At 44.2% G+C, this 115343-nt stretch carries 125 protein-coding genes, 2 tRNA genes, 1 pseudogene and 1 other annotated feature (2 of these 129 cut by a window edge); of the genes and pseudogenes, 18 read left to right on the plus strand and 110 right to left on the minus strand.

The annotated features are described in order from the left end of the window. The 6 genes from pstC to WKT00_RS06165 all read right to left on the minus strand — a co-directional run. Positions 1-211, minus strand: the beginning of a protein-coding gene (gene pstC / locus WKT00_RS06140) for a phosphate ABC transporter permease subunit PstC (protein ID WP_173814582.1). The gene continues 665 nt to the left of window position 1, outside the view; the window shows 211 of its 876 coding nt (coding positions 1-211); its start codon is at positions 209-211; its stop codon lies beyond the left edge, outside the window. Between the two features lies 1 nt (position 212). Continuing rightward, the gene (locus WKT00_RS06145) at positions 213-1130 is read right to left on the minus strand and encodes a substrate-binding domain-containing protein (RefSeq protein WP_101694917.1); all 918 of its coding nucleotides are present in this window, start codon (positions 1128-1130) and stop codon (positions 213-215) included. Between the two features lie 196 nt (positions 1131-1326). Beyond that, complete coding sequence (locus tag WKT00_RS06150) at positions 1327-6582, minus strand: family 43 glycosylhydrolase (RefSeq protein WP_340261951.1); 5256 nt, start codon at positions 6580-6582, stop codon at positions 1327-1329. Between the two features lie 175 nt (positions 6583-6757). Then, the gene (locus tag WKT00_RS06155) at positions 6758-7435 is read right to left on the minus strand and encodes a zf-HC2 domain-containing protein (RefSeq protein ID WP_340261954.1); all 678 of its coding nucleotides are present in this window, start codon (positions 7433-7435) and stop codon (positions 6758-6760) included. A gap of 6 nt (positions 7436-7441) precedes the next feature. Then, positions 7442-7681, minus strand: a complete 240-nt coding sequence (locus WKT00_RS06160; RefSeq protein ID WP_101694920.1) for an RNA polymerase sigma factor — start codon at positions 7679-7681, stop codon at positions 7442-7444. A 199-nt stretch (positions 7682-7880) separates the two neighbouring features. Further along, entirely contained in the window at positions 7881-8717 is an 837-nt protein-coding gene (locus WKT00_RS06165; protein WP_101694921.1) for a Uma2 family endonuclease, read from the minus strand. Positions 8718-8902: 185 nt separating this feature from the next. Here WKT00_RS06165 and WKT00_RS06170 point away from each other — a divergent pair, with 185 nt between their 5' ends. The 3 genes from WKT00_RS06170 to rd all read left to right on the plus strand — a co-directional run bounded on the left by WKT00_RS06170 (position 8903) and on the right by rd (position 10524). Continuing rightward, a complete protein-coding gene (locus WKT00_RS06170) occupies positions 8903-9766 on the plus strand; it encodes a class I SAM-dependent methyltransferase (protein WP_101694922.1) in 864 nt (287 codons plus the stop codon). A 185-nt stretch (positions 9767-9951) separates the two neighbouring features. After that, on the plus strand, positions 9952-10326 hold the full coding sequence (locus WKT00_RS06175; RefSeq protein WP_101694923.1) for a desulfoferrodoxin family protein: 375 nt from the start codon (positions 9952-9954) through the stop codon (positions 10324-10326). 36 nt (positions 10327-10362) lie between these two features. Continuing rightward, the gene (gene rd, locus WKT00_RS06180) at positions 10363-10524 is read left to right on the plus strand and encodes a rubredoxin (RefSeq protein WP_101694924.1); all 162 of its coding nucleotides are present in this window, start codon (positions 10363-10365) and stop codon (positions 10522-10524) included. Between the two features lie 54 nt (positions 10525-10578). Here the strand turns inward: rd and WKT00_RS06185 are convergent, their stop codons facing one another. Beyond that, positions 10579-11250 (minus strand): HAD family hydrolase, encoded by a 672-nt coding sequence (locus WKT00_RS06185; protein WP_101694925.1) that lies wholly within the window; start codon positions 11248-11250, stop codon positions 10579-10581. Then, positions 11247-13706: a cation-translocating P-type ATPase gene (locus tag WKT00_RS06190; RefSeq protein ID WP_101694926.1), complete on the minus strand. Its 2460-nt coding sequence runs from the start codon at positions 13704-13706 to the stop codon at positions 11247-11249. Before WKT00_RS06190 ends, WKT00_RS06185 begins: the two co-directional genes overlap by 4 nt. A 106-nt stretch (positions 13707-13812) precedes the next feature. On the opposite strand from WKT00_RS06190, the gene WKT00_RS06195 reads away from it, so the two are divergent. Further along, a complete protein-coding gene (locus WKT00_RS06195; protein WP_101694927.1) occupies positions 13813-14058 on the plus strand; it encodes a hypothetical protein in 246 nt (81 codons plus the stop codon). On the opposite strand, the gene WKT00_RS06200 is transcribed toward WKT00_RS06195, so the two are convergent. The 46 genes from WKT00_RS06200 to rpsJ all read right to left on the minus strand — a co-directional run bounded on the left by WKT00_RS06200 (position 14018) and on the right by rpsJ (position 44962). Continuing rightward, positions 14018-14926, minus strand: a complete 909-nt coding sequence (locus WKT00_RS06200; protein WP_101694928.1) for a 4Fe-4S binding protein — start codon at positions 14924-14926, stop codon at positions 14018-14020. The genes WKT00_RS06195 and WKT00_RS06200 overlap by 41 nt on opposite strands. A 4-nt stretch (positions 14927-14930) precedes the next feature. Then, entirely contained in the window at positions 14931-15086 is a 156-nt protein-coding gene (locus WKT00_RS06205) for a CD1871A family CXXC motif-containing protein (protein ID WP_173814590.1), read from the minus strand. Between the two features lie 64 nt (positions 15087-15150). Beyond that, the gene (locus tag WKT00_RS06210) at positions 15151-15708 is read right to left on the minus strand and encodes a TlpA family protein disulfide reductase (protein ID WP_101694929.1); all 558 of its coding nucleotides are present in this window, start codon (positions 15706-15708) and stop codon (positions 15151-15153) included. A 91-nt stretch (positions 15709-15799) separates the two neighbouring features. Beyond that, on the minus strand, positions 15800-16447 hold the full coding sequence (locus tag WKT00_RS06215; protein WP_340261967.1) for an endonuclease III domain-containing protein: 648 nt from the start codon (positions 16445-16447) through the stop codon (positions 15800-15802). 34 nt (positions 16448-16481) lie between these two features. Further along, positions 16482-17585, minus strand: coding sequence for a DUF362 domain-containing protein (locus WKT00_RS06220; protein ID WP_101694930.1), 1104 nt, complete (start codon positions 17583-17585; stop codon positions 16482-16484). A gap of 91 nt (positions 17586-17676) precedes the next feature. Then, the gene (locus tag WKT00_RS06225; protein WP_340261971.1) at positions 17677-18582 is read right to left on the minus strand and encodes a glycoside hydrolase family 25 protein; all 906 of its coding nucleotides are present in this window, start codon (positions 18580-18582) and stop codon (positions 17677-17679) included. Positions 18583-18689: 107 nt separating this feature from the next. Then, complete coding sequence (locus tag WKT00_RS06230) at positions 18690-18995, minus strand: hypothetical protein (RefSeq protein ID WP_242962647.1); 306 nt, start codon at positions 18993-18995, stop codon at positions 18690-18692. Positions 18996-19031: 36 nt separating this feature from the next. Beyond that, entirely contained in the window at positions 19032-20102 is a 1071-nt protein-coding gene (locus WKT00_RS06235) for a galactose/methyl galactoside ABC transporter permease MglC (RefSeq protein WP_101694932.1), read from the minus strand. A 16-nt stretch (positions 20103-20118) separates the two neighbouring features. Continuing rightward, complete coding sequence (locus WKT00_RS06240; protein WP_101694933.1) at positions 20119-21618, minus strand: sugar ABC transporter ATP-binding protein; 1500 nt, start codon at positions 21616-21618, stop codon at positions 20119-20121. A 92-nt stretch (positions 21619-21710) separates the two neighbouring features. Continuing rightward, positions 21711-22841 carry a galactose ABC transporter substrate-binding protein gene (locus WKT00_RS06245; protein WP_101694934.1) on the minus strand — a complete coding sequence of 377 codons (1131 nt, stop codon included), beginning with the start codon at positions 22839-22841 and terminating at the stop codon, positions 21711-21713. 97 nt (positions 22842-22938) lie between these two features. Then, entirely contained in the window at positions 22939-23949 is a 1011-nt protein-coding gene (locus tag WKT00_RS06250; RefSeq protein WP_101694935.1) for a substrate-binding domain-containing protein, read from the minus strand. Beyond that, positions 23939-25648 carry a cache domain-containing sensor histidine kinase gene (locus tag WKT00_RS06255; protein WP_101695319.1) on the minus strand — a complete coding sequence of 570 codons (1710 nt, stop codon included), beginning with the start codon at positions 25646-25648 and terminating at the stop codon, positions 23939-23941. Before WKT00_RS06255 ends, WKT00_RS06250 begins: the two co-directional genes overlap by 11 nt. Next, positions 25645-27237 carry a response regulator transcription factor gene (locus WKT00_RS06260; RefSeq protein ID WP_173814594.1) on the minus strand — a complete coding sequence of 531 codons (1593 nt, stop codon included), beginning with the start codon at positions 27235-27237 and terminating at the stop codon, positions 25645-25647. Before WKT00_RS06260 ends, WKT00_RS06255 begins: the two co-directional genes overlap by 4 nt. A 359-nt stretch (positions 27238-27596) precedes the next feature. Continuing rightward, on the minus strand, positions 27597-27863 hold the full coding sequence (locus WKT00_RS06265; RefSeq protein ID WP_242962648.1) for a hypothetical protein: 267 nt from the start codon (positions 27861-27863) through the stop codon (positions 27597-27599). 586 nt (positions 27864-28449) lie between these two features. Further along, positions 28450-28986 (minus strand): bL17 family ribosomal protein, encoded by a 537-nt coding sequence (locus WKT00_RS06270; protein WP_101694937.1) that lies wholly within the window; start codon positions 28984-28986, stop codon positions 28450-28452. A 112-nt stretch (positions 28987-29098) separates the two neighbouring features. Beyond that, positions 29099-30058: a DNA-directed RNA polymerase subunit alpha gene (locus tag WKT00_RS06275; protein WP_101694938.1), complete on the minus strand. Its 960-nt coding sequence runs from the start codon at positions 30056-30058 to the stop codon at positions 29099-29101. A gap of 30 nt (positions 30059-30088) precedes the next feature. Continuing rightward, positions 30089-30682, minus strand: coding sequence for a 30S ribosomal protein S4 (gene rpsD, locus WKT00_RS06280; RefSeq protein WP_101694939.1), 594 nt, complete (start codon positions 30680-30682; stop codon positions 30089-30091). Between the two features lie 102 nt (positions 30683-30784). Next, complete coding sequence (gene rpsK, locus WKT00_RS06285; protein WP_049729986.1) at positions 30785-31180, minus strand: 30S ribosomal protein S11; 396 nt, start codon at positions 31178-31180, stop codon at positions 30785-30787. A gap of 49 nt (positions 31181-31229) precedes the next feature. Next, on the minus strand, positions 31230-31598 hold the full coding sequence (rpsM, locus tag WKT00_RS06290) for a 30S ribosomal protein S13 (RefSeq protein WP_101694940.1): 369 nt from the start codon (positions 31596-31598) through the stop codon (positions 31230-31232). A 318-nt stretch (positions 31599-31916) separates the two neighbouring features. Continuing rightward, positions 31917-32030, minus strand: a complete 114-nt coding sequence (rpmJ, locus tag WKT00_RS06295) for a 50S ribosomal protein L36 (protein ID WP_003022746.1) — start codon at positions 32028-32030, stop codon at positions 31917-31919. A 224-nt stretch (positions 32031-32254) separates the two neighbouring features. Next, positions 32255-32473: a translation initiation factor IF-1 gene (gene infA / locus WKT00_RS06300; RefSeq protein ID WP_004607275.1), complete on the minus strand. Its 219-nt coding sequence runs from the start codon at positions 32471-32473 to the stop codon at positions 32255-32257. A gap of 3 nt (positions 32474-32476) precedes the next feature. Beyond that, entirely contained in the window at positions 32477-32707 is a 231-nt protein-coding gene (locus tag WKT00_RS06305; protein ID WP_101694941.1) for a KOW domain-containing RNA-binding protein, read from the minus strand. A gap of 9 nt (positions 32708-32716) precedes the next feature. Continuing rightward, positions 32717-33508 carry a type I methionyl aminopeptidase gene (gene map, locus WKT00_RS06310; protein ID WP_101694942.1) on the minus strand — a complete coding sequence of 264 codons (792 nt, stop codon included), beginning with the start codon at positions 33506-33508 and terminating at the stop codon, positions 32717-32719. 5 nt (positions 33509-33513) lie between these two features. Then, positions 33514-34158: an adenylate kinase gene (locus WKT00_RS06315; RefSeq protein WP_173814595.1), complete on the minus strand. Its 645-nt coding sequence runs from the start codon at positions 34156-34158 to the stop codon at positions 33514-33516. Between the two features lie 66 nt (positions 34159-34224). Beyond that, entirely contained in the window at positions 34225-35541 is a 1317-nt protein-coding gene (secY, locus tag WKT00_RS06320) for a preprotein translocase subunit SecY (RefSeq protein ID WP_101694944.1), read from the minus strand. Further along, on the minus strand, positions 35541-35981 hold the full coding sequence (rplO, locus tag WKT00_RS06325) for a 50S ribosomal protein L15 (RefSeq protein WP_101694945.1): 441 nt from the start codon (positions 35979-35981) through the stop codon (positions 35541-35543). Before rplO ends, secY begins: the two co-directional genes overlap by 1 nt. A gap of 25 nt (positions 35982-36006) precedes the next feature. Beyond that, positions 36007-36186, minus strand: a complete 180-nt coding sequence (gene rpmD / locus WKT00_RS06330; protein ID WP_101694946.1) for a 50S ribosomal protein L30 — start codon at positions 36184-36186, stop codon at positions 36007-36009. Positions 36187-36200: 14 nt separating this feature from the next. Further along, positions 36201-36710: a 30S ribosomal protein S5 gene (gene rpsE / locus WKT00_RS06335; protein WP_101694947.1), complete on the minus strand. Its 510-nt coding sequence runs from the start codon at positions 36708-36710 to the stop codon at positions 36201-36203. A 14-nt stretch (positions 36711-36724) separates the two neighbouring features. Then, entirely contained in the window at positions 36725-37093 is a 369-nt protein-coding gene (gene rplR / locus WKT00_RS06340; RefSeq protein WP_101694948.1) for a 50S ribosomal protein L18, read from the minus strand. 17 nt (positions 37094-37110) lie between these two features. Then, the gene (rplF, locus tag WKT00_RS06345) at positions 37111-37653 is read right to left on the minus strand and encodes a 50S ribosomal protein L6 (protein WP_101694949.1); all 543 of its coding nucleotides are present in this window, start codon (positions 37651-37653) and stop codon (positions 37111-37113) included. Positions 37654-37830: 177 nt separating this feature from the next. Further along, positions 37831-38232, minus strand: coding sequence for a 30S ribosomal protein S8 (gene rpsH, locus WKT00_RS06350; RefSeq protein ID WP_101694950.1), 402 nt, complete (start codon positions 38230-38232; stop codon positions 37831-37833). 33 nt (positions 38233-38265) lie between these two features. Beyond that, positions 38266-38451, minus strand: a complete 186-nt coding sequence (locus tag WKT00_RS06355; RefSeq protein ID WP_006427396.1) for a type Z 30S ribosomal protein S14 — start codon at positions 38449-38451, stop codon at positions 38266-38268. Between the two features lie 11 nt (positions 38452-38462). Further along, positions 38463-39002 carry a 50S ribosomal protein L5 gene (gene rplE, locus WKT00_RS06360; protein ID WP_101694951.1) on the minus strand — a complete coding sequence of 180 codons (540 nt, stop codon included), beginning with the start codon at positions 39000-39002 and terminating at the stop codon, positions 38463-38465. A gap of 23 nt (positions 39003-39025) precedes the next feature. Then, positions 39026-39337 carry a 50S ribosomal protein L24 gene (gene rplX / locus WKT00_RS06365; RefSeq protein WP_340262037.1) on the minus strand — a complete coding sequence of 104 codons (312 nt, stop codon included), beginning with the start codon at positions 39335-39337 and terminating at the stop codon, positions 39026-39028. Positions 39338-39352: 15 nt separating this feature from the next. After that, positions 39353-39721, minus strand: a complete 369-nt coding sequence (rplN, locus tag WKT00_RS06370) for a 50S ribosomal protein L14 (protein WP_006427393.1) — start codon at positions 39719-39721, stop codon at positions 39353-39355. 19 nt (positions 39722-39740) lie between these two features. Continuing rightward, positions 39741-39995, minus strand: coding sequence for a 30S ribosomal protein S17 (rpsQ, locus tag WKT00_RS06375; protein WP_101694953.1), 255 nt, complete (start codon positions 39993-39995; stop codon positions 39741-39743). Positions 39996-40015: 20 nt separating this feature from the next. Then, positions 40016-40225: a 50S ribosomal protein L29 gene (gene rpmC, locus WKT00_RS06380; protein ID WP_006445003.1), complete on the minus strand. Its 210-nt coding sequence runs from the start codon at positions 40223-40225 to the stop codon at positions 40016-40018. Next, positions 40215-40652, minus strand: coding sequence for a 50S ribosomal protein L16 (gene rplP, locus WKT00_RS06385; protein ID WP_101694954.1), 438 nt, complete (start codon positions 40650-40652; stop codon positions 40215-40217). Before rplP ends, rpmC begins: the two co-directional genes overlap by 11 nt. 2 nt (positions 40653-40654) lie before the next feature. Further along, entirely contained in the window at positions 40655-41308 is a 654-nt protein-coding gene (gene rpsC, locus WKT00_RS06390; RefSeq protein WP_101694955.1) for a 30S ribosomal protein S3, read from the minus strand. An 11-nt stretch (positions 41309-41319) separates the two neighbouring features. Further along, positions 41320-41706 (minus strand): 50S ribosomal protein L22, encoded by a 387-nt coding sequence (gene rplV / locus WKT00_RS06395; protein WP_004607294.1) that lies wholly within the window; start codon positions 41704-41706, stop codon positions 41320-41322. A 26-nt stretch (positions 41707-41732) separates the two neighbouring features. Next, on the minus strand, positions 41733-42014 hold the full coding sequence (gene rpsS / locus WKT00_RS06400) for a 30S ribosomal protein S19 (protein ID WP_101694956.1): 282 nt from the start codon (positions 42012-42014) through the stop codon (positions 41733-41735). A gap of 18 nt (positions 42015-42032) precedes the next feature. Continuing rightward, positions 42033-42875, minus strand: a complete 843-nt coding sequence (gene rplB, locus WKT00_RS06405; protein ID WP_101694957.1) for a 50S ribosomal protein L2 — start codon at positions 42873-42875, stop codon at positions 42033-42035. A 60-nt stretch (positions 42876-42935) separates the two neighbouring features. Next, positions 42936-43241 carry a 50S ribosomal protein L23 gene (rplW, locus tag WKT00_RS06410; protein WP_101694958.1) on the minus strand — a complete coding sequence of 102 codons (306 nt, stop codon included), beginning with the start codon at positions 43239-43241 and terminating at the stop codon, positions 42936-42938. After that, a complete protein-coding gene (gene rplD / locus WKT00_RS06415) occupies positions 43241-43861 on the minus strand; it encodes a 50S ribosomal protein L4 (RefSeq protein ID WP_340262071.1) in 621 nt (206 codons plus the stop codon). Before rplD ends, rplW begins: the two co-directional genes overlap by 1 nt. Positions 43862-43890: 29 nt before the next feature. Continuing rightward, positions 43891-44571: a 50S ribosomal protein L3 gene (rplC, locus tag WKT00_RS06420; protein WP_101694960.1), complete on the minus strand. Its 681-nt coding sequence runs from the start codon at positions 44569-44571 to the stop codon at positions 43891-43893. Positions 44572-44644: 73 nt separating this feature from the next. Beyond that, positions 44645-44962, minus strand: coding sequence for a 30S ribosomal protein S10 (rpsJ, locus tag WKT00_RS06425; RefSeq protein WP_101694961.1), 318 nt, complete (start codon positions 44960-44962; stop codon positions 44645-44647). Positions 44963-45383: 421 nt separating this feature from the next. On the opposite strand from rpsJ, the gene WKT00_RS06430 reads away from it, so the two are divergent. From WKT00_RS06430 to WKT00_RS06440, 3 genes are all read left to right on the plus strand, one after another. Further along, entirely contained in the window at positions 45384-46250 is an 867-nt protein-coding gene (locus tag WKT00_RS06430) for a LysR family transcriptional regulator (protein WP_340262076.1), read from the plus strand. Between the two features lie 114 nt (positions 46251-46364). Beyond that, positions 46365-47237 carry a sulfite exporter TauE/SafE family protein gene (locus WKT00_RS06435; protein ID WP_101694962.1) on the plus strand — a complete coding sequence of 291 codons (873 nt, stop codon included), beginning with the start codon at positions 46365-46367 and terminating at the stop codon, positions 47235-47237. A 229-nt stretch (positions 47238-47466) separates the two neighbouring features. Then, on the plus strand, positions 47467-48336 hold the full coding sequence (locus WKT00_RS06440) for a sulfite exporter TauE/SafE family protein (protein WP_101694963.1): 870 nt from the start codon (positions 47467-47469) through the stop codon (positions 48334-48336). Between the two features lie 94 nt (positions 48337-48430). Here the strand turns inward: WKT00_RS06440 and WKT00_RS06445 are convergent, their stop codons facing one another. The 8 genes from WKT00_RS06445 to WKT00_RS06480 form a co-directional block, all read right to left on the minus strand. Continuing rightward, positions 48431-49051: a YcxB family protein gene (locus tag WKT00_RS06445; protein ID WP_101694964.1), complete on the minus strand. Its 621-nt coding sequence runs from the start codon at positions 49049-49051 to the stop codon at positions 48431-48433. Between the two features lie 509 nt (positions 49052-49560). Then, positions 49561-50043, minus strand: coding sequence for a glycine/sarcosine/betaine reductase component B subunit (locus WKT00_RS06450; protein ID WP_101694965.1), 483 nt, complete (start codon positions 50041-50043; stop codon positions 49561-49563). Between the two features lie 12 nt (positions 50044-50055). Beyond that, positions 50056-50823, minus strand: a complete 768-nt coding sequence (gene prdD, locus WKT00_RS06455) for a proline reductase cluster protein PrdD (RefSeq protein WP_101694966.1) — start codon at positions 50821-50823, stop codon at positions 50056-50058. A gap of 149 nt (positions 50824-50972) precedes the next feature. After that, a complete protein-coding gene (prdB, locus tag WKT00_RS06460; RefSeq protein ID WP_101694967.1) occupies positions 50973-51698 on the minus strand; it encodes a D-proline reductase (dithiol) protein PrdB in 726 nt (241 codons plus the stop codon). A 2-nt stretch (positions 51699-51700) separates the two neighbouring features. After that, the gene (locus tag WKT00_RS06465; RefSeq protein WP_101694968.1) at positions 51701-52000 is read right to left on the minus strand and encodes a CBO2463/CBO2479 domain-containing protein; all 300 of its coding nucleotides are present in this window, start codon (positions 51998-52000) and stop codon (positions 51701-51703) included. A gap of 17 nt (positions 52001-52017) precedes the next feature. Beyond that, entirely contained in the window at positions 52018-53880 is a 1863-nt protein-coding gene (gene prdA, locus WKT00_RS06470) for a D-proline reductase (dithiol) proprotein PrdA (RefSeq protein WP_101694969.1), read from the minus strand. A gap of 159 nt (positions 53881-54039) precedes the next feature. Then, positions 54040-55440 (minus strand): proline reductase-associated electron transfer protein PrdC, encoded by a 1401-nt coding sequence (locus WKT00_RS06475; protein ID WP_101694970.1) that lies wholly within the window; start codon positions 55438-55440, stop codon positions 54040-54042. A 165-nt stretch (positions 55441-55605) separates the two neighbouring features. Further along, positions 55606-55703 (minus strand) — tRNA-Sec (locus WKT00_RS06480). Positions 55704-55999: 296 nt separating this feature from the next. Here WKT00_RS06480 and WKT00_RS06485 point away from each other — a divergent pair. Both WKT00_RS06485 and WKT00_RS06490 read left to right on the plus strand, forming a co-directional pair. Continuing rightward, positions 56000-57034 carry a proline racemase family protein gene (locus tag WKT00_RS06485; RefSeq protein ID WP_101694971.1) on the plus strand — a complete coding sequence of 345 codons (1035 nt, stop codon included), beginning with the start codon at positions 56000-56002 and terminating at the stop codon, positions 57032-57034. A 135-nt stretch (positions 57035-57169) separates the two neighbouring features. Further along, positions 57170-57757: a TetR/AcrR family transcriptional regulator gene (locus WKT00_RS06490; RefSeq protein WP_340262091.1), complete on the plus strand. Its 588-nt coding sequence runs from the start codon at positions 57170-57172 to the stop codon at positions 57755-57757. Positions 57758-57850: 93 nt separating this feature from the next. On the opposite strand, the gene WKT00_RS06495 is transcribed toward WKT00_RS06490, so the two are convergent. From WKT00_RS06495 to WKT00_RS06550, 12 genes are all read right to left on the minus strand, one after another. After that, entirely contained in the window at positions 57851-58087 is a 237-nt protein-coding gene (locus WKT00_RS06495) for a DUF3343 domain-containing protein (protein ID WP_101694973.1), read from the minus strand. A 2-nt stretch (positions 58088-58089) separates the two neighbouring features. Further along, a complete protein-coding gene (locus tag WKT00_RS06500) occupies positions 58090-58293 on the minus strand; it encodes a sulfurtransferase TusA family protein (protein ID WP_101694974.1) in 204 nt (67 codons plus the stop codon). Between the two features lie 57 nt (positions 58294-58350). Continuing rightward, positions 58351-59448, minus strand: coding sequence for a YedE family putative selenium transporter (yedE, locus tag WKT00_RS06505; protein ID WP_101694975.1), 1098 nt, complete (start codon positions 59446-59448; stop codon positions 58351-58353). 18 nt (positions 59449-59466) lie between these two features. Next, on the minus strand, positions 59467-60603 hold the full coding sequence (locus tag WKT00_RS06510; RefSeq protein ID WP_340262097.1) for an aminotransferase class V-fold PLP-dependent enzyme: 1137 nt from the start codon (positions 60601-60603) through the stop codon (positions 59467-59469). 164 nt (positions 60604-60767) lie between these two features. Then, a complete protein-coding gene (locus WKT00_RS06515) occupies positions 60768-61697 on the minus strand; it encodes a selenium metabolism-associated LysR family transcriptional regulator (protein ID WP_101694977.1) in 930 nt (309 codons plus the stop codon). Then, complete coding sequence (gene selB / locus WKT00_RS06520; RefSeq protein WP_340262102.1) at positions 61694-63610, minus strand: selenocysteine-specific translation elongation factor; 1917 nt, start codon at positions 63608-63610, stop codon at positions 61694-61696. Before selB ends, WKT00_RS06515 begins: the two co-directional genes overlap by 4 nt. 14 nt (positions 63611-63624) lie before the next feature. Continuing rightward, positions 63625-65052, minus strand: a complete 1428-nt coding sequence (selA, locus tag WKT00_RS06525) for an L-seryl-tRNA(Sec) selenium transferase (protein WP_340262105.1) — start codon at positions 65050-65052, stop codon at positions 63625-63627. A gap of 33 nt (positions 65053-65085) precedes the next feature. Continuing rightward, a complete protein-coding gene (selD, locus tag WKT00_RS06530; RefSeq protein WP_340262108.1) occupies positions 65086-66126 on the minus strand; it encodes a selenide, water dikinase SelD in 1041 nt (346 codons plus the stop codon). Between the two features lie 114 nt (positions 66127-66240). Continuing rightward, complete coding sequence (gene yedF, locus WKT00_RS06535) at positions 66241-66846, minus strand: sulfurtransferase-like selenium metabolism protein YedF (protein ID WP_340262111.1); 606 nt, start codon at positions 66844-66846, stop codon at positions 66241-66243. A gap of 101 nt (positions 66847-66947) precedes the next feature. Further along, the gene (locus WKT00_RS06540; protein WP_173814667.1) at positions 66948-67607 is read right to left on the minus strand and encodes a PHP-associated domain-containing protein; all 660 of its coding nucleotides are present in this window, start codon (positions 67605-67607) and stop codon (positions 66948-66950) included. A 100-nt stretch (positions 67608-67707) separates the two neighbouring features. Next, the gene (locus WKT00_RS06545) at positions 67708-68391 is read right to left on the minus strand and encodes a GTP pyrophosphokinase (protein ID WP_101694983.1); all 684 of its coding nucleotides are present in this window, start codon (positions 68389-68391) and stop codon (positions 67708-67710) included. Positions 68392-68534: 143 nt separating this feature from the next. Further along, on the minus strand, positions 68535-69059 hold the full coding sequence (locus WKT00_RS06550) for a cob(I)yrinic acid a,c-diamide adenosyltransferase (RefSeq protein WP_101694984.1): 525 nt from the start codon (positions 69057-69059) through the stop codon (positions 68535-68537). 175 nt (positions 69060-69234) lie between these two features. Between WKT00_RS06550 and WKT00_RS06555 the strand changes: the two genes are divergently transcribed. Further along, on the plus strand, positions 69235-69498 hold the full coding sequence (locus WKT00_RS06555; RefSeq protein ID WP_340262117.1) for a hypothetical protein: 264 nt from the start codon (positions 69235-69237) through the stop codon (positions 69496-69498). Positions 69499-69517: 19 nt separating this feature from the next. Here the strand turns inward: WKT00_RS06555 and WKT00_RS06560 are convergent, their stop codons facing one another. From WKT00_RS06560 to WKT00_RS06640, 17 genes are all read right to left on the minus strand, one after another. Continuing rightward, positions 69518-70945: an ABC transporter permease gene (locus tag WKT00_RS06560; protein ID WP_340262119.1), complete on the minus strand. Its 1428-nt coding sequence runs from the start codon at positions 70943-70945 to the stop codon at positions 69518-69520. Further along, positions 70911-72437 (minus strand): COG1361 S-layer family protein, encoded by a 1527-nt coding sequence (locus tag WKT00_RS06565; RefSeq protein WP_340262122.1) that lies wholly within the window; start codon positions 72435-72437, stop codon positions 70911-70913. Before WKT00_RS06565 ends, WKT00_RS06560 begins: the two co-directional genes overlap by 35 nt. Positions 72438-72439: 2 nt before the next feature. Further along, positions 72440-73147, minus strand: a complete 708-nt coding sequence (locus tag WKT00_RS06570) for an ABC transporter ATP-binding protein (protein ID WP_173814611.1) — start codon at positions 73145-73147, stop codon at positions 72440-72442. Between the two features lie 107 nt (positions 73148-73254). After that, positions 73255-74403, minus strand: coding sequence for an ABC transporter permease subunit (locus WKT00_RS06575; protein WP_173814612.1), 1149 nt, complete (start codon positions 74401-74403; stop codon positions 73255-73257). Position 74404: 1 nt separating this feature from the next. Further along, the gene (locus WKT00_RS06580) at positions 74405-75103 is read right to left on the minus strand and encodes an ABC transporter ATP-binding protein (RefSeq protein WP_173814613.1); all 699 of its coding nucleotides are present in this window, start codon (positions 75101-75103) and stop codon (positions 74405-74407) included. Then, on the minus strand, positions 75094-75843 hold the full coding sequence (locus tag WKT00_RS06585) for a hypothetical protein (RefSeq protein WP_173814614.1): 750 nt from the start codon (positions 75841-75843) through the stop codon (positions 75094-75096). Before WKT00_RS06585 ends, WKT00_RS06580 begins: the two co-directional genes overlap by 10 nt. Continuing rightward, the gene (locus WKT00_RS06590) at positions 75840-76322 is read right to left on the minus strand and encodes an RNA polymerase sigma factor (protein ID WP_173814615.1); all 483 of its coding nucleotides are present in this window, start codon (positions 76320-76322) and stop codon (positions 75840-75842) included. Before WKT00_RS06590 ends, WKT00_RS06585 begins: the two co-directional genes overlap by 4 nt. A 350-nt stretch (positions 76323-76672) precedes the next feature. After that, the gene (locus WKT00_RS06595) at positions 76673-77143 is read right to left on the minus strand and encodes a hypothetical protein (protein WP_101694993.1); all 471 of its coding nucleotides are present in this window, start codon (positions 77141-77143) and stop codon (positions 76673-76675) included. Then, on the minus strand, positions 77140-77601 hold the full coding sequence (locus WKT00_RS06600) for a DUF3990 domain-containing protein (protein WP_101694994.1): 462 nt from the start codon (positions 77599-77601) through the stop codon (positions 77140-77142). Before WKT00_RS06600 ends, WKT00_RS06595 begins: the two co-directional genes overlap by 4 nt. A 219-nt stretch (positions 77602-77820) precedes the next feature. Further along, complete coding sequence (locus tag WKT00_RS06605; RefSeq protein ID WP_173814616.1) at positions 77821-80217, minus strand: ABC transporter permease; 2397 nt, start codon at positions 80215-80217, stop codon at positions 77821-77823. A gap of 1 nt (position 80218) precedes the next feature. After that, the gene (locus WKT00_RS06610) at positions 80219-80893 is read right to left on the minus strand and encodes an ABC transporter ATP-binding protein (protein WP_101694996.1); all 675 of its coding nucleotides are present in this window, start codon (positions 80891-80893) and stop codon (positions 80219-80221) included. A gap of 122 nt (positions 80894-81015) precedes the next feature. Beyond that, on the minus strand, positions 81016-82011 hold the full coding sequence (locus WKT00_RS06615) for a sensor histidine kinase (protein WP_101694997.1): 996 nt from the start codon (positions 82009-82011) through the stop codon (positions 81016-81018). Further along, entirely contained in the window at positions 82011-82706 is a 696-nt protein-coding gene (locus WKT00_RS06620) for a response regulator transcription factor (protein ID WP_340262141.1), read from the minus strand. The genes WKT00_RS06615 and WKT00_RS06620 overlap by 1 nt, the downstream gene beginning before the upstream one ends. Positions 82707-82768: 62 nt before the next feature. Then, on the minus strand, positions 82769-85258 hold the full coding sequence (locus tag WKT00_RS06625) for an ABC transporter permease (RefSeq protein ID WP_340262145.1): 2490 nt from the start codon (positions 85256-85258) through the stop codon (positions 82769-82771). Next, positions 85259-85927: an ABC transporter ATP-binding protein gene (locus WKT00_RS06630; RefSeq protein ID WP_101695000.1), complete on the minus strand. Its 669-nt coding sequence runs from the start codon at positions 85925-85927 to the stop codon at positions 85259-85261. Positions 85928-86089: 162 nt separating this feature from the next. Continuing rightward, entirely contained in the window at positions 86090-87163 is a 1074-nt protein-coding gene (locus WKT00_RS06635; RefSeq protein WP_242962650.1) for a sensor histidine kinase, read from the minus strand. Then, positions 87136-87837, minus strand: coding sequence for a response regulator transcription factor (locus WKT00_RS06640; protein ID WP_101695001.1), 702 nt, complete (start codon positions 87835-87837; stop codon positions 87136-87138). The genes WKT00_RS06635 and WKT00_RS06640 overlap by 28 nt, the downstream gene beginning before the upstream one ends. 149 nt (positions 87838-87986) lie before the next feature. On the opposite strand from WKT00_RS06640, the gene WKT00_RS06645 reads away from it, so the two are divergent. Then, positions 87987-88057 (plus strand) — tRNA-Gly (locus WKT00_RS06645). Positions 88058-88080: 23 nt separating this feature from the next. Next, positions 88081-88365, plus strand: a complete 285-nt coding sequence (locus tag WKT00_RS06650; RefSeq protein WP_101695002.1) for a GNAT family acetyltransferase — start codon at positions 88081-88083, stop codon at positions 88363-88365. A gap of 83 nt (positions 88366-88448) precedes the next feature. Here the strand turns inward: WKT00_RS06650 and WKT00_RS06655 are convergent, their stop codons facing one another. From WKT00_RS06655 to WKT00_RS06725, 15 genes are all read right to left on the minus strand, one after another. Beyond that, complete coding sequence (locus WKT00_RS06655) at positions 88449-90089, minus strand: Na/Pi cotransporter family protein (protein WP_101695003.1); 1641 nt, start codon at positions 90087-90089, stop codon at positions 88449-88451. Positions 90090-90208: 119 nt separating this feature from the next. Then, positions 90209-90565 carry a stage V sporulation protein AE gene (gene spoVAE / locus WKT00_RS06660; protein ID WP_101695004.1) on the minus strand — a complete coding sequence of 119 codons (357 nt, stop codon included), beginning with the start codon at positions 90563-90565 and terminating at the stop codon, positions 90209-90211. Then, positions 90565-91584 (minus strand): stage V sporulation protein AD, encoded by a 1020-nt coding sequence (locus tag WKT00_RS06665; protein ID WP_101695005.1) that lies wholly within the window; start codon positions 91582-91584, stop codon positions 90565-90567. Before WKT00_RS06665 ends, spoVAE begins: the two co-directional genes overlap by 1 nt. Beyond that, positions 91581-92042: a SpoVA/SpoVAEb family sporulation membrane protein gene (locus WKT00_RS06670; protein ID WP_159459852.1), complete on the minus strand. Its 462-nt coding sequence runs from the start codon at positions 92040-92042 to the stop codon at positions 91581-91583. The genes WKT00_RS06665 and WKT00_RS06670 overlap by 4 nt, the downstream gene beginning before the upstream one ends. A gap of 74 nt (positions 92043-92116) precedes the next feature. Further along, positions 92117-92533, minus strand: a complete 417-nt coding sequence (locus WKT00_RS06675; protein WP_173814622.1) for a stage V sporulation protein AB — start codon at positions 92531-92533, stop codon at positions 92117-92119. Next, the gene (locus WKT00_RS06680; RefSeq protein WP_101695008.1) at positions 92493-93176 is read right to left on the minus strand and encodes a stage V sporulation protein AA; all 684 of its coding nucleotides are present in this window, start codon (positions 93174-93176) and stop codon (positions 92493-92495) included. The genes WKT00_RS06675 and WKT00_RS06680 overlap by 41 nt, the downstream gene beginning before the upstream one ends. A gap of 2 nt (positions 93177-93178) precedes the next feature. Continuing rightward, positions 93179-93361: a hypothetical protein gene (locus WKT00_RS06685; protein WP_173814623.1), complete on the minus strand. Its 183-nt coding sequence runs from the start codon at positions 93359-93361 to the stop codon at positions 93179-93181. Positions 93362-93435: 74 nt separating this feature from the next. Then, a complete protein-coding gene (locus tag WKT00_RS06690; protein WP_173814624.1) occupies positions 93436-94149 on the minus strand; it encodes a SigF/SigG family RNA polymerase sporulation sigma factor in 714 nt (237 codons plus the stop codon). Further along, on the minus strand, positions 94128-94583 hold the full coding sequence (gene spoIIAB / locus WKT00_RS06695) for an anti-sigma F factor (RefSeq protein ID WP_101695011.1): 456 nt from the start codon (positions 94581-94583) through the stop codon (positions 94128-94130). The genes WKT00_RS06690 and spoIIAB overlap by 22 nt, the downstream gene beginning before the upstream one ends. Beyond that, positions 94584-94895 carry an STAS domain-containing protein gene (locus WKT00_RS06700; protein WP_340262169.1) on the minus strand — a complete coding sequence of 104 codons (312 nt, stop codon included), beginning with the start codon at positions 94893-94895 and terminating at the stop codon, positions 94584-94586. A gap of 190 nt (positions 94896-95085) precedes the next feature. After that, complete coding sequence (locus tag WKT00_RS06705) at positions 95086-96423, minus strand: tetratricopeptide repeat protein (protein ID WP_340262172.1); 1338 nt, start codon at positions 96421-96423, stop codon at positions 95086-95088. Between the two features lie 24 nt (positions 96424-96447). Further along, positions 96448-96582 carry a hypothetical protein gene (locus tag WKT00_RS06710; RefSeq protein WP_004607343.1) on the minus strand — a complete coding sequence of 45 codons (135 nt, stop codon included), beginning with the start codon at positions 96580-96582 and terminating at the stop codon, positions 96448-96450. After that, on the minus strand, positions 96569-97954 hold the full coding sequence (locus tag WKT00_RS06715; protein ID WP_173814626.1) for a bifunctional folylpolyglutamate synthase/dihydrofolate synthase: 1386 nt from the start codon (positions 97952-97954) through the stop codon (positions 96569-96571). Before WKT00_RS06715 ends, WKT00_RS06710 begins: the two co-directional genes overlap by 14 nt. Next, positions 97951-100167 (minus strand): LTA synthase family protein, encoded by a 2217-nt coding sequence (locus tag WKT00_RS06720; RefSeq protein ID WP_340262186.1) that lies wholly within the window; start codon positions 100165-100167, stop codon positions 97951-97953. The genes WKT00_RS06715 and WKT00_RS06720 overlap by 4 nt, the downstream gene beginning before the upstream one ends. Positions 100168-100203: 36 nt before the next feature. Continuing rightward, positions 100204-102861 carry a valine--tRNA ligase gene (locus WKT00_RS06725; RefSeq protein WP_340262189.1) on the minus strand — a complete coding sequence of 886 codons (2658 nt, stop codon included), beginning with the start codon at positions 102859-102861 and terminating at the stop codon, positions 100204-100206. Between the two features lie 74 nt (positions 102862-102935). Continuing rightward, positions 102936-103207 (minus strand) — a binding site (T-box leader). Between the two features lie 210 nt (positions 103208-103417). Here WKT00_RS06725 and WKT00_RS06730 point away from each other — a divergent pair. The 6 genes from WKT00_RS06730 (at position 103418) to hydF (ending at position 109763) form a co-directional block, all read left to right on the plus strand. Further along, positions 103418-103912 carry a DNA-deoxyinosine glycosylase gene (locus WKT00_RS06730; RefSeq protein ID WP_101695017.1) on the plus strand — a complete coding sequence of 165 codons (495 nt, stop codon included), beginning with the start codon at positions 103418-103420 and terminating at the stop codon, positions 103910-103912. A 45-nt stretch (positions 103913-103957) separates the two neighbouring features. Next, complete coding sequence (locus WKT00_RS06735) at positions 103958-104806, plus strand: protein-ADP-ribose hydrolase (protein WP_340262193.1); 849 nt, start codon at positions 103958-103960, stop codon at positions 104804-104806. Beyond that, positions 104794-105738 carry an AEC family transporter gene (locus WKT00_RS06740; protein ID WP_101695019.1) on the plus strand — a complete coding sequence of 315 codons (945 nt, stop codon included), beginning with the start codon at positions 104794-104796 and terminating at the stop codon, positions 105736-105738. Before WKT00_RS06735 ends, WKT00_RS06740 begins: the two co-directional genes overlap by 13 nt. Before the next feature lie 195 nt (positions 105739-105933). Next, on the plus strand, positions 105934-106983 hold the full coding sequence (gene hydE / locus WKT00_RS06745; protein ID WP_340263042.1) for a [FeFe] hydrogenase H-cluster radical SAM maturase HydE: 1050 nt from the start codon (positions 105934-105936) through the stop codon (positions 106981-106983). A 93-nt stretch (positions 106984-107076) separates the two neighbouring features. Next, the gene (gene hydG, locus WKT00_RS06750) at positions 107077-108498 is read left to right on the plus strand and encodes a [FeFe] hydrogenase H-cluster radical SAM maturase HydG (protein WP_101695020.1); all 1422 of its coding nucleotides are present in this window, start codon (positions 107077-107079) and stop codon (positions 108496-108498) included. A gap of 47 nt (positions 108499-108545) precedes the next feature. Then, positions 108546-109763, plus strand: a complete 1218-nt coding sequence (gene hydF, locus WKT00_RS06755; RefSeq protein WP_340262198.1) for a [FeFe] hydrogenase H-cluster maturation GTPase HydF — start codon at positions 108546-108548, stop codon at positions 109761-109763. A gap of 152 nt (positions 109764-109915) precedes the next feature. On the opposite strand, the pseudogene WKT00_RS06760 reads toward hydF, so the two are convergent. From WKT00_RS06760 to WKT00_RS06775, 4 genes and pseudogenes are all read right to left on the minus strand, one after another. Beyond that, positions 109916-110073, minus strand: a pseudogene (locus tag WKT00_RS06760) (TIGR01457 family HAD-type hydrolase); the annotation flags it as partial. A gap of 161 nt (positions 110074-110234) precedes the next feature. Further along, complete coding sequence (locus WKT00_RS06765; protein ID WP_340262201.1) at positions 110235-111035, minus strand: helix-turn-helix transcriptional regulator; 801 nt, start codon at positions 111033-111035, stop codon at positions 110235-110237. Between the two features lie 350 nt (positions 111036-111385). Next, positions 111386-112783 (minus strand): MFS transporter, encoded by a 1398-nt coding sequence (locus WKT00_RS06770; protein WP_340262204.1) that lies wholly within the window; start codon positions 112781-112783, stop codon positions 111386-111388. Between the two features lie 169 nt (positions 112784-112952). Beyond that, positions 112953-115343: the 3' portion of a glycoside hydrolase family 2 TIM barrel-domain containing protein gene (locus WKT00_RS06775; RefSeq protein WP_340262207.1), read on the minus strand. Its footprint extends 648 nt past the window's final position; only the last 2391 of its 3039 coding nucleotides appear in the window; its start codon lies beyond the right edge, outside the window; its stop codon occupies positions 112953-112955.

Raw genomic sequence — 115343 nt, forward strand, 5'->3', positions numbered from 1 at the left:
TTCCTACAATCATAGGCAGGATCCCGAAAATCTCATTTTTCGGTTTCCACATTTCTCCACTTAGAAATTCCCCAAATCCGATTTCTTTCATAGCAGGGATCCCATTTGCAAATAAAAAGATACAAATGAGAGCTACCGCCAGTACCGAAGCACAGGCGGCAATGAAGAACACTCCCTGCATGAACTTTTCTGTCCACGCTTTTTTGTTCATATTATTTTACTACCTCATCCCAAGTCAGAGCCTCTCCAGTGTAAATTGTTTTTACCTGTTCGCTGGAAAGTTCATCGGTTGTATTTGCTTTGTTTACGATTACTGCGATACCATCTGTAGCCATCACCTGTCCTTCAACCTCTGCTGTCTCTTCGTCTTTCAGCTCACGAGATGCCATACCGATATCATAGCTTCCGTCAATCGTAGATGTCACACCTGTGGTGGAATCAGTTGTCTGCAGTTCGATTTCTGCATCCGGATTCACTTCTTTGTAAGCTTCGATCAATTTTTCCATAACCGGAGAAACAGAAGAGGAACCACCTACCACAATCTTTCCTGCCGGCTTGCTTCCTGCATAAGCTGCTGCAGAATCATCACCAATGTAGCCATTGTCAGAAACTACCTGCTGTCCTTCTTTGCTCATAATGTAGCTCACAAAATCCTTTGCCACTTCATTTTCAGAACCTTTTTTCGTTACAATATTAAATGGTCTGGACACTTTGTATGTATCGTTCTTAATGTTCTCAGCAGTCGCCTCTGCTCCATCAATCTTCAGCGCCTTTACACTCTCATCTAAAGATCCAAGAGAAACATAACCGATTGCATACTCATCTCCGGCTACCGTTGTCATCATTACGGAAGTGCTGTTGGTGATCTGCGCTTCTTCCGTTGTCATATCCACCTTCTCGCCGTCTTTCTTCTCTTCTACTCCAAAAAGCTCGATGAACGCTCCTCTTGTACCAGATCCATCCTCACGGGACACGATTGTGATATCCATAGAAGAATCCCAGTCACTTGTGCTCTCTGTCTTTTCTCCATTATCTGCTTTCGCAGTTTCTTCCTTACTTCCACATCCAACTGCCATTCCAGCTACCATTCCAACTACTGCCAGTGTTGCAATAAACTTTTTCAATTTCATACCTTTAATCTCCTTTTGTTTCAATATTCTGTATCTCTTCTTCACAGGACTTATCATATCGAAGGAATGTAAAATCTGAAATCACCGGAATGTTAAATCTAAGTTAAGCCATGTAAGGTTTTAAAAAAGAGAACTCACACAGCTCTTCGCCGCGTGAGTTCTCTTTCTCATCTTCTAGAAACTTCTGTTTCCTTCTCTATTCCTGTTCTTTTCTTCTGCTTTTCAGCATCCATCCGCCTGCCACAAGCGCTGCCATCATGCCGAATACATATACAGTCATATCTGCTGCGTCGCCTGTCTTCGGTACTTTGTTTGGCTTCTGATCCTGTCCAGCTGGTTTGCCATCCGGTATTCCCGGTTTCTGGCCCTGATTTCCTCCATCCGGCTTTCCTGGTTCTACCGGTTTAGAGACTTCTTTTACGGTTACATCAAAGGTTGCTGTCTGATCTTTGTAGGTTACGGTAATGGTCTGCTTTCCAACCTTATTAGCATCATAACCAGCTACCGTATAGCTTCCCTCTGGAAGAACTTCTTCTTTGCCATCGCTGTAGTGAGCTGTTACTTCCATTCCTGTCAGGTCCAGATTCTCACCCTGCTTGTACTCGATCTTTTCTGGTACTTTTACCGTAATCTTATCTAAGGTTACTTCCGGATCTACCGGGTCAGATTTTTCTGTCACCGTTACAACAAATGTAGCTGTTTGACCCTCGTAGGTTACCGTAATGGTCTGCTCGCCAACTTGCTGTGCGTCATAACCAGATACTGTATAACTTCCCTCTGGAAGAACTTCTTCTTTGCCATCGCTGTAGTGAGCCGTTACTTCCATTCCTGTCAGATCCAGATCCTCACCCTGCTTGTACTCGATCTTGTCCGGTGCTTTTACTGTAATCTCATTTAAGATAACTTCCGGCTCATCCGGCGTCATCTTCACCGGAGCTACGCCTTCGTTGGTCGGCTTAATCTGCATATATCCGTCTTCATCAAAGGTAATCTCATCGATACAGGTCTCACGGTGTACGCCAAGTCCATCCCCTGAAGTAAAGATATTGATTGGGGTATAGAATCTGTGGTATGCCATAAAGTAACGATCCTGATCGTTTCCATCTTTCACATGAAGTACGGACTGATGTGCGGATCCTAAGATTCCCATGCTGTCATCTCTTGCAAGAAGATTCTTTTTCACCAGTTTTACGGATGAACTTCCATCTGCATTCGTCAGTGTGTCAGATACACCGTAGTTTACATGGTAGTTTGGACTATTTGCATCGTCACAAGACCAGGTCCAGTGATACTTGCCATCCTTCTTTGTTACGATAATAGATTCACGGAAATCGGTCAGACCCTTAATCTGTTTTAAGGTTCCTTCTTTGATGCTCATCATGTCGTCGTTTAACTGCGCGATTGCAGCGGCACCATTTCCAAACAGAAGATAAGAAGTTCCATCTTCATCGGTAAAGATCGATGGGTCAATTGCCTGTCCCATACTTACACCTGCTGCTCTGCACATATCAACAGTCATCAACGCTTCACCCTTATCAGTATAAGGACCTGCTGGATTATCTGCTACTGCAACTCCGATCGCTGACTGTCCGTTTTCAAACTTTCCACAATAATAGAAGTAGTATTTTCCATCCTTCTCTTCGATGGTTGGAGCCCACGCGCTTCCGCCCTTTGCCCACGGGGAAACGGCGATCTGAACGCCCTGCTCATTTACGCCTGGGGTGTCATTTTTCAGCTCCATGATGATGCCTTCATCTTTCCAGTCAACCATGTTGTCAGAAGAGAATGCATGGAACTTCGTTCCGCTCCATCCCGGATATCCGTCTGTCGTTGGGAACAGCCAGAACTTGCCGTCAAAGTAGTCAAGATCCGGGTCTGCGTACTGTCCCGGCAGTACCGGGTTGTTGCTTGGAATGGCCTTCTTGATCGTCCACTCTTCTTTTTCCTTATTTCTTACAAAAGTAATCTTCTGATCCTTGGAAAGATCAAATGTGCTTCCATTTTCTACTGTCTTTCCATCCACCTGAATCTCTGCTTCTCCATTAAAGGCAAAGGTTACTGGCGTCTTAGTAAAATCAGCCTCATTCCGGATATATGGAGTAATTGTCTTGCTCTTGGCATCTACTTTGGTAAATACTGCTGTATGATCGTCAGTTCCTCTGTATTCTAACGCTTCTTCTCTGGTTGGAGCCGTTCCTGTGGTTACCGATTTTACCATCGGAAGGGTTGCCACAAAGTCCTTGGAGATTTCCTTTACTTCTTTCTCTGTCAGTGCTTTATTCTCGATCTGGAAGTTGTCGATCCATCCCTTGAAGTATTCTCCGCTGTTCGTCCAGTTTGCCTTTCCGATCTGAAGAATGCTGTTATTTCCAAGGATGCTTGGCAGAGCATAATTGCTTTCTACCGTCTGCATCTTCACTCCATTGACATAGAGAATTGTCTCATAAGCTGTCAGCACCACATCTACGTGATACCAGTCACTTCCTGTTACCGTTTCCGGACACAATGGGCGGCTTCCCTGATTCTTATATCGCTCTACCTTTGTAGAACCATTTAATTCCATAATTCCCAGATACACCTCGCTGTTATAAGATGTCTGGTTGTTATTCGGAGCCGCGTACATAACCCAATTGGTTGCGCTTCGGTCTGGTTTCATCTCATAGGAAATGGTCAATTCCTTCATGCCTGTCAGAAGACTCTTGCCTTCCTTATCGGTTACTTTCAGGAAGTTGTTGTTATTTCCATTTAAGTACAATGCTTTTCCAGCGTCTTTGCTCCAGCTATCCTTGAGTTCATAAGCCTGTCCTGTCGCTTTTGCATTCTCGCTCTCAAATCCGCTTCCGTCTTCGTTGAAATCAAACTTCGCCAGTGTCTTTCTTTCAACCTCTTCTGCTTCTTTTACTTCAATTTCAAAAGAGGTCTTCTGTTCTCCATAGGTTACAGTTACGGTCTGTTTTCCAACTTCAGAGAAATCTACTTTACTAAACTTAAAATGTCTCTCATTCTTGCTGCCTGCCTGATAAGCAATATCTTCCGTCTTACCATTTGCATAACTTACCGTAAGAACCAATCCGCTTGGATTCAGCTTCTTTGCCCCAGTCTCATAAACCGTTTCATCCGGAGCCTTTTTCACTTCCACCTTGCTTGGCCCATAAGCCTCCATCACTGCATTGTATTCTGCCTCTGTCAACGCGATGACGGTTCCATGTCTCTTATGGTTCGTATCAAAGTTGAAATCATTGTCTGCTGTCTTGATCCATTTTGCATTTGCAATATCGGTAGTATAGAACGGTACATAGCCGACTTCGCCAAAGTTATCTGCCAGGAGTCCGTATGTCTCAACTTTCTCTCCGTCCACTTCTTTCCAGTCATCCTGATTGTATGCAAATAATTCCGGTCCTTCCAGGCCTGCGGTAAATCCTGTAATATCTTTAATATTTCCCTGCTTACCCCAAGAAGACTGATCGGTGAGCCAGGATTTCTGATCGGTGCATTTCTCCAGCTGAATCGTTCCTCCTGCTGCTGATCCGCGATAATAGTTTCCATCGGAATCCCGGACAATCGTCGTATCGATAATATGATCATTGCCATTGTCGATAAACAACTCCGGCTCTGAGAAATTACGGAAATCTCTAGTTTTGGATGCGTATACCTTCTGCACGCTTCCTGTCATAGACGCCCAGTAAACCACAAATTCTCCTGTCGCCTCATCGTAGATCGCCTCTGGCGCCCACGCGCAGGTCGTTCCTTCCGGCGCTACTTCTGCAAGCCATGGTTCTGACCAATTGACAAGATCTGTTGACTCCCAAATTCTTAAGCAATGGCTTCCGTTAAACTGAGAAGTTCCCCAATCTACGGTTCCATTTGCAATGTCATTTGCTCCGATACAAAGATCTGTTGCAATAAGATAGAACTTATCGCCTTCCGGTGAACGAATCATATATGGATCACGCACACCAGCCTGATTCTGAGTCTTGTTAATGTCTTCTTCTGTTCTAACTGAATCTGCAACGCTTAATACAGCTTCCTTCTTATTTAAGTCCATCCAGTTATCGCCGTCATGGCTGGACGCAAAGAAGATCTGCTGTTCTGCTGGTCCCCCATTGTTTACAAAATAAGCAAACAGATAATCCTTCATTTCTTCTTGCTTATGCGCTTTTTTTACATTCAGCTCAAACTCTTTCTCTACAGACTTGCCGTCTGCTGTCAGGGTTGCTGTCAGAATAACCTTGGTGTCTTTCTTCTGTCTGCTGACAACACCGGCTGGTTTCCCGTCTTTCTCCTGATCTGTTACAATCTTGTCATCGCTGGATTTCCAAGTCACAGAAGCGTTTCTTCCTGAGCCTTCAATTTCCACCGTTTCCGGAAGATAAATATTCCCTCGGACATCATCCACATTTACGATGGTAAGCTTCTCTTTTGCAGCCTCAAGGAAATCTCCCTGATCCATCAGCTTGGACACGGTGACAGGAATCTCTTTTTCTGCCTTCTGTCCTGCCATTTCGATGGATGCCGTAAATACCACAACTGCATCTTCGCCGCTTGGTCTTGTAACCTTGACACTATATCCGTCGTCGCCAATCACAGCAGCTTTATTGTCCTCCACCTTCCATGTAATGTTGGAATAGTTTTCTCCAACAGACGGCAAGGTGAAATCCTCCGTAACTGTTCCTGGAAGCGTCAGTTTTTCCTGATCGTCAGCCACCGCTTTCTTAGCCGCCTCTTCACTGACCAGCTCTGCATCGGTTAACGCTTGATCATAGATGGTGAAATTGTCGATCCAGCCTTTATAACCTTCTCCATTTCCCCAGTTTGCGCGGCCGATATAGAAGATTCCTCCATCTTCCACAATATCCTTCACCTGATAATCACTGGCAACCACACTTTTCTTTACGCCGTCAACGTACAGAACGGTCTGACTTTCCTGAAATACGATATCAATGTGCGCCCAGTCTGTCCCAATGGTCACATCCGGACATGCTGGTCTTCCATTTTCATTGTCATAACGTTCTACCTTCACATTTCCATTGTTATGAAATGCACCGATATAGTGTTCTTTCTGATTCACCGGCTTGTCATTGTTAGGAGCCGCATAGAAGGCCCAGTTAGTTTCCTTTCGATCCGGTTTCTCATCATAAGAAATCGTGATCTCATTCTTCCCGGACAAAATGCTCTTTCCCGCCCGGTTCTTCAAAGACAGATAGTTAGAAGCATTCCCATCAAGATAGAGCGCTTTCCCATTATCCGCATGGTCGTCCAAGCGATAGCTTCCCTTTACTTCCGCTGTTCCTCCGGCGCTCGTAAACCCGGACGCTTCATCGTCAAACGTGAATGCGGCGAAAGGCTCGTTTGCCGTCTTACCTGCCGCCTGAACATCTGCCGGCAGATATGCGCCCGCCATAGAGGCTGTAAGCACAAGCGCCAGCGTCTTGTTCCAAAATCCCTTTTTCATTTCCTCTCTCCTTTCTTAAAAAATAGATATCTCCTTCATTATAGAGTATTTTCAGGAAAGCGGAAACGGAGATTCTTTTGAAAAAAGTTTGAAAATTTGCAAGCTAAAATCTACTCAAATTTCTGACCTTCTAACGGATACTTTAGGCATCCGAATCTTACCGCACTGTCTCACATCACCTCTCCAGCGTTTCCCTTCCTTCTTCTGTATAAAGCTCGGCAATCTTAACCACCTTCGACTCTCCGGCAAATTCGATTTCCAACGACTCTTCCCCCGTCAACTGAATCGTCTTCCCATTTTGATCCACAATGGTATCCTCATCAAGGAATTGAAATCCCCAATGTGCCCCCGTCTTGTTTCGAGTTTCAAAAGGTTTCGTCCGCCATTTTACCGGCTGAATTTTATTCCATTCATAAGTTTCCTTCCCGTTTTCATCCGTAGAATAGGCTCCACCCCAGATCTCTATATAGTAGGAATCATCCGTCGGCAGAAATTCTATCGTCACGAAATCACCGATTTTACTACAAGCAATCTTCACATCCTCTGCGCTCGCCTGCGTTCCAGTTCCATATAATGACTCATATAGGGTTCCTAGAATTCCCACTGTAAGCAATACAGCAAATACGGCAATTACAATTCTTTTCCTGGTTTCTCTCTCAATCTTTTTAAGTGGATGAATCTCTTTTTTGATCTCCTCTTTGCTCTTTTCAACATAACGCTCTGAAGCTACCGCTCCCTTCATTGCCTGAAAGTAAGCCCTGCATGTTTCACACTCTTCTAAATGTTCTTCTACTGCCTGATTGCTTTCTTCGCTGGTCAGCCCATCCATATAACTTGGCAGTAAATCTCCCAATTAATTTCACATGATTTCCTTCGCCGTCTCATCCAGTACATGTACCTTTCTAAACAGCTCTATCTTTTCTTCCTTCAGTGTCAGATATTCGTCCGGAGGAAGTTCACTTACCGGTATCTGATCCGTCAGTTCACTGGTTCCTCTCTTACTCCGGCGTTCCATCTCCCGATACCAGAGATGCTTTGCAATCTGACAAAGCCACGTGGATACCTTACAGCTTCCATCATATTTCTTTGACGTACGCACCGCCTGATAGAACGTCTCCTATGTCAGTTCTTCTGCCATCTCCTCTTCATAACACAAAGACAGAAGAAACTTGTACACCATTTGTGCTTATTCCCGGTATGCCTCATCCATATCCAACACTTTCTTCACCTCCTCGCTTTACCGGAATGTACTTATATATCCGTGAAAGGTCAGGTTTGTTACAATATTTCGTGAAAATTTATGAAAAATCTGCATTCTCCTCCCGTTCATACAGGAATCTTACGTAATTATAGACTTCTGCAAAATCAATCTCACACTCTCCATCCCAGATAGCAACCGGAACTTTCGCTTCAAAGCTGTAAATTGTCGGGTAGTTTTCCGCTTCAAAATCATAGACCAGCACCCTTTTCTGATCCGGATCTAGCATCCAATACTCCCGTACTCCCGCATTCATATATTTATTCAGCTTCGTCACCATGTCTTTCTTCCTGGTAGCTTTGGACAAGATTTCCATCACAAAATCCGGCGCTCCATACACGCATCTTCGAATCACCTTATCCCGGTCGCACACGATCACAATATCCGGCTGAACCATCGTCTTCTGATCGCAGTCAAGCTGCACATCTATGGGTGAGACGATGGGCAGGCACTTCCCGTTTTTTCCTGCTGTATATTCCAAAAATTTTGCATAAATAAAACCATTCATTAACTGATGAACTGATGTCGGCACAGACATCTCGTATATCACGCCGTCAATCAGTTCCACCCTCTGTTCATCCGGCAATGCATAATAGTCATCCAGTGTGTATTCTCCCTGACGCTTCTGACCATAAGCTGTGCATTCCTCCCTCATAACTAAGCGTTCTTGTGCCCAGGCGCCATACTGATACCCCACCGGCTCTTCCCGTCTCCTTAATACCTTCTCAAGCGCCTGCATCGTCTGATATCGCGGCGCCATTGTCTTTCCCCCAAAAATCTTCTGTATCGTTCCAAGAGGAATCCCTGATAATTCTGCCACCTGCTCATTGGTATAACCCAGTTCCCGCTTGCGTTCCTTCATTTCTTGAATTGTCATAGTCCGTCCTCCTCTTTTTCTTTTATCAAATCCAATTATAACACTTTTTAAGCCGTTTTCAAACCGTTAAAGCCTAATTCAATCCATTTTTTATCCCTTTCCTTTTCATTTTCCACTGTACTTTTCTCCCGAAATAGATTATGATAATAAAAATGAGTTTTTTAGCAGAAAGGATATTAAAATATATGTGGATTGCAGATAATTGGAACGATTATGAAGTCATAGACTGCAGCAAAGGAGAGAAGCTGGAACGGTGGGGTGACTATATTCTTGTACGTCCCGATCCGCAGGTAATCTGGGATACTCCGAAGCGCAACCGAAACTGGAAACATATGAATGGACATTACCACCGCAGCAAAAAAGGCGGCGGTGAATGGGAATTCTTCGATCTTCCAGAGCAGTGGCAGATTCATTACAAGGAATTAACCTTTAACCTGAAGCCATTTAGTTTCAAGCATACTGGTCTTTTTCCTGAGCAGGCTGCCAACTGGGACTGGTTCTCTGAGAAAATCAGAAATGCCGGACGTCCGATCAAGGTACTGAACCTGTTCGCCTACACCGGAGGCGCCACCTTAGCTGCCGCTGCTGCCGGCGCAAGCGTCACCCATGTAGACGCTTCCAAAGGAATGGTCTCCTGGGCCAAAGAAAATGCAGCATCCTCCGGATTATCCGACCGACCGATTCGCTGGCTCGTGGATGACTGCGTCAAATTCGTAGAACGGGAAATCCGTCGCGGCAACCACTACGATGCCATTATCATGGACCCGCCTTCCTACGGAAGAGGCCCGAAAGGCGAAATTTGGAAAATCGAGGATGCGATTCATCCGCTGATCAAATTGTGCACGAAGATTTTATCTGAAAAACCGCTGTTTTTCCTAGTAAACTCTTACACTACCGGTCTGGCTCCAGCTGTTTTAACTTACATGATCGGCACCGAATTAAAGCATTATAACGGTCACGTAGAATCCCAGGAAATCGGTCTTCCCGTCACAGATTCAGGGCTGATCCTTCCATGCGGAGCTTCCGGACGCTGGGAAGCAGATAACTAATTCTTTCTTTTGTGACTTTGTCACAGAAAAAGAAGCGCTCGTCACGTATGATGGGATACAGATAAAGCATTTAGACAGTAGCGGTCAGGTATGTAAGATAGCATTGCCGCACAATCAATGTACAAAGCTGATTAATCATACATAAAGTGTTAACAATAAAGTTAAATCACACAAGGAGGTAGCTTATGAGTAGATTTTTTAAAGATACACAGTCACAAAATATTTTTCAGGAATTCATAACAGTTGCTGATACAACTGCTGTACCTGAATTAACAGAATTGACTGCTAATACAACAGATGCCGCACAGGAAAAACATGTTCCTGTCGTAACGATAAAGGAAAACCTTATTGAGGTATCTGTCGGCTCCGTCGCTCACCCTATGCTGGAAGAGCATTATATCACCGGCATCTACATTGAGACGAAATACGGATTCCAGTTCAAGAAACTGGCGCCGGGAGACGAACCGAAAGCTGAATTTCTTCTCACCGATGGAGATGAATTCATTGCAGCTTACGAATACTGTAATCTTCACGGATTATGGAAAAAAGATAATAATTAAAAAACAAATTTATATGAATCAAGGAGGAACCAAACTATGAAAAAATATTTATGTGAACCATGCGGATATGTATATGATCCTGAATTAGGCGATCCAGATGGCGGAATCGAGCCAGGAACTGCTTTTGAAGATATTCCGGATGACTGGGTATGCCCAATCTGTGGAATGGGAAAAGAAGTATTCGTAGTAGAAGAGTAAAACAAAAATGCGGCAGGAATTTAGCCTGCCGCATTTTTTACGCCTTTATTCAAGTTATCCCCTTTTCTCCAACAATTCGATCACATCAAACAGAGAATCACATCGCCGATACGCAAGCTTTCGGATTTCCTCATCCGGCTCCACAAGATCTGGAACCACAATCGGAATCAGTCCCGCCCCATATGCTGAACGAATCCCTGCCGGTGCATCCTCCAGCGCAAGGCTTCTCTTAGGATCACTTTCTACTGTCTTGCACGCCCTTTGATAGATCTCCGGATCCGGTTTTGCATGCTGCACCATATCTCCATAGACGAATCCGTCAAAAAATCCGTCAATCCCTGCATTTTTTAAATTTCCATACGCATAATCTTTGCTGGAAGAAGTTGCCACTGCCATCCGGTATCCCTTATCTTTTCCACACCAAAGCAGCTCTTTGACTCCCGGTTTCATAGGAAGCCCCTCCGCTTCCACAATCTCATAAAATCTTTTTCTGGTTTGCACACAGAACTCCTCAAAAGGAAATTCTGCACCAATCGCTTCTGTAAAATATGCAAGCCTTCCCGCTCGGTTCATCCCAAGAGTACGGTAGATATGATTTCCCACATAAGAAAAGCCAAGCCGCTCTCCCACATCATTCCAAGATCTTTGCACAATCCGCTCCGAATCAAACAAAAGCCCGTCCATATCAAAAATAATTGCTTCTATCTGCTCCAGCCTTCCTGTCATCTCTTCTTCCTCCTATATCTATTTACGAATGCCGCGTAGCGATCTCCAAGCCATCCCACAAACATTGTCAGATAACGAAGAACCGGCTCTGTCGCAATGGAAAAGACCACGAACAGCATAATACACTTTGGTGACATCCCTGTAATCGCAAATAATTCCGGAAGGAAAATACTGCAGGCTAAAATTCCTGCGATACAGCCGCCCCACACGATTCCTCGCAGCCAGTTCATCGGCTGACAGATCCGATACAGAATCATAAATCCCACAATTGCAAGAAGCATCGTAGCTGCCGTGGAAATATCGGTTCCATTAACTTCGAAAGTTCTTCCGAACACCACCAGCGCACCGACTGCCAGTACGTCTGTCAATCCAGCCGGGAGTGCTTTCAATATCACATTCGTCAAGAAATGCCCTTCAATCCGTTCTTTATTTGGCTGAAGCGCCAGGAAGAATGCCGGAACACCAATCGTAAACATACTAATCAAAGATACCTGAGACGGCTCCAACGGATAAGTAATCATAAATGCAACAGAAAACAGCGCTAACAGGAAAGAAAAAATGTTCTTTACCAGAAACAGACTCGCCGACCGCTGGATATTATTTACGACTCTTCGGCCTTCCAAAACCACCGATGGCATGCAGGCAAAGTTAGAATCCATCAGCACTACCTGGGAAGCCTGCACTGCCGCGTCGCTTCCTGATGCCATAGCGACACTGCAGTCCGCATCTTTTAGCGCCAGCACATCATTGACACCATCTCCCGTCATGGCAACCGTGTTCCCTTGCTGCTGAAGCGCCTGCACCAGCTGCCTTTTCTGCGCCGGTGTCACACGGCCAAATACGGTATACCTGGCTGCTGCCGCAAAGATTTCTTCTTCCGTCCGAAGAGACGTTGCATCCACATATGACTCCGCATTCTGAATGCCCGCCTCCTTCGCCACTTCCGATACGGTCAGCGGATTATCCCCGGAAATAACTTTCACTTCCACTCCTTGTTCCTTGAAATATGAGAAAGTCTCGGGCGCTTCTTTCCGAACCGGATTTGCCAGCAGAATATAACCAAGAGGAAGAACCTTCCCTGTCAGCGGCTTCCCGTCGGGCTCTGCATCATAACTTCCAAAAACCAACACCCGATATCCACACCCTGCAAATTTTGAAATTTCCGCCTCATATTTTGGATAATCCTCCCGGAGTACAAACTCTGGCGCACCTGCCACATAAGCTCCCTTCTCCAGAACGACTGCACTATATTTTACCGCTGAGGTAAATGGGATCACACGAATCAGCTTCGCTCCTGTTCCCTCTCGGAAACATTCCTTCATCGCCTTCATAGTAATGTTATCATCACTCATGGCGCTCACCAGATCACCAACCATCTTCTCCAGCTTTGGCATGGTCTCTTTCTCATAGTGCTCTGTCGGAATCAACTTCTTCACACACATTGCATTTTCCGTAATCGTTCCCGTCTTATCCACGCACAGCACATTGACCCGCGCCAACGTCTCAATACTCTTCATATCGTGCAGCAGCACCTTTTTGCTCGCCAACCGCATAGAACTGACTGCCAAAGCAACACTGGCCAGCAGATACAGACCTTCCGGAATCATTCCGATCACCGCCGCCACCATAAAAACAATACTGGAGCGGAAGCCCTCATGGTTAAAGAAGAAGCTTTGCACAAACAGCACGATTCCAATTGGAATCAGCGCAATTCCCACGAATTTTACCAATTTATCCAAAGAGCGGATCATTTCTGACTGCTCCTTCTTCTGCATAGATTTTGCTTCCAGCGTCAGCTGTGAAATATAAGAGTCCGGCCCCACCGCTTCCAGCTTTGCACGACATTCTCCGGAAACCACGAAGCTTCCCGACATCAAATGATCGCCCGGCTTCTTGACAATCTCATCCGCCTCTCCAGTCAGGAGCGACTCATTTACCCTCACTTCTCCAAACACCACTTCTGCATCCGCACAAATCTGATTCCCGGCATGAAAAATCACAATATCATCCAGCACCAGATCTTCCGAATCTACCCAAGACGCCCTGCCACTTCGCACGACATGTGCCTGAGGAGCATTCAGCATGTTCAACTTTGCCAGTACATTCTTCGCCCGAATCTCCTGAACGATTCCAATCAAAGTGTTGATTATAATCACCGGAAGAAAAGTCAGATTTCGAAAGGAGCCTACCAGACATAAAAGGACTGCCAGCACTGCAAATATCAGGTTGAAATAGGTAAATACATTTTCATGGATAATCTCTTTGGTCGTCTGCGTCGGCGGTTCTACAGATATATTGGTCCATCCACCTTCGCGGTGTTCCCGTACCTGTGCCTCTCTTAACCCTTCCCTATAATCTGGATGATACCGTCTTACAGGGATTCTCTCTTCTTCCCATTTCTCCTGTTGCTCCTGTCCGGCCGTCTTTTTTACAGCCTTTCTGCCTCTGCGTCTCATGCTATCCGCCTCCTTTAGTTGTATGAAAATGATATTTGACGCTTCTTTCTTCCCCGGTTATAATCTTTCATAGAAAGCATTTAATCCGAAGAAGGAGTGAACTATTATGAATTTTAATCAACTTGCAATGCTGCAGAAAGTCAAAGAATGTGTAGATCGCTTTCGCGCAAATCATCCAAAATTCCCACTATTTCTAAAAGCAGTCTCGCAGAATGCCCTCAAAGAAGGAACCATTATCGAATGGAATGTCACAACACCTAACGGCGAAAATTACTGCTCTAACTTAAAGCTGACTGCCGATGACATGGAACTTATGGAATATCTGAAGACGCTGATGAATCAGTCGAATTAGTCTTCTTACCAGATGTTTTTCCAACACGCATAATTGCGTGTTCCGGGCAATTTTTGATACAGTCGCCACAGCGGATACATTCCCTGTGGTTCGGCTGTTCCCACACTTTAATGTCCATCTTACATACTCTCTGACATTTCCCACACTTCGTGCAATGTTCTTCATCTACCTGATATCGATAAACAGCCACAGGATTAAACAGGCTGTAAACAGCGCCTAACGGGCAAATATATTTGCAGAACGGCCGATATACCATCAAGCAAAGCAGCAGAAGTACGAGTAGAATCCCCGATTTCCATAAAAACAAAGCTCCGGCCGCATCACGAAGCGATTCATTCATAGCCAATAACGGAATTCCTGCCCCAAGTGTTCCACTTGGGCAAATATATTTGCAAAACCAGGGACTTCCCTGGCCGATAAAATCCACTACCAGGAGCGGAAGCAGAATCACAAACACAACTAAAATCACATATTTGACCCACACCAAAACTTTGTGCCCCGGTAAATTCTTTCTCTTCTTAAAAAATGGAATCTTATACAGCAAATCCTGCACCAATCCAAACGGACACAGCCATCCGCAGATCAAACGTCCAAACAAGGAACCAAACAGCATCAAAAAACCAAGCACATAAAAAGAAAACCGGTAATTACGACTTCCCAATACCGCCTGCAAAGACCCAATTGGACAAGAGCCAAGAGCACCCGGACAAGAATAACAATTCAGCCCCGGCATACATGCCGCTTTTAATGGTCCTCGGTAAATTTGCCCTGTCATATATCCATAGAGATATCCATTGGAGACTGCCGCAAATACAATCTGCACCCAGATTCTTGCATGTTCCTTTATATTTCTCATCAGCTTCTTCATCGTTTTATCCTATTCCAATACATTCCAGACAGATATTAACCGCCTTCACAAGCACTTCCTGCGCTTCTCCACGAACGGCACCAATAACAATGCACAGAGCTGCCACTCCCAGCAGCCCTGTGCGAATCCATCCGGTTTGTCTTTCCTTTCCTGTTCTCATAACCGGTTCTCCTCTTTCTTTATAACAGCTCTGTAATAGTTCTATAATAACTCCATAACAGCTTTTACAGCAGCTGATCAATAATCTCTGCCCAGGCTGCTTTATCTCTTGCCCCGGCATACGCCTTGTCTACAAATTCTCCTTCTTTATTTACAAACACAGTCGTTGGATAGGCACTAATCCGGTTCAAAATTCCAAGCTGGAGTCCCGGTGACGCAACGATGTGCGTATAATCAGCTCCCGTCTCTTCGATAATCACAGCAGCCGTCTCATTTCCTGCCTCTCCCACATCACCAATCAGCCCTATAATCTGAACTCCTTTATCCTGATACTCCTCGCTTAACTGAGCCAAATCCGGCATCTCCTGAATGCATGGACCACAAAATGTTGCCCAGATATTTACCATGGTAAGATCTGCCTGTTGGAAAATCTCTTCCGTCACCTTCTCACCATCCAATGTCTCCGACTCAAATGCACCGAATCCATCCTTCTTTTCATCGCCAGTTTCCTCTTGGTTTTCCACAGTCTGTCCACTGTTTTCTGCTTCTTTTCCACACGCCGTTGTGGAAAATACTAGCGCCAGACACCCTAGACCTACGATAATCGCTCTTCTTTTCCTCATTATTCATCTCCTGTTCACGTTTTGTGGATTCATTGGGGACAGGGTAATTTTCATTGGGGACGTGTACTTTTTCAAAAAACTCCGTCCCCGATTAAACGCCTGCCTTCTTACAGATATCTGCCACGCAGCACCGATCGCAATGAGGTGTGGTTCTCGCCGTGCAGACATCCCTTCCATGATATACCAACCGATGGCAGAAATCGCTTCCTTCCTCCGGCGGAATTAATTTCCATAACTCCATCTCTACCTTCTTCGGATCCTTGATTCCGTCCACCAGGCCCATTCGGTTCACCAAACGAATGCAATGTGTGTCTGTTACAATTGCCGGCTGCCCGAAGACGTCTCCCATAATCAAGTTAGCGCTCTTTCTTCCGACCCCCGGGAGTGCCAGAAGCTTCTGAAAATCATCCGGCACCTTTCCGTCATATTCTTCCTGCAGAATCTTCATGCAGGCGCTGATATCACGCGCCTTGCTTCTTCCAAGCCCACAAGGCTTCACAATTGCCTCTATATCTTCCGGCGCTGCTGCCGCAAGAGACGCTACATCCGGATACTTCTCATACAATTTTTCTACAACTACATTCACTCTGGCATCGGTACATTGCGCTGCCAGCCGGACACTAACCAAAAGCTTCCAAGCCTGATCATAATCCAGCGTACAGCCAGCATCTGGATACTCTTTTTTCAGACGTTCAATAATTTGCAGCGCCAGCTTTTGTTTCTTAGTCTGTCTCGCCATCTGCTTGTTCCTTTCCACTTGGTTTCCAGTTCTTTTAAATTTCAATCAATTCGTATTCCTGAGTTCCCAAGCCAATCTTTTCCGCATGCTCCAGGCATACTTTCCAGTCTGTCGTTGGTGCAGAATCAATAAAGTGATCATGGTGTACATGTGGCATCTGATCCAACTGGCTTCCCGCAATAATTGGCTGACGATTCACTGCATCTGCACATGCACGGTCTAAAGCCACTGGGTCAAAGGATGCAAACATTCCCACATCCGGAACGATCGGAATATCATTTTCTGCATGACAGTCACAATTCGGAGATACATCAATTACCAAACTGATGTGGAAATGCGGCCGATCCTTTACAACCGCAAGACTGTACTCTGCAATCTTTTTATTCAAAATATCATTGGATTCATCACTTGCCGCACAGACTGCATCTTTTGGACAAACACCAATACATCTTCCACAGCCCACACATTTGTCGTGATCAATGGACGCTTTCCCGGAAGTAATCACCGGCGCATCATGCGCACAGATCTTCACACAATTATAACATCCAATACAATCTTCCTGATTTACAAATGGCTTTCCTGCACTGTGCATCTCCATCTTTCCAGCTCTTGATCCGCATCCCATACCGATATTCTTAAGAGCACCGCCAAATCCCGTTGACTCATGTCCCTTAAAATGATTCAATGTAATGAATACGTCTGCATCCATAACTGCACGTCCAATCTTGGCCTCTTTCACATATTCCCCGTCAATCGGCACCAGTTCTTCATCAGTTCCTTTCAATCCGTCTGCAATAATCACATGACATCCTGTTGAAAATGGTGAAAATCCATTCTTATATGCAGATTCCAGATGATCCAGCGCATTTTTACGTCCTCCTACATACAGCGTATTACAATCGGTCAAAAATGGTTTTCCCCCCAGCTCTTTCACCATATCCACTACAACCGCTGCATAGTTCGGGCGCAGAAATGCCAGATTTCCCGGCTCTCCAAAATGCATCTTAATTGCCGCATACTTATTTTCAAAATCAATCTCCCCGATTCCTGCCGTCTTAATCAAACGTTTCAATTTCTGTGGAAGATTCTCGTGAAACGATGCTTTCATTGTTGTATAATATACTTTTGATTTCTCCATAATTCTTATCCTCCTGTAATTCCTTTTCCATATTTTTTATCATAACATATTTGTCACAATTTCGGCTATTGCTTTATTGCTGCAGTCTCAATTATTGTTTTATCAACTGAATATTCAAATCCGTCTCTCCCTCAATGCCATCCACTGCACCCTGATTGGTATACTGCCAAAATTCAAATCGATAAGGGGTCTGAGGTTTGAGCTCGTAATCCGCATACCAGATCGGGTATTCTTCCAACACCTTCAAATCCAGTTCATACGCTTCCCACAGCATATTGCTGTAAATTGCCGGCTGATAATCTGCTTCCTTGATCTTCTGACAGAACACTGCCGTATTTTTCGTAAATTGTTCTCCGGACACATTGTCTGTTCGCGCCTCATCATCAAGAATACTCTCCGGATCATAGACCACCGGAAGCTGAAGCTGATACCCGGCCAACTGCTGAAGCACCAGATCCGCCTCTTCCTCCGCCTCTGCTTCATTGACTGCCTGAGCAAAGAAATACACACCAACGTCTATTCCCACACTCTGCGCCTCTACAATATTCTGATGAAACATAGCGTCAGTACAAAGCCGCCCTGCCTCCCCATATCCCCGGTATCCTACCCGAATAAATGCGAAATCATAACCAACTGCTTTCACCTTTTCCCAATCAATCTCTCCCTGATGCTCGGAAACATCAACACCAAGCCGATAAGTGTAACGCTCATCTCCCGTATAGAAAAGTTGATAGCCGTCATGTAAGAATCCATCCAAATTATACGTATGCTTTTCAATTTCCGGTCGGATCTCCACCTCATAAGGCTGCCCATAGACATCGACAAAATGAAGAATCTCTGGCTTCTTTTCACTACTCTTGTCTGTACTTTCTTCTGTAACTTCCTGCTTTTCTTTCTTTTCCTGTCCCTTCTTCTCTTCCGATCCTCCCTCACAGCCTGGCAACATAACTGCTGCCGTCAAGATACCAACAGCCGCCACATATTTTCCTCTAACCATTCGATGCCTCCTTATCCTTTTTTAATCTCCCTCTCATTTCTTTCCACAATTATAACATAAAAAAGACCTGCCCACATCAGTTTTCCTGATGCAGACAGGTCTTTCTTCTACTTACGATCTTTTGTATTCTTATATCCTGCCATTAAGCCGAACAAGATTCCCCCAACCCCGATTACCGCAAACAAGATTGAGAATACAATCATCATCGTCTGTTCACTTCCGGACGTAACGGATATCTGTTTGAACATCTGATAGGACAGGTAGGCAAGGTAAAATCCTGCCATTGCATAGATTGCCGGTCTGGCTTTATTCTTCCAAGCGCTATTGTCTGTTGGCTGTTCTTCCGGCTCCATCATTTCATCTTCTTCCGTACGAACCGTTTCTTCCAGCTCTTCCTTCTGCTGTTCTTCCATATCCGCTTCTCCCTTCTGTTTTGTTTTGGCTCTTAATTATTTACGAACCAGGTACTTTCTCATATCGATCGCACAAGCAACGAGGATGATCAGACCCTTAATAACATACTGTAAGCTCTGGTTAATTGCCAGGAACTGTAATGCTACGAAGATAATTCTTAAGATAAATACTCCCATTACAACTCCACGGATTTTACCAGTACCACCTACGAAAGATACACCACCGATAACGCAGGCTGCAATGGCATCACACTCGTAGTTCAGACCAGTATTTGCCTGGTTAGAACCAATACGTGCAGACTCGATAAATCCTGTGATTGCATACATAGCACCAGCAAGTGTATGTACTAAAATAATTGTCTTTGCTACGTTAACACCAGATACGTTTGCTGCTTCTGGGTTAGAACCTACTGCAAACATGTTCTTACCGAATGCAGTCTTATTCCAGATAAACCACATCAGTGCTACGATAAAGCAAGCGTACCATACATAGTTTGGAATCGGAACTCCACTGATCTTGATTACACTTCCTGTTACAAAATCCTTAAATGACTGGTCAAGTCCTGATAAAGGCTGTCCGTTATTTCCATTAATCATAATGAACATTAACAGAACTCCATATACGATCAACTGTGTAGCAAGTGTTACGATAAATGGATGTAACTTAAAGTGTGCTACGAAGAATCCGTTTACAAGACCTACAACCGCACCAACTGCAACTACTACTAAAATAACCAACGGAATCGGAACTACCCCAAGTTCTGGGAAGATCTTTGTCGGGTAATCAGCTGCCTGCAAAAGAGCTGCTGCGATACATGCTGTAAGCCCAACTACACGACCTGCTGAAAGGTCTGTTCCTGTAAGTACGATACATCCAGCGATACCTACTGCGATCGGAATATTTGCCGCAGAAAGGGAAATAATATTTACAATAGATGCTGGTGTAGTAAAGTTCGGATTCTGTACTGCCGTATAAATAATCGCAATAATAATCAATACATACAGTGCATTATTGAGTGCGAACTCTTTCCAATAATTTCTTTTATCTTTGGCGTCTAATGCCTGGAAATCAGCGTAACGTCTTTTTAAATTTTCAACTGTTTTCATTTAAAACCGGCCTCCTCTATACATATTTTGCCGCAAGGGTCATAATTTCTTCCTGAGTAGCTGTCTTTGCATCTACTTCACCTGCCAAACGTCCTCCTGACATAACCAGAATTCTGTCGCAGATTCCCAAGAGCTCAGGCATCTCAGATGATACTACCATAACAACTTTATCCTTGTTTGCCAGATCAAGAATCAACTGGTAAATCTCATACTTTGCACCAACGTCGATACCTCTGGTAGGCTCATCCAGAAGCAGAACTTCCGGTTCAGTCAAAAGCCATCTTCCAAGGATAACCTTCTGCTGGTTACCACCTGACAGAGAACGAATCTTTGTTTCCTGCGTAGGTGTTTTAGTTCTCATCGCATCGATGGACCATTTTGTATCTGCCTTCATGGACTTTTCGCTTAAGTAAAGTCCGGCTTTTTTATGTTTTTTAAGGCTTGAAATAACTGTATTCTCACGGATACTCAAAATTCCAAAGATACCCGTTGCCCGTCTTTCCTCTGTCAACAGGGCAAATCCATTCTTGATGGACTCCCTAGCGTTACGATTCTTAACGACCTTGCCATCCAGTTTGATGACACCTTCTTTTCTCGTAGCGATTCCAAAAATATTCTCAAGCGTTTCTGTACGTCCGCTTCCGTCAAGGCCTGCTATACCGACAATCTCGCCCTTTCTGACATTGAAAGATACATCTTTGAGCATAGAATACTGAGCAGTCAGATGCTCTACTTCCAATGCAACCTCTCCCGGTTTATTGGTTTTTGGTGGGAACTGATTCGTCAGCTCACGTCCTACCATCAGACGAATGATATCATCCATAGACAAATCATCTGCTGGTTCTGTTGCAACCCAAGTACCGTCACGCATGATTGTAATCTCATCAGAAATACGTTTGATCTCTGCCATCTTATGTGATATATAGATAATACCGCATCCACGGTCTCTTAGCATATTAATGATTCTAAATAAATGTTCTACTTCTTCTTCTGTCAGTGAGGAAGTAGGTTCGTCAAATACAATAATTTTTGAATTAAATGAAACTGCTTTTGCAATCTCTACCATCTGTCTCTGTGACACTGGCATTGTGCTCATTACACGTTTTGGATCTACATCAATTTCCAGTTCTTTAAACACGTCAAGAGTATCTTGATAGATCTTTCTTTCGTTTACCATGACCCCGCCAACTTTTGGATAACGTCCAAGCCAGATATTATCCATAACGTTACGCTTTAATGCCTGGTTCAGTTCCTGGTGCACCATTGCCACACCGTTCTCCAGCGCTTCTTTAGAATTCTTGAAGTTTACTTCTTTTCCTTCTAATTTAATCGTTCCGCCATCTTTGTTATACATCCCAAACAGGCACTTCATCAATGTGGATTTACCGGCACCGTTCTCGCCCATAAGTGCGTGTACGGTTCCTCTCTTTACAGTCAGAGAAACATTATCTAAAGCCTTTACTCCTGGGAATTCTTTACTGATATTACTCATCTGTAAAAGAACTTCCTGTCCCATGACCATTCCTCCATTCATCTTACTTCCAAAGAAAAGCAGTCCCCAATCTTCTGGCGACTGCCCTTCTTTATTAACATTTTACAAGTTTTTTATTATTTTTCTTCACCTGTGTAGATTCCGTATGGAATGTAGATCTTCTTCTCAACTTTTTCAGACTTGTTGTAATCGTCTGTTCCGTCTAATAAGTCTTTTCCATCACCTACGTTCTGGGAAAGAAGTGCGATACATTCTGCCATACCTTCTGCATCCTGCTTGATTGTTCCAACCATTTTGCCATCAGCGATCAGTTTCTTAGCAGAATCTGTAGCGTCTACACCAAATACAGGGATTGTCTTCTCTGGATCTCCAGTGTTGTAACCCTTGTCATTCAGAGCTGCAACTGCTCCCTCAGCCATTCCGTCGTTGTTACAGATGATCAGCTCGATCATGTTGTTGTTTCCTTCGTTGTACTGAGAAAGGTTTGTTGTCATGTAGTTGTTAGCTGCTGTAGCACTCCAGTTACCATCCTGGTCAACCTGGTACTTATCTGTGTTAGCTGAATCGAAGAACTCTAATGCTGGCTTTCCAGCTTCTTCCAACTTCTTATCAGCATCTTCTACTGCATACTGTGTACGGTAGATAGCTTCAACGTTTCCTAACTGTCCCATGAACATAGCGTAAGAGATCTTTCCGTCTCCGTTCAGGTCAACTTTGTCGTAGTTCTCTACAACGTAGTCACCGATCATTTCGCCCTGCATATGTCCAGCTTCCGGAGCGTCTGTTCCTACGAATGCACATTTGTCATATGTATTCAGAACTACACCTTCTTCTCCTTCAGAATCCTCAACTGCACGGTTGAAGAAGATAACTGGGATATCTGCTGCTTTTGCTTTGTCGATGATCTGTGTAGAAGCATCGTTAGAACCAGAAGTAACAATGTTAACGATCAGCAGGTTAGCACCTGTCTGGATTGCTGTATCAATCTGCTCGTTCTGTGTTGTCTGGTTGCTGTTTCCATCGTAATCCTGATATTTAACACCCATCTCGTCAAGCTTCTTATCAAGAGCTGTACGAACAGATGAAATGTAAGTATCAGAGTATGTGTAGTAGAATACACCTACGTTCAGATCTGATTCCTTCTTATCTCCAGATCCGCCTTTGCTGTCTTCCTTTCCTCCGCATCCGACAGCCATTGCTGCTACCATTGCTACGCAAAGTAACACTGCAATAATTTTCTTTTTCATAATGTACCTCCTTTTGACATTTGATTTACACTTAGTATAGCATCAGAGCCTGTCCAAACCCATAGGATAATCTCAGAAAAATGTTCAAAATAATACTCTACCTGGTTTCTTCAAATGTAAATAACATACGTTGGCATGCTTCGCTGTACATGTTCTCCTTCACCACAAGCTGTGTCTCGGTATCGATCTCCTTCTCCGTGATCGCATATCCATTCAAAACTTTGTAAGCGCTTTCTACTCCTATATATCCCATGGCGTAAGGATTCTGAACGATCAGCGCATCGACTTCCCCGCTTTCCAGCATATCTACCGAAATCACATTGCTGTCAAATGCCACAACCCGAATCCTGTCTCCCGCCTTTAACTCCTGAATCGCGTATCCTACTCCTAGGCTCGTCCACTCATTAAATGTTACTAATACATTAATCTCCGGATGCTCTTCTAACATCCGAAGCGTAGCGGATTTTGCCGAGTCAATCGTAGACCTCGCATTCACAGATTCCACAATAGTTGCACGCTCATCTTTTTTCAAAGTGTCCGTCATCCCCTGTTCTCTGGTCTGTCCATTTTCAGACACTTTGTCAAAATTAACAACTCCGACATAAATCTTGTCTTCCTCTCCAGCCAAAGCTGCCTCGCCCGCCATCTGCCCCGCCTCATAATTGTCGGTTCCGATTCTGCACTCCACCCGGTTGCTATTGACATCGCTGTCAATCACGATGATCTTCACGCCTTTTTGAGCCGCTGCATTAATGGCATCTGCATTTTCTTCATAATCAATCGCTGAAAAAATAATAGCATCTGCCCCATCTGCCACAGCCTCTTCAATCATATCATTCTGGGTCTGATAGTCCTCTTCATTCTTAGGTCCTATCGTCATCAAATCCATATTATATTCTGTACTAGCTGCATTTGCTCCTGAAAATACAGACTTCCAGAACTCTGATTCCGTTGATTTAGCAATCAAGACAACCTTTTTTTTACGATCTGACTCCAATGCCTTCCCCTTTTTTAGGAAGCCCATTCCTCCACAGCCTGCTAACAGCCCTACACAAAGCGCAAGCACAAGACCAACGCTTACCAGCTTATATTTTCTTCTATTTGCCATCGCTTTCCCTCTCTGTTACTTTCGGCATCCGAATGGTCACGCGGGTTCCCTCGTCCAGTTCACTGGTAATAGAAAGACCATATTCTTCTCCAAAGTATATTTTAATTCTGTCATTTACGTTTTTGATTCCGATACCGGTTCGGTCTCCCCGCTCTTTTTTCATAATTTCCTGACACTGTTCTTCTGTCATTCCCACACCGTTGTCTTCTACTGCCAGAATAATGTCGTCCTGATCCTGATGCACTTCAATTAGAATCTCTCCTTCATCTACCATACGGTTAATTCCGTGATAAATTGCATTTTCTATAATCGGCTGAAGTGTAATCTTATTACAAAGGTAGCCTAAACATTCTTCATCCACATCAAAATGATAGGTAAACTGATTCTTATACCTGAATTTTTGAATTCTCAAATAACTCTCTGCATGCTGAATCTCTTTTTCTATCGTAATCAATTCATGCCCTTTACTGATACTGATTCGGAAAAGCTTTGCAAGTGACGTTACCATGTCTTCTGCATCCTGACTTCTGCCATCTTCACACAGCCATGCAATCGCATCCAATGTATTATATAGAAAGTGCGGATTGATCTGTGCCTGCAGCGCTTTTAACTCTGTCTTTCTAAGTGTAATCTCTTCCCGCCTTACTTTTTCCATCAACTTCTGAATCCGAACGACCATATGTTCAAAAGATCTGGATAATTCCACAATTTCTTCTGTTCCGCCTACTTGCTGATACGTATAATTTTCTGCATTCTTCTCGAATGACCGCATTGCCTGCGTCAGCTTTTTTACCGGTTTTGCAAAAATATTGGAAATCAAAATTCCAACAAACAGCGTACCAATCAATACAATAATCAAAATCAGAATCAACAGCAGCACCATATCTTCTACCTTATTGGTCACCATCTCATCTACGTAACAAACGCCTACAATGCGCCACTTACTTTCTGACAGTGTCCGGGTTGTATAAATTGCTTCTTCCCCATATTCGACTCCATCTTCGCCTCTGGCGTTCTCCTTCTTCAATCCGGAATAGATCAGCTGCTGCTGTGGATGATAGACAATATTGCCGTCGGTATCTTCAATATAACAATATCCATGAGCGCCAATTCCTACATCGTCCACATAATTCGCAATATTGGAAAATCGAATATCCATTGCCACCTTAATCTTCTGATCATCCGCATCCTGAATAATCTGAGAAATGGTAACTACCCAAGGGTAATATTGTTTAAACAGGGTTGCCACATGTGGTTTACTGATATGCATCCTTCCGTCATCCGGGACTTTAACATCCGATAAATTCTGATAACAGTTCGGTTTCATGGTTTCCCCACTGGACCAGCACTCCATCAGTTCTCCCTCTTCATTATAAGTAGTAACCGCCACAACATCTTCCCGGATCTCTACCAAATCCTGAATAAACTCACCCGGATTGGTACCCTGAAGCTGGAAACTGGTACGAATCGTTCCCAACACTTCTTCCATATCTCGTGTGTAGGATTCTACCATATTTTGTACCTGTACCACCGATTGCTCGCTGCTGGTTACCGCATTTCGCTCTACGCCTTTTCTGTAAATCTGCGTGAATACCAAAATAGTAATAATAGAAGTCAGAAGCACTATAGCCGCCACCAGCAAGGTAAAAATCAACGATAAGGACAAGCCCCTTTTTTCTTTTTCAGCCTTTTTTATCATGCCATTCCCTTTTCCTTCCTGCATTGGTTCGGAGACATCCCTGTTGCCTTCTTAAAACAATAGCTGAAATAATGCTGATCTCGATAGCCGCATTCTTCTGTGATCTCTCGAATTTTCTTCGCAGTGCACGTTAACAGTTCCGTTGCCTTTTCAATTCGGCGCGCCGTCAAGATTTCCACAAAGGTATGTCCTGTAGTCTTCTTAATCAAAGCGCTCAAATAATTGGGGCTGACCGCAATCTCTGCACTGACACTGACAATTGACAGTTCCGGATCTGAATAATGCGTCTCAATTAATTTCAATGCCCGTTCACAGAGTACTTCCCCACTCTTCTTTCTCTGTTCGGAAATCAGCTCTTTTGCGCCAATACACAACGAAATATATTTTTCATAAGAGTCCATGATCTGTTCCACCAGATTATGGCTTGTCAATTGGAAATTCTCCTGCAGATGTTCCACTGCCCCCTCTCCAGCAACTGTATAAAGCACCTTATAAGTTGCCGCTGTCATCTGCGTCAACAGAAAATCGGCCACTGCCGGAGCAATTTCCCCGGACGCTATTTTAACGGTAAAATCCTGCAAAAATCCTCTGATTTCTTCCGTACTTCCGCCTCGAAGCAGCTCTTCCATCTGACTGATGGTATTTTCCGTAATATCCTGACTGACGTAGCCTCCTCTTTCCTCATCCGCAATAAAATGCACGTTGCTTTCTCTCTGCCTTGAATAGCTTAATGCATCCATTGCCTCCAGATAACATTCTCTGCATTCTGCCAGACAATCTGTACTTCTGCTGACTCCCACAGTTCCTTGCATCTTTATAATTCTGGCTACGCTCTGTACAATCTCGTCTACAATAATATGGAGATACTTCTGAAACCCGCCTTCTGTTGCAGACAAAATCGATACCACTCTTCCTGGCATATAGCAGCTGACAGAACGAACATATTTTTTCAAAATCATGTCGATTGCCTGAACACTTGCACGTGTCGTATGATCCTTTCCCTGATCTGAAATACTGGTCACCATGACCACATATCGATACACTTCCGGATCACTGCTTCCTAGAAGCCCGCAGCTTAATGCATTCCGCCGCAGTTCTTCTTTCACTTCTTCTGTAACTTTCCCCTGATATCCTTCTAAAAGAAGCGGAAGCATGAATTCTGACTTGTCCAGACGATCCTGAACGGATTCCTTCGACGCGAATTCTTCAAACTTCCGGTCAATGATCTCTTTGATATTCTTCAGTTCTTCTTCTAATTCCTGTGATGAAATCGGCTTCAACATATAGCTGATAATATTATACTGAATCGCCTGCTGCGCATAGGAGAAATCATCAAACCCACTTAAAAATGCAATCTGCACCGTCGGCCGAATCTCTCTTACCTGACGCGCAAGCTCAATTCCTGACATAAACGGCATCCGAATATCCGTAAGCAATAGATCAGGCTCAAGCTTTTCAACCAACTCCAACGCTTCCACACCATTTTCCGCATCACCTACTACCCGAAATCCCAGCTCTTCCCATCTTACTTTCTTAATAATTCCTCTGCGGATTTCCTCTTCATCATCCGCAACAACAACTGTATACATTCTATTTCCCCTTTACTTCCTGTATCCTCTGTAAACTGATACCATCTACAGTTCTGTTCTTATTATACCCACTCCTTTCAGTAGTGGCAATCACTTTCGTATACTGGAATATCTTTCCCTTAAGGAACCCTTAAGAAATTTCAGTTTTCTTTAAGGAAATTAACATACTTTAGACACATTTCCCATGTATACTTTAAGACAGATAGTTGAAGAACACATCAACTATCTCCCCCCTCATAAAAGTAACGCATCTGGTTTTCCAGATGCCGCACTTTACTCTCATTCCTTTAGATAACTATAAAACAACGAAACCCGTTAGCCGAAAGGTTAGCGGGTTTTCGCTGTATATGCATATTAATTTATAAATCAAGTCTCATATAAATAGAGGTATCCATAGGACTATCGTTGTAACTTTCAATCTCATAAAGACCAAATTTTTTATAGATATGTATTACACTTTCCAAAAATGGAAGTGTATCTAACAGCATATGAGAATACCCTATTTCCTTTATTTCTTCAGGAATTTCTGTATTTGCCTTAACTGCATAAAGAAGTGCTAAAAAACCAGACGCTTCTTGTCTTACAGCATATATCCACTCTACTCTTTTATCAGTAACATATTGCATATTGCACATTTCGATTCTTTTTCAATTCTTTTCCTCTCAAACAAAATTGAATTATGTTTCCTGCATTATTTTATGATAATGCTGTCATCAAGCACTCCCTTTGATAGAATAAATCAAGGCACTACATGAGAATGGTAGGCGGTTAGTCCTTCAACAGGGGGACTGAACCCTCTGATTACATAGAAATCCTGCTTACAGGAAATCTGGGAAAGGAGGGCTTGACTTATGAGTGATTTTGAGTTGCTCTCCATCGTACTAATGATACTCAGTATCGTTGTAACGATTCTGATTGCATATATAAATCAATCAAAAAAGTAACCGCCCCTCGCCCAAGGATGACGGTTACTTTTTTAGTAATTAAATAATTGGGACTAACCAACTATCAGTAGTGCCTTATTTACATCTTTATTTTAGCAAAAGACCTTTGAATTGTCAAATTCAACATTTTAAAAGAGTTTCTGTTCGTGGACAGTTTGCAATAACATTTTATAACACTCTCCACAAAAAAAGAGTTGATACGACACCCCTTAGGATCTTGTATCAACTCCTTCTATTTTACGCTTCTATTATCAGAATCTGTTCCAGCTTATACCAGCTCGATCAGAACCTCCATAGCTGCATCACCTTTACGCTGGCCAATCTTAACGATTCTTGTGTAACCACCGTTGCGGTTCTCGTACTTCGGTGCGATCTCATCGAATAATTTTGCAACCAGATCTACCTGTTTTGTACCTTTTTTCTTACCAGCCTGTGCTGCTGGAACTTCCTTTACAGGATAGAGAACCTTCAGCATCTCACGACGAGCGTGCAATCTGCTTGGCATATCTTTCTTAATTGTCTTTTCAACTTCATCGTATACAGTAACTTTTTTACCATCTACAACTTCTTTTACTCTCTTGCCATCTTTGTCCTTGCGGGCAACTTTAGCCTTTACAGTAACCTCTTCAAAGTTGTCTTTTTCTTTTACTGCCATAGCGATCAGGCCTTCAGCGATCTTGCGGATCTCTTTTGCCTTAGCTTCTGTGGTAACGATCTTTCCGTTGTTCAGAAGTGCTGTTACCTGGTTTCTTAATAATGCTTTTCTCTGGCTTGATGTTCTGCCGAGCTTTCTATACTTTGCCATTTCTTTTATCCTCCACTTTTCACACTTGGTTATGCTTCTTCGGGCTTACTAGCCAAATGCCTCCACTGCGCACTTCGGGCTTATCAGCGGATACATTTTAAGGAAGTTACTCTTACTCTTCTCCTCTGCTGAGACCAAGTCCCAACTCATCGAGTTTTGCAAGTACTTCTTCCAGAGATTTACGTCCCAGATTTCGTACTTTCATCATATCTTCCGGTGTTCTGTTTGTCAGCTCTTCTACAGTATTAATGCCTGCTCTCTTGAGACAGTTGTAAGAACGAACGGATAATTCCAATTCATCAATGCTCATCTCAAGAACTTTTTCTTTCTCATCATCTTCTTTTTCAATCATAACTTCTGCTGCCTGTGCAACTTCAGACAGATCGATAAAGAGTTTCAGATGCTCGCTTAATACTTTTGCTGCCAGGCTGACTGCTTCATCAGGAAGCAGTGTGCCATTGGTGTATACATCTAAAGTTAATTTGTCAAAGTCTGTAATCTGACCCACACGAGTATTCTCTACAGTAAGATTTACACGCTCTACCGGAGTATAGATGGAATCGATCGGAATTACCGCGATCGGCAGTTCCTCATTTTTATTCTTATCAGCGCTTACATATCCTCTGCCCTTTGTGATGACAAGTTCCATGTACAGTTTGCTGTCTGCACCGCCATTTAAAGTAGCGATAACAGTCTCAGGGTTCATAATCTCAATATCCTGATCCACCTGAATATCTGCTGCTGTTACAACGCCTTCTCCTTCAAACTCGATATAAGCAGTCTTCGGCTCATCTGTCTCAGATGTATTCTTAATAGCCAGTGACTTTAAGTTCATAATGATCTCAGTCACGTCTTCCTTAACACCAGGAATTGAACTGAACTCATGAAGAACTCCGTCAATCTTCACCTGGCTGATTGCAGCACCAGGCAGGGAAGAAAGCATAATTCTTCTAAGAGAGTTACCTAATGTAGTACCATATCCTCTTTCGAGCGGCTCTACGACAAATCTTCCATACTTCTTATCTTCTGAAATCTCTGTTATCTCAATATTGGGTTTATTAAAATCAAACACTAAGTCCACCTCCTGTGGTGTTACGGGTTATTATTTAGAATATAATTCGACGATTAACATCTCATCTACAGGAACATCGATTACTTCACGTCTTGGAAGTTCTTTTACTGTTCCTTTCAGGTTCTCCAGGTCAGCCTCTAACCACTCCGGAACAAGACGTCCACCTGTAACCTCTACGATACCTTTGTATCTTGGAGAGCTTTTGTGTTTTTCCTTGATCTCGATTACATCGCCTGCTTTGATCAGGTAAGATGGAATGTTGATCTGCTTTCCGTTAACAAGTACGTGCTTGTGGTCAACGATCTGTCTAGCCTCACGTCTTGTTCTTGCAAGTCCCAGACGGAATACTACGTTGTCCAGTCTGGACTCCAGGATTCTCATCAGGTTCTCACCTGTCATACCATTCATACGCTGAGCTTTCTCAAAGTAGTTTCTGAACGGTTTTTCTAATACGCCATAGATGAATTTTGCTTTCTGTTTCTCACGTAACTGAAGACCATACTCGCTCATCTTTCTGTTAGATCTCTTTAACTGTCTGTTAGACTTTTTATCAATTCCCAAATAAACTGGATCCATTCCGAGGGATCTACATCTTTTAAGAACCGGAACTCTATTTACTGCCATGTTTTCGTTTTCCTCCTGATTATTTTCATTTCTAAGGGAGTTTTTCGAGACTAGGCTCGAAAAGACTTCATCCTTTTGTTCTTTACTGTATTCAAATAAGAACTAGACTCTTCTGCGTTTCGGTGGACGACATCCGTTGTGTGGTACCGGAGTTACGTCCTTAATGCTTGTTACATCGATTCCACATGCCTGAAGAGCACGGATTGCTGCTTCTCTTCCTGAACCTGGTCCCTTAACCATAACGTCAACTGATTTTAAGCCATGTACTAATGCTGCCTTAGCTGCTGTCTCAGCTGCCATCTGTGCTGCATAAGGGGTAGATTTCCTTGAACCTCTAAATCCAAGACCGCCTGCACTTGCCCATGACAGAGCATTTCCCTGTGCATCTGTTAATGTAACGATTGTGTTATTAAAAGATGACTGGATGTGAGCCTGTCCGTGTTCAACGTTTTTCTTGACACGTTTTTTTGTCACTTTTTTTGTAACTTTCTTTGCCATAATAAAACTAACCTACTCTTTCTTTTTTTCTTTGATATTTAATGTCTGCCTATTTCTTCTTGTTTGCTACTGTTCTCTTAGGACCTTTTCTTGTTCTTGCGTTGGTCTTTGTCTTCTGACCACGAACCGGAAGTCCTTTTCTGTGACGGATTCCTCTGTAGCATCCGATTTCCTGAAGTCTCTTAATGTTAAGAGCGATCTCTCTTCTCAAGTCACCTTCTACTACCTGTGTTTCGTCGATAACTGCGCTGATCTTCTTAACGTCTTCGTCTGTCAGATCTCTGCAGCGAATGTCAGGATTTACTCCTGCCTCTGTCAGAATACGGGTTGCACTTGCTCTACCGATTCCGTAGATGTAAGTAAGCCCGATCTCTACTCGTTTGTCTCTTGGTAAATCTACACCTGCAATACGTGCCATGTGAATTTTCCTCCATTTTCCTTGTTTTTTCTTGTTTCGCTGAAAAACAACACTTTTTCAGCTTGCGCACATCGTCTTTAATAGGGGATCTTTAAATCCCAGGTGCGTTTCGGTATCCACACCCTTTCCGGTCCTCTTTCTAATCGGTGATTTTTCAAAACCACACGCTTATCCGACGGTAAGGACGGACCGGCATTAGAAGCAATATACGAAGGATTTTCACCGGCTACAGGTGCTCCTTGTATATCTAAAACAGTCTACACACCTCCAGGCGTGTCCACTGTCAGCCGCCTCGTTAAGCTTCTTTTCGCCCAGTGATTAACCCTGTCTCTGTTTGTGCTTAGGGTTTTCACAAATAATGCGAATGCTTCCTTTTCTCTTAATTACTTTGCATTTTTCGCAAATTGGTTTTACTGATGATCTAACCTTCATTAGGGGATCCTCCTTTCATCCATTGCTCTGCCTTTTGTGTCTGCACGATTTCCTACACCTTTCCTTCGATCTTTGTGCAACTCTAAGACCAAAGGGCAGACTAACTCTTAGAAACGTGCTCATATAGTATAGCACTTTATATATAAGAAAGTCAACAAATTTTTTATAAAAAAAAGGGCACTTCTCGTTTTCTTTCCAAACGCTAGTGCCCTCTCTTGATCCTCTTATTTATCTCTCCAGATAATTCTTCCTTTTGACAGGTCATATGGAGATAATTCTAATGTTACCTTATCTCCCGGTAAAATCTTAATGAAGTTCATACGAAGCTTCCCGCTGATGTGTGCCAGCACCTGATGTCCATTCTCCAGCTCTACCTGAAACATAGCATTTGGCAGCTTCTCAACAACAGTTCCTTCAATTTCAATTACGTCAGCCTTTGACATAGATTAATCCTCCTTTAATATCCGTTTGATTTTTACATCTGTCGCGCCTTCCAGATCATAGGTTCTCCCGATAATCTGAATGTGTTTTTTCTTCTTTTTCTTCGGCTTATCCAACGTCCGGATTCTCCCGTCCACCAGATAAACGTAGTTGTTATCTACGGCAGCAATCACATATCTTTCGCCTGCATCATGTCCTGCTTTAGACACCGCAAGCATCCCTTTCTTCATTTCCATATGCCGCTCCTACTCTGCCTGTTCTGACTCTTGATCTTTCGCAGTCTGCGTAGTCAAGGTTAGAAGCTTTGGTCCTTCATCCGTAATCAGCACGGTATTTTCATAATGCGCTGACAGTGAATGATCTCTGGTAACAACAGTCCAGTCATCCTCAAGCCAGTCAACTTCCCATCCGCCGATATTGATCATCGGCTCAATGGCCAATGTCATTCCGGCCTTCAGAAGAACCCCTTTTCGCTTCATCTCATAATTTGGAATCTCCGGTGCTTCGTGAAGCGCCGTTCCGATCCCATGGCCGCACAAATCACGTACAACTCCGTATCCACGCTCACTTGCATATCTTCCAATTGCAGAAGATATGTCAAATAAGTGATTGCCTGCTTTCGCGTATTTGATCCCTTCAAAGAAACATTCTCTCGTTACCCGAATCAATTCCTGTGCTTCTTTACTGATCCTTCCGACAGCATGTGTTCTTGCCGCATCGGAATGGTATCCCCGATAGATGACGCCTGCATCCAGACTCACGATATCTCCTTCTCTGATAAAACGATGTTCACTTGGAATTCCATGTACGACCTCGTCATTGATGGATACGCAAATGGATCCCGGATAACCGTTATATCCAAGAAAGGATGGGATACATCCATAACTGCGGATTATTTCTTCTCCCAGGCGGTCTATGTCTTTGGTTGTCATTCCCGGACGCAGCTCCTTTTCCAGTTCGTTATGAACAATCTCCAGGATGCGTCCAGCTTCTTTCATCAATTCAATTTCTCGGGTCGATTTTATCGTAATTGGCATGTTGCTTACGCTCCTAACAGGCCTACGATTGCCTGAAATACATCGTTAATATCAACCGTACCGTCTACTGTTCTTAAGATTCCAGCTGCTGTATAGTAATCGATCAGCGGCTGTGTCTGCTCATGGTACACACCGAGACGTTTCTGTACGGTCTCCGGCTTGTCATCTTCTCTTAAAATCAGTTCTTTTCCGCAAGTATCACAGATACCTTCCACCTTCGTCGGTGCATATTCCAAATGATAAGTTGCTCCGCACCCTACGCATGCGCGGCGTCCGCCCATACGGCGGATAATATTCTCATCCGGTACATCTACATCAATAGCAAAATCCATCTTCTCTCCGATCGCTGCCAACGCTTTATCAAGCGCTTCTGCCTGAGGAATCGTTCTCGGAAAACCGTCCAGAACGTAACCGTCCTTACAATCTTCCTGGCCCACGCGGTCTACTACCAGATCAACAACCAGTTCGTCAGGAACCAGAAGCCCCTGATCCATGTATGTCTGAGCTTTCTTTCCAAGTTCTGTACCATTTTTGATATTTGCTCTGAAAATATCTCCTGTTGAAATGTGAGGAATATTGTATTTTGCTGCAATTTTCTTTGCCTGAGTACCTTTTCCTGCACCAGGTGCACCTAACATAATAATCTTCATAGATATGTTTCCTCCTTAATAGCATTTTAACCCGCGAAAAAAAGCCTTTTCCCGCGAGTCAAAATCTTACTTATTTAAAAATCCCTTATAATTACGTACCAGCATCTGTGATTCAAGCTGTTTTAACGTCTCAAGCACAACGCTGACGATAATGATCAGGGAAGTACCACCGAACGATACATTTGCGCCAAGCCATCCATTAAAGAGGATCGGCACAACCTGAATAACAATCAGTGCACATGCACCAACAAAGATAATGTAGTTCAAAATCTTTGTCAGATAATCAACCGTTGGTTTTCCAGGACGGATACCTGGGATAAATCCTCCGTTTTTCTTCATGTTATTTGCAATCTCTAACGGGTTAAACGTAATAGAGGTATAGAAATAAGCGAAGAATACAGTCAGAATGATATATACCAACAGTCCCCAGGAATACTTAAGCTGTGCTGGATTGCACCAGTTTCCCTGGTTGAGACCACGAAGGATCTCACTTCCAATTCCGGTTCCGTTGCCTTTTCCTAGGAAGGATGCAATAACAACCGGTGTCTGCATCAATGATGACGCAAAGATAATCGGGATTACACCTGCAGTATTAACTTTCAGCGGAATGTTACTGGACTGACCTCCATAGGTCTTTCTTCCTACCACTTTCTGAGAATACTGTACTGCAATCTTTCTTACACCGCCCTGAAGAATTACTACGAATACAACAAGAGCAATGATAATTGCAAGAATAACTACTACTGCAAGCGCTGCGGAAGCGATCGGTTTTCCTTTGACAAACTGTTCAAACAGAGTTGTCATATCACTTGGAATACGGGAAACAATGTTAATTACCAGGACAATGGAAATACCATTTCCCACACCCTTTTCTGTGATCCGTTCACCGATCCACATCAGGAACGCAGATCCTGCTGTGAGTGTAAGTACGACGATTGCAACATTGACGAAATTATATTCTGTCAAAAGTCCCTGACGTCCAAATCCTACTGCCATAGCTGTAGATTCGATAAGCGCCAAAATCACCGTCACATAACGAGTAATTGCTGCGATCTTCTTTCTTCCGTCTTCTCCATCTTTCTGCATCTCTTCCAATTTTGGAATCGCAATTGTGAGCAACTGCATAATAATGGAAGAAGTAATGTATGGCGTAATACTCAATGCAAAGATTGACATACGCTCCATAGAGCCCCCGGTGAAAGCGTTAAACAAGTTAAACGCTTCCCCCGTATTCTGGGCAAAAAAGTTCTGAATAAACTCCGTATTCACTCCCGGTGTCGGCAGCTGTGAGCCAATTCTAATAACGATCAACATCAAAAACGTGTATCCGATTTTTTTGCGAATATCTTTAATTTGAAATGCTCTTCGGAATGTTTCTAACATTAGATCACCTCTGCTTTTCCACCTACAGCCTCAATCTTCTCTTTTGCACTTGCACTGAATGCATTTGCCTGAACGGTCAGTTTCTTTGTCAGCTCTCCGCCTCCAAGAATCTTAACACCATCTCTTGGGTTCTTTACGATTCCCTGTTCAATCAGAGTCTCTACAGATACAACTGTATCATTCTCAAATACTTCAAGAGCGCTTAAGTTAATACCAATGATTTCTTTAGAGTTTCTGTTCTTGAAACCTCTCTTTGGTATTCTTCTATATAATGGCATCTGTCCACCTTCGAAACCTGGTCTTGTTGCTCCAGAACGAGCTTTCTGACCTTTGTGTCCCTTACCAGCAGTCTTACCATTTCCAGAACCGTGTCCACGTCCTCTTCTGAAATTATCACTCTGTTTTGCTCCATCAGCAGGTCTTAAGTTTGATAAATCCATTGTGACACCTCCTTATCTGATATAATTATGCTTCTTCTACTTTTACCAGGTGAGAAACCTGTTTGATCATCCCTCTTGTTGCTGCGTTGTCCGGCAGTTCAACTGTCTTGTTTAACTTGCGAAGTCCTAATGCTTCTACAGTTTTCTTATGCTTCGGTACAGCACCAATTGTAGATTTCACTAATGTAACTTTTAAATTTGCCATCTTAATCTACCTCCTTAGCCTAAGATCTCTTCAACAGATTTACCGCGAAGCTTAGCTACTTCTTCCGGAGTCTTAACCTGGCGTAATCCTTCGATTGTAGCAAGAACTACGTTCTGCTTATTGTTGGAACCAAGAGATTTTGTACGAATGTTCTTAATTCCTGCCATCTCGATTACGGCACGCGCCGGACCACCGGCGATTACTCCAGTACCTTCCGGAGCCTTCTTCAGTAATACAGAAGCTCCTCCGAATTTACCGATAAAATCATGTGTAATACTATCATTTTCATCTAAGGCTACTGAAATCAGATTCTTTGCAGCATCTTCTTTTCCTTTGCGGATTGCTTCCGGAATCTCAGTAGCTTTTCCTAAACCTGCACCAACATGGCCATTACCATCACCAACAACTACTAAAGCTGTGAATCTCATGTTACGGCCACCTTTAACAACTTTGGTTACACGTTTAATTGATACTACTTTTTCATTTAACTCTAACTGACTAGCATCAATACGTTCCTGTCTCATGTGTGCTCCTCCTTCTAGAAATTCAACCCAGCTTCTCTAGCTGCGTCTGCTAATGCCTGAACTTTACCCTGGTAAATAAATCCGCCTCTGTCGAAGACAACGTCTTTAATACCTTTCTCGATTGCCTTCTCAGCAATAACTTTTCCAAGATATGCTGCTGCATCAACGTTGTTTGTTTTCTCCAGGTTTGCTTTCACATCTTTCTGAAGAGTGGAAGCGGAAACCAGAGTATGATGAGCAGTATCATCAATGATCTGAGCATACATGTGATTGTTACTTCTAAACACTGCGAGGCGTGGGCACTGCGCAGTACCGCTCAAACGGTTACGTAATTTTCTGTGCTTATTTACACGTACAACACTTCTTGATTTTTTGCTAACCATTTTTACACTCTCCTTTCTTATTTCTTACCAGTCTTACCAACTTTACGTCTGATAACTTCATCAGCATACTTAATACCTTTACCTTTGTATGGCTCCGGTCTTCTCTTATCTCTGATCTCAGCCGCAAACTGTCCAACTTTTTCTTTATCGATACCTTTAACGACGATCTTGTTCTGTCCTTCCAGTACTGTCTCAACGCCTTCTGGATCTTCCATCTCTACTGGATGAGAGTATCCAAGGCTGAGTGTCAGCTTGCTTCCGGACTTCGCTGCTTTGTATCCAACACCGTTTACTTCCAGAACCTTCTGGTATCCTTCTGTAACACCAACAACCATGTTATTGATCAGTGTTCTTGTCAGACCGTGTAAAGATTTCATTTTCTTCAGATCGTTTGGTCTTGTTACTACAACTTCCTCACCTTCAACCTTGATGGTCATCTCTGTTGGAAGTTCTCTTTCAAGTGTTCCCTTTGGACCTTTTACAGTCACTTTGTTATTCTCTGCAACCTCAACAGTTACGCCTGCTGGAATTGCAACTGGCAGTCTTCCGATACGTGACATTGCCTTATCCTCCTTAACTTAAATTTTCGGAACAATTCTGAATTGTTCTGTTTTCAGTCTGTTACATAAGGAAGTTCTTTTCGCTAAGCTCGTAAGTACCTCGCTAAGCTCAAAGAACAACCTCGCACTAAGTTCAAGCATCGCTTTACAACTTGCTTTCACTAAGTTGCTTTTGGTTTACCATACGAAGCAAAGTACTTCTCCGCCAACGCCGAGCTTTCTTGCTTCTTTATCTGTGATCACACCGTGATTTGTAGAGATGATTGCTGTTCCAAGTCCACCAAATACCTTCGGTACATCAGCGCTGTTTGCGTATACACGCAGACCTGGCTTGGAGATTCTCTTAAGACCTGTGATTACTTTTTCATTCTTATCAGCACCATACTTTAATGTGATGCGGATTGTCTTGAATACTCCGTCTTCGATGACGTCGTATTTTGCGATGTATCCTTCATCTAATAAGATGTTTGCGATAGCAAGTTTCATCTTAGATGCAGGTACGTCTACTGTATCATGTTTCGCAGTATTTGCATTACGGATTCTTGTAAGCATATCTGCAATTGGATCGCTCATAGTCATGAATTGTTTCCTCCTTTTCTAAATGTTCAAAGCCTACCAGCTGGCTTTCTTTACGCCAGGGATCTGACCTTTGTATGCCAATTCGCGGAAGCAAACACGGCAGATTCCATATTTTCTTAAATATGCATGTGGACGACCACAGATTCTGCAACGATTGTATTCTCTTGTAGAGAATTTCTGCTTACGCTGCTGCTTAACTTTCATTGCTGTCTTAGCCATAATTTACCTCCTTATTTTGTAAATGGCATGTTGAACTGTGTTAACAATTCACGAGCCTCTTCATCTGTTTTTGCAGTGGTAACGAAGATGATATCCATACCTCTTACCTTGTCGATCTTATCATACTCGATCTCAGGGAAGATGATCTGCTCTTTGATTCCAAGAGCGTAGTTTCCTCTTCCGTCGAATGCGTTAGGATTTACTCCTCTAAAGTCACGTACACGAGGTAATGCAAGGTTGATCAGACGATCAACGAACTCATACATCTTCTCTCCTCTTAAAGTAGTTTTACATCCGATTGCCATTCCTTCTCTTAACTTGAAGTTAGCAACAGATTTTTTAGCCTTACATACAACAGCTTTCTGTCCTGTAATCTTTTCCATATCTGCAATTGCTGAATCTAACAGCTTTGCATTGTCTTTTGCCTCTCCAACTCCCATGTTGATTACAACCTTGTCGAGCTTCGGCACTTCCATAATATTTTTATAACCGAACTTCTTGATCAGAGCATCTACGATCTCGTTCTGGTATTGTTCTTTCAGTCTACTCAAAGCACTGGACCTCCTTCCTTAGATTAATCAATCACTTCGCCAGTTGATTTTGCGAAACGAACTTTTTTGTCGCCATCCATCTTAATTCCGACTCTTGTAGCTTTTCCTTTGTGCATATACATTACGTTAGATGCATCGATCGGACCTTCCTGATGAATGATTCCGCCATTGGCATTGGAAGCACTTGGTTTTGTATGCTTTGTCAGCATGTTCACGCCTTCAACAACAACCTTACCATCTTTCTGGTTTACAACAATAACCTTGCCTTCTTTGTCTTTATCTTTACCAGCGATTACCTTAACAGTGTCGCCTTTTTTGATCTTTAACATTGACATCTTACGCGCACCTCCTTAAAGTACTTCCGGAGCCAGAGAAACAATTCTCATGAACTGTTTGTCACGAAGCTCTCTTGCTACTGGCCCGAAAATACGGGTTCCTCTTGGTGTCTTATCATCTTTTATAATTACAGCAGCATTTTCATCGAAACGGATGTAAGAACCATCTTTACGACGAGTACTGTTTACAGTACGAACAACTACAGCCTTTACTACGTCACCTTTTTTCACAACGCCGCCTGGTGTTGCATCTTTAACAGTCGCAACGATTACATCACCGATACTTGCATATCTTCTGGTTGAACCGCCCAGTACACGGATACAAAGTAACTCTTTCGCACCTGTATTGTCTGCTACTTTCAGTCTGCTTTCTTGCTGTATCATGCAGGTTTCCCTCCTTATACTATTTCGCTTTTTCCATAATTTCAACAAGTCTCCATCTCTTGTCTTTGGACAGAGGTCTTGTTTCCATAACTTTTACCTTGTCACCAATGTTGCACTCATTGTTCTCATCGTGTGCTTTCAGCTTATATGTCTTCTTTACAATCTTCTTGTAAAGTGGATGTTTTACATGATTTTCAATGGCAACAACGATGGTTTTATCCATTTTATTGCTGATAACCTTACCCACACGGGTCTTTCTAAGATTTCTTTCCACAGCCTATACTCCTTTCCGGATTATTCCGCAGCATTTGCCTTTTCAGTAATTACTGTCTGAATTCTGGCAATGTTTCTTCTTACTTCTTTGATTCTGCTTGTATTGTCTAACTGATTTGTTGCGTTCTGGAATCTCAAGTTGAAAAGTTCCTTTTTAGCAGCTACTAATTCTTCGTTCAGCTCTGCAGCTGATTTTGTTTTTAAATCTTCTACAAATGCATTAATTTTCACTGTTATCACCGCCTTCTAAATCTTCGCGTGAAACGATCTTACATTTACAAGGTAATTTGTGCATTGCAAGACGTAAAGCTTCACGTGCTGTTTCCTCAGGAACTCCAGCAAGCTCGAACATTACACGTCCCGGCTTCACAACTGCTACCCAGTACTCTAAAGTTCCTTTACCGGAACCCATACGTGTTTCAGCTGGTTTCGTAGTTACAGGTTTATCTGGGAATATTTTGATCCAAACTTTACCACCACGCTTGATGTAACGTGTCATAGCGATACGGGCAGCCTCGATCTGATTGGAACGGATCCAGCATGGCTCCATTGCAACGATACCATATTCACCATTTGTAATCTTGTTTCCGCGAAGAGCTTTACCCTTCATGGAACCACGGAATTGTTTACGACGTTTTACTCTCTTTGGCATTAACATGATTATCTATCTCCTTCCTTTGATGCTTTTTCCGGAAGAACTTCGCCTTTGTAAATCCATACCTTAACACCAACTTTTCCGTAAGTTGTGTCAGCCTCAGCGAATCCGTAGTCAATGTCTGCTCTCAATGTCTGAAGCGGAATTGTTCCTTCGCTGTAGAACTCTGTACGAGCCATGTCAGCTCCGCCAAGACGTCCTGATACGGAAGTCTTCACACCAAGTGCTCCTGCCTTCATTGTTCTAGACATGCAAGACTTCATAGCACGTCTGAAGGAAATACGGTTCTCAAGCTGAAGAGCGATATTCTCTGCTACTAACTGTGCATCCTTATCCGGTCTCTTAACTTCTTTGATGTCTACTACTAACTTCTTATCTGTAAACTGTGCTAATTCACCTTTTACTTTCTCGATCTCTGATCCGCCTTTACCGATAACAACTCCCGGCTTAGCTGTATAAATGATGATCTTAACGCGATCGGATGCTCTTTCGATCTCAATCTTAGAAACACCGGCGCTGTATAATCTCTTCTTAAGATACGTTCTGATTTCATGGTCTTCTACTAAGTAGTCTGCGAAATCTTTTTCTGCATACCATTTAGAGTCCCAGTCTTTGATAACACCGACTCTCAAACCATGAGGATTAACTTTCTGTCCCATGTTTGCCCTCCTTATCTTTCATCAAGCACAAGTGTAATGTGGCTCATTCTCTTCTCGATTCTGTAAGCTCTTCCCTGTGCTCTAGGTCTGATTCTCTTCATTGTTGGTCCTTTGTTTGCATAAGCCTCTGCAATATAAAGATTCTCAGCGTTCATGCCGTTGTTATTCTCAGCATTTGCGATTGCAGACTCTAATAATTTCTTTATTAAACTGGAAGCATATCTTGGATTATAAGTTAAAATACCAAGTGCTGTTGTTACATCCTTACCTCTAATGGCATCTAATACGAAACATGCTTTCTGAACAGAAACTCTTGCGTAAGACAACTTAGCAGAAGGTCTTGTATCTTTGTTAGCATTTCTCTCTCTTTTGATTTGGGATCTATGTCCTTTAGCCATGGATGAACCCTCCTTTCACAATGTAATTATCTAACTCTTGATTTCTTTTCGTCTTTTCCATGTCCTCTGTATGTTCTGGTTGCAACAAACTCTCCGAGCTTGTGTCCTACCATATCCTCTGTTACATATACAGGTACATGTTTTCTTCCGTCGTGTACGGCGATTGTATGTCCAACCATGCTTGGGAAGATTGTAGAACGGCGGGACCATGTCTTAATTACAGACTTGTCACCGGACTCGTTCATCGCATCAATCTTCTTAAGCAGGCTTTCGTCTGCGAATGGTCCTTTTTTAATTGAACGTGCCATAGGTTCTAACCTCCTTAATTATTTGATTGCTTTACCATCTCTTCTTCTTACAATCATCTTGTTAGAAGATTTGTTTTTCTTTCTTGTCTTAAGACCAAGTGCTGGTTTACCCCAAGGTGTACATGGACCCGGACGTCCGATTCCAGTCTTACCTTCACCACCACCGTGCGGATGGTCATTCGGGTTCATAACAGAACCACGAACTGTCGGTCTGATACCCATGTGACGCTTACGTCCTGCTTTACCGATGTTGATCAGGTTGTGGTCACCATTTCCTACAACTCCGATAGATGCACGGCATACGATCGGAACCATTCTCATCTCTCCTGATGGAAGACGAAGTGTTGCGTATTTTCCTTCTTTTGCCATTAACTGAGCGCTGTTTCCAGCGGAACGAACAAGCTGTCCGCCTCTTCCAGGATAAAGCTCAATGTTGTGGATCTGAGTACCTACTGGAATCTCAGAAAGTGGAAGGCAGTTACCAACTCTTACTTCAGCTTCTGCTCCGTTCATAACCTTCATTCCATCCTTCAATCCTTCTGGAGCAAGGATGTATGCTTTTTCACCATCTTCATAGCAGATAAGAGCGATATTAGCTGTTCTGTTTGGATCGTACTCGATCCCGATTACAGTAGCTGCAATTCCGTCTTTTCTTCTCTTGAAGTCGATAATTCTATATTTCTTCTTAGCTCCGCCTCCGCGGTGTCTAACAGTAATTTTTCCCTGGTTGTTACGTCCTGCCTGTCTGCTCTTTGGAGCTAACAAAGACTTCTCTGGTGTGGTCTTTGTGATTTCTGAGAAATCAGAACCAGTCATCTGTCTTCTGGAAGGCGTATATGGGCGATATGTTTTAATTCCCATGATCGTTCTCCTTTCAAATGTTTATTATCACGGTTTCTATCCGTATGATCTGCGCTTATCTTATAATCCTTCGAAGATCTCGATGTCAGCGCTGTCAGCTGTTAACTGCACGATAGCTTTCTTTGTTTTAGCTGTCTTTCCGAACTGCATTGTTCCACGCACTCTTCTCTTCTTGCCTTCGCAGTTCATTGTGTTAACGCTTTTTACTTTTGTGCCATTGAACATTTTCTCAACAGCTTCTTTTACCTGAGACTTGGTTGCTTCTGGATGTACAAGGAATGTATATTTCTTGTCTCCCATCAGTCCCATACTCTTCTCTGTTACAACTGGTTTAAGGATTACATCATAATACTGAATGTTTGCCATTATGCGTACACCTCCTCGATATTTGCAACAGCAGCTTTCGTTGCGATCACTGTGTTGTATTTTAAGATGTCGTACACATTGATTGTATTAGTCTTTGCTGTCTTAACATCAGCAATGTTTCTTGCGGAAAGCTCTACGTTTGCATTTCCAGCTTCTAATACTACTAATGCTTTCTTTACATCTAAGTTCTTAAGGATATTTGCAAAGTTCTTTGTCTTGATCTCATCAAACTTGATCTCGTCAACTACGATGAATTTCTTCTCTTCTACCTTTGCTGTGAGAGCAGATTTCAGAGCAGCTCTCTTCTCTTTCTTGTTCATTTTGAAAGAGTAATCTCTCGGAACCGGAGCGAATACAACTCCGCCGCCTGTCCACTGTGGAGCTCTTGTGGATCCCTGTCTTGCGTGACCTGTTCCTTTCTGTCTCCATGGTTTTCTTCCGCCTCCGGAAACTTCAGAACGTGTTTTTGCTTTCTGTGTTCCCTGACGATTATTTGCAAGCTGGTTTACAACTGCCATGTGTACCAGATGTTCATTTACTTCAACACCGAACACTGCATCATTTAAGTCGATTGTACCAACTTCGTTACCTTCGATATTGTAAACAGATACGTTTGCCATCTCTAGTGTCCTCCTTCCTTCGCCAAATCCTAGTTAGCTTTTACTGCTTCTTTAATAGTTACTAAAGATTTCTTAGGTCCCGGTACTGAGCCTTTAACCAGTAACAGGTTGTTTTCTGCATCTACGCGTACAACTTCCAGATTCTGGATTGTGATCTTCTTACTTCCCATGTGTCCCGGCATTTTCTTTCCTTTAAATACCTTGCTCGGATCAGAAGCAGCTCCGTTGGAACCTGCGTGACGGTGGAACTTAGAACCATGAGTCATAGGTCCTCTATGCTGGTTGTGTCTCTTGATTGCTCCCTGGAATCCCTTTCCTTTAGAGATTGCAGTTGCATCAATCTTATCGCCAACTTCGAAGATGTCAGCTTTGATTTCCTGAGCCAGCTCAAACTCGCCTGCATTTTCAAATTTAAACTCTCTTACAAATCTCTTACCAGATACACCAGCTTTTGCAAAGTGTCCCTGCTCAGCTTTTGTTACACCATGACGATGAGCGATTTCTTTTCTTCCGCCCTTGTCTTTGTTGATGATTTTGTCTTTCTTGTCGATAAAACCAACCTGTACTGCTTCGTAACCATCGTTCTCAACAGTTTTGATCTGTGTTACAACACATGGTCCAGCCTGAAGTACCGTTACAGGTGTCAGACTTCCGTCTTCATTGAAGATCTGAGTCATTCCGACTTTGGTAGCTAAGATAGCTTTCTTCATTATAATTACCTCCTGTGATTTACAGCGGAACGCACTTTGGCGTTCATCCTAAATGTTAGGAATTACTGTGTTCTTATTTGTTTTTCATTTTGATGTCGATATATACACCAGCCGGCATCTCTAATCTAGATAATGCATCAACCGTTTTCTGTGTTGGTGTGATGATATCGATCAGTCTCTTATGAGTTCTCTGTTCAAACTGCTCTCTGGAATCTTTGTATTTGTGAACAGCTCTGATAATTGTTACAACTTCCTTCTTTGTCGGAAGCGGAACCGGTCCACTCACCTTAGATCCATTCTTTTTAACAGTTTCGATGATTTTTTTGGCAGATGCATCAACCAGCTGGTGATCATAAGCCTTCAAAGTGATTCTCATTACTTGACTTGCCATAAAAAAAGTCGCCTCCTTTTCGTACTTTTAACTTCAGTACGACAAGCGGTGACTGTACACTCTCCCGTGTGTGTCGTGAGAACCTCACACGTTGTTACCACATTTCAGCGGCCGTTATAGTTTCGTACAGTGACTTGTCGCCAGTTTCCTAACTTGACATTCGCTCCACGGAAAACCTGCTATTATAAGCAGCAACCTCACGTTTCACAGCTATCATGTCACAGCTTTTTCAGTATAAATGATAAAATCCGTTTTTGCAAGCATTTTCTTTTAAATATTGTTTTTTTTTTCGTACAATCAGAAACTTCGCTTATTTTCCACATTTCACCTTGTAGCCCACCTATTTTTTCTCTATTATAAGTGCCAAGAGTAATGAGCTATTGACATTATACACACTACAGACACAGGGGGCAACCACATTATGGATATCAAGAAATGGAAAGTCATGCTCGCCGTAGATCATCACGGCAGCTTCACACGCGCAGGTCTGGAACTTGGATATACACAGTCCGGCATCACCCAAATGATGAAGACACTGGAAAAGGACGTTGGCTTTTCCTTATTTAAAAAGGTTGGTCACGGCACCTTCCTGACCGACGAGGCAAAAGCACTCCTCCCAGCCATCCGTTCCCTTCTCCACGCCGAGGAAGTCATCCGTCAGGAGATCGCCTCACTAAAAGGCGCTCAAACCGGCACTATTATAATAGGTACATACTTAAGCTGTTCTATCCACTGGATCCCTAAAATCATCCAGGAATTCCAGCAAAAACACCCAGACATTAACTTTAAAATTATACAAGGATCAGAAGGCGAACTTGCCGAATGGATCCAGGAACGAAAGGTAGATATCGGTTTCCTCAGCTATCAGTCAGAACAGCGTTATCAGTTTCTCCCGGTAATGAACGATGAGCTTTTCGCCGTTCTTCCCAAAGGCCATCCTCTTGCAGCGCAGGACGCAATTCCCATCGAGGATTTCAACGATCAGCCCTTTATCATCACTGAGTATACACCCGGAAGCGATATTCACAGAATCTTAAAAGAACATCAGGTCACTCCGGATATCCGCTATGTGACCGTTAATGAATTTTCATCTCTTTCTATGGTAGAGCACAATCTGGGCCTTGCAATCCTCCCAGGGCTTCTACTTCGCGGACAGATCGGGAACTACACCACCCTCCCCCTCCTCCCGCGCGCTTATCGGAAACTGGGACTTGCCTTCTCCTCTCAGGAAGAACTGTCACCAGCTTCCAAAGGCTTTTTGGAATATGCAAAAGTTTTTCTTCTCTAAGTCATAACCTTTTGTAATGCCAGCATTAGATTTTTTAATCTTTTGCTTGACATTTATTTCACAATCAATTATACTGAAACAAAATTTTCCACAAATGAAAGAGAGGTATTTTTTATGAGCGCTTCAACAATTTTACTTATTTTCATGTGGATCTTCGCAATTGCATTCATTATAATACTGTTTAAAGACGTGAAGGCACACAAGCAAGAACTTGATAAAGCCAAATTAGGATTCAACTCCATCATCAGTTTGATTGCAAACTTTTTCGACACGCTGGGAATCGGAAGCTACGCAATCGCAACTTCTGCATGGAAGTTTAACAAATCTATCTCCGATGATCTGATTCCGGGCACTTTGAACGTTGCCTTCGCAATCCCGATCTGCGTAGAAGCAACCATTACCATGACTCGCATCAGTGTAGATCCTCTGACACTGGTTCTGATGATCGGATCTGCCATCCTTGGATCTATTCTCGGTGCAAAGATTATCTCCCGAATGGATATTATGAAAATCCGTGTCATCATGGGTATCGCACTTCTGATCGTAGCAGCTGTTACTCTGTGTAAGATCAATTCCATCGGACCATTCGGAATGGTAGGAACCGCCAGAGGTTTAAGTGGAGCTATGCTGGTTATTGGAGTCATCGGCAACTTCATCCTGGGAATCTTAATGACCGCCGGAATCGGTCTGTACGCACCATGTATGGCACTCATTCTTCTGCTTGGCATGAGCACAGACGTAGCCTTCCCAATTATGATGGGATCCTGCGCATTCCTGTGTCCTGCATGCGGAATCACATTTATTAAGGAAGGAAAATATCAGCGCGGAGCTACTATCCCTATGCTGATTGCCGGCTCTATTGGTGTTCTGATCGCAGGATTCATTGTAACCTCCCTGCCGCTCACCTTACTGACCTATCTGGTTTGTATCGTAATGGTAATCTGTGCCGCTTTATTCTTCCACGACGCAAAAAAACAAAAAAAATAATGACTACATGTCAGGTTTTTACATATTTGTAAAAAAAGCACGGGCTATCCGTGCTTTTTCTGTATAATTTGATTGACTTTTGGCATAGGAATTGCTAAAATTATATAAAGAACAGATCGTGGGATTTTTAACGAAGTATAAAAATATCGGGGTATTTATATTTCATTACATAAAAGAAAGGCGAATCTGTTCCATTTTTTACTTTTCAACCAATCTGGAGGGATGAATTATGAATGCTACATTAATTTTACGTATCGTCATTATCCTGTACACACTCGTATTTGCAGTTTACTGGATCAAAGACATGATTGCACACAAAGACGAATTCACTGGCGAGAAAGTAATCCCACTGTTCATCATCGGTGTAATCACAAACTTCCTTGATACTCTTGGAATCGGAAGTTTCGCAACTACACAGGCTGGTTTCAAATTTACAAAGTCCAGTCCTGATGAGACAATGCCAGGTACTCTGAACATCGGAGATGCTATCCCAGTCGTAACAGAGTTCGTATTATTCCTGACTCTGATCGAGATGGATACTATTACCCTGGTTGCTCTGCTTGCAGCAGCTACTATCGGTTCTTACATCGGAGCTGGTATCGTATCCAAGCTTCCTGTAAAACAGATCCGTATCGCTTTAGGTTCTGCTCTTTTGATCCTCGCAGTTGTTATGGGATGTAAACTGTTGGAAATCGGTCCATTCGGCGCTTCCGGAACAGCTACCGGATTAACAGGTGCTAAACTTGTAATCGGTGTTGTTGTTAACTTCTTCTTAGGAGCTCTTATGACCGTTGGTGTTGGTCTGTACGCACCATGTATGGCTATGATCGGTGCTCTTGGAATGAACATTCAGGCTGCTTTCCCAGTTATGATGGGATCTTGTGCATTCCTGATGCCAGCTTGCGGAATCAAATTCGTTAAAGAAGGAAAATACGACAGAAAAGCATCTCTACTGCTCACCATCGGAGGTATCATTGGTGTATTGATCGCTTACTTCATTGTTAAGTCTTTACCAATCACAATCCTGACATGGGTAGTTATCGTAGTTATGGTTTACACAGCTATCGTATTCTTCAAGGATGCAACAAAAGCTGCTTAATTGAATATGGACATAAAAAAGGATTTCCCACTCGGGAAATCCTTTTTTTCATATTTAGCACAGCTTATACACGCTACAGTCTTTCAAAAAAGCTCTATCTTCCTTTGTTTTTCCGCCGTCTTTCAACCTCTTCATCGTGGAGTCTGTTTGCTTCTTTTCTCGCTGCATTCATGCGCTTAATTCTCTCTTTTAACGGCAGCTGTGTGTTCACCCATATCTTCTTCGTCTTATCCTCTAAAAAGCGCCTAAACCCATCCACAGCACCTTCTACGAAGTCTGCATGGGGCAGAAGATAGAGCTCTTCATTGTTTCTACAGATATAGAAGTTTTTCTTATCTTCATACAACATACTGATCTCGCCATATTTCACATGGACATTTTCTCCCCAGGCCGGATTCTCAATCCGAAGTTCCGCCTGCCCAAAAAGATATGTAATCTCATTCTGATCTATATAATCCTGATCCTGACTGGACAACTTCACAAATGCAATCTTATACGAAAATAACATAATGCCTAACATGATGCCTCCCGCCACAAAGCAGGCAATCATTCCCGCCGTCTTTGCACGCAGCAGATAGCCCAGCACCAAAAATCCAATCCCCAATACAGTGAGGTGCATTTTCGTGAGCGGATGACGCACCTTATTGTCAAAGCGGATAAAATCCTCCAGCACCTCTTTCGTATGCTTACTCTTTAGCTTATATACTGTTGTCATAGTTCCTCTCTCCTTGTATTTTCTATGGTTTATGATAATATATCCTTCTGTTTTTTGCAAACCATTTCTACATTTCTTTTTCTCACCTTTTGCTTTATTCCATTAATTCATTAATTTGTTAAAACTCATAAATAGACCGCTTTTCTAATCACTTTTTCTGTAACTTTATACAAATTTTATCTTTTTATTTTCGACACATTGACACCACTTTTCAAAAGTGCTATATTAACTTTAACCTAGTTAAGGTTGTTATTGCAGTTACACAGTTGCCGGTTGTTTCCCCCAAGAACATCCTTGCAGCAGTGGACTCCAATTTATATATACTTCCTCTATTTCAGAGGAGCATTCCCCAGCTTTGTGTATATAGCAAAACTGCAATGCAACGAGGAAAAACCTCTCAATGACATACCAAAAAGAAAGGGCACGACAGTTCGGACGTCGTGCCTTTTCTTTCGCTTCTGATCCATTGACAAAATGCATAAGTATTCATATTGTTATCTATATATGCATTATGCCTGATCATGCTGCTCTTTCTGACGCATCTTCAACTTCAACAGCGCCTTCGCCTTCAGACAGTCTACCTTCACCATATTGTTCTCACCCACAACATTAGTCTCTGTACCATCTGCACTCTTATTGATATCTACGATGCCATCCAGATAGTCGTTTACAACAACAAACTGTGCCACTGTACCACTGAAATTAAGTCCTGTAACCGGAATACCGCGAATACCAAGCTGTTCACATGTATTGGTATAATCCACGTCGCTGTTTCCCCATCCATCGGATGTCAGGATAACCCCATCCGCGCGCATACATTCAGCAAGAGCTGCTGCTCTCGTTCCCACAAGCAGCTTATCTTTATTGTCATCCGGTGTTCCCACGATGATAATTCCCATCAGATCCAGGTCTGTATCTTCCGCTACTACTTCAAGAAGCGGATCTCTGAAATGATGCAATGATGTTTCTTTTGTTGATGGTCCAATACCCATAATCTACACCTCCTACTGCATAGAACGGATAATTCCGTCTCTATATTCATTTGGAGTAATCATTACCGGCATATTGCCCATCTCTATGATGGAACGTCCGCCTTCTACTCCCGACGGCTCGTTCGGGAATAAATGCGTATCGTACATCGCTCCCTGTCCTGCCACCTGTCTGATAATCACTACTTTTTTCTTTCCCGGTCTTACCTGGTCATGATACTCATGGCGCTCTGTACACTTATCTCCTCTGAATTTTTTCAGTTTCTCACGGTAGCTCTGAATAAACTCATCACAGATTCTGTGTGCCGTAAATGGTCCGTGTCTTTCCTGTCCCATACCCGCTGCAAAGGTTACATCAAAAGAAATAATATAGTCATCATCTCCCGGTGTACCCGCACGATTCAGATACAGCTGTTCTTTCAGATTTCCCTCAGAAGAACCGAATTCGTGGCACTGCTTACCATTTACATCCACGCCCGTCAGCATGACATAAACGCCTGTAACCGTATGTGTAATTCCTTCTCCGATCTTTCCAAGCACCTTTGTAGAAATCGGAATAATATCCATAATCGTGTTGGTCCAGCGGTCATGATCTCCCGGTTTAATGATCTGAATATCGATTTTTTCAATACAGTCATCTTCTGCGACCAGCTTATCGATCATTTCTTTACTGACCGTCATATGGCCATCCGTCGTGATGTCATTGTGTTCGCCCCACTCTACCTCTGTCATATGGAACGCTTTAATCACCAGACGGCGCAGGTCCTTTACCTGATCTGCCATTTTTCCACCTCCATTTTATAACGAACGCTATTTCATCTTTCGAGACAGTGCTCTCTCTTTCCTAAAACACCATCCTCATAAATTTCGTTCTCTTACTTTTCAAAAAAGGGCAGATGTATAATACATCTGCCCCTCCAAGCATCTTAAAATTAGATCTTAGCTACATACTCAAATGGCAGTGGTACGATCTTTCCAGGTGTCTGGATTTCAACTAACTGCTCAAGAGCTGCTTTAACGATCTGTGTCTGCTGTTCAACATTGTGCGGTCCACCAGCATTAGCACCCATAGGTACCAATGGAGCAACTGCACGAGGAGTACCAGTCTGACGTACAACTGGTGGAAGAGCTGCAATAATAATTGTAGGAATTCCAGCTTCTTCAATCGCTCTCTGCACCAATACTGCAGAGCGGTGGCAGGTACCTCATCCAGCGGTGAGGATTACTGCGTCAACATTCTCTTCTTTGAACATCTGTGCGATAGCCGGACCAGTTTCATTTTTAAATTTCTCCTGGTTTCCACCACCACCCATGAATCCTGCATGTACTGGAGCACAAGCTTTAATAAAGCCTTCTTTTGCCAGCTCATGGATTCTGTCAATTGGGAACATACAGTTGATGTCTTTGTTAACATCACTGTTATCATATCCACCATGGGATACCATCAATTCATCTGATGGCATTGTATCTGTTACTTTTCTCCACGTAAAGTCACCAGCAAGATTGAATCTTTCCTGATCTTTGTGATGAACACCTGCTGCTGTTGCAAGAGCGATAGTCATATCTTTCAACTCTTTTGTTACAGGAGTCCATACAGACGGCGGAGTAATAGGAACGAAGATTTCAGATTGTAAACCTTTAACAACCGTTAAACTCATTTTTAGACCTCCTTATTATCATCCAAACGCTTACCCATTTCTTCTTGTTTGCGTCTTTCTTTTTCTATGTTGCTGACGTAGTGCTCATTTATCTCAGGTCCTAACTGCTCCGGGAAGCTCATATTCCATCCAAATTCCTGACCCACTTTCGGTTCAGTATCACAGATAAACATCCGCTTCGGTGCTTTAAAGAACCCCAGGCGTCCTTTCAAATCAACGCTGATACTGCAGTCATCGATATCTACCACAACACCTTCCATATAAATGACCTTGTCGCCATAATTCAAACGTTCATTATTCATTTAAGAACACCTTCGATTTAGCTGTATTTTAATCTACGCTTCTCGCTCATTGGAAGTTCCTGCTCGTTTCCAACCAGGTCAATCTTCTTTCCGTACGCGTCCTCAATTAACTCTACGTTTGTAGATTTAACGTTTGGATTCCACTTCTTCTCAGCAGCCTTAACATCTTCTCCAGCCATAGCTGTCTTAAGCATAGCAAGTGCACGAATAGCATCTTCCTGGCAAAGTGTGTTGTTACCAAGAATCTCATTCTCGATACCAGCCTCAGACTTGTTGTTATCAACCATGTACTGCATGTACTTGTTACCAACAACGAGAGCTCCCTGTACTGCACAATAAGACATACCTACTACCGGGATTCCTCTCATACCGATCTGCTCGATATGGCTTGCAAAGTCGATGTGGTTGTTACCAAATCCTTCTGTTGTTACAAATGCTCCATCAGCATCCATCATCTCTACAGTATGTCCTACACGACGAGATACGTAGAATTTCTCAGCGTTGATCTGAGGAGATCCAACGAATACAACACCACAAAGGTCAACTTCCGGATCATGCAATGCTTCCAGAACGAGTGGCTCTCTCCAGTAATGTCTGGACATCTCTTTAGATGCAGGTCCGATACATGTTAATGCATGGATACATCCATCAAGTACTTCCAATGGAGATACGCAAACCGGAACGTTTCCTAAGTCTACGTTAGCTCTTGCCCCAAGAACACCAACTGGCTCTACAGGAAGGATGAAGTTATCATGCATAGCTCCCTGTCCCATGATTTCCTTAACGATAACAACTTTCTTCTTACCTGGACGACGAACCTGTTTCAGCTCTTCTGTATCAGCTACAAGACTCTCGTCAAGTTTCTTCATAACTTCACGGATTTCCTGTGTAATAACATCAAATGCTTTGTGAGCAGCCATAGGTCCACGACGCTCCATGTTTGTCTTCTCCTGGATAACGATGTTACCTTTGATGAAGATTTCCCCCTTATCTGGACAGCTTGGACGACCCCACATAATATTCTCGTCTAAGTATCCTTCAGAAGAACCGAACTCACCGATCTGAACTCCACCTTCATCAACACCTGTCAGCATCATTACAACGCCGTCAAGTACTCTTGTTACACCGCTTCCGAGTTCAGAATCGCCTTCTTTTGTAGCGATTGGCTGAACGTCCATAACTGTCTCAGAGTATGTGTGATATAAATCTGGTGTGATAATCTCTAAGTGGAAATCTTTTACCAGGTCATCATCAGCGATAACTTCTGCTTCAATACCTTCACGAATGTAAAGAGTTGTTCCTTCAATCTTTGTCTCTGGTCCTCTCTTAACTTCTGTGATGTTGAAGTGTTTTCTTGTAAGAGATCTTACAACCTTTTCTTCTTCAACTTCTGCTGCTGGTGCTGCTGCGCCTGCTACTACTGCTTCTGCTCCTGCTGGAACTTCTGCAACTGCTGCGCCGCCTGCTCCAAGCGCTCCAACCGGGATCTCAAGATTGATATCTTTTCCTTCTCCGATGTGGATTCTTAATGTTCCACCTGCTGCGTGTGGCGGCAATGGTGCTACCGGTGCTGCAACTGGTGCTGCTTCTTCCTCTGCTACCTCTTCCTCTTCTGCCGGAGCGCTTACTGCTTTCACTCCATCCAGTACATCTACAGTCAATGGTGCAAGAGAATCACAAGTTTTTGTAAGTTTTGCTCCCAAAACTTCTTCGATGGTCAGACAACCATCAAGGTTCAATAATCCTGAATCTACCAGATCATCAAAGATTGCTGGATCTTCCAGATTTGCCGGCTCAATTGTGATGCCAGCTTCGGCTCTACAACATAATACCGCAGGATCATGAGCATGTGCTTTAGCTGTTTCAGCTGTGATTGACATATTGTTTTCCCTCCTTGTTTGGTTTGCATAGAAAATGTATATTTACAACCGTTTCCGGCGCACTCGGAGCTCACCTCTCAGCCACTCCTGCCACAAAAGAATCGGGGGTCCTTCGCAGCCGCCTTCTACAGCAGTAATACCTTTGCATTTCCGGATATCTTAGAAATCGATATCCTGGCTTACCTGTTTAGAAACCTTCAGGCTTCTGTACAATGCATGTCCCACACTTCTCATTGCATGGTCTGTCTGATGGAATACTTTCAATCCCATCTTTGGTCCAGACGCCATAACAGTGTTGGAACAGTCAGAGCAGTTACCAATAACGATGTATTCACATCCATCTTTCTTGAACTGCATGTTATTCTTAACCTGTCCTGGACAGTTACCAGGTCTTAAGCACTTAAGAGGTGCTCCTGGTTTATTTTCAATTGCCTGTTTACATCTTGCAACAGACACAACTTTGGCATTCATCTTCTCTGCCAGTTCGCGCATACGCTCTTCACTTCCTCCGCATGCACAGACAAGCAGCCCCATATTCGCTCCGTGAAGATCCGGGAATTCAACAGTTACAAGAATTCCTCCCGTAGTCTTTGTAATCGGCGCATCCATCTCTGTAGATTTTCCAGTAAAGGCTCCTCCCATGATGATCTCGCCATATTTGCCGTCGATTCCTCCGGCTCTCTCAATCAATTCGCCAACACTTACTCCAACCGGAACATCCATGAATACGTGAGCTTCATTTCCGCCAACCAGTTTTCCACGAACTGTTAAGTTCTTAGAAATGCATGGTTTCTTCTCATCAATAGCTTCTGCAATCTTGCAGATTGTCTCTAGGTTCAATACCACAGATCTTGCTGCTGAAGGAAGCTGAACGGTTGTCAGGTTGACCCCAAGACACTCTCTTACTACCGCACGCTCTTCACCCATTGGGTAAATATCCGGCATCAAGTGCATTATAATGTCCAGCTCATTTGCCAGCGCTGCCTGTAATGTCTTGATCGCTTTATGGTTTTTCTTCTTAATAGCAATGATACACTTATCAGCCTTTGTGATCTCCATACTGTACTTGATACCTGCGATCACTTTATCGCACTGTTCTTCGATCTGTCTGATATTGTGCTCAAGTCCCGGCTCACACTCAGCTGCGTTCACAAGGATATATCCGTGCTCAATCTTAAAGTCTGCCGGAAGTTCCGGGTTGATCTCCGGATCCATCTCTCCCATCTCAGTTGCTGACAGATCAATTCCAAGCTTCACGCCTGTCGGGAAACCAGCTCCTCCCATTCCAACGATTCCTGCTGCTTTTACCATGTCAAGCTTGGTTGCATCTGCCGGAACATCGATCGGAACGAATTCATCTGGCTGTTCATCCGCTGCTTCGATAATGATGCTGTCATCTGTAATCTCTGTCACCTTTCCGTACACACTTGAAAAAATGTTAGCTCCAAGTCCTGTTGGTGTAGCAATGAGAGTACCTTTTTTCACATCTGCCCCAACCTCTACACATGGAGCACACGGAGCACCTACGTGCTGACGTAATAACAACTGTACTTTTCCCATGACATACTTCTCCTTTTCTTTCATTTATAATATAAGTAAAAAACGAAACTTGCCATCCCGTTTACTTATTCTGCGTTTATTTCCCGCTGTTTATTTATTAATTTTATCTATAAATGATGCAACCTCTTATTTCGCCATTTTTTTAACAAAATTTTCTTATTTTTTTGGCGGAGGCATGTGGGAATCGAACCCACCCAGGACGCTCTTAACGCCCAACACTAGTTTTGAAGACTAGGAGGCACACCAGTTACCCATCTACCCCCATACATCATTTTATGCTAGTTAACCATATCACAATTTTTCGCGGATTTCAACACTTTTTATTTATTTTTATAATATCAAAAAAGCATTGACTTTTCAAGGTGTTTCGTCCATAATGAACTTAACGAACTGAACGGAATACTAGAATACGGTCTAATTGTTAATTTTATATCGTGATTCGCGGTTTCTTTACATTTCCTATAAAAGAAGCACTATGAAAACGAGGGGTGTTTTCTATGTGTTCTTATAAAAAGTTATAGATTTTGTCTATAGCTGAACAAATAAGGAGGTATTTATTATGGAGTTAAAAGCTAATGTTAACTTCGACCGGTTTGAAGCAGCTCTTCAGGTTGTAGACGCTCATACCGTTGGAGAATTCTGCCGTATCGTAATCGGTGGATTCCCGGAGCCAGAAGGCAACACAATGATCGAGAAGAAAAAATGGATGGAAGAGAATTACGACAAAGTTCGTACAGCTCTGATGTTCGAGCCAAGAGGACACCACGATATGTTTGGTGCTTTCCTGTGCGAACCAGTCAGCAAAGAAGCTGACTTCGGTGTAATGTTCATGGATACAGGCGGATACCTGAACATGTGCGGACACTGTACGATCGGTGCTGTTACTGTTATCCTTGAATCTGGATTAAAGGAAATGCACGAAGGCGAGAACGAAGTTGTTTTGGATGCTCCTGCAGGATTAATCCGCACAACAGCTTTCGTAAAAGACGGAAAGGTTGAGCACGTTACTTTAACAAACGTACCAGCATTCGTTTACAAAGAGAACCAGAAAGTTACCATCGACGGAAAAGAGATCGAATTCACAATCTCCTTTGGTGGAAGCTTCTTCGCACTGGTTGACACAACAAAACTGGATATCGGAGAGATTAACCAGAAAACCGTTCCTGCTTATACCGAACTTGGTATGAAGATGCTGGACGTAATCAACAAAGAGATCCCTGTTAAGCATCCATTACTTGACATCGATACCGTTGACCTTGTTGAATTCTACGGACCAACACCGAACCCAGACAAAGCTAACATGAGAAACGTAGTTATCTTCGGAGATGCTATGGCTGACCGTTCACCATGTGGAACAGGTACAAGTGCTAAACTTGCTACTCTGTATCACTGGGGAGAGATCAATGTTGGAGAAGAATTCATTTACGAAAGCTTCTTAGGCAGCCTCTTCAAAGGTGTAATCAAAGAAACTACAAAAGTTGCTGATTACGATGCAGTTATCCCAATGATCACAGGAAGCTGCTACTTAACAGGTGTTGCTACATACCTGATTGACCCAACTGATCCATTGAAATATGGTTTCCAGGTAGGTTAATATTTCCGAAAGGTTATATTGGAGGCGGATTTACAATAATCCGCCTCTTTTTCATTTCAGCATTGCCATTTGGCAACACATCATATATGATAGTCATATGCGAATTTATAAGATTAAAGAAAGGATTTACTAAAAATGCCACGTAAAAGACAGTCTACCAAAGCACGTATCGTCAAGTCAGCTTGGAATCTATTCTACAAAAACGGCTACGAACAGACTACCGTGGAAGAGATCATTGCCGCATCCAAGACATCGAAAGGTACTTTTTACCACTATTTTAAAGGGAAAGAAGCGCTTCTTAATTCTTTATCCTATCTTTTTGATGAAAAGTACGAAGAACTGGTTCCGCTCATCGATGACAACATGAGCTGCCGAGACAAGCTGTTATACCTAAACCATGAATTGTTTGATATGATTGAGCATAGCATCGACATCAAACTGCTTGCCTCCCTGTATTCTTCCCAGTTAGTAACCAAAGACAAGAAATCCCTGTCCGATAAAAAGCGATTCTATTTTCAATGGATCACTGAGATCATTGAAGCCGGACTGGAAAGTGGGGAATTTAAAAACAGTAGCAGCGCTGGCGAACTAATGAACGTCTATGCCATGTATGAGCGTGCACTTCTTTATGATTGGGCGCTTTTCAAAGGGAAATATTCTCTGACCGAATACAGCAACCGGCTTCTGCCCCATGTATTGGATATGTTTGAAAAAGGAGTATGACGATATGAATACCTCCGATCCCAAAAAGGACGTGCAAATCTTGCCGAGAACATTTCTCTTCGCAAAATCTGCACGTCCTTCTTCTTTTACACTTTACACCATACATTCGTGCATGGCTTCTTCTTCGATGCCCGTCTCTTTCATCATAGCAGCAATCTGCTCTCTGTCTTCAAGATCCGCACACCATGCCAGCCCGCATCCGGCTGAAATCATTCTCGGAACCGGAATGATGCGCCCCGGCACCTGCTGTTCCTTACAAGCTTTCTCCATCGCCATGGCATCCGCCGTCGTATGGAACGTCACCACTAACTTCAGTTCTTTCTTTCTCATGTTTACTCAATCACCACTTCGAAGTATCCATCCTTCTCCTCAGAATGCGTCTTCTTGCCATGATCCTTGGCATATTTCTCAACATTCATCTTCTGATGAGGCTCAGTAACCAGTACCTTCACAGCTCCCTGTGCCCCTTTAAGCGCCTCTGCTGTCAGCATAATCGGCTCTGGACAGGATAAACCTCTTGCATCTACTTCCTTCATATATTTCCCTTCTTTCTTAGAATACTATGTAATCACTAATAGTTCAATCCTATTTTTCTATTTCGTCTCTTTTCTCTTGTTTGTGAATGCAATGATAAAGCAAACAACAATACAGATCACGCAGGCAACCTTTCCATTTAACGGTACTGCACCAGCAACAAGTTCTTTTGTCTCTGGGTTTAATGCCGTTCCGCTGGCAGCCAGTCCTAAGTTATGGCACAATGCCGCACCTACGAACATACCTGCTACTGTAACTGCCGCATCAGAAGAACCCTGACCTGCAAGGATCAGCTGACGAAGCGGGCATCCTCCTGCCAGAACTGCTGCAAATCCTACTACATACATTCCAAGGATATTCCACAAATGATCAGAGTGTGCGATAATTCCCGGTGTATTAAATCCAAGAACAAAGCGTCCTGTCGCTATATTGAAGATCAGCATTACAACGAATAATCCTGCAATCACAGAGAACAGATCAAAGTTCTTCATCAAGATCACGTCACGGATACTTCCTGCAAAACACATTCTGGACTTCTGTGCAAATGCACCAAAGATAAGGCCTCCAACAAGAGCTATAATTACAGGCGCATGCATACTTCCCGGACCAGTCTGACTCTCTTTCAGAAGAGAGGTTGCAAGTGACAGAATCAGAATTCCTACAACAATTGCCGGCAATACATATCCACTTTCTTTGTTCGTTACATAAGCTCTTCCCAAACTAAAGCCTTTCTTAAGCGCCAACACACCGGTCGCAACACCAAGGACAAATCCAATCAATGCTACCCATGCATTTAAATCTCCTGCGGACATACGAATTACCATACGAAGCGGGCATCCTAAAAATACCAGTGCCCCAATCATAATTACCATTCCCAGGATAAAACGGATCATCGGGGAAGAACCTGCCGTAGAACGATACTCTTTCGTTGCTACAGAGATAATAAATGCCCCCAATACCAAACCGATAATCTCCGGTCTTGCATACTGTACCACCTCTGCCTGATGCATTCCAAATGCTCCTGCAGTATCACGAATAAAACATGCGATACAAAATGCCATGTTTGCCGGATTGCCAAAATATGCCAGACATGCCGCTACAAGTCCGCATACCACACCGGCCAATGCGAGTTTCTTCTTTGAATCTGATAAATTCATTCTCATTCCTCCTAGTCTTTAGTCTTCCGCCAGTTCCCGGATGGCCCGGATAGCGGTCTCTATCTCCTCATCCGTATTGTAATGAGAAAAACTAAATCTTACAGCCCCCTGTTCCACCGTTCCGAGCGCCTCATGCATAAGCGGTGCACAATGACCTCCCGGTCTGGTTGAAATTCCATATTCTGTAAGAAGCTCATCACTTACTTCTGAAGAATCATAATCACCGATATTTAGCGTCACCACCGCACAGCGGTTCATGCTGCTAAAATCGCCATATACCTTCACGCCCGGAATCTCTTTCACTCCCAGATAAAAGCGCTTCATCAATTCCTGCTCGCTGGCACGGATGGTATCAATTCCTGTTCGCTCCAAATAGGAAAGTGCCGCGTGAAGTCCTGCAATCCCATGCCCGTTCAAGGTTCCTGCCTCCAATGCTGTCGGCATCTCCACCGGGTGGGTCTTGCTATAAGTCTGAATTCCGCTTCCTCCGCTCTTTAACGGGCGAATCTGAAGCCCTTCTTTTACATACATACCTCCGGTTCCCTGCGGACCCAAAAGTCCCTTGTGACCGGTAAAGCACAAAACATCAATCTGCATATCCTGCACGTCAATCGGAAATACACCTGCCGTCTGAGATGCATCCAGCACAAACAGCGCACCATGGCGGTGTGCCAGTTCTCCAATCGGCTTCGGATCAATATAATTACCAGTCAGATTGGAGCCATTCGTACAGATAATCATCTTCGTCTCCGGCCGGATTTCCTTCTCAATATCTTCGATCTTTAACGTACCCATCTCGTTACTTTTTACGATCGTTAAAAGGACACCTTTTTTCTCCATTTCATACAGCGGTCGAAGTACAGAATTATGTTCCAGCATCGTAGTAATCACATGATCTCCCGGCTTCACCAGACCTTTCACCGCAATATTTAAGCTTTCTGTGGAATTCGCGGTAAACACTACCTGCTTCGGACTCGTCCCATGAAACAGCCTGCACAACTTTTCTCTGGTATCATAAATGATCCGAGATGCGCTAAGAGACGCCTCATTAGCACCTCTTCCGGCGTTCCCCATAGAACTCATAGCCGCCACCACTGCATCAATTACTTCCTGTGGCTTATGCATCGTCGTCGCTGCATTATCCAAATATATCATTTGCTTCCCCATCCTTTCAGCAACAGGCGCCTTCCCTGCCTATCTTCTAGTATATGCTCTCTTTCTATGTTCGTCTAATTGAAATGCCGGATAAAACCCTCCGCTTATAGAAGGCATCTATACCCGGCATCTCCCCCTTTTATATTCCCACATTATTTTCTCGTTTATAAGTTGCTCTGAGCCTGTTTCCCAACCTGATAAACTTCTTTTACAACCTTGATAAAGCGTTCTGCCGACCGGGACAGCTGATAATTCTTGTTATAAACCAGATTGATATCTCGTCCCTCATCCGCTCCCGGAATCGGAAAGACTTTGATAAAGCCTGCTGCCGCCTCATCTTTTGTGGCCAAACGTGACAGAACTGAAATTCCCATCCCCTGGCGGACAGACTTCTTAATGGTCTCCTGGTTCTCAATACTTGCCAGTACATCCAGACTGTCCGAATTCACCCCGGCACGCCGAAGCTGCTTTTCCGCTTCCTTTCTTGTTCCAGACCCTTCTTCTCTCATAATGAAATGTTCTTCAGCAAGCCAAGAGAGATCCTCTCCCCCTTCCGCTTCGATCTGCTGATACTTCTCCGTATTCGGAGTCACTATCACAAGCTCATCTTTATAGAACGGAATATACTTGCAGTGCTTCTTCTCCAACACTGTTCCTGTAAACCCTACATCCACCATATGATCAACAATCCGCATCACCACCTGAGAGCTGTCCGTCTCCAGAATCTTCAGCTGTTCCTCCGGATAGCGCTCTGAAAAACGCGTCAGCACCTTCGGAAGCAGATACTGAGCCGGAATGGTAGACGCTGCAATGGTAATACAGTGTCTGCCTCCATCCTCTTTCGTCTCAAACCGCTCTTCAATTTGCTTTTCCAAGTCAATCATCTGTCTGGCATATTTATATAGATCTTTTCCATCTTCCGAAAGCCCCACCTCTTTGGTATTCCGCACAAAAAGGCGGCTGTTAAGTTCCTTTTCCAGTGAAGAGATGTGGGCACTGATGGTGGGCTGAGTCAGGAACAGCTCTTTTGCCGCCTTAGAAAAGCTTCCACCTTCCGCAACCTGTACAAACGCTTCTAACTGTTTCAAATTCATGAATATATTACCCTTTCGCTCTCTGCTCCCGTCTTCTTCGTCACCTTGATGCTGTCCATATATTCCAGAATCGGCTTCGCACTCTTCCTACTGGTTCCGAACATGTCTCTTACCTGTGCAATGGTGATGACAGGATCTTCCTTTAACTTTGCTTCTATCTTTTCCCTTGCTTCCTGCATATATTCTGCCAATGTATACATATCATCCGTCACCTTTACTACCTGGCATTCCTGAATCAGAATATTCAAGATATCGTCCATGATCCCCTGCTCTGTTCCTTTGCCTTCAATCTCTGAATAACGGACAAAATCATATCTGGCATCCGCAAATTTCCCAAGCAAAAGCCCGGAAACTTTCTCATAAACCGCATCCTTTCGCACCTCATAAAGCGGAGTGCATAAGAATTCATCCACCCGCTTTACCGTACCAGCTTCCACCAGCCGATCTACAATCCGATCAAACACATTCGGTTTCATCTTCTGGAAATAAGTCATCTGGATCTCTGCCTTCTTCATGCCATATCGGTAAGGATATTTGGCTTCGTATGCCATAAGCGCTTCCGTCAGCGTCTCTTTCGCCGCCCGCTCTGAATCCGCATGCCAGATATAGGTATCTTTACGCATCGGAAATACCTGGACGATTCCCTTTTCTTCCAATTCTTCTATATCTTCGCTGATCTCCTGTGCCGACAGAGCCGTCAGCTTGGCAAGTTCTGCTGTCGTAATCAAGGTATCTGCGTATTGTTTTGCATGCATTTCAATAATATCCGCGGAAGAACCGGATTCTTTCTGCCGCAGTTCTTCGATTACATCCTGCTGGAAACGTTTCTTAATCCGCGGATTTGGCTCTAGAATCATGCCCCCTCCTATTGTCTCCATCGGCGAATAGAAGCGAACCACAAACTTATCCCCGCGGCGTACCGCAATTTCTTCCTCCAGCCGAAGCTGTACGAAACCACTCTCGCCAGGACCGATCTCCTCCTTATCAAGAAGCACCGCCCGACACAAAATCTCACTGGTTCCCGTAAAAAGATGAAGTCTTGTATGATTCGTCAGGATCCTCATGGAAGATTCCAGTACATTCAGTTTCACATCCAAAAGATCTGTGTTCTTCATACTATTCGGCGGAGCCAGCACACAACCGCGGCTGATCTCTTTCTTTTTAATGTTGGAAAGATTGATGGCCACACGCTGTCCTGCATAGCATTTCTGCTGATCCTGCCCATGCACCTGAATACTGCGAATCTTGCACTCCCTTCCAATCGGATACAGCTCCAGCGTATCCTCTTTTGCAATGGTTCCGGAAACCAATGTTCCCGTAATAATTGTTCCAAAGCCCGACAGGGAAAATACCCGGTCTACCGGAAGCCTCGGGATGGTGTGAACGTCTTTTGCCGCCACCTCATCACTGGTCATCTTCCCAATCACATCAATCAGGTGATCGAGCCCCTCTCCCGTTGCCGCTGACACCTTTACCACCGGTGCCTGTTCCAGGAAGGTTCCCTCCAATTCTTCTCTGACTTCTTCTTCTACCAATTCCAGCCATTCCTCATCTACAAGGTCACATTTATTCAGCACAATGATGCTCTTTTCAATTCCCAGAAGTCCCAGAATGTCCATATGCTCTTTGGTCTGCGGCATAATACCTTCATCTGCCGCAATCACCAAAAGCACCAGATCCATCCCCACAACTCCGGCAACCATATTATTAATAAATTTCTCATGTCCCGGCACGTCAATAATTCCTGCCCGGTCTCCGCCTGGAAGATCAAAGTAGGTAAATCCCAAATCAATGGTAATCCCCCGTCTCTGCTCTTCTTCCCAGCGGTCTGTATTTCTTCCAGTCAGGGCTTTGATCAGTGTTGTCTTCCCATGATCAATATGACCTGCCGTACCAATAATAATATTCTTCATCTTTTCGCCCGCTCCTACCGTCTCGCTGCCTTACTTGTTTCTTCCATCACATCCAACTCTTTGAGTTGTTCCACAATCAACTTCACCGACTCTTTTTCTATGGTTCGTACATCCAACACCACCATGTCGTTAAAGACTCTTGGGATCACCGGAACCGGGAGCGCGCGCATCCGGTCTTCTAGCTCTGCCACACTGATCTTCTCAGGGCGAATTGCCACTGCCATGCTCGGAATCCGCTCAAGCGGAAGAGAACCTCCGCCAATCTGCGACTCACAGGAGACCACCTCAATCGTAGCCGGAAGTTTGGCGCGTTTGAGCATCGTACAGAGTCTTCTTGCTTCTTTCGTCACCTCTTCCAAGGATCTGGTAATCATTCGCAGTACCGGAACATTCTGAATTGCTTTTTCCTCAGATAAATATTCCTGCAGCACCAGCTCCAAAGCCGTCGCTGTAAATTTGTCAATCCGAAGTGCACGGGTCAGCTGATTCTTCTTCATCTTATCGATGTATTTCTTCTTACCGATAATAATTCCTGCCTGTGGACCTCCCAGAAGCTTGTCACCGCTAAAGCAGACTACATCCGCTCCTTTTTCGATGGAATTCTGTACCGTCGGCTCGTAAGTAAGTCCATATTTACTTAAGTCGATCAACACACCGCTTCCTAAGTCTTCGATTACCGGAAGATCATGCTTCTTTGCCAGTGGAATCAGCTCGTCAATTCCCACTGTATCCGTAAATCCCACAATCCGGTAATTACTGGTATGCACCTTAAGAAGCGCCTTTGTCTCCTCTGTAATGGCATTCTCATAATCATCATAATGGGTTTTGTTCGTTGTTCCAACCTCTACCAACGCTGCACCACTTTGTTCCATCACATCCGGAATTCGGAATTTTCCTCCGATCTCCACTAGTTCACCACGGGATACTACCACTTCTCCCCCTTTCGCAAGCGAGCTTAAGATCAGCATAACTGCCGCCGCATTGTTATTCACTGCCATGGCCGCTTCCGCTCCCGTAATCTTACACAGAAGCTTTTCAAAATGAGAGTACCGCTCTCCACGCCGTCCCTCTTCCAAATTGTATTCCAAATTGGAGTAGCCCGTTGCCACTTCAGCAATCCGCTGCATATGTTCTCTGCTGATCGGCGCACGGCCTAAATTGGTGTGGAGGATCGTTCCCGTTCCATTGATCACTTTTCGCATATTCGGCGTATGCATCGCAGACACTCTCTGCTCAATCCGCTCTCGCAACTGTTCGATTTGCTGCAGACCTTCCTCTTCTTCCTCACACTGCCCAATAAATGCTCTTAACCGATCCATCTCCAAATGAACGGCCTCCATCACTGTCTCTCTGCTATATTTTGTAATCAGCAGCTGAAGCTTCTCTTCTTCCAGAAGCACATCTACCTTCGGGATTTTTCTGTATAACATATTTTTATTCATTGTTCTGGTTCCCTTCTATCCTTCTTTCATCCTCTAAAACAGACGAATCCACTTATCGCTCTTTGGCGCGACTTTTCCGATAATGGATACTTCCGTATCCATTCCTGCATTCTGAAAATCCTTCAACATTGCCGGCAGATCATCCGGCGCCACACTAATTAAAAGCCCGCCTGACGTCTGTGGATCATAGAGCAGATCCAAATAATGCTCTTCTACGGACCCGACATCCACTTTACCGATAGAATAACCTCGGTTCTTGTAAGCTCCTGCCGGAATCAGCCCCATCTTCGCATAAGCAATGGCATCTGCAAAATACGCCACATCCCGAACATTAATCTCAAAGGTCACTTCACTCGCCGATGCCATCTCTACGCAGTGTCCCAAGAGCCCAAACCCCGTAATGTCCGTGCAGGCAGAGACATTATACTTCTCCACCACCCGTTTTCCTTTTTGATTCAGAGATGCCATCACCGTCTGCGCTTCCCGAATGGCAGATGCAGAAGCCATCTCTGCTTTAATAGCTGTATTAACAACTCCACTTCCAATCTGCTTGGTCAGCACCAGGATATCTCCCGGACGGCAGCCGTAATTCTTGAAAATCTTCTGCGGATGTACAAAGCCAGACACGCAAAGTCCATATTTGGGCTCATCATCCTGTACCGAATGACCGCCCACCAGAACTGCGCCGGCTTCTTTTACCTTTGCAGCGCCTCCTGCCAGAATATCTCCTAAAATTGCCGGATCCAGACAGTTTGGAAATCCCACAATATTCAGTGCCACAGCGGGCTCCCCGCCCATGGCCCAGACATCACTTAAGGAATTGGCTGCTGCAATCTGGCCAAACATATAAGGGTCATCTACAATCGGAGTAAAGAAATCTACCGTCTGGATCATCGCGATCTCATCTGTGACTTTGTAAATGGCGGCATCATCCGATGTTTCAATACCTACAATCAAATTTTCATCATGGAACTGCGGTAACTTGCCCAGAACCTGAGCAAGGGTCTCCGGACCTATCTTGGCCGCTCATCCCGCAGTTTTACTTAAAGTCGTCAGTCTGACGTCAGATTTCATAATTTTATCCTCCTACCTTGCAAAAGAGCCGAGTCCCTGGTTTCATCGGGAATCCGGCCCTTTTCATTCATTACTTTTTATTTGCCTTGCGGCATTTGCCGCTTCTTTCGACCACTATGGTCTTAAAATCTTTTCTGCATTTGCCATCGTCTCAACGATGCTGTACATATTAGTCACGCTTCCTACAGCCAACTTGTCTTTCAGCCCGTAATAGTCAAGGCATGTCCCACAAGTCAGGATCTCTACGCCCTGCGCTTCCAGAGACTTCAGATCTTCCAAAGAATCCGATCCTTCTGTCGTCAAGGTTGCTCCTCCATTATAGAAAAGCATTGCTTTTGGCAGTGTATCAAGCTGGGTAACCGCAAAAATGAATCCCTTGATCAGCACCTTACCCAGTTCATCATTCCCCTCTCCCATGCGATCAGATGCAACTACGACAACCGTATTGTCTCTTGCATCCGGCATACAGCTTTCTTCCGCCCGGCCCTCTGATACCGGCGCGCCTTCCATCTGGATCGTAATCTTATATTCTCCTTCTCCAAGCTTCTCAGAAGATACCTGACCTCCAGCACTTGCTGCCATCTTACTTACATTCTGTACGGCGATCTCATTATCCACCAGCACCTCGATTGTCTCCGCTCCTGTCAATGCCTGCATTGCTTTTTTGGTCTTAATTACCGGGATCGGGCAGTTGTCTCCCATTGCATTTACTGTAATCATGTCAATTCCACCTTTCCAAGTCCGTCTGCCTCTTCACTTATAGATATATTCTATCACTGATCAAAGAAAAGGTAAACGTTTTCTTTCTATTTTCCTAAATCTTATGTAAAAGCCGCCAGAGGTGTTCTCCGGTACTCCTTTACCTCAATCACATGGTAGGACCCGTCCGCATAATATGCAGGACGCATCTGTCCTTCGCGAAATGCTTTCAAGAATTCCTCCATGGTCTGAACCGTATCCGGAAACCAGGTCGCGCACACCCCAACCTTCTCCGGCACATGGCAGTCGCTGGATCCCAGGGTGAAAAGCCCCAGATCCATCGCATACTCTGCCGCCTTCTGACACGCCTCCACCGAAGTACTTCCATTCAAAACTTCCAGTCCGTCGAGGCCTTTCACTTCTCGAAGATGCTCTTCGAGGCCTCTTCTGTTGTTCCGAAACGGATGCGCCGCAAAGCATACGCCTCCCTGAGCTTTAACCAAATCGATAAACTCCTGCGCCGAAACCCTTTCCTTCGGATACTCTTCAATTCCAAATGCGACGATATCTCCCTGAAGAGAATAATATTCAATCCCTACAAACACCGGGAAACCCGTTTTTGCCGTATATTCTTTTGCAGCTTCTTTCAAGCCCATACTGTCATGGTCCGTAATGCAAACTGCTCCAAGCCCCTTTTCCTTCGCGATCTGAACGATCTCATCAAGAGACAGAAAACTATCTTTTGAATATGTCTTTTCATGCATATGCATATCGATAAACATGGCTTTCACTCCTTCCCCAATCTCTGTCTCTATTATATAAATTATCCACCGCTTCATCAAATAGAGTTTTATAATAAAAGAGTGTGCATATAGATAAAATCTATATATGCACACTCTCCTCTTTTTTCGATTCAGTCTTTAACTCTTCTTGTTCTTCCAGACTTTTTTGAATTGCTTCATTTAAGGATAACATCTTGTCATCCAGTGTAGAGACCATCTCTGCACATTCCTTCAAATCCTTGCTGATATACTCCGGGGCATTCCCTTCGAATTTATAGTAAATTTTATGCTCCAGACTTGCCCAAAAGTCCATGGCAATCGTTCGGATCTGAATTTCAACCTTCGTATCCACAACACTGTCGGATAAGAAAATCGGAACGGATACCAGCATATGATAACTCTTATATCCGCTGTCTTTTGGATTTTTAATGTAATCTTTGATCGCCAGAACCTTCAGGTCGCTCTGATTTCCAATCATCTCTGCCAAACGATAAATATCTGACGTAAAAGAACAGATCAGCCTGACTCCCGCAATATCATTGACATACTTGACCATATTCTCTATGGAAGTCTCGTATCCATATTTGCGAAGTTTCTTAACGATACTTTCCGGTGTCTTCACTCTTGTCTTGATATGTTCAATCGGATTGTACTGATGTACATGCTGAAATTCATCATTTAGAATTTCAAGCTTGGTTCCGACTTCTTTTAATGCTGAATTATAGAGGAACATAATTGTCTTCCAGCTGTCCACATCCTCATAATTCCTAATTGCATGTTCCATGTCGTCTCTCTCCTCTCATACCGAAGAGTTAAATTCTGTATGGATATTATACCATACCCGACTGCCTTCTGTCACAGATTTCACAGTTATTTAAGAAAGAGGCTTTGATCTTAATGTTGCCTTAATCTCTTCCCTTTTCGTTCTTAATACTCGATTCCTTCTCTCGCCAAATGTCCCTCATCATACGGATGTCGAACCTTGCACATCTCTGTCACATAATCCGCCTCCGCAATCAATTCATCCGATACCATATGACCTGTCAGAATAATCTCCAGTCCATGCGGCTTATGCTGCAGGAAGCTGATGACCTTCTTCTCACTCAACACCCTGTTCTCAATGGCGCACAGAGCTTCATCAAGCCACAATACATCGAATGGACCACAGAATTTCACAATTTCATCCAATGCTTTATTGTTGTAATGATTCAATTCCGCCTTCTCTTCCCCATTCATCTGATTCATGAATTTCACATTTTCTCGCCCCGGCAGGCAAGTGACATTAGGAAGCTGTTCCAGAATCGCCCGCTCTCCAGATGAATTATCCTTCATAAACTGGAATACCAGAACCTTCAGCCCGTGCCCTGCTGCCCTCACAACCTGACCTACCGCCGCTGTTGTCTTTCCTTTACCATTTCCATAATAAATGTGAATTCTTCCTTTGCCCATCATCTGTTTCGTTCCCTGCCTCTCCCGTTATCCACCGTTCTGTACATTGACATTATAATCGTTCCGGCTAAAAAAATCTAGTTTCTTATTTCTTCTTTATGGCACTTTACATCCCGGCCGAAAGCAGATATACTTTTAAATACTTTTAGATATTTACAGACCGACAGGAGGGAATACCATGTTTCGATTATGGGGAAAAGAATTCAAAGACAACAGAATGATCCGGGACACCGTTGTGTGCGATGACACAGACGATACCCGGACCTATAAAATTTTTCATGCATTAGATACAATCTGCTATGAATTTGATCTTAGCAAGCCTATTTGGCTTGATTCCAATATTGAGGAATTCAAGCGTCACGACAAAACTCGATTTTATCAGGACAACTTTGTGGATTCCATCGACTTTGACTATCTGGAAATCCATATCATCGAAGAATAATTTTAGGAGAATAATTTTCCTATTCGCTTCGGATTGCTGCCAACGGGCTTAGACGCATCGCTCTTCTTGCAGGGAAGTACCCGGCTGTCACACCTACCAGCACCGCAAATCCCATAGATAAAAGCACCAACCACCATGGGATGTAGGAAATATTTCCGTCAAAGCCCATCGCCGCTCCGCTTCCGGTAATAAAGTTAATCACGCCGGACATTCCAAAGCTTAAGAGGTTGCCGACGGCTCCGCCAATCAAACCAATGGCCGCCGCTTCCACCAGAAACATCGTGCGGATATTGCTAAGCCTGCAGCCTAACACTTTCATAACGCCAATCTCTTTGGTTCGTTCATAGATCGACATCATCATCGTATTGGCGATTCCGATAGCCGCTACCAATAGAGAGACTGCGCCGATTCCTCCAAGTACCGCCTGTACAATGGCGAACTGGCTCTTCATCGTTTCCAGATATTCTGCATTGGTCTCCACTTCATAACCCATCCCCCGGATCATCTCTGCTACTGCATTCACCTGATCCAGTTCATCTACTTTCACCTGTGCATAAGAATAGCAGAACTCTTTATATGGCTTTCCAGACTTGGTCGTTGGCTGCCCCGGAATGGCGCGCCCTGCAAATTCTTTCTTTAACATCTGCTTTAACGTATCCAGATCGCAATAAATATTGTAGTAATTTGCATTGTAGGTATCCACACCTCCCGCCACAATTCCGCTGGCCATCACCACATGCTTTTCCACCGTCTTCGCCTGCGCCTCACGCCCGGATCCCCCGGAACTCTCTCCTGTATCTGCTCCGGATCCTCCCAAAGCGCCTCCTGCGCTGTTCTCCTGCTGATTCATATAACCTTCCTGATCCAGAATCATAAAAATCGGATCTTTGGCAAAGTCAATCTCCGGAAGTTCTCCCGTGTCATAATATCCCTTCCCGCTTCCTTTTTCATAGAACATGGTGGGAATCCCATTTCCATAAACCAAATCAAGATGGCTGGTATTGGTTTTCGGAAGACTTCCGCTTGCCAGCTCGATATTCTGCGCCTTCAATCCTTCTGGATTCATAGCCACCAGTTCCCCATATCCTTCGTACTTTCCTTTCAAAAACATTACCTGTGTAGAATATACCGGTGTTACAAAGGTCACGTGAGGAAGTTTTTCTAGTTCCTCAATGGTGTCGTCTTTCACATATTTTTCCGACTCTTTCTCCTGATCCCCTGAATACATCATGGTGTCTCCGGCCTGTTTGCCGCGTACCTTTACCATCGTAAGGCCGCCCGACTGTTCTACCTCCCTGTATAGGGATTCCTGCATGCCAAGTCCCAACGAAATCATAACAACAATGGACGCTGTTCCGATTACCACGCCCAAAATCGTAAGAAAGGTCCGAAGCTTTCTTCGGCGAAGATTGCTAATGCTCATCCTCAGAAGGTCTATCCAACTCATCCAGCAATCCCTCCTCTTCCATCGTAAGGCGCGCCTTCTTTTTCTTCTTGATTACAAACACCACTGCCAGAATCACGACCAAAGCCGCCAACAGTACAACCAGAAGAACCGGGAATCCCGAAGACGTCTCTTCCGGCATCATAGTCTCGGCCGGCATCTCTTCTTCCACAGCGTCTAACACCTCCAGCTGAAAGTCTTTCGTAGTCTTAGAAATATTTCCAGACTCGTCCTCGTAGCTGACTGTCATAGTCACCTTGCCGGGACCCTTGCCCGCCTTCTTTCCTTCCAGCATCGCATCGATTGATGCTGTCGCTCCGGATTCTACATTGCCAATAAAGACTTCTTCCTTTTCAATGCCGGCTCCTTCAAATACCGCCTTCAGATTGTAAAGCTTAATCCGTCCCAGATTATAAAGGCTGCACATGACGTTGGCTTCCTCGCCAACCGCAATGCTCTCCGGGCTGATCTCGAAGTCGCTAAATTCAAACCGCGCATCCTGTTTCACCGGAATCGATACGGACGACGCCGCTTCAATCTGCTGCGCATTGGCATCTTCATACTTCATATTCAGTTCCATGCTGTACGGCTTCTGCAGAAGATCCGCTTTGGCATTCAGCTGAATGGAAATGTCTGCCGTCCCGCCCGCTGCAATTCCTTCCAAGTAGACAGAGCTTGATCCGGAAGTGGGAAGAAATGCCGGCGCTGTACTCTGCTCATCTTTGCCTTCGGTCGGCGCCTCCATATCAAAGAGCATATTGCTGACTCTCATGGTCTTGGATGTATTTTTCAAATGAATCGTCAGAGTAAAGTCACTCCCCGCACGAACCTCTGCCGGATCCGTGGTAAATCCTGTCACAATTACCCGCGGTACAGAACCATTTCCACCGGCACCGCCACTGTAGGATGCACCTCCATTACTGAATCCTCCTGCATCAGCAGATAAAAGATCATAGTCTGCGCCTCCCTGGCTTCCTCCGCCAATACTCTGCTGCTCATTTCCAGAACCATCCTGTCCGCCGGATGGCTTTTCTGCTTCCGGTTTCGCCGTCGTATTAACATAAAATTTCTTCTCTGTCAGCACACCGTCCGCCGAAGCAACCAAAAAACGAATCGTATATCTCGCTGTCGGCACGTCTTCCCTTTGAACAAATGTAAATGCAACATCCCTGGCCTCTCCCGGCTGCAGACTTCCAATCTCCTGTCGGTAATCCTGCACCTGGGTCTGGAACGGCCAATCCTGTCCGCCTTCTCCAAGGTCTGGAGCTACTGCTATCTGTTCAATCGGGGCAGACGTCTCATTGGTCACCGTCAACACCCACTCACGGCTCTCTCCCGCCTGATAAGTCGGTACCGTATTTTCCTTGGAAACAATACTTACCTTTCCCGCCTTCTTCCCCGTCTCTGCTGCATGAGACGCAAGTCCCGGCATTAGCGCGCTTCCTGCCAGCACTGCCACAAATAATACTGCTGCTGCCTTCTTCCATGTTTTCATCTCTACTCTTCCTCCGTCCTGATTCTGTTGTCGTCAATCTTCAATATTTTCCCATCGCGAATATGGAATACCCGGTCTGCATATTCCGCCAAGTGCGCATCATGTGTAACCATTACGAGCGTTCGTTTCTGTTCCCGAACTACCTGCTGCATCAGACTCATCACCTCTTCGGATGTGTGAGAATCTAAGTTCCCGGTAGGCTCGTCAGCAAAAATGATCTTCGGATCCACCACAAGCGCTCTGGCCACGCCAACTCTTTGCTGCTGCCCGCCTGACATCTGCTTTGGCAAATGTTTTTTATGCTTTCCAAGCTTAACCAGATCCAGCATTGCATCCGCTTTTTTCATCCGCACATTCCTGGGCACCCCACGAAAGCTAAGCGGGAGTGCAACATTTTCCACTGCGTTCATCGTCCCCATCAGATGAAACGACTGAAAAATAAAGCCAATATTCTCCTGCCGGAATGCAACCAGCTGCTCCTCATTTAACTTCTCGATATGGCGGTCCGCGATAACCACTTCGCCTTTGGTGGGCTTCTCCAGCCCCGCCAGCATGTTTAGGAGTGTGGATTTCCCAGAACCGGAAGTACCGACAATGGCACAGAATTCCCCCTCGTAAATCTGAAAGTCCAAACCGTCCAGCGCATGCACCACTTCATCGCCGACCCGGTACAGCTTATATAAATCTTTTACTTTGATTACCGTCTTCATGGCGCCCTCCTCTCGTCTTTTCATCATAGAGGATAAAAGGAAATTCTTTTGGTAGAGATTATGAAGTTTTTCTTAAAATTATGAAAGGCCGCTTACGCGACCCTTTCCTAACGACCCGTTACCTGGTACCGTTTATAGAACTGATATCCGAGAACCGTCACTGCCACCGAAATCGTAAGCCACAGAACCGGAACCACTTGCCATTTGTATAGATACTCCCCAAAAGCCGGAACCATCCTTACATTCAAGAGTCCCCAGGACGTTACATTCTGAGGTACGTAATCCCAAAGCTGGGACAGCACCCGGTACTGCTCCGGAACATTCACAAAAAAGGTGACGATCAGAAAACCTACTATGATCGCCATTGGCGCTGCCGGATTTTTCAGCTTCTCCGAGAGGAACATTGCAACTGCTCCATGGAGAACTCCCGCCAATACACACATGCCGAACATCATAAGGAACACCTGCCCTACGGTAAGAGCGAAAGAAACATCCGGCTGTGTCAGCTGAATCGGTGCGCCAAATCCTTCCGTTCCTTCTACGATCAGAGACGGCAATGCAGACACCAGGCACAAAAGCATACTGGTTATCACTGAAAAAGAAAGCCCGGTAAAAATCTTCACCCCGTAAAGAGTCCTTTTCCCAAGATTCGTACACAAGGTCAACTGATCCGTCTTCAGGCTGTGTTCATCGCCGAAAATGGCAGGAATACAAACAGCTGCCAGCAAAGTCTGCAAAAGCGCAGATACCATCATCATTCTGGTTGCCTTGTCATACCCTCCTGTCGGCTCATAGATAAATGGCTTTGTAATGGTATCCTCCAGTTTCTGAAAATGCTCTTTTTCCTCCTTATTCAAATGATAAATCTCCCATTCCTTCTGCACATTGGCAAGCCGCTTCTCATACAGGCTTTGCTCTGTCAGACTCTGTACGTCATACTGCTCCATCTGCATCATCCCAACAGTATCCGTGATTTTTCCGCCCACACTGTCCGGATTTTCCTTCAGACGGCTTAGAAACGCTTCATCAATGGACGTTCCTGCCAATTCCTTATCTTCTTCCCGAATTCTGGTCATCCATTGGTATCCGGACATTTTCTCCTCTTTCCCATCGACTTCTTTCGTAAACGTCGCAAAATAGGTCACACTGGACATTAGAAAGCAGATACCCGAAAGCACCACAAACATTACCCAGACCATTTTCTTCTGAAAAATTTTCTTATATTCATACTTGGTTAACATCCAAAAATTACGCATGCTATTCCACCTCCCCGAACTGCTCCAGATAAAAGTGTTCCAGATCTCCTCCCACTTCATAAGGGGTTCCGTCAAAGATCAACTGTCCATCCTTCATCATCAGAATCCGATCTGCGATATGTTCAATGTCTGAGACGATATGCGTGGACAAAATCACAATATTCCGCTCTCCAAGCTCTGCAATCAAATCTCGAAAACGTACCCGTTCTTTGGGATCAAGTCCCGCCGTCGGCTCATCCAAAATCAAAAGTTTGGGCCGATTCAAAAGTGCCTGCGCAATTCCCAGGCGCTGCTTCATTCCACCCGAATAAGTCTTTACCTTCTTGCCTGCTACACTTTCCAACCCTACCAGATTCAATAATTCCCGACAGCGCTTCTTTGCGCTGTTCTTATCAAGCCCTTTAAGCGCCGCCATATACATCAGGAAATCTTTCCCCGTAAAATTCGGATAATAACCAAAATCCTGCGGCAGATATCCAAGTGCTTTGCGGTATTCCTCACTGGAAAAGTCAAAGCCGTCCAACGACACGCTTCCGCCTGTGGGTTTTAAAATGCCGCACAGCATCCGCATCAGCGTCGTCTTTCCTGCTCCGTTAGCCCCCAGAAGTCCGTATACTCCAGGCGTCAGCTTCCGGCTAATGCGATCCACGGCAATTTTACTTCCGTACTGTTTTTTCAGTCTGTCTATTATTAATTCCATTGCAATTCCTCCGATTGTCTGATAAATTGATATACTTCTCTTCCCGCAAGGACAGCTCCTGACACAAGAAGCAGCGTCCACACGCCCGCTCCTGCCAGGTCAAACATAGAAACATTCATAATTCCAAACGTCAGGCATGCCCCGCTGACGATCACTGCCGTTCCAACACAAAGAGAATGACTCTCCCTGCCATGCATTTTTCGAATCATCAAAAACATAACAAACACTGTAGAAAACCATGGCAGAAGAATATGGATCCCAATCTCCAGTATTGCTTCCCTCCTGATCGTGTACAGAAAAGGCATCAGCAAAAGTAATAAACACAATTGGAAAAGCCCCAGCGCTCCCAGCCGCGCCAAGAGAATATACTTCACCGAAAAACGCGACGCAAGCTCTAATTCTTCCATTCTATATCTTGTTGAGCGCAGACCTTCTGCTACCACCATCAATGCCAGATAAGGTACAAATGCCGACAGTCCCCAAAGTGTCCTGCCCTTCACAGATTGTTCTGCCACAATCACTGCCGCAAAAAATAGCACTGACACCAGCCAATTCCATTTGCGGATATAGCCAATCTGTATTCCTAAGACCTTCCAGCAAGACAGTTCCTCTTCTTGCTGCCACTCCTCCTTCTCCATTCTCTCTATCTTCTGAAGAAACGCTTCCTTCCCCTGAGGTACCGGGGCCTCGTAGATCATCTTCATTTGTGATTTCAACTGTGACTTTAACCGTCGTTTCAATGCTCTCTCCCCTTTCCCATGATATCTTCCAGCCTCCCTAAAACGGATTTCAGCTTTCTGTGTACTGCAAATCTTGAAATCCCCAGAATTTTCGCAATATCCGTCACCGATACGTCATTAACATACCGCCATACGAGCAGCTCCTGTTCTTCGATCTCCAACTGCTGCACGGCTTCCCTTAAATCCAGCGTGTCAATCAGATATTCCTCGCCCGACTTATCTTCAGCCGAAGACGAAAGCAGCTGTTCATATTCGTCTGGTAAAGCTTCTTCTTTGTTTCTTCTATAATAATCTGTGCACAGATTCCGGGCGATGGTATATAGATAAGCCAGACATTTCCCAACCTCCCGGTAAGATTTGTTTTCCAAAAAACGAAGGAAGGCTTCCTGCGTCAGATCTTCCGCCGTCTGACGATGCCGCACATGCATGTAACAGTAGCGGTAAATCTTATCATATTGTTCTTCTATGTTGTAATCCATGGATGTTTTGAGCCCTCCTTTCATAGGGTTTAACGGATTGGGGCGGGGATGTGTGCGGGGAAATGGAAAGTTTTATATTCTAATTTTTTGAGGCTGTCACTTTGATATGCCAAAAGCGACAGCCTCAAGAAATATTTTTTCAAGTTATAAATGATCTATTATTATTTGCTTAACCATAAGAAAATGCCGGCATCCAAAAGGCTGTTCAATAAAATCTTTTCCATCTTCTTCTCACCCTCCAAACTCATTCTTGAAATTCTACATAAATTATAAAGCAGTCATTTCAAAAAGTAAAATTTCCCTTGAAATAACTGCCTCCATATTGTTTCCGTATTCCCATTCACCCAATATTAAAATCCACCGTTTTGATAAGCTCTTGCAATCACATATGATGGTTCATAAAACGCACTGCAATTATAATTATCTATCGTATCGCAAATTTCATTATTATACACACGGATCATTCCATCTACATAATCTTCTTCCGGAACTAATGTATCAGAAATAAGTCTCTGATATACTTTTCCCATTTCTAAAGCTGTAGGTATTTTTTCTGCCAGTTCCTTATCAACCGCTGTAATATCAAAATCACCTTCTGCTAAAGCATATTCTTCAATCCAGTCATCTTCAACTTGCAAAGGATTTTCACAGTGAAGCACGTTTGCTACGCTGATCAAATGCTCTAATGCTTCCTTTCCAATTGTATTTACCACATATTTATTTTTCTGATGAATTCTACGAGCAACACGTTCAATCATATAGCAGATAAAATACAAATCATTTATCTTTATTTCTTCATCTGGGAAATACTTATTTGTCATAACGTTACGCTCCCTTCGTAATGCAAAGTTTGTAATGCCTCTTCTGTACAAAAAACAATCTGATGCGTAGGATATTTAAACTTAACCAAAGCCCAGAAAGCCTCTTTCGAAATGTTTCCGGCAACATAGTCCTCTACGTAATCCCAAATCTGATCGTCTGCCATAGGCCCTTCCACAATATCATATGCATGCATCTGGCCTCTGCGACAATCCACAACAAACTCAAGCCATTCTTCCGTCATCTCAGGAAAGCAAAGAAGCTTAAGCTTTGGATTTTCAGCATAACTATAGTTGTTTACAACAGATGCTCCCTTTTTTGTTAACGCCCATCGTTTGGCTTGCTTTTCAATATTCGTACAATAAAATCCATATCCAAAATCCTTATAGTGACCATTAACGAGAATTTTCGGATTCGGCACTTCTACATTACTACCATGATAAATAATATTGTTTTCCATTATGCTTTCTCCTTACTTTCTGCCATGTAGCATCTGTTGCTCCATTGTCACGAACTTGTTACTTCGTTCTCTAATATGTCTCCATCTTAGCATGTATATACAAAAATAACAAGAAAACCAGCCTTTAAAAAAGGGCAAAGCAGTCATTTCAAAAAGTAAAATTCTCCTTGAAATAACTGCTTCCAAAACTATTTCTATCTCACAGGCTCCTACGCCTCTTTATTCTACGCTGATCCTCTCCACCAGCGGACGCCGGCTCTGTACCTTCAGGCACAGCCACGCGACAAACATGGGAAGTATCAACACACATCCCACATAGCAAAGAGTTCCAACCCACGGGAATTCATACTTCATATAAGATGCAATCTTCTGAAACCACCAGATCACTCCATAGCCGACTGCCGTTCCCACCGTCAGTGTGATCAGAATATTCGGCAATACCAGAAGAAGGCTCTCCCACAAAAGCATTTTCCGAAGCTGCTTTTCTTCCATACCAATAGATTCCAGCATGGACAGTTCTCTTCTCCTTGTCATAATACTGTTAATGATTGTATTTACCAGATTCAGAATGCTGAAAGTAATGACAAAAGCCGCAATGCCATAAATCATAATGGATAACTGTCTCACCTGATCCTCGGTAGCCAGCTTTTCCTCTTCTAAGGTTGACATATCAAGATGCGGATACTCTGCCAGCAGCGCTTTTAACTGTTGTTCCACTGCCGCCTGATTCTTATCATAATCTTCAATCGAAACCTTCAGATTCGCATTGGTGTTAATATCTCCCCACAGCTTCTTCATGGTATCTTCCGTCATAACAAACGTATCGCCATTCCTTGGAAGATCAAAATCTCCAGAAGCTGCGATTTCCACCGCTTCCTTCTTCTCTGTTCCGTCATACCACACCAGCGTCGCCTGATCCTTCGCCTTCGGCTTTATATTATAAACTTCTTCTATCAAATCCGGCATATAACAGATCAGTGAATTCTTTTCTGTCAGTTCATCATAATCAAGTCCCAGCTCCATCAGCTTCGGATTGCTTTCTAACTCTTCTCTTGTAATCGTATCAAAGGCAAGCCGCATGTTCGTGCGCTCCCCGAACTCCAGCATCCCATATCCCTTCTCTTCAAACTTCGCCTCTTTGACGTGAGGAATCGCCAGCACCTTCTGCCTTAACTCTTCATTCAATTGATCTGTCATCTGCAGCTTCGTTACTCCATAAGGATCCTGCTTGGAACGAGCATCATAATCATAGGAAATGTGGAAATCACAATCTTCAAATCCCCCTTGTCTTGCATAAGCATCCGTATCCCAGGACGCCAGATAAGTAGACGCTCCCATAAACAAAATGCCTCCAAATGCCAGAGAAATGGTAGCAAGGACCGCCTTTTTCTTTCCTCGCATCTGCCCCATTCTCGCCAAAACATACGGATTCAGCGGTTTGTGCTTCTTAGGCTTTTCCCCTTCTTTTTCTTCTGCATCTGCGCTTCTTGACGCCTCAATCGGGGAAATTCTAGAAGCCACTTTCGCTGGTTTTCCAATAGAAATCTGTACCACTACCGCGCCGAACACTGCCATTCCCACGAAGGTAAGAAGCGTATTTCCAAGATCAAATCCATCCGGCCGCGTAATGACTGCAACTGCCAGTCCAATCAGGAACCCCACCGGAATCGAGCATGCCGACAGATACCAGCCTTCCCTTCGTATCATTCCCCGAATCTGCTTCTGCGTCATTCCAATGGTCAGAAGCTGACCGATCTGCCGTACTCTTCCTGATACTGACAGATAGAAAATACTGTAAATAACGATGGCGCTGGCCAGACAGATAATGATGCTGATCACTGCCATGGCAATCACCGTTGTACTATTCGATCTTAAAGAATCGGCAAATTTACCATTGATATTTACTTGTCCCGCTTCCAGCCCGTAATCTTCGCCCATCTCAAATGCCAGGTTCTGAAACTCTACACTGTTCATCTGCTTTGCATTTCTTATCTTTGTCAGAGCATAATAACCACCCGCTCCAAGCTCCTGATCTGCATCCGCAAATGCTTTTGACACCCACACCGGATAGATGGTCTGCTTCATATCTGATTCGGTGTATCCGCTGACGACAAAGGTTCGCGGCTGACCGCCTCGTTCCAATGTGATCGTCTCGCCCACTCTGCACGGTTTTCCAAGCGCTTTTAACAGAGAAACATCCACCACCGCTTCCGCTTCTTTCTTCGGCGGCTTTCCTTCTTTGATGTCATATGTGGTAATTCCGCCCCGGCTTTCCTCCGCGTAGCCAAGAGAATAAGAAAGATCGCCGTCTTTATATTGAATTCCCGGCTTATATCGCAGCACCACCTCATTTCGCTCGTCGGCTTCAACCTTCTGATACTGCTCTTCCGTCAAATCCATGAACATGACATGCTGCATTTGATCTAAGATCCGTCTCTGTGCTGTCTTCATGCCCAGAACCGTAAGAATCATTCCAGAGAGCAGTGCGATTGCCAGCACAATGGTAAACGCAGAAAAGAAAGTATAAATGCGGTTTCCTTTCAAATTGCTTTTGGCAACCTTGGGAATGACTGCACGGTTGTTGTTTCTCGTAAGCATCGTACCCTCCCGTCTCATACTACCACCTGCTTTCTACAATCTTTCCGTCTTCAATTCGGATGGTACAGTCTGCGACCTGGGCAATCGCCTCGTCATGGGTGATCATCACGATTGTCTGCTCGAAATTCCGGCTCGTTTCCTTCAAAAGGCCAATTACTTCCTGGCTGGTGTGACTGTCAAGATTCCCGGTAGGTTCGTCTGCTAGAATAATAGCCGGCTTTGCGATCAGCGCTCTTGCAATTGCGACTCTCTGCTGCTGTCCTCCGGACAGTTTGTTGGGTTTCTGTTTCAGCTTTTCCTGAATCCCCAGTACCTTTACGATACTTTTTAAATACTCTCTGTCTACTCTTCTTCCGTCAAGTTCCACCGGAAGTACGATGTTATCGTACACCGTCAGATTCGGGAGCAGATTATAGTTCTGGAAAATAAATCCGATCTTTCTTCTTCGGAATACGGTTAGTTCTCCCCGGTCCATCGTCCCAAGCTCCTGACCATCCACTTCTACACTTCCACCTGTGGGCACATCCAGTCCTCCCAGCATATGAAGAAGCGTAGATTTCCCAGATCCGCTGGTTCCCACAATGGCTGTAAACGTCCCTTCTTCAATCTCCAGCGTCACACCGTCCAGCGCTTTCACAAGGATCGGCTCTTCTCCATAATATTTCGTAAGGTCTTTCGTTCGTAAAATATACATGTCCATTCTCCCTTCCGCTTTTCATATTTTTTAATTTATATCTTCTAATTATAGAAATGAGTTCTCTCAATCCGGTATCATTTCCACGAAAAAAATGTATCAAAACTGATACATTTCCTTCTCTATCGCTCTTCTTTTTTATTTGGAAGTAAAATCTCAAACCGAGAACCTTTTCCAAGCTTTGATTCCACCATAATATACCCACCCTGCAGGCTAATGATTCTTCTCGCAAGGTAGAGTCCCAGCCCCAGTCCCTCTTCCTGACCGGATGTTTTCTCCCGGTAAAACCGTTTGAAAATATCGTTATAATGCTCTGGCGCAATTCCTTTTCCCGTATCCTCGATCTGGATCTTCGTATACATCTCTCCTTCTTTCACCAAAAGAGAGACTTCCCCTTTCTCCGGCGTATATTTCACCGCATTATCCAAAATATTCTCCACTGCTTCTGCCGTCCACTTGACATCATGGACTACTTTTAAGGATTTTGGGCAATCCACCCGAAGTTCAATCTTTTTCTTCTCTGCGGCTGCTGCAATTCCTCCCACTGCCTTTGCCAGCGTCTGAAAGATGGGTTTTTCAACCAACGTCAGATGAATCATCTCCTGCTCTAATCTGGAAGAATGAATCAGAGATTCCACAAGAAATTCCAACTTATCTAACTGTTGCCTGATAATCTTCTCAAACCTCTTTTTCTCTTCCTCTGTTACTTCTTCGTCATCCAACATATCTTGATACATCCGAATATTGGAGACCGGCGTCTTAAGCTGATGAGAGATCTCTGACACAACCTTTTGTACTTCTTCTTTCTCACTTTGATTCTGCGCCGCCTGCCGGGAAAGGATCCGCTCCAGCTTATCAAGCTCCATCACTGCCTTAGAAGTGAGGGTATCCTGATTCTTTAGCTGCCACCTTCTAGCATACCCTTGACTTTCCCGCAAAGCAGTTTCCCGACTCCCCTTTCGCAAGCCCTGACTTTGACGCAGAATCTCCTGCGCACTCTCACACACCTCATCGGTAAAATCCACTATTTTTCTGCGGAAGTAAATATAAGACGCCAGGAAACCTCCCACACAGAAAAGCAGGCACAAACCACATACTGCAGCAATACTTATTTCCATCACTTCTTTCTCTCACCGCCAATCCACTGATATCCCATCCCATAAATCGTCTTAATATAGCTTTCTTCTTCCTCTTCAATCTTACTTCTAAGACGACTGATATTTAAAGTCAGCGCATGTTCATTAACATAGTTCCCCTTACTGTCCCAGATGTTTTCCAGCAACAGTTCCTTCGTCAGCACTTGCCCCCGATTCTTACAAAAGAATTCCAAAAGGTTATACTCTGTAGGCGTAAGGGAAAGCAATTCCCCTTTCTTCCATACTGTACGCTGTTCAAAATCAATTGCCAGACTGCCGCACACATATTGTTTCTTCTCATTTTCGGCATCCTGAATCCTAAGCCTTCTAAGCACTGCCTGGATTCGCTCCATCACGATCTTAATATTAAAAGGCTTGGTGATATATTCATCGGCTCCCAGCTTAAATCCGTAGAGCACTTCCTCATCCAGATTGTGGGCGGTCAGAAAAATAAACGGCAGATGATACTGCTCTTCCAACTCTCTGGCAAATGAAAAGCCGTCTCCATCCGGCAGATTCACGTCCAAAAGAGCAAGGTCGTAATGCCCTTGCTCTAAAATCCTCCTTGCATCCGCCAAAGAATAGGCTTCTTTGACTTCTATCTGTTTCTTCTGCAGGTTATAGCAAAGTCCTGCATTTAACATTTCGTCATCTTCAATCACTAACACTTTGCTCATACGTCTCTCCTTAGATGTCCACGGGGATTCTTATCGTATTTCCTATTATACCATTCATCCCCTTACTCCGCAAACCGGACTCTGTCGATCAGACTCTGCTTTTTGAAATTGGAGTTTACCAGATACGTAATCAAAAGCTGTACAAGAAGTACCACCACCGTCAGCACAATCGCCGGTACCACCGGATACTCATAGTACTTGATGGAGAACATTCCGTCTGCCTTCATCTTCAAGAATAATCCGTACCCTGCAAGGCTTCCGATTCCAAGAGAAAGCGCCAATGTTCCAAAGGTATAGAACAGCCCTTCCATTTGCAGCATCCTTATCATCTGCCGATCCGACATACCGATCGCCTGCAGCATGCCAAGCTCTTTCTTGCGCGCATAGACGCTGTTGATCATGGTATTGATCAGATTTAAAATTCCGATCATCCCGAATATAACCAATGCTCCGTACCCCGCGTATACGAACAGGCCAATTGCATTCTTCGCTTCCTCATAAGCCTGCTCATACGTTTTCATCTCCAGAAATTCTTCTTCCTGCACCAGAGATTTCACCGCTTCCGTCACGTCTTTGATCTTACTTTTTTCCACATAAATGTCAAAATCGTCTGTCAGATCTGTTTCACAAAAGCCCTGCAGCACGTCCGCCGGAAGACCAAAGCTATTGCCCAGAAGACTCTGGGGCGTATCTACCACCGCCACAATTTCAAACTCTTTTTCAATCGTTCGATCTCCATCCAGGATTTCCAGTTCTACCGTATCTCCCAGCGTCAGATCTGAATTTCTTGTGACGTATCCATCGCCAAGGATAACTCCCGTTCCTTGTGAGAGCTTCGGATCCTTGACACTGCCTTTTTGCACATATGCTTCACATTCTTTCAACTCCTCTTCATTCAGCCCTGAAATACCCGTATAAAGATCCGAACCGTCGTCTTCTTTTAATTCTTCGACGTTCAGAAGATAAGCTCCTGCATACCAGCCCACTTCCAGGTTCTCTACGCCGTCCATCGCTAAAATCTGTTCTTTTCGTTCCTCGGTCAGCGGGTTATTCTTCTGGATATTCTGAATTTCCCGTTCCGGATGCATCATATCTCCCACCCAGGCATCAATACTAACATGGATATCACTTCGGATCTCATCTTCTGCCATGACCTTCTCATTCATACAGTTCAAAACCGTCGCCACCGTCATAAAGAAAATTCCAGTCATTCCTAGCGTCAGGATCGTAATCGCTGTGCGCCTTTGATTTCGCTTTAAATTCGTAATGGTCAGCCTTCGGATATTGAGTTCCCGGTATCCTTTGCGCTCTTTTTTCTTCTTTTTTTCCTGATCTCCCTGATAGCGGATCGCTTCCACCGCCGTGATCTTCCCTGCAATCTTCATCGGCTTAAGAAGTGACAGATACACCGTCAGGAATGCGACCACCGCTGCAAGCCCCAGAATCCAGGGCTGGACAAGTGAGATTCTTCCCTCTCTTAAGATCGTCTTGATGGTATCCGTCAATATATGATCTACAGGAATCATCTGATAAATCATGCGGCGCAGAATCCAGACACCCAGTCCTGTACCAAGGAGCACTCCAGACGGAACGGCAAATACTGCAACAGCAAACCCTTCCCGGAATACCAGACTTCTAATCTGTCGTCTGGTTGCTCCAATCGCACGAAGTTTCCCATATTCCTGTACCTTTCCGAGCATAGACACATAATAAATACTATAGATCGTAAGAATTCCGGCCAGGCCAATCACAATCATAAATGTGGCAAATCCAAAATACGCGGTGCTGTCTGTATAAATAGCGCTAAGCATTTCCGTATTCGGCACAATGTTCGTCTCCAGGACATCATATTCTCTGCCGATTGCTTTTAATTCTTCTGTTATCTGCTCCGTCGACTTCCCATCTACTTCGGCGAGACAGCCGTAGAATCGAAACCGGTGCTTTCCCTCCGGTAAAAGACTTCTGGCAAAACGTTCCGACACCATGGCAGAATACTTTCCACTTTCTTTCACCTCTTCTGAGTCCACCGTAAATCCCGTGATCACAAATTCCTGCTCTTTAGGAAGGCTAAGCTCTCCGCCTTGTTCCGTCTGAAACGAAAGGGAAATCTGATCCCCGATCTCTCCTGTCATTCCCATAGTTTCCAGGAAATCTCTGGAGACTACGATCTCATCTTTTTCTCTTGGCATGTTCCCCTCGGAAAGCTCGACCCGGTTCAGCCAGCAGGCGGTCTCATCTACTGCCACCATCCCACACACGATATCAGGATCCGTCGTCACAACATAGGCAGGATCTTCCCGAAGTCCGGCATCCGTAAACCGGTCGTCTTTCATAAGCTTTCCGGCCGTCTCTTCTGACACATTCCGAAACATCACATGATACGTCGGATAAATTTCCCGAACAGCTGCATTTTCTAAACGGAATGTTCCGAAAAATATGGTCGGCACAGTCGTCAGAAGCACGGAAGTCAATAGAATGGCAATTCCAATCAAAACATTTCTGCTCTTATTCTTCCGAAAATTTGCTAATGCTGTCTTTGTAAGAATACTCATCTAGCTCACCACCTTACCATCTGCAATCATGATAACGCGGTCTGCCATCTGCGCAATCGTCTCATCATGGGTAATCATCACCAGCGTCTGCCCATATTTATGCACACAATTTTTCAAAATAGAAATGACTTCCATTTCTGTCTTGGAATCCAGGTTCCCGGTGGGTTCATCTGCCAGGATCATAGCCGGGCGCGACGCCAGCGCTCTTGCAATCGCAACTCTTTGCTTCTGCCCTCCGGAAAGCTGGTTTGGCATCGCATGAAGCTTCTCCTCCATCCCAATACTCTTCACAATATCCATGACAAACTCTCGATTTACCTTCTTGCCGTCAAGACCGATCGGGAGCACAATATTCTCCCATACATTTAACGCCGGCATCAAGTTATAATCCTGAAAGATAAATCCAATCTTTCTTCTGCGAAACACCGCCAGCTGCTCATCCTTTAATGAGAAAATATCCCGCCCTTCAATCCATACCTTTCCGCTGTCCGGCCGATCTAAGCCTCCCAGCATATGAAGAAGCGTGCTCTTTCCGGAACCGGAGCGACCGACCACCGCTACAAACTCTCCGTGCTCTACTACAATGTCCGTGTGGTCAATCGCCCGCACCTGACTGGCTCCCTCGCCATAATATTTCACTAAATCCTTCGTCTCTAAAATCGGTTTCATGATAAAACTCCTTTCTCCATCTAGTCTTCCCTTCGTTGATAGTTCCATCATAAACCAGAAGTCTTACAGGAAGCTTGCAAGAACGATAACAAAATTGTTATCTTAGAGAATCAGCAATAGCCTCCGGTGACAACAACAACTTCCCGGCCTCTCCCATCTGGCCTACTTAGGCAGCATCATCTGGAACACACTTCCGCCTTTCCTTGACGGCTGTACTCTCACACTTCCGCCCTGCCCTTCTAGGATCTTTCTCACCAGGTAAAGACCAACTCCGGCTCCTTCCTGCGTCTCCACTTCTGCTCTCTTTCCCCGGTAGAATCTTTTGAAGATTTCGGTATACTCAGATCTTGCCACACCGATCCCCTCATCTTCCACCTCCACAGAGACATAGGACTGATACGGTATCACGCGGATTTCTACCCTGGAACCTTCCGGAGAATATTTTACCGCATTGTCCAGTACATTGGAAAATGCTTCCGCTGTCCACTTTACATCGTGATATAGCCTAAGATCTGTAAATTCTGTCATCTCTATTTCAATCTGTTTGTCATTCGCCTTCAAATATACGCCGTTTACCGCACGCAGAAGCGTTTCTTTCAGACTCGCATATTGCGGATGAAGCTGTATCATTGCCTGTTCCATACGGGATAAATTCGTAAGCGTTCCCATCAGATAATTTAACTTCTTCACTTCTCCTTTTCCACGCTCCAGAAACTCCTGCTTTTCTTCCGTTGTCGTTTCTTCATCTTCCATCAGCTCTAGACTCATACTAAGGGCTGCAACCGGCGTCTTGATCTGATGAGAGATATCTGTAATCAACGCTTTCGTCCCTTCTTTTTCTTTGACCATCTGTTCCTTCATAATATAGAATGCCCTCCCCAGCCGTTCCAGTTGTTCCAAAAGCTGAGAATGAATCCCCGTCCTCATATACGCCTCATCTGAGCGGAACTCATAGTCTCCATTTTCAAACGCCTCTAGATAATCCGAGATTTCCCGATAACTTTTATATTCTCTCCGATATTCCAGAAAGCACCACGCTCCATTTACCAGAAATGCCAGCCCGCATACAGCCCACATAGCGCCGGAAAAACACCTGTCCGAAAGCAGATATATGATAAGAAAAAATGCAGCAACTACCATAGTAGTAACTGCAAGATTAATTCTCAGTTTCCGTTCCAGCCAGATGTATCGCCTCTCTCTTTGATCCATTATTTTTTCGATACTTTTGTCATCCATAGATAACCAAGCCCCCTGACATTCTTAATGTATTCCCCTTCTTCCTTAGAAGAAAGTCTCTTTTTCAGACGGCTGATGGTCACCGGAACGATGTTATCGTCCACAAACTGTCCATCAAGCCCCCAAACCGCCTCCAAGATCTGTTCTTTGGAAATAATCTGCCCCGGATGTTCCAGGAAATAATGCAGAAGCTGAATTTCTTTCTTGCTCAAGTTCAGTTCTTCTCCGCCTTTGTATACCTTCATCTGTACACTCTGCATACAGATATCTTCCGCATAAAGTTCCCCGGTCTCCTCGGATCCGTTCTGCCGACTTTCAATCCGCCGCATAATGGCATTGACCTTAGAAATCAGCACCATCAGGCTGAACGGCTTGGTAATATAATCATCCGCGCCCACGTCATAACCATTTACAACATCCACTTCCTGATCTAACGCGGTAAGGAACAGGATATGCACATCGCTTTTCTTTCGTACCTCTTTGGCAAAATCCAGTCCATTCCCATCATTCATGGTAATGTCGCTGATGATGAGATCTATCTGATTCGTACGAAATACTTCTTCTGCTTCCGTCACCCCGAATGCACTTAAGACTTCATACCCTTCTTTTTGTAATTTTAAACTGATGCCACGGTTCAGGCTTTTATCGTCTTCCAGCAGTAAAATTCTTAACATCCTATCATCCCTCTCATGCTACTGGTTGAATCACTTCTTCCGTCTTCTAACTTCACCGAAAAATTCTATAGGAATTATAACACATATTTACACAAAATAAATTCATTTTGCATTGATTTTTCTGACACAGCGCATTATGATAGATACATGCAGATATAGTTCATCGGTAGAATGCTAGCTTCCCAAGCTGGAGAGGCGGGTTCAATTCCCGTTATCTGCTTACCAAAAGCAGGAGTAATGATTATGATAGAAACCAGCGGACTGAATATCCGATCCATCAAAAAAGAACCGTATTCCGGTTCTCATAATGGGATGCGTTATTATTTGATTACAAAAGATGAACTGATAAAAGTATTTCTTTATCCGGAACCCTGGTGCTTTGAAGCAACCCCGGACGATCAGAAGGAATGGAAAGAATTTCCCTTTTCTCAAGAAGGGCTAGACGAAGCAATTTCCTGGATCAACACCAACTATGAGGAACGCCGGAATTACTGGAATTCCTGCGCCAACGATAAGATGAAATGGTAACAGCCGCAAAAAATTTTGCGGCTGTTTTTCTATCCTTCTATTCTTTTATCATTTCCGAAGAATCTGTTTTCTTGCACTTTCTGTTAGGTCAGATCTTCCAAAACCTCTTCCGCAATATTTCTTGCGTGGTCAGAAATACGCTCCAGACATACCAGGGAATCTAAGAATACAATTCCAGCTTCCGTATTACACTGGTTATTCGTCAGACGCTTGATATGCTTGCTTCTTAAGCTGATTTCCAGATCATCTGCCTGCGTCTCTTTCTCAATTACCCGAAATGCTTTTTCCTTACTCTGCTCTACCAGGGAATCCAGTGCATAACGGTAACTGTCCGTACAGACATCCAGCATTTCCTTAATCTGCTCTTTTCCTACGTCCGAAAAGCTTACTTTCTTCTCATACAGCGTCTCTGCGAATTCTGAAATATTCTCACAGTAATCACTGATTCGTTCCATATCAGAAACAATCTGTAATAAATGTGCTACTGATTGATGTTCCTTCTCACTGATCTGAAGGGAACTCAGCTTAATGGCATAATTGGTAATTCCAGCACTCAGACGGTCTACCGTACTTTCCTCTTCCTTCAGGAACTGAATTTCTTCTTCTTTCTGGGTAAAGAGAACTGTTTTCGCCGCCTCCATAGACTCCAGGACGATCTGTCCCATACGCTCTACTTCGTTTACTACAGACTGAAGTGCGATAGCCGGAGTCTCTAAAATACGGTCGTCCAAAAGGACTCTGCTTCTGTCCTGCTCGTCCTCTTCCACGCGCCCGATCTTCTTCGCCAGCTTAATAATCCAGTTGGATACCGGGAAGAGAAGAACCGTCGTTCCGATATTAAATGCGGTATGCACCATACTGATCTGTGTCTGGGTGATAACGCCCGCACCGATATCTGTATTGAGCACCTCAAAGTAGAGAATTGCACCTACACTGAAAATAACGGTACCAATTACGTTAAATAACAAATGCATCAACGCTGCGGTCTTGGCGTTCTTCTTTGCTCCAAGACTTGACAGGATCGCGGTAATACAGGTACCGATATTCTGTCCCATAATAATGTAAATAGCTGCACTAAACGGAACCAGCCCTGCTGCCGCCAAACTCTGTAAGATACCAACAGATGCAGACGAACTCTGGATAATTGCCGTCACCAGCGTTCCCGCAAGAATACCAAGCAGCGGGTTGCTTCCCAGCGTTACGAAGATATTGCGGAATCCTTCCGAATCCTGAAGCGGAGCAACTGCCGAAGACATGGTCGTAATTCCAACGAACAACAGACCGAATCCTACGATAATGCTTGCCACTTCCTTAGATGAGCGGCGCTTTCCAATTAACATAATCACAACACCGACCATAATCGCAATCGGCGCCAGTGTAGACGGACTCAATACCTTCGCCCATTCTACGGATGATACCAGCCACCCGGTAACAGTCGTACCGATATTGGCACCCATAATCACACCCATCGCCTGAGTCAGATTCATAATTCCTGCATTTACGAAACCAACAACCATAACCGTCGTTGCGGATGAACTCTGGATGACTGCCGTGATGACAGCTCCCAAAAGGACTCCCATCATCTTATTCTTTGTCAACACTTCCAGCAGCGACTTCATCCTGTTTCCGGCCGCATTTTCCAGCCCCTGTGCCATGATCTGCATGCCATAGATAAACATGCCCAGACCCCCGACAAACGGTATGAGAATATTAAGGTAATTCATTGTTTTCCTCCTAAATATGCGTTAAAACTCGTCCTTTTTACCATACCATCTACTTCCTAAGAAAACAACAAATTTTTTCTATTTTTTCACCATTTTTCAACATTTTCTTTCGTCTTATTTTACTTTTTCATCTTCGGTTCAAAGACCAGAGAAGCCAGATATCCGAAAATAAGTGCCGCGCTGATTCCCACGGCGCTTGACGTAAGTCCTCCCGCGAAAATTCCCAGAAGCCCCTGGCTGTCTACCGCCTTCTTCACACCCTTCCACAAGAGATTTCCAAATCCAAGAAGCGGTACGCTTGCCCCGGCTCCTCCATAATCTACAATAGGCTGGTAAATTCCAAAAGCTCCAAGCACCGCTCCCAGACAGACCAAAAGAACCATCACACGCCCCGGCATCAATTTGGTACGATCCAAAAGGATCTGTACCAGCGCGCAGATCAGCCCGCCTACCCAAAATGCATTGAGATAATCCATTATTCGAGCCCTCCTTTACAGTGTTCCAGTACAATCCCGTGTGCAATCCCCGGAACGCTGGCTCCTTCGTTATAACTTACGGTAGACATCAACGCTCCTGTCGGCACGAATAACACCCGTTTCCATTCCCCGTTTGCAAGCTTGGGCAGAATATAAGAAGAAAGCGTTACCGCCGCACATCCACAGCCGCTTCCCCCGGCGTGGGTATCCTGCAGGTTCTGGTCAAAAATTGTCATTCCACAGTCCATATGCCGGCTCTTAATGTCAACCCCTTTTCCGCGCATCAGATCAAACAGAATGCTCTGCCCTACATACCCCAGATCTCCCGTAATAATCCGGTCGTAATCCTCTGTCGTACGCTCAAAATCCTTCAGGTTCTGAAGAATAGTATCGCACGCCGCCGGAGCCATGCAGGCTCCCATGTTCTGGGAATCCCTTAATCCGTAATCCACAATTTTCCCAATCGTTATCCCGGTTATCCACACCGGACTTTTGCGCTTTCCCACCACAAACGCACCGCTTCCGGTCACCGTCCAGTGCGCTGACAGCGGGCGCTGCGAAGCATATCCCAGTGGGAAACGGAACTCTTTTTCCGCACTTGCAAAATGGCTGGAAGTCACGGCCAGCATATAATCTCCATAGCCTGCTGCCACACTCATTCCTGCAAGCGCCAATGCTTCCCCGGACGTGGAACACGCCCCATAAAGGCCGAACATGGGAATCTTAAGCGCTTCCACTCCCCTGGAAGTCGCCACTCCCTGGCGCAGCAAATCCCCTCCATACAAGTATCGGATTTCCTCTGGTTTTAAATGGGCTTTGCGAAGCGCCAGCTGACAGGCTTCTTTTTGCATGGCGCTCTCTGCTTCTTCCCAGGTATTTTCCCCAAACAGGTCTTCCTTTGCCACCAGGTCAAACATCCTTCCAAGAGGGCCTTCTCCTTCTTTCGTTCCCGCGACAGACGCACTGCTCACCAGATACGCAGGACACTCAAATGCAATACTCTGCGCTCCCCTTATCATCCTATCACCCCCACTTCTCTTAATATCCAATATCCCAGCCCCAGTGCCCAGCTAGTAAAGACGCCATACAGGATCACCGGCCCTGCAATGGTAAAAATCTTACAACCGATTCCCATAACCTGTCCTTCTTTTTTATATTCAATCGCCGGAGCTGCCACCGAATTGGCAAATCCTGTTATAGGCACCAGCGCTCCGGCGCCGCCCCATTTGGCCAGAACCGGATAGAATCCCCAGCCAGTTAAGAACACGCTGACAAGTACCAGTATCAGCGATGTCCAGCTTCCGCTGGTGTCCGAATCCATTCCCAAGGATTTACAGTAATTTAAAATTCCCTGGCCTGCCACACAGATCAGACCGCCGGTCACAAATGCCTTTGCCATATTCATCGGAAGATTGTGTACCGGCGTCTTCTTTTTTACATAATTTTGATACGCCATTTGTTGTCTCTGTTCGTCCAATATTCTCACCTTCGCTTTTCTATCTTGCTTTCTATCTTACTTCTTATTTTACTTTCTATCTTTTTTCTTCTCACTTACCAGCCCTGCGAGAAGAAAATCAATGCGCCAAATCCTTTGCCAAGGGCAATTCCCAAAATGATATGGGGAACATACCTAAGAATTTTTATACGCCTTAAAAATACCGGAAAAAGGTTCAGCATTTCCGCAAGCGCCATTGCCCAGCACCCCACGAAAATTCCTCCCAGAATGCCAAATACCGGAACAAGCCAGTCGCCTCCCGGAATATCGATCTGATAAATGAAGAAAATATTTCCCAAAATCCCGCCAAGCGCCACCGCATCCTCATACAAAAGGATCTGCTCTCCCGTATGCGTTCGGTCTGCAAAGTCAGAGATTACCCCCAGTCCGGCAATCAGGGAAAACAGGCCTCCTGCGACTACGATACCGCTGCTAAGGCCGATCACTGCCATGAGTATCTGTACTGCCCACATCTAGTTCTTTCTCCTTTCTGGAAAAGTTTTCGATCAGGGTCGTCTGCAGATCATTTTCGTACAGGCGCATTTCCACCTCCATCGGTGTCGGATCCACCGTGAAACGTTTCTTCCCAAAATGATTGAAAAAGGTCAGAATCCCTATCACCAGACCGATGCAGTAAGTCAGTTCCAGCACCGTAAATCCATCGGAGGCACGCCCCGTCAGCAGTTCATAGATCTGCCCGAATAATTTCACAGTATCCACATCGTTATTAAACGCCATAATCGAAAATGCTGCTCCTGTAAAGCTGACCGCGACTACGCCCGCCGCTTTCAGATAGTGCCAGATACCTCCCGCCGACTTTTGTTCCTCGTAGGTTACGATAAAATCACTCTCTCCTATATTTTCAATCTCCACATCGGGGTATTCTTCGTGAATCAGTTCAATGACCTTCAGAATCGACACCGCCTGACGCTCTTGCTTCTTCGGACGACCAGAGGACTCTTTCTGGAACTTTAACAGCCGAATCGCTTTTAGCTTCGCCAGTAAAATGGGATTGACCGATTCTATTTTCAGTACGTCTCCCAAGGTTACTGCCCGTTTTTCAACCTCTATATTCCGATCTGCTTTCAGATATACTGTTTCCTTCTTCTGCGCCATGTTTATCCCCTACTCTCTTCTCTGCTCTCTTTCCACACTTCTGTGTATTCTGCATCCACCAGAGTTCCTTCACTGATCGAATCCTCCGACTTCCCAGCATTAAAATAATAAATACATCCGAGAATGACCGCCACCGCCACAACGCAAAGCAGGCATACACGGAGTTTTTTTCTTGCATCATCCATACATTTCCACCTCTTTATGCCATTTGTGGATTAGTATGGATGATTCTTCTGAAAAATATACACGCGCATGCCTGTCAGATTTGTTCTCTTAAATTTTGTAAAATACGTTTTTCCATCCTGGAAACCTGAACCTGCGAAATGCCAAGTTCCTTTCCTACCTGCGTCTGGGTCTTCTCTGCAAAATATCGAAGATAGAGAAGCCTTCGTTCCTCCTTCTCAAGCCCCGTCAGAAGCTGCGAAAGAAGCATATAATTGACAATCTGCTCTTCTTGCTCCTTTTCCTGCGGAAGCTTATCCATTAAGCGGACTTCCTGGCCTTCACTTTGGAAAACAGGTCGGTGAAGAGATTCCACTTCACTTCCGGCTTCCAGAGCCATGGTTAATTCCTCTTCATCCACCTGAAGATTCTGTGCCAGTTCACACACTGTTGGTTCCCGCCCCAACTGCTCCTGTAAAGTCTCTCTGCATTTTCCGGCCCGGTAAGCCAATTCTTTTAGGGAACGGCTGACCTTGATCATTCCATCGTCCCGAAGGAACCGGCGGATTTCTCCGGAAATCATAGGAACCGCGTAAGTAGAAAACCGTACGTCATAAGAAAGATCAAATTTATCGATCGCCTTTAAAAGCCCGATATTTCCGATCTGGAACAGATCCTCCGCCTCCGCGCCCCTGTTATAAAAACGTTTTACAATACACCAGACCAGTCCGGTGTTCTCTTCCACCAATCGTGCCCTTGCTTCTTCATCCCCCTCGTGAGATTTCTGAATCAAAGCGATTGTGTGGTCCATAGTCTCCTTCCTTTTCCAATTGTTTTCTCCATTTTCACGGTCGTTCCCTTTCCTGGTTCCGACTCTACTTCCAGCTTGTCCATAAATGCTTCCATAAAGGAAAATCCCATGCCGGATCGGTCGAGCTCCGGCTTCGTTGTATAAAGCGGCTCCATCGCCTGCTGCACATTTTCCATTCCCACGCCCTCATCTCGAATCGTGAGAAACAATGTGCTTCCCTGCGTTCTCCCATGAATAAAGATACTGTGTACCTCTCCCTCATAGCCATGGATAATTGCATTGGTAACTGCTTCCGACACCGCCGTCTTCACATCCGATACTTCTTCCACTGTCGGATTTAAGGATGTCATAAAAGCTGCCACCGTCACCCGTGCAAAAGACTCGTTGGATGAACGGCTGTCAAAAATGAGCTCCATTTCATTCGTATGCTCCATCTACTTCTCCTCCTCATATATCTGCATAATTTTCGTCACCCCGGACATCGTCAGAATCTTCTTCATTCTCTCACTGGTATGTACTGCACAGACCTGACCTCCCAACAGGCAGATCTTCCGATAACGTCCCATGATCACTCCAATCCCGGAACTGTCCATGAAATTCGTATCTGCAAAATCAAATATCACATATCGAATATGGTTGCGTACAATCAGATGATCCGATTCCTTGCGTATTTCCTCCACATTATGGTGATCCACCTCTTGGGGCAGAAACACCGTCAGACAATTCTCCTGTACCTGATATTTCATGTTTTTCCTTCCTTTCACCCTGTCCTTTTCATCGGGGACGTGTACGTTTGCAAAAAACTCCGTCCCCGATTGCATTTCACCCTGTCCCGAATTGCAAAAAAAGATATGCAGAACCTTTTTCTGCATATCTTTTCTTTCGTGTATCCGGCGCTTTTTCGCCGCGCCTGTTTATTCTTATGTTTTTCTCTTGTTATTCTTCTCCGCCTGCGCTTTGAGCATCCAGCGCCGACTGGGCATTTTCTGCCGCCTGCGTTCCCGCGTAGCTTTCGATCACCTTCTGGTACTTCAGATTTGCCTGTTCTATATCTCCGGACTTCTCATAAGACTGCGCCAGCAGAAGCATGGCCGCTCCGTCGTTATAGCCCTCGTCCATCTGCATTACCTTCTCCAGATTGGTGATTGCCGACGCATAATTGGCCACCTCAAAGTTCTCCTGTGCGGTTCCAAAGAGATTGGTACACATCCGAGGATACAATTCCCCCGTGATCTCTTCGTATTGATCTCTTCCAACGGTTCCCAGGGAATCGGGCACAATCTTTAGAAGCTCTTCCAACATGGCTTCATCTCCCATATCCTTCGCCGCATAGTGCTTCGCAATATTCATCACCAATTCGTAACTATCCTTGGTTGAATTTGCCGTTGCCTGCGCATTCTCCGTCTCTTCACTGGTAGACCGATACGCATCCAATTCCTTAGTCAACGCACTAATCTCCGCCTCCTGTGTGGCAATCTTATCACTAAATGCCACAGACTGCTCATTGATCTTCTCCTGTCTGGATGCGGTAATCGCCGGCATCACCAGAAACCACATAACTGCCACGCCCACAACCAGTCCAATCACAATATTTCCAACAGAATGAAGCCCTGCATTTTCCTTAAATCCGGAAGACACCGGTTGGATAATCGTCTCATTTCCGATATTGTAGGTAACCGTATGCTGCTCTTTCTTCTCTTTTTCCTTCACCCGCACCGTCCGCTCCTTGCGGATTTGATTCAATTCATGCATATACCGCAAGGTAATATCATCCGTCGTATCCAGCTTATACGCCGCCCGGACAGCCTGCCTTGCCTTGGAATATTGTTCCGTATGCATGTAGATCAATGCCAGCAGCTGGTAAGCCTTTACATAGGATGGATGCGCTGCCACTGCCTTTTTCAGGTGAATAATTGCAAGATCTTCTCCATTCTGATAACAAATGGAAAGAGCCTGATTATATTTTTTCAGCGCCTGATTGACGGCATCCAGTTCTTCTGGATTCTCGCGCACCTTTTGAATATAATAATTGGCAATATTTTCGTGAGACTGAAAATTCTTACTTAAAATCCACTCTACCAGCGCCTCTCCCACGTCACCCCGTCCATAATAGACGAGTCCCAGAAGATTTCTCGCTGCAATATTGGCTGTATTATATTGTAAACTTTTTTTCAGCGATGTGATGGCTCCGGACAAATCCCGAATATTCGCCTTCTTCATCCCATCGTTGTACCAGTAGTTCGACTGATACATCAGCTTTGTTGTATATTCCATATACTTCCCTCTGTGACAATTCTTTTATTTTGTCTGTTCAATCATTTCCCGCAGAATATCCGTCATATCTGTCAGATCTTCCTGATAGACTGCATCTTCAATATCTTCTACTTCCAGGCTTGGCTGGAATTTCTTCAGTTCTTCCTCAAAATTCAGCATGATTACCGCCTCCTGCCAGTAACTTTTTTACCATTCCCACCAGGTACAACGAGCCAAGACAATAAATCTTCCCCTCTTTGCTCCGGTTCTGCTCCGCAGTGCGAAGCGCATCTTTCAATTCTTTTCTTTCCAGTACCGGCCGGTCGGTATAACGCTCAAACACTGCTTTTAACTCTTCTGCCGGAACTCTTCTTTTATCTTCAATCTCTGTGACCACATAACACCTTGCAGGGATCTGTGTACAGAGATCCTGTATCATTTCCTCATACTTCTTATCCGCTACTGCCGAAAACACAATGACCGGATCTCCTTCTAACTCTTTTGTCCCCGGCGCTTCCTGCGACACTGCCGCACTTTTTTCAGCTTCGCGCACACTCTCTGCGAATGCCGCAATGGCTCCCGGATTATGCGCACCATCCAGAATCATATGGTCGCCGATCCGCTCCATTCTTCCTTCCCAGGTAATCCCAGCCAAAGCTTCGGCCCATACCCGGCTTCTCTCTTTGATCTCCTGCTTTCGCCCTGCAGCTTCCATCAAATATTCCGCCGTCTCAAGCGCCAGCTCCACATTCATAGCCTGATAACAGCCGCAAAGTGGGATCTCGTAGATAACATCTTTATCATACGCATTCACCCGTGAAAATGCAATATGTTTCCAGTCAACTTCTCGGATTTCGTACGCATTTTTCGAGATTTCTCTACACGGCGCACCTACCACTTCTGCCGTCTTCCTGATCACATCACTGCTCTTTTTGCAGCTTCCGTCAAAGAACACCGGCACGTCTTTTTTGAGAATTCCCGCCTTTTCTGCCGCGATTTTTTCAATCGTATCTCCTAAAATATCCGTGTGATCCAGACTGATCGAGGTAATGACACAGGCCGCCGGATGTTCCACCGCATTGGTAGCATCCAAACGTCCCCCAAGACCTGTCTCTAGAATAATGTAATCCACCTTTTCTCTGGCAAACGTCAGCATCCCCATTCCGAACAAAAATTCAAAATAGGAAGGATGCCCCAGGCCTTCTTCCTCCATCTGCCCGGCCACTTCTTCGACCTCTTTAAAAATCTCCAGAAAACGCTCATCACTAATCTGCTGATTGTTGATCCTGATCCGCTCATTGACAGATACAAGATGAGGGGATGTAAAGAACCCTGTCTTTTTCCCCTCAGCCATCAAGATCGCCTGCAGATATGCACATACCGAACCTTTTCCATTCGTTCCGGCAACGTGAATGATTCTCGCGTCCATCGCCGGATCCGACAGCCTGTGTAAGAACTCCCGGGTATGCCAAAGCGGATGCTTCTTCGTAAACTTCGGAATTCTCTCAATGTAGGCTGCTGCTTCTTCATATGTGAACTGCCCTTTGATCATTTTATTTTCTCCTTATCAGCCTGTTCTACCCATGACTTTGTCTTGTCGGTCGCCGTTCCTTCCTGGCGTACCAACTCTCCGCCCTGATAGATATAATCGTCTGATTTTCGGAACAATGTATTGCTGGATCCCATCTGATTCACCGAGATCACATCGCCGTCTTTTAACTCCACCTCGGAAATGTCAATTCTTGTATTATTTAAGAAGTTGCTCTTTTGCTTCTCCCCGTTCACAAAAATCTTACTGGACTTGGTGAAGTTTTCTCCGTATAAACTGTATCCGTCATCCAAATGCGGAACTAAATTTTGAAGCGTTACATCCCGAACGCCCATTACCATATGTGTATCCTCTGCCGTGATCGGCGGCTTGCCGCCATACACGTACTGATCACCATACAGGATATCATACTGCAGAAGTTCCAGGTCTGCCAGATAATTCTTGGTCTTGCGTCGTTCCTGATGATAGTTGAACACAGAACCGGAATGAATATCCAAACGGTCAAATACGTCTGCCATAATCTGATATGCCGCTACATTGCGATCCTGCTTTTCTAGACCGATGTTATCCCAAATCACATAATTGGTATTATAGAGATAACGCCCTTTTAAGTCCTCCGCTTTCAATCCCATGGTTGGAAGATGGTCTCCATAGAACACGATCACACTCGGTTCCCCGCGCTCTTTTACTGCCTGAACCAGATGTCCGGCAAACTGATCCATCTCATAAACTTGATTTACATAGTATTCCCATTTGTTCTTCAACGCTTCGTCTTCGATGCCTTCTACTTTAATCACCGGTTCTTCCAACACCGGTTCTTCCGGATAATCTCCATGTCCCTGCACGCTGATTCCAAATACGAAATCCTGCTGCGGTGTGGTATCCATGGCTTCCAGAATGTGCTGCACCAAAATATCATCCTTCGCCCAGCCGTTTTCCGTCATCTGCAGGATGTTCATAAATTCCTTACTGGTGAAACTATCAAATCCTGTATTGTTGAACACCCGCGCACGACTGTAAAAATTCCCACCGTTGTTGTGAAGCGCATGACTTCCATATCCCAGAGATTGTAGTGCCGTCGCAGCGCTTTCACAGGTCTTCTCCTTCAGATAGGTTTTATATGGATATTCACCCGGACCAAAATATCGAAGATTCATACCCGTAAGCACCTCAAACTCTGTGTTTGCCGTACCAGCTCCCACGGACGGTACTTTGAAATATCCCGAAGAGTAATTCTCATACATCTCATGGAGATTCGGACATGCATCCTGGGAAGTTGTGAAAAACTCTGCCTCATCCACATCAAAGTAGGACTCCAGCTGCACAAAGATAATATTCGGCAGCTCTTCCTCGCTTCGTCCCGTCTCACTCTTGGTAATCTCGTTATGGTTCGTAATCGTATCCAACGTCTTTTCGCTGTAATCCGTCGGCTCGTTGATTCCGGTATTGAAAAGACTTGCCATAAAGCAATATGGAAGACCATAATCTTCATAAGCAAATGCAATATTTCCAAAATAGGTCGATACCACTCGCTTTTCCACCGCCAAGTCTGATACCAGCGCGTATGCTCCAAAAGAAGCTACAATTCCTACAAGCGCCCAGACTTTCCGAACCTTCCCAGCGTACTGACCGCCGCGCTTCCACATGGATACAATCCATACCACCACGGCAGCGATTCCAATTCCCAGTACAACCAGCTCAAATCCGTTGAAATAGTTATTAATCAGTGTCAGTCCATCGCTTGCCACCTTTAAGTCCTGGGCGTTAAACGGTGTGACTCGCTTCATCAGCATATAACCATTGGTCACACCAATCACCATCCAGAACACGGTGACGATAATTCTGGTAAATACTCTCCGCTTCACCAGATACACGATGGAAAATGTGCAGAAAATCATAAAGGCATTGTAAAGGAATACCAAAGGCGTCTCCGTCGTATAGCCCCATGCTTCAAATGCCGAATGTCTGGAGATTGCCTCAATCGCAAAGTTGATCGCACATGCCAACAGCATGTGGAACACCAGTGAAAAGCGATTCATAAACTTGTAGACCGGCTGCATCTTTCTTGCAAACGCACTGTTACGCCGTTCCTCAATAATGCGGGCGCGCCGTTCTCTCTTCGCTTTCCACCAGGCTTTTACGTCTTCTTTCTTCAAATTCTTCAATTTATGAAATGTCCCTTTGATATCAGTTTTTTTCAAACGAATCTTTTTCATACTATCCCCTTATGTCTTCTACCTGTTCCACGTTGTTTATGACTGTTTTGCCTTCAGACCTTCCAGTCTTTCTTTTACCTGTTCCATCATCTGCTTATAAGTCTCAAGCTTCTCACGCTCTTCACGCACCTTTGCCTCCGGAGCCTTGCTGACAAATTTTTCATTATTCAGCATTCCCGTTGCGCGGGCAATCTCCTTGTTAAGGCGTGCTTCTTCTTTACTCAGACGCTCAATCTCCTGCTCAAAGTCAATCAGCTCATTTAACGGAACATAAACCGTCGCATCCGGAACGACTACAGATACTGCGTCATCCGCAATATTGGCACGATCATGCTGCACGATGAAATCATTGGCTGCTGCCATCATCATAGCTGAATTTTTCAATTCTTCCAGACCTTTGCAGATCGCTTCGTCTTCACATACGACGTAGATCGTTGCCTTTCTTCCGTTTGGTACGTTCATCTCCGCACGAACGTTGCGGACACCGCGAACGATCTCTTTATAGTGCTCTACAATCGTTTCCTCTGCCGGGAAGTTATTTGCTTCTTCGTATACCGGCCATGGAGAAATCATCAGAGATTCTTCTTCCGGAACCAGAGTGCTGTAAATCTCTTCCGTTACAAATGGCATATATGGATGCAGAAGTTTCAAAGAATTCTTCAGCACTTCTCTTAAGGTCCAAAGAGCTTCATTCGCGCCCTTCTCATCTTCCTCAGCATGATAAATGCGGTACTTCGCAAGCTCAATATACCAGTCACAGAACTCATCCCACATAAAGTCATAGATCTTGGCAAGGGCAATTCCCAGCTCAAATTTATCCATATTATCGGTAACTTCTTTGATCAGCTGATTACACTTGGTAAGAATCCAGCAGTCTGCCGGGTTCGTAAGCTTCTCTGGCTTCGTCAGGTTCTTCTCATCTAAGTTCATCAGAATGAACCGGGATGCATTCCATACCTTATTGGCAAAGTTTCGGCTCGCCTCAACTCGCTCATTATAGAAACGCATATCATTTCCAGGGGCATTTCCGGTAATCAGCGTCATACGAAGAGCATCCGCACCGTACTGGTCGATGATCTCCAGCGGATCAATTCCGTTTCCTAAGGATTTACTCATCTTACGTCCCTGTGAATCTCTAACCAGTCCATGGATAAATACGGTATGGAACGGAGACTTTTCGGTATGTGCATATCCAGAGAATACCATACGGATTACCCAGAAGAAAATAATATCGTATCCGGTTACCAGCACGTCTGTCGGATAGAAGTAATCCAGTTCTTCTGTCTGATCCGGCCATCCCAGTGTAGAGAACGGCCACAGTGCAGAACTAAACCAGGTATCCAGCGTATCCTCATCCTGTGTGAAATGTGTACCTCCACATTTCGGACACTTGCCTGGCATCTCTCTTGCCACTACAATCTCGCCGCACTCATCACAGTAGTACGCCGGAATCCGGTGTCCCCACCAGATCTGTCTGGAAATACACCAGTCGCGGATATTCTCCAGCCAGTGCAGATAAATCTTATCAAAACGCTCCGGAACAAATTTCAATTCTCCCGTCTTAATCGCATTGATTGCCGGTTTTGCCAACTCCTCCATCTTCACAAACCACTGCTGTTTTACCATTGGCTCTACCGTGGTATGGCACCTGTCATGGGTTCCTACATTATGAGAGTGTGGCTCGATCTTTACCAGGTATCCCTGTTCTTCCAGATCTTTCACCATTGCCTTTCTTGCTTCGTAGCGATCCATACCTGCATATTTGCCGCCCCACTGCTCATTGATGGTGGCGTCGTCGTTCATCACATTAATTTCCGGAAGGTTGTGACGCTTTCCAACCTCAAAGTCGTTCGGGTCGTGAGCCGGAGTAATCTTTACAGCTCCGGTTCCAAACTCTTTATCTACATAGTAATCTGCCACAATCGGAATCTCTCTGTCCGTCAATGGCAGGAGACACTTCTTTCCTACAATGTCTTTGTATCTCTCATCATCCGGATGCACTGCAATCGCTGTATCTCCTAACATAGTCTCCGGACGTGTAGTTGCAATCTCAAGGAATTCATCCGTTCCGACGATTGGGTACTTGATATGCCAGAAACTTCCTTCCTGCTCTTCATGCTCTACCTCAGCATCTGAAAGAGATGTCTTACATACCGGACACCAGTTAATGATTCTGGATCCTCTGTAAATATATCCTTCTTCATATAATTTAATAAATACTTCCTCTACGGCTTTGGAACATCCTTCATCCATGGTAAAACGCTCTCTGTCCCAATCACAGGAAGTTCCCAGTTTTTTCAGCTGGGAAGTAATGGTTCCGCCGTACTCTTCCTTCCACTCCCAGGTTCTCTCTAAGAATTTCTCACGTCCCAGTTCTTTCTTGTCAATTCCTTCTTCTTTTAACTGGTTCGTTACCTTCACCTCTGTAGAGATGGCTGCATGGTCTGTTCCCGGAACCCACAGCGCATTGTACCCTTGCATTCTCTTGTAACGGATCAGAATATCCTGCAGAGTATTGTCAAGTGCATGTCCCATATGCAGCTTACCGGTAATATTCGGCGGTGGCATTACGATGGTAAATGGTTTTCTGTCTCGGTCTACTTCTGCATGGAAGTAACGGTTCTCACACCATTTGTCATATAATTTTGATTCAATCGCTTTTGGATTGTATGTTGTCTCAAGATTTTTACTCATAGTTTCTCCCTTTTCCCTTTCCTTCACACATTTTTCACATTTTCTGGTATAAAAAAGCCCTTTACATAATGTATGTAAAGGGCGATTGTCGTCGCGGTACCACCTTCATTGATATGATCACAGATCATATATCTCATCTTATTCTTTAACGGGAACGACTCCGGGACTGCCTAGCCTTTTCGTCGATGTCCTAACTCATCTCGCTGCAATTCTTCTTACCGTACAGGTTCAGCAATCCGGCTCGGAAGCTACCTTCTGCATCTTCATCGCTAAGCGCCTCTCAGCCTACGGGCCGCTCTCTCTGACAGGTGAACCAATGCATACTCCTCTTCTTCAACGCCTTTACTTTTTAAAACTAATGACTATGATATCTATCAGTCCAGCGTTTGTCAAGGAGTTTAGGGAATTTTCAGAAACTCTTAAGGAGTTGTCCCCTTCTCTACTTTTCCCCTCACAAAGATTGTTTCCCCTACTATTTTATGGTATCCTAAACCATAACTTCTATTGGCTTTCTTAGGAAATGCCGATCAAACCATCAGAAAGGCAGATGACTTCTATGAAATCGGAATATGTAACGCATAACTTTGCCCCCATCTTCGATCAAAACTCGCAGATTTTGATGCTTGGAACCATGCCTTCCCCAAAATCCAGGGAAACCGGCTTCTACTATGGACATCCTCGAAATCGTTTTTGGAAAGTGGTATCGGATGTATGCGGCGAACCGCTTCCGGAAAGCAAAGAGGACAAAATTCAGTTCGCATTAAGAAATCGAATCGCCATTTGGGATGTGCTGGCTGGATGCGAAATTGCCGGAGCCGATGACAGCAGTATCAGAAATCCGATTCCCAATGACATGAACGTGATTTTAGAAAGAGCGAATATCAAGGCCATCTTCGCAACCGGCACAAAGGCTTCCCAGCTATACCGCCGCCACTGCCAGCCCAAGACCGGCATCGAGGTGATCTGCCTTCCTTCCACCAGCCCCGCCAACTGCCGCATCAGTTACGAGCAGTTATATGAAGCCTATTCCCAAATCTGTAAATATTTATAAATTCTTTCAAATGATTCACAAAAAGAATTCACAAGGAGCACGATTATGAATCCCTATCTTACCAATTTAAGCAAAGAAGAAAAAATAGAACGTCTGATTACACTTTTAAAAGAAGAAAATCCCGGATATGCCTCCCTTGCCGAACCCGCGGATGCCGCTGGAAAGCGAAGGCTTCTTCGCACCCTGATGAACGTACGCTGGCCGGGTGAGATTTCCGCGGAATACCAAACACTTCAAGATTCCCTTTTGCAGGAAGAGAGTAAGGAGCGCGGAATCGTCTCTATTAAGGAGCTTCCTACCGCAGCCTCTTTATACCCTTGTACAAAGATCAAAAACGCGGACCGAATCACCCTCTGGCAGGGCGATATCACACGCCTGTCTGCCGACGCCATTGTAAACGCTGCAAACAGTCAGCTTCTTGGATGCTTCGTTCCCTGTCACGGCTGCATCGATAATGTGATTCATTCTGCAGCAGGCGTACAGCTTCGTAATGAATGCGCCCGTCTAATGGAAGCCCAGGGGCATGACGAACCCGTCGGCAAGGCCAAAATCACCTCCGGTTATAATCTGCCTGCCAAGCATGTTATCCACACCGTCGGTCCCATCGTCGGTCAGGAGGTAACTGATCGCCAAAGGGAAGAGCTTCGCTCCTGCTATTTAAGCTGCCTGAAGCTTGCAGCGAAACAGAGTTTAAAAACCATCGCTTTCTGCTGCATTTCTACCGGGGAATTTCATTTTCCCAACAAAGAAGCGGCTCAGATCGCGCTTCAGACCATTGACACCTGCCTGTCTGTCCTGGATCTTTCTCGGGTGGTAATCAACGTATTTAAAGAGGAAGACTTTCACATTTACAAAAATCTATTTGAGGAGCAAATCGTATCATGGAAAATCTGATCTTTAGTTTAAATGCAACTGTCCCTATCTTCCTGCTGATGATTCTGGGAATCTTCCTTCGGAAAATCGGCTGGGTAGATCATGCATTTGCATCCAAAATGAACACCTTCGTCTTTCGGCTTCCGCTGCCCGTTCTGGTGTTCAGCGACTTGGCAACGGTAGATTTCTCCCAAGTTTGGGATGTCCGCTTCGTGCTCTTTTGTTTTTTTGCAACACTTTTTAGCATCGCTCTTGCAGCGCTTCTTTCCCGAATCTGGAAAGCTACGCCTATACAGGGTGAGTTTATTCAGGCTTCCTATCGAAGCAGCGCCGCCCTTCTTGGCATTGCATTTATCCAGAATATTTATGGAACCGCCGGCATGGCGCCTCTTATGATCGTTGGAAGCGTGCCCCTTTATAACATCATGGCAGTGCTGGTACTCTCCCTGTGCAAATCCAATCAACAGGGACTTTCAGGCGACGTTCTTAAGAACACCCTCAAAGGGATTGTAACCAATCCAATCCTGATCGGAATCGCAGCCGGACTTCTCTGGTCTGCCATCGGCATTCCCATGCCTTCCATCGCCGCGAAAACGATTTCCAATATTGGCAGCATCGCCACTCCAATGGGGCTGATTGCTATGGGCGCTTCCTTTGATTTTCAAAAAGCGCGTGCCAAACTTGCCCCGGCTGTCACCGCTTCCTTTCTGAAGCTCATAGGATTTGCAGCACTGTTTCTCCCTCTGGCTGTTTCCTTTGGATTCCGCGAGGAAAAGCTGGTTGCCATCCTGGTTATGCTAGGCTCTGCCACAACCGTCAGCAGCTTCGTAATGGCCAAAAATATGGAACACGAAGGGGTTCTGTCTTCCAGCGTCGTCATGCTGACCACTATGTTCAGTGCATTTACGCTGACCGGATGGCTTTATCTCTTAAAATGTATGGGCGTGATCTAGTCTTCTTGTTGTGAAGACTCTTCGCTCGTGGTATAATATACTTCATAACGTACTACTCACAAAGGGTAATTCCTGCGTGAAAAGGCGGAGCAATGAAATGAACACGAAAAAGGGTAGGGAGAAGTCTACTCTTTTTGTGGAACCCGGCCCGCTGTGCCGGGCTTTTTGTTTTTAAGGAGAATCTCTATGGAAAATATGCAGACACTTCGAAATCTGCTTCAAAAACTAAAGATCAGCCATTCTCTCTCTTTCGATGAATGGGTAACTCTGATTAATGGGCGTACTCCCAAACTTTCAGAAGAATTATTTGCCATGGCCAGAGATCAGCGTCACCGCTATTATGGGCATGACGTCTATGTTCGGGGACTAATTGAATTTACCAATTACTGCAAAAACGACTGCCTCTACTGCGGCATCCGCAAAAGCAACAGAAATGCCCACCGCTATCGTTTGACCAAGGATCAGATTCTTGACTGCTGCAAAACAGGATATCAGCTTGGCTTTCGGACCTTCGTTCTGCAGGGAGGAGAAGATGGTTACTTTACCGACGAACGGATCATCGATCTTATCCATGCCATCAAAAAGGATTATCCTGACTGCGCCGTCACTTTATCTATCGGTGAAAAATCCCGCGCCAGCTACCAGGCCTTTTTGGATGCCGGAGCCGACCGATACCTTCTTCGCCACGAGACCTTTGACCACGCACATTATGAAAGCCTTCACCCGCCAGGCCTGACTGCCGCCAGCCGCCAGAAGTGTCTGTGGGATCTAAAATCCATCGGGTACCAGGTGGGCACCGGCTTCATGGTCGGCTCTCCCGGTCAGGTAGCAGAACATCTCGCAGAAGATATGCAGTTTATCCAGCAACTTAATCCACAGATGATTGGAATCGGGCCTTTCATCCCGCACCATGACACCCCGTTTGCCGACCAGGCTGCCGGAACACTGGAGCTTACTTTATTTCTTTTGGGACTGCTTCGGCTGATGCTTCCAAAGGTTCTGCTTCCTGCAACCACCGCTCTTGGCACCATTCATCCAAAGGGACGGGAACTGGGTATCCTCGCCGGGGCAAATGTTGTAATGCCCAACCTCTCTCCAACCGATGTGCGCAAGGATTATCTGCTCTACGATAACAAAATCTGTACCGGAGAGGAAGCCGCCGAATGCCGCCACGATCTGGAGGAACGCATGCAGTCCATCGGCTATCAGGTCGTTACTGCGAGGGGCGATTCTCTCAATATCTAGAAACGCTTGCCGCCGGCACACTATAAATATGTCATTTGGGATACCGTCTGGAAACACACAGCGATATCCCTGTTATAAAAGGAGGACTTAAAAATGTATGATGTAAATTCCAAACATGCAGAAGACTTTATTAACCACGAGGAAATTCTTTCAACACTGGCTTATGCCGATGAAAACAAGAACAACCTCCCTCTCATTGAATCTCTGATCGAAAAAGCCGCTAAGCGCAAAGGGCTCTCTCACCGGGAGGCTTCTGTTCTTTTGGCCTGTGAAGATCCCGATTTAAACGAGAAGATCTTCCGCCTCGCGGAGCAAATCAAAAAAGATTTCTATGGTAATCGAATTGTATTGTTTGCACCGCTCTATCTGTCTAACTACTGTATCAATGGCTGTACTTATTGTCCATATCATTTGAAAAACAAACATATCCCACGCAAGAAATTATCCCAGGAAGATATCAAACGGGAAGTCATTGCACTGCAGGATATGGGACACAAGCGTCTGGCGCTGGAAGCCGGTGAAGATCCGGTTCACAACACCATGGATTACTATTTGGATTCCATCAACACCATTTACAATATCAAGCATAAAAACGGAGCAATCCGCCGGGTAAATATCAATATTGCTGCCACGACAGTGGATAACTACCGCCTGTTGAAGGAAGCCGGAATCGGAACCTACATCCTGTTCCAGGAAACCTATCATAAAGAAAGCTATCTGGAGCTGCATCCGACAGGTCCAAAACACGACTATGATTATCACACCGAAGCCATGGACCGTGCTATGGAAGGCGGCGTAGACGATGTAGGAATTGGCGTTTTATTCGGACTGGATAAATTCCGCTATGAATTTGCCGGACTTCTGATGCATGCAGAACATCTGGAAGCAGCATTTGGCGTTGGCCCTCACACCATCAGCGTTCCAAGACTTCGCAATGCCGATGATATTGATGCAGATGCATTTACAAATGGAATCGATGACGACACCTTTGCCAAGATCGTAGCCTGCATCCGAATCGCGGTTCCTTACACCGGCATGATCATTTCCACAAGAGAAAGCCAGCAAGTGCGCGAGCGTGTACTGCATCTTGGCGTCTCTCAGATCAGCGGCGGCTCCCGCACCAGCGTAGGCGGTTACTGCGAACCAGAACCGGAAGATGAAAAATCCGAACAGTTCGATGTCATCGACAACCGCACCCTGGATGAAGTCGTACAGTGGCTGATGAAAATGGACTATCTGCCAAGCTTCTGCACCGCCTGCTACCGAGAAGGTCGTACCGGGGACCGCTTCATGTCCCTATGTAAGAGCGGACAGATTCAGAACTGCTGCCATCCTAACGCATTGATGACGCTGGAAGAATATCTGATGGACTACGCTTCTCCGGAAACCAAACGTATCGGCGATATGCTGATCGATCGGGAAGTTTTAAACGTCCCAAATGAAAAAGCACGCGCCGTCGTGCTGGAGAACCTGAAGCTGATCCGGGAAAACAACCGCAGAGACTTCCGCTTCTAACTCTCAAATAAGAACACGAAAGAAGGGAACGTCTGGAGGACACTATTATGAGCTTAAATAACACTCCGTCTGCCGAAAGGATCCACATTGGGATCTTCGGCAGGCGCAATGCCGGAAAATCCAGCCTGATCAATGCTCTGACTGGGCAGAATCTTGCCATCGTATCCGACGTAAAGGGCACCACTACAGATCCGGTCTTAAAAGCAATGGAACTTCTCCCCCTCGGTCCGGTCGTTATGATTGATACTCCCGGTCTCGATGACACGGGAGAACTCGGCGCTCTGCGCATACAAAAAACCTATCAAATCTTGAATAAAACGGACATTGCTCTTGTGGTCATTGATACCACTGTCGGAATGACGGATGCCGATGCTGCTATTTTAACGCGGATTCAAGAAAAAGAGATTCCTTATCTTCTCGTTTGGAACAAGGCAGACCAGCTGGGAACAGACGCAGAATTAAAAGGGGATTTTGCTGGTTCCATTCCCAAGGAGCATTCTATCCTAATCAGTGCAAGCACGGGCAGCCATATTCACGAACTCAAAGAAAAACTGGCCTCTCTGGTACCAACGCAAGGAAATGACCGTAGAATTGTCAGTGACCTAATCCGCCCCGGTGATTTTGTGGTACTGGTGGTTCCCATTGATAAAGCTGCGCCAAAAGGGCGTCTCATTCTTCCTCAGCAGCAAACGATCCGAGATATTCTCGATACCGGAGCCACTGCCATCGTCACCAGAGACACCGAGCTTTCCGATACCTTGAATCGGCTGGGCGAACTGCCTTCCCTTGTGATTACTGACAGCCAGGCATTTGAAAAAGTGGCAAGGCTGACGCCGCCAGAGGTACCGCTAACTTCCTTTTCCATTCTATTTGCAAGATATAAGGGAAATCTTAACACCGTCGTAAACGGTGCCCGCGTCCTTGATATGCTAAAGGATCAGGACACCGTTTTAATCTGCGAAGGCTGCACCCATCACCGCCAATGCGAAGATATCGGAACAGTCAAGCTACCTCGGTGGATCCGGGAACACACCGGAAAATCCCTAAATTTTGTATTCACCAGCGGTACCGAATTCCCGACAGATCTTCGCCCTTACCGAATGATTATTCACTGCGGCGGATGCACGCTGAATGAACGGGAAATGCAGTTCCGACTGAAATGTGCCGAAGATGCAGGCATTCCCATCACCAACTATGGAACTGCAATTGCATATATGAAGGGAATCCTTGAGCGAAGTATTCAGGTGTTTGAAAACAATCTATAGATTCAAAAAAAGCTGTAAAGTTTTCATATCAAACTTTACAGCTTTCTTATCTTTATCATAGAAAATGAGAAATAATCTGATGTCAGCAACGCATAGGCATTCGTTGCCAGAATCGAAGCTCGTCTCTGTCTGTAAATTCATTTTGCACAAATATTTGTCAAAAACAAATATTCTTTCTTTTCATCATGCAACCACTGGATGAATTCCAGAACACCTGGCAATATCTGATTGCCATGATAGATCACACCATCCATATCACAGATGAATCCTTTTTTTCATTAAAATCGATTATGGATTTTATCATGTTCATATGCGCCCTGCCTTTCTTGTTTCTTTAGAATACACCTCACTCTTTTCATAATAGAATAAAACTCTTTTTTCTACAAATATTTTCATATTATATCATCCACACATAAAATCAAATACAAAGTACTGTGAAATCAAAGTAAATATTTCTATCAACAGCACCTTTTATGACAACATCTCTTTCACACAAGTACTCCGATAATCACTCGGTGATATTTTATATCTTTCTTTAAATACTCGGTTAAACGTTCTCTGACTTTCAAATCCACTATCCAGACAAATGTTTGTAATAGAATCACTCGTATTTTCCAAACGATGGCATGCATAGTTCAGCCTTGCATCGTTAAGATATTGATTAAAGTTTCTATGGAATGTCTTGGAAAAGAGTCTGGATAAAACATATTTGCTCACCCCCAGATCTTTTGCCATCTCTTCCAACGAAAACTTCTTCTTGAAATTTGCTGATATATAGGAAACTGTCTGGTAAATAAGATCATTGCTCCCCACACTACTCTTTTCTACCAAATTTAATTTTCCTATGCAGCGTGCCAACACAATTTGAAGATATGCCTGTGCAACAGTAATATCCGACTGTTCTGTCTCTAAAATTGCATTTATAACCCTATATACCTCCGGTTCAACCTTTTCCGCTTTGATGATTGGGTATTCAGGAGCCATGGATTGCATGATATCTGCAAATTTGGCTATCGTAAATAGCGATGCAATCAGATGAGTCGCTTTATTTACACCGGGTGTCAGTACCTGATAGTGATGAATAACATCTGGAAATACAAAGCCTATATCTCCTTTTTCCATATGGTATAGTTCCTGTCCGACACCAAGTTCTAATGATCCACTTGTTACACAAACGATCTCCAGTGCATCATGAAGATGTGGTTCAATATGTTTTGACTTCCTATTTATTGCTATAATCTCCTCTTTTGTGTCAACATATTTTAACTGCATGAAATACTCCCCTTTGCAATATTTGTCTATATCTTCTTTCGATTTGGCAAGCAATCCTTTTACACCTATCTTATAATCAACTTGTAAATAAGGAAAGGAGGAATTGCAAATGAGCAACCTAAAAAAATATCTGAATGACCTTTTAGTATTCTACACTGAATATTTTGAGCATCCTTACCATGTATAAATACTAAAAGGACTATTTTGTGAAAACTGAATATTTTCTTAAGGCCATTTCACAAAAATGAAGTGGTCCTTTTTTATTTTCAAAATACAGTTCTATCACCTTATATATAGAAAAAGCACTGTCTCATCGAGCAACGACCAGACAACGCTTTCTCCTGTCAATTCTAATTTATGTCTGATGCATCTGTTACTTCATCTGCAGCAATTCCTTTTTCTGCTTTCAGTTTTTTATTTGCATCTTCTACATTCATTCTTGAAAGTACAAACATAATCAATACATCAAAGATTAACGGAAGCCAAAGATACATAAACTGCATCATATCAAGTGCAGACTGCGGCTGAGTTGCATTTGTTCCGATATATCCACTGAACTCAAGCAGCCATCCAACAACAGCGGTTCCAATACCTCCACCGATTTTTACGCCAAGAGAAGTACAAGAGTACATCGTTCCGTCAATTCTCTTTCCCTGTGTAAGATAAGTGTATTCAGAGCAGGATGCGATAACTGCATTCATATCTCCCTGCCACGGTCCCTGACCTAAGGCTGCAAGAGCTGTAAATGCTATCATCAGCGGAACACTGCCCATATATCCTGCAACAACAACAAGTGCTCTACCGATGACTGCTAAGACATAACCTCTTAAGTTCAGTTTATACATACCTTTCCACTTACCAACTAATGTCGGTGTGAAAATCAGGGCAATGATCAGTGGAATATTTACTGCCCATGCAAATTGTCCAAACAAATTCTTATTTTTCAGTACCCATGTCATGTAATAAATGCCAGCTCCAATCATGGCACTATATAACTGCTGTAAAATATATGTTCCACAAATCATCATGTAATATTTGTTTTTAACAAGAAGCTTGAATGCCTGTACCATTCCGTACTTTTCATTATCATCCTTTACTGCTCCTTCGTTAAGTTCTTCCTCAGGAAGTTCCTTAACAGAAAGTGCTGAAATCGTATTTACGACAAGACCAATGATTGCATAGATAATAGCAACCGTTCTCCATGCTGCAGCATCTCCACCACATTTATCTACAAATCCAACTGTAATTGCCTGAATCAGAAGACTTGTTGAAAACGCAAAAATAAAACGGTAAGATCCCATCTGCACACGCTCTTTGCTGTTCTTTGTAATCAGTGACGTAAGTGCTGAATAAGCAATATTGTTTGCTGTATAAAACACACCATTTAACAGTGTGTAAGAGATAAAGAACCATGCATATTTAGCCGTTGTTCCCAAGCTGACTGGTACTGCAAAACAGCAGACCAGCGTAATGGCACAGCCAATATATCCATATAGCATCCAGGGTTTCGCTTTTCCCATTTTACTGTGTGTTTTGTCAATCATTGATCCAAAAAATATATCCGTAAAACCATCAAATAGTTTTGATACGGCAATCAGGGTACCTACGACACCTGCAGCAAGTCCTACTGAGTCCGTCAAATAGACCATCATAAAAGATGTCAGGAACGCATAGACTACATTACCTGCAATATCGCCTGATCCATATCCAATTTTGTTATACCATTTCAAATACTTTTTTTCTTCCATCGAATTTCTTTGCTCCTCATCTTCATCGCACTTAGAATTTCAAAATGTCTAACAGAGTATGATGTCTAATTCTAGTTTTTTCTCTGTTTTTGTCTGATTGCTCTGTATATCCGGACTTTACATAACAATCAGACTCTCTTTCCTTGTTTACGGGTTACATGAAACTTTATTATCCCTTTATATACGGTATCAGTGTAAACTGGAACCGGAATAATACATCATCAAATCGGTACTGATCCAATACAACTGGACCACAACTATTAGAACCAATGCCATTTAGTGCATAGTCAACACAAAATACTACACTATCTGATTCTGTCAGTTCATAATTATGCGTTTTCTCCTCAAGTTCTTCCTGCGTATAATAAGAAGCATTGAATGAGAAGGCATTTTCCGCAGAGACCACAATTCCATATCGACTGTTGTTAAGCTCTATATATTCACAATCATAATGGCTTCCATTTTCCTGTGGGCGAATATAATCCTCATGCAAATCATCTACATTTGCCTGATACAAACCGTGGCTCGCAGCCTGATGTTTGTCACAATAGCTTTCCTGTGGTCCCATTCCAAAGTATCGTACAGCTGAAAGTTTTTTATCCAGGAACATCCTCACACCAAATCTTGGCAGGTCTGGGAATTCATCATCTTTTGTTACTTCAATATCTGCATCAATCTTTCCAGCAGCTTCTATTTTCCATGTGATCGTCACATCAAGAATCTTCTGTACTGTCTCTGCCACAACGGATGCATGGCTTGTAATTTTCACACCATGCTTTCCCTGCACGACCTCTGTCGTGTAAGCTCTTGTATAAGCTTTATCATAATGGGCTTTCTTCCATTCAGACTTAATGTACATATCGTTATCTGTTGGAGCTCTCCAAATATTTAATTCCATCGGATGGTTCAAGTATTCCCGCCCTGCGAATTTCATCTCTGTAAAGAGTGCAGTACGTTTGTCTATGGTATAAGCAAATTCACGCCCCTTGATATGGATCTGTGTATCATTTTCATTTACCTGTAACTCAGAGTCCACTGCTGTTTTTTGTAGCCATTTCTCAGCAAGTTTACATTTTGCACCGTCTTTGCTCACCTCAATTTCATCGAATCCAAGAATATGGTCTTCATCCAACAGTGGCAATTCCTTTTTCAGATGGTAAATAAATTTTAAATAACATTTTCCACTCTCTGGCACATTGATTTTAAGGTTTATTTTTCCTTCACTGTGTGGTGCTGCTGAAACTTCTGGAAGTTTACCTTTGCTGATTACAAGCCCGTCCTGCGTCAGTTCATAACTGATCTTCACATAATCTTTCAAGTCATCAAAATCCATGTAGTTATGAAGCACCAGTTCTCCGCTTTCTTTGTCATAGGAAATAACCCTTGCCGGGCGATAAACATTCTTGTATTCCAAAAGTCCTGTATGTACCGTTCTGTCCGGATATACTAATCCATCCATACAGAAGTTGCCATCATGAATTTCTTCGCCATGGTCGCCCCCATAAGCATATATAGCCTTTCCATTCTCAGCAGTTCCATGAGCAATCGCATGGTCACACCATTCCCAGACAAAGCCGCCGCACATTTTATCATTATCCTGAATCATCTGGAAGTAATCTTCAAAATCTCCAGGTCCGTTTCCCATACTGTGACAGTACTCTACCAAAAGGAAGGGTTTGCTTCCATCTTTATCCAGATATTCCTGAATTTCGGAAAGCGCCGGATACATCCGGCTGTACACATCCAGATTGCTGTAATCATATGTTTCATCATAATTACGGTATCTTGCACTCTCATATTGTGTGATGCGGTCTGGATCAAAATTCTTTGTCCATTCCAGTGCTTTTTCAAAGTTGCAGCCATAAGCACTCTCATTTCCCATTGACCACATAACAATACAGAAACGGTTTTTGTCACGTTCCACCATAAGTTTTACGCGATCAACGATTGCCTCTTCCCATGCCGGATCATCTGCAATCATCTCATTCCATCGTTTGAACCGATTGTAATCGGTGTCTTCTTTTCTGTAGATCATAAATGGACCATGAGCTTCAATATCTGCTTCATCTATCACCATGAATCCATACTTGTCACACATTTCATAGAAAAATGGTGCGTTCGGATAGTGGCTGGAACGGATCGCATTAAAATTATGCTGCTTCATTAACGTAAGATCGGTTGTGAGCTGTTCCAGACTGATTGTAAATCCAGTAACCGGATCGGAATCATGTCGATTGACACCACGGAATTTAATCTTCTGTCCATTTAGGTAAATGACCTGGTCTTTAATCTCTATCTTTCTTAATGCAATGTGATCTACAATTACTTCATTCTCTGTTTCAAGAATCAATTTATATAGATATGGATTTTCTGTATTCCAAAGTTCCGGACTTGCAATTTCTAATACAGCTGTTCCTTCTTCAGCAATACTTCCTAGTGCTACAACTGCTCCATTTCTATCTTCAATCGAAATTTTTACATTTAAGGGAAAGTAGAATTTCATTTCAATTTCTACTTTCGCAAGCATATCCTCAATTCTTGTTTTAATATGATAATCACT

The organism is Dorea sp. ICN-14282 (assembly GCF_037890115.1).
Taxonomy (GTDB): domain Bacteria; phylum Bacillota; class Clostridia; order Lachnospirales; family Lachnospiraceae; genus Dorea_B; species Dorea_B phocaeensis.

Excerpts from the sequence above, each read along its gene's own strand:
- WKT00_RS06145 (WP_101694917.1), bottom strand. The coding sequence starts at position 1,130 with ATGAAATTGAAAAAGTTTATTGCAACACTGGCAGTAGTTGGAATGGTA.
- WKT00_RS06150 (WP_340261951.1), bottom strand. The coding sequence starts at position 6,582 with ATGAAAAAGGGATTTTGGAACAAGACGCTGGCGCTTGTGCTTACAGCC.
- WKT00_RS06165 (WP_101694921.1), bottom strand. The coding sequence starts at position 8,717 with ATGACAATTCAAGAAATGAAGGAACGCAAGCGGGAACTGGGTTATACC.
- WKT00_RS06170 (WP_101694922.1), top strand. The coding sequence starts at position 8,903 with ATGTGGATTGCAGATAATTGGAACGATTATGAAGTCATAGACTGCAGC.
- WKT00_RS06175 (WP_101694923.1), top strand. The coding sequence starts at position 9,952 with ATGAGTAGATTTTTTAAAGATACACAGTCACAAAATATTTTTCAGGAA.
- rd (WP_101694924.1), top strand. The coding sequence starts at position 10,363 with ATGAAAAAATATTTATGTGAACCATGCGGATATGTATATGATCCTGAA.
- WKT00_RS06185 (WP_101694925.1), bottom strand. The coding sequence starts at position 11,250 with ATGACAGGAAGGCTGGAGCAGATAGAAGCAATTATTTTTGATATGGAC.
- WKT00_RS06190 (WP_101694926.1), bottom strand. The coding sequence starts at position 13,706 with ATGAGACGCAGAGGCAGAAAGGCTGTAAAAAAGACGGCCGGACAGGAG.
- WKT00_RS06195 (WP_101694927.1), top strand. The coding sequence starts at position 13,813 with ATGAATTTTAATCAACTTGCAATGCTGCAGAAAGTCAAAGAATGTGTA.
- WKT00_RS06200 (WP_101694928.1), bottom strand. The coding sequence starts at position 14,926 with ATGAAGAAGCTGATGAGAAATATAAAGGAACATGCAAGAATCTGGGTG.
- WKT00_RS06205 (WP_173814590.1), bottom strand. The coding sequence starts at position 15,086 with ATGAGAACAGGAAAGGAAAGACAAACCGGATGGATTCGCACAGGGCTG.
- WKT00_RS06210 (WP_101694929.1), bottom strand. The coding sequence starts at position 15,708 with ATGAGGAAAAGAAGAGCGATTATCGTAGGTCTAGGGTGTCTGGCGCTA.
- WKT00_RS06215 (WP_340261967.1), bottom strand. The coding sequence starts at position 16,447 with ATGGCGAGACAGACTAAGAAACAAAAGCTGGCGCTGCAAATTATTGAA.
- WKT00_RS06220 (WP_101694930.1), bottom strand. The coding sequence starts at position 17,585 with ATGGAGAAATCAAAAGTATATTATACAACAATGAAAGCATCGTTTCAC.
- WKT00_RS06225 (WP_340261971.1), bottom strand. The coding sequence starts at position 18,582 with ATGGTTAGAGGAAAATATGTGGCGGCTGTTGGTATCTTGACGGCAGCA.
- WKT00_RS06230 (WP_242962647.1), bottom strand. The coding sequence starts at position 18,995 with ATGGAAGAACAGCAGAAGGAAGAGCTGGAAGAAACGGTTCGTACGGAA.
- WKT00_RS06235 (WP_101694932.1), bottom strand. The coding sequence starts at position 20,102 with ATGAAAACAGTTGAAAATTTAAAAAGACGTTACGCTGATTTCCAGGCA.
- WKT00_RS06240 (WP_101694933.1), bottom strand. The coding sequence starts at position 21,618 with ATGGGACAGGAAGTTCTTTTACAGATGAGTAATATCAGTAAAGAATTC.
- WKT00_RS06245 (WP_101694934.1), bottom strand. The coding sequence starts at position 22,841 with ATGAAAAAGAAAATTATTGCAGTGTTACTTTGCGTAGCAATGGTAGCA.
- WKT00_RS06250 (WP_101694935.1), bottom strand. The coding sequence starts at position 23,949 with ATGGCAAATAGAAGAAAATATAAGCTGGTAAGCGTTGGTCTTGTGCTT.
- WKT00_RS06255 (WP_101695319.1), bottom strand. The coding sequence starts at position 25,648 with ATGATAAAAAAGGCTGAAAAAGAAAAAAGGGGCTTGTCCTTATCGTTG.
- WKT00_RS06260 (WP_173814594.1), bottom strand. The coding sequence starts at position 27,237 with ATGTATACAGTTGTTGTTGCGGATGATGAAGAGGAAATCCGCAGAGGA.
- WKT00_RS06265 (WP_242962648.1), bottom strand. The coding sequence starts at position 27,863 with ATGCAATATGTTACTGATAAAAGAGTAGAGTGGATATATGCTGTAAGA.
- WKT00_RS06270 (WP_101694937.1), bottom strand. The coding sequence starts at position 28,986 with ATGGCAAAGTATAGAAAGCTCGGCAGAACATCAAGCCAGAGAAAAGCA.
- rpsD (WP_101694939.1), bottom strand. The coding sequence starts at position 30,682 with ATGGCAGTAAATAGAGTTCCGGTTCTTAAAAGATGTAGATCCCTCGGA.
- rpsK (WP_049729986.1), bottom strand. The coding sequence starts at position 31,180 with ATGGCAAAGAAAGTTACAAAAAAAGTGACAAAAAAACGTGTCAAGAAA.
- rpsM (WP_101694940.1), bottom strand. The coding sequence starts at position 31,598 with ATGGCACGTATTGCAGGTGTAGATTTACCAAGAGACAAACGAGTAGAG.
- rpmJ (WP_003022746.1), bottom strand. The coding sequence starts at position 32,030 with ATGAAGGTTAGATCATCAGTAAAACCAATTTGCGAAAAATGCAAAGTA.
- infA (WP_004607275.1), bottom strand. The coding sequence starts at position 32,473 with ATGTCAAAGGCTGACGTAATTGAAATTGAAGGAACTGTTGTTGAGAAG.
- WKT00_RS06305 (WP_101694941.1), bottom strand. The coding sequence starts at position 32,707 with ATGGAAATGAAGAAAGGGATGCTTGCGGTGTCTAAAGCAGGACATGAT.
- map (WP_101694942.1), bottom strand. The coding sequence starts at position 33,508 with ATGCCAATTACGATAAAATCGACCCGAGAAATTGAATTGATGAAAGAA.
- WKT00_RS06315 (WP_173814595.1), bottom strand. The coding sequence starts at position 34,158 with ATGAAGATTATTATGTTAGGTGCACCTGGTGCAGGAAAAGGTACTCAG.
- secY (WP_101694944.1), bottom strand. The coding sequence starts at position 35,541 with ATGTTAGAAACATTCCGAAGAGCATTTCAAATTAAAGATATTCGCAAA.
- rplO (WP_101694945.1), bottom strand. The coding sequence starts at position 35,981 with ATGGATTTATCAAACTTAAGACCTGCTGATGGAGCAAAACAGAGTGAT.
- rpmD (WP_101694946.1), bottom strand. The coding sequence starts at position 36,186 with ATGGCAAATTTAAAAGTTACATTAGTGAAATCTACAATTGGTGCTGTA.
- rpsE (WP_101694947.1), bottom strand. The coding sequence starts at position 36,710 with ATGAGACAGGAACGTATTGATGCTAGTCAGTTAGAGTTAAATGAAAAA.
- rplR (WP_101694948.1), bottom strand. The coding sequence starts at position 37,093 with ATGGTTAGCAAAAAATCAAGAAGTGTTGTACGTGTAAATAAGCACAGA.
- rplF (WP_101694949.1), bottom strand. The coding sequence starts at position 37,653 with ATGTCACGTATCGGAAGACTGCCAGTTGCAATTCCAGCAGGCGTAACT.
- rpsH (WP_101694950.1), bottom strand. The coding sequence starts at position 38,232 with ATGACTATGAGCGATCCAATTGCAGATATGCTTACAAGAATCCGTAAT.
- WKT00_RS06355 (WP_006427396.1), bottom strand. The coding sequence starts at position 38,451 with ATGGCTAAGACAGCAATGAAAGTTAAGCAGCAGCGTAAGCAGAAATTC.
- rplX (WP_340262037.1), bottom strand. The coding sequence starts at position 39,337 with ATGTCAATGTTAAAGATCAAAAAAGGCGACACTGTTAAGGTAATCGCT.
- rplN (WP_006427393.1), bottom strand. The coding sequence starts at position 39,721 with ATGATACAGCAAGAAAGCAGACTGAAAGTAGCAGACAATACAGGTGCG.
- rplP (WP_101694954.1), bottom strand. The coding sequence starts at position 40,652 with ATGTTAATGCCAAAGAGAGTAAAACGTCGTAAACAATTCCGTGGTTCC.
- rpsC (WP_101694955.1), bottom strand. The coding sequence starts at position 41,308 with ATGGGACAGAAAGTTAATCCTCATGGTTTGAGAGTCGGTGTTATCAAA.
- rplV (WP_004607294.1), bottom strand. The coding sequence starts at position 41,706 with ATGGCTAAAGGACATAGATCCCAAATCAAAAGAGAGAGAAATGCTAAC.
- rpsS (WP_101694956.1), bottom strand. The coding sequence starts at position 42,014 with ATGGCACGTTCAATTAAAAAAGGACCATTCGCAGACGAAAGCCTGCTT.
- rplB (WP_101694957.1), bottom strand. The coding sequence starts at position 42,875 with ATGGGAATTAAAACATATCGCCCATATACGCCTTCCAGAAGACAGATG.
- rplW (WP_101694958.1), bottom strand. The coding sequence starts at position 43,241 with ATGGCAAACATTCAGTATTATGATGTAATCCTTAAACCAGTTGTAACA.
- rplD (WP_340262071.1), bottom strand. The coding sequence starts at position 43,861 with ATGGCAAACGTATCTGTTTACAATATCGAAGGTAACGAAGTTGGTACA.
- rplC (WP_101694960.1), bottom strand. The coding sequence starts at position 44,571 with ATGAAGAAAGCTATCTTAGCTACCAAAGTCGGAATGACTCAGATCTTC.
- rpsJ (WP_101694961.1), bottom strand. The coding sequence starts at position 44,962 with ATGGCAAGTCAAGTAATGAGAATCACTTTGAAGGCTTATGATCACCAG.
- WKT00_RS06430 (WP_340262076.1), top strand. The coding sequence starts at position 45,384 with ATGGATATCAAGAAATGGAAAGTCATGCTCGCCGTAGATCATCACGGC.
- WKT00_RS06435 (WP_101694962.1), top strand. The coding sequence starts at position 46,365 with ATGAGCGCTTCAACAATTTTACTTATTTTCATGTGGATCTTCGCAATT.
- WKT00_RS06440 (WP_101694963.1), top strand. The coding sequence starts at position 47,467 with ATGAATGCTACATTAATTTTACGTATCGTCATTATCCTGTACACACTC.
- WKT00_RS06445 (WP_101694964.1), bottom strand. The coding sequence starts at position 49,051 with ATGACAACAGTATATAAGCTAAAGAGTAAGCATACGAAAGAGGTGCTG.
- WKT00_RS06450 (WP_101694965.1), bottom strand. The coding sequence starts at position 50,043 with ATGGGTATTGGACCATCAACAAAAGAAACATCATTGCATCATTTCAGA.
- prdD (WP_101694966.1), bottom strand. The coding sequence starts at position 50,823 with ATGGCAGATCAGGTAAAGGACCTGCGCCGTCTGGTGATTAAAGCGTTC.
- WKT00_RS06465 (WP_101694968.1), bottom strand. The coding sequence starts at position 52,000 with ATGAATAATGAACGTTTGAATTATGGCGACAAGGTCATTTATATGGAA.
- prdA (WP_101694969.1), bottom strand. The coding sequence starts at position 53,880 with ATGTCAATCACAGCTGAAACAGCTAAAGCACATGCTCATGATCCTGCG.
- WKT00_RS06475 (WP_101694970.1), bottom strand. The coding sequence starts at position 55,440 with ATGGGAAAAGTACAGTTGTTATTACGTCAGCACGTAGGTGCTCCGTGT.
- WKT00_RS06485 (WP_101694971.1), top strand. The coding sequence starts at position 56,000 with ATGGAGTTAAAAGCTAATGTTAACTTCGACCGGTTTGAAGCAGCTCTT.
- WKT00_RS06490 (WP_340262091.1), top strand. The coding sequence starts at position 57,170 with ATGCCACGTAAAAGACAGTCTACCAAAGCACGTATCGTCAAGTCAGCT.
- WKT00_RS06495 (WP_101694973.1), bottom strand. The coding sequence starts at position 58,087 with ATGAGAAAGAAAGAACTGAAGTTAGTGGTGACGTTCCATACGACGGCG.
- WKT00_RS06500 (WP_101694974.1), bottom strand. The coding sequence starts at position 58,293 with ATGAAGGAAGTAGATGCAAGAGGTTTATCCTGTCCAGAGCCGATTATG.
- yedE (WP_101694975.1), bottom strand. The coding sequence starts at position 59,448 with ATGAATTTATCAGATTCAAAGAAGAAACTCGCATTGGCCGGTGTGGTA.
- WKT00_RS06510 (WP_340262097.1), bottom strand. The coding sequence starts at position 60,603 with ATGATATATTTGGATAATGCAGCGACGACGATGCATAAGCCACAGGAA.
- WKT00_RS06515 (WP_101694977.1), bottom strand. The coding sequence starts at position 61,697 with ATGAATTTGAAACAGTTAGAAGCGTTTGTACAGGTTGCGGAAGGTGGA.
- selB (WP_340262102.1), bottom strand. The coding sequence starts at position 63,610 with ATGAAGAATATTATTATTGGTACGGCAGGTCATATTGATCATGGGAAG.
- selA (WP_340262105.1), bottom strand. The coding sequence starts at position 65,052 with ATGAATAAAAATATGTTATACAGAAAAATCCCGAAGGTAGATGTGCTT.
- yedF (WP_340262111.1), bottom strand. The coding sequence starts at position 66,846 with ATGATTACAGTAAATGCAATGGGAGACAACTGCCCGATCCCGGTAATT.
- WKT00_RS06540 (WP_173814667.1), bottom strand. The coding sequence starts at position 67,607 with ATGTTTATCGATATGCATATGCATGAAAAGACATATTCAAAAGATAGT.
- WKT00_RS06545 (WP_101694983.1), bottom strand. The coding sequence starts at position 68,391 with ATGGAACATGCAATTAGGAATTATGAGGATGTGGACAGCTGGAAGACA.
- WKT00_RS06550 (WP_101694984.1), bottom strand. The coding sequence starts at position 69,059 with ATGATGGGCAAAGGAAGAATTCACATTTATTATGGAAATGGTAAAGGA.
- WKT00_RS06555 (WP_340262117.1), top strand. The coding sequence starts at position 69,235 with ATGTTTCGATTATGGGGAAAAGAATTCAAAGACAACAGAATGATCCGG.
- WKT00_RS06560 (WP_340262119.1), bottom strand. The coding sequence starts at position 70,945 with ATGAGTTGGATAGACCTTCTGAGGATGAGCATTAGCAATCTTCGCCGA.
- WKT00_RS06565 (WP_340262122.1), bottom strand. The coding sequence starts at position 72,437 with ATGAAAACATGGAAGAAGGCAGCAGCAGTATTATTTGTGGCAGTGCTG.
- WKT00_RS06570 (WP_173814611.1), bottom strand. The coding sequence starts at position 73,147 with ATGAAGACGGTAATCAAAGTAAAAGATTTATATAAGCTGTACCGGGTC.
- WKT00_RS06575 (WP_173814612.1), bottom strand. The coding sequence starts at position 74,403 with ATGCGTAATTTTTGGATGTTAACCAAGTATGAATATAAGAAAATTTTT.
- WKT00_RS06580 (WP_173814613.1), bottom strand. The coding sequence starts at position 75,103 with ATGGAATTAATAATAGACAGACTGAAAAAACAGTACGGAAGTAAAATT.
- WKT00_RS06590 (WP_173814615.1), bottom strand. The coding sequence starts at position 76,322 with ATGGATTACAACATAGAAGAACAATATGATAAGATTTACCGCTACTGT.
- WKT00_RS06595 (WP_101694993.1), bottom strand. The coding sequence starts at position 77,143 with ATGACAAATAAGTATTTCCCAGATGAAGAAATAAAGATAAATGATTTG.
- WKT00_RS06600 (WP_101694994.1), bottom strand. The coding sequence starts at position 77,601 with ATGGAAAACAATATTATTTATCATGGTAGTAATGTAGAAGTGCCGAAT.
- WKT00_RS06605 (WP_173814616.1), bottom strand. The coding sequence starts at position 80,217 with ATGAGACGGGAGGGTACGATGCTTACGAGAAACAACAACCGTGCAGTC.
- WKT00_RS06610 (WP_101694996.1), bottom strand. The coding sequence starts at position 80,893 with ATGTATATTTTACGAACGAAAGACCTTACGAAATATTATGGAGAAGAG.
- WKT00_RS06615 (WP_101694997.1), bottom strand. The coding sequence starts at position 82,011 with ATGGAAATAAGTATTGCTGCAGTATGTGGTTTGTGCCTGCTTTTCTGT.
- WKT00_RS06620 (WP_340262141.1), bottom strand. The coding sequence starts at position 82,706 with ATGAGCAAAGTGTTAGTGATTGAAGATGACGAAATGTTAAATGCAGGA.
- WKT00_RS06625 (WP_340262145.1), bottom strand. The coding sequence starts at position 85,258 with ATGAGTATTCTTACAAAGACAGCATTAGCAAATTTTCGGAAGAATAAG.
- WKT00_RS06630 (WP_101695000.1), bottom strand. The coding sequence starts at position 85,927 with ATGAAACCGATTTTAGAGACGAAGGATTTAGTGAAATATTATGGCGAG.
- WKT00_RS06635 (WP_242962650.1), bottom strand. The coding sequence starts at position 87,163 with ATGGATGACAAAAGTATCGAAAAAATAATGGATCAAAGAGAGAGGCGA.
- WKT00_RS06640 (WP_101695001.1), bottom strand. The coding sequence starts at position 87,837 with ATGTTAAGAATTTTACTGCTGGAAGACGATAAAAGCCTGAACCGTGGC.
- WKT00_RS06650 (WP_101695002.1), top strand. The coding sequence starts at position 88,081 with ATGATAGAAACCAGCGGACTGAATATCCGATCCATCAAAAAAGAACCG.
- WKT00_RS06655 (WP_101695003.1), bottom strand. The coding sequence starts at position 90,089 with ATGAATTACCTTAATATTCTCATACCGTTTGTCGGGGGTCTGGGCATG.
- spoVAE (WP_101695004.1), bottom strand. The coding sequence starts at position 90,565 with ATGGATTATCTCAATGCATTTTGGGTAGGCGGGCTGATCTGCGCGCTG.
- WKT00_RS06665 (WP_101695005.1), bottom strand. The coding sequence starts at position 91,584 with ATGATAAGGGGAGCGCAGAGTATTGCATTTGAGTGTCCTGCGTATCTG.
- WKT00_RS06675 (WP_173814622.1), bottom strand. The coding sequence starts at position 92,533 with ATGTGGGCAGTACAGATACTCATGGCAGTGATCGGCCTTAGCAGCGGT.
- WKT00_RS06680 (WP_101695008.1), bottom strand. The coding sequence starts at position 93,176 with ATGGCGCAGAAGAAGGAAACAGTATATCTGAAAGCAGATCGGAATATA.
- WKT00_RS06685 (WP_173814623.1), bottom strand. The coding sequence starts at position 93,361 with ATGGATGATGCAAGAAAAAAACTCCGTGTATGCCTGCTTTGCGTTGTG.
- WKT00_RS06690 (WP_173814624.1), bottom strand. The coding sequence starts at position 94,149 with ATGGACCACACAATCGCTTTGATTCAGAAATCTCACGAGGGGGATGAA.
- spoIIAB (WP_101695011.1), bottom strand. The coding sequence starts at position 94,583 with ATGGAGCATACGAATGAAATGGAGCTCATTTTTGACAGCCGTTCATCC.
- WKT00_RS06700 (WP_340262169.1), bottom strand. The coding sequence starts at position 94,895 with ATGAAATATCAGGTACAGGAGAATTGTCTGACGGTGTTTCTGCCCCAA.
- WKT00_RS06705 (WP_340262172.1), bottom strand. The coding sequence starts at position 96,423 with ATGGAATATACAACAAAGCTGATGTATCAGTCGAACTACTGGTACAAC.
- WKT00_RS06710 (WP_004607343.1), bottom strand. The coding sequence starts at position 96,582 with ATGCTGAATTTTGAGGAAGAACTGAAGAAATTCCAGCCAAGCCTGGAA.
- WKT00_RS06715 (WP_173814626.1), bottom strand. The coding sequence starts at position 97,954 with ATGATCAAAGGGCAGTTCACATATGAAGAAGCAGCAGCCTACATTGAG.
- WKT00_RS06720 (WP_340262186.1), bottom strand. The coding sequence starts at position 100,167 with ATGAAAAAGATTCGTTTGAAAAAAACTGATATCAAAGGGACATTTCAT.
- WKT00_RS06725 (WP_340262189.1), bottom strand. The coding sequence starts at position 102,861 with ATGAGTAAAAATCTTGAGACAACATACAATCCAAAAGCGATTGAATCA.
- WKT00_RS06730 (WP_101695017.1), top strand. The coding sequence starts at position 103,418 with ATGAAATCGGAATATGTAACGCATAACTTTGCCCCCATCTTCGATCAA.
- WKT00_RS06735 (WP_340262193.1), top strand. The coding sequence starts at position 103,958 with ATGAATCCCTATCTTACCAATTTAAGCAAAGAAGAAAAAATAGAACGT.
- WKT00_RS06740 (WP_101695019.1), top strand. The coding sequence starts at position 104,794 with ATGGAAAATCTGATCTTTAGTTTAAATGCAACTGTCCCTATCTTCCTG.
- hydE (WP_340263042.1), top strand. The coding sequence starts at position 105,934 with ATGCAGACACTTCGAAATCTGCTTCAAAAACTAAAGATCAGCCATTCT.
- hydG (WP_101695020.1), top strand. The coding sequence starts at position 107,077 with ATGTATGATGTAAATTCCAAACATGCAGAAGACTTTATTAACCACGAG.
- hydF (WP_340262198.1), top strand. The coding sequence starts at position 108,546 with ATGAGCTTAAATAACACTCCGTCTGCCGAAAGGATCCACATTGGGATC.
- WKT00_RS06765 (WP_340262201.1), bottom strand. The coding sequence starts at position 111,035 with ATGCAGTTAAAATATGTTGACACAAAAGAGGAGATTATAGCAATAAAT.
- WKT00_RS06770 (WP_340262204.1), bottom strand. The coding sequence starts at position 112,783 with ATGGAAGAAAAAAAGTATTTGAAATGGTATAACAAAATTGGATATGGA.